At 60.2% G+C, this 90,908-nt stretch carries 85 protein-coding genes and 1 riboswitch; of the genes, 23 read left to right on the top strand and 62 right to left on the bottom strand.

Annotated features, from left to right (window positions below; translation table 11 throughout):
* Nucleotides 1-486 precede the first annotated feature (486 nt).
* The 10 genes from H4684_RS07930 to H4684_RS07975 all read right to left on the bottom strand — a co-directional run bounded on the left by H4684_RS07930 (nt 487) and on the right by H4684_RS07975 (nt 16,614).
* A complete protein-coding gene (locus tag H4684_RS07930; protein WP_192623391.1) occupies nt 487-813 on the bottom strand; it encodes a hypothetical protein in 327 nt (108 codons plus the stop codon).
* Nucleotides 814-861: 48 nt separating this feature from the next.
* Complete coding sequence (locus tag H4684_RS07935; protein WP_192623392.1) at nt 862-1,578, bottom strand: M48 family metallopeptidase; 717 nt, start codon at nt 1,576-1,578, stop codon at nt 862-864.
* 34 nt (nt 1,579-1,612) lie between these two features.
* Nucleotides 1,613-5,206 carry a PEP/pyruvate-binding domain-containing protein gene (locus H4684_RS07940; protein ID WP_192623393.1) on the bottom strand — a complete coding sequence of 1,198 codons (3,594 nt, stop codon included), beginning with the start codon at nt 5,204-5,206 and terminating at the stop codon, nt 1,613-1,615.
* A gap of 170 nt (nt 5,207-5,376) precedes the next feature.
* Complete coding sequence (locus H4684_RS07945; RefSeq protein ID WP_192623394.1) at nt 5,377-9,069, bottom strand: pyruvate carboxylase; 3,693 nt, start codon at nt 9,067-9,069, stop codon at nt 5,377-5,379.
* Nucleotides 9,070-9,086: 17 nt separating this feature from the next.
* Nucleotides 9,087-9,935, bottom strand: a complete 849-nt coding sequence (locus H4684_RS07950) for a biotin--[acetyl-CoA-carboxylase] ligase (RefSeq protein WP_192623395.1) — start codon at nt 9,933-9,935, stop codon at nt 9,087-9,089.
* A 24-nt stretch (nt 9,936-9,959) separates the two neighbouring features.
* Nucleotides 9,960-11,231, bottom strand: a complete 1,272-nt coding sequence (locus tag H4684_RS07955) for a CheR family methyltransferase (RefSeq protein ID WP_192623396.1) — start codon at nt 11,229-11,231, stop codon at nt 9,960-9,962.
* Between the two features lie 28 nt (nt 11,232-11,259).
* Nucleotides 11,260-12,333 carry a protein-glutamate methylesterase/protein-glutamine glutaminase gene (locus H4684_RS07960; protein ID WP_092193683.1) on the bottom strand — a complete coding sequence of 358 codons (1,074 nt, stop codon included), beginning with the start codon at nt 12,331-12,333 and terminating at the stop codon, nt 11,260-11,262.
* A 24-nt stretch (nt 12,334-12,357) separates the two neighbouring features.
* Entirely contained in the window at nt 12,358-12,807 is a 450-nt protein-coding gene (locus H4684_RS07965) for a chemotaxis protein CheW (protein ID WP_092193682.1), read from the bottom strand.
* 105 nt (nt 12,808-12,912) lie between these two features.
* Entirely contained in the window at nt 12,913-16,110 is a 3,198-nt protein-coding gene (locus H4684_RS07970; RefSeq protein ID WP_192623397.1) for a hybrid sensor histidine kinase/response regulator, read from the bottom strand.
* Between the two features lie 201 nt (nt 16,111-16,311).
* A complete protein-coding gene (locus H4684_RS07975) occupies nt 16,312-16,614 on the bottom strand; it encodes an STAS domain-containing protein (protein WP_092193680.1) in 303 nt (100 codons plus the stop codon).
* Between the two features lie 312 nt (nt 16,615-16,926).
* On the opposite strand from H4684_RS07975, the gene H4684_RS07980 reads away from it, so the two are divergent.
* Nucleotides 16,927-19,026, top strand: coding sequence for a putative bifunctional diguanylate cyclase/phosphodiesterase (locus H4684_RS07980; RefSeq protein WP_192623398.1), 2,100 nt, complete (start codon nt 16,927-16,929; stop codon nt 19,024-19,026).
* A gap of 72 nt (nt 19,027-19,098) precedes the next feature.
* Here H4684_RS07980 and H4684_RS07985 read toward each other — a convergent pair whose 3' ends face one another.
* The 3 genes from H4684_RS07985 to H4684_RS07995 form a co-directional block, all read right to left on the bottom strand.
* A complete protein-coding gene (locus H4684_RS07985) occupies nt 19,099-20,484 on the bottom strand; it encodes an NAD(P)/FAD-dependent oxidoreductase (RefSeq protein ID WP_092193678.1) in 1,386 nt (461 codons plus the stop codon).
* A gap of 2 nt (nt 20,485-20,486) precedes the next feature.
* Nucleotides 20,487-22,328: a translational GTPase TypA gene (gene typA, locus H4684_RS07990; protein WP_192623399.1), complete on the bottom strand. Its 1,842-nt coding sequence runs from the start codon at nt 22,326-22,328 to the stop codon at nt 20,487-20,489.
* Nucleotides 22,329-22,564: 236 nt separating this feature from the next.
* The gene (locus H4684_RS07995) at nt 22,565-23,002 is read right to left on the bottom strand and encodes a hypothetical protein (protein ID WP_092193677.1); all 438 of its coding nucleotides are present in this window, start codon (nt 23,000-23,002) and stop codon (nt 22,565-22,567) included.
* A gap of 187 nt (nt 23,003-23,189) precedes the next feature.
* A riboswitch (FMN riboswitch) is annotated at nt 23,190-23,338 on the top strand.
* A gap of 73 nt (nt 23,339-23,411) precedes the next feature.
* On the opposite strand from H4684_RS07995, the gene ribB reads away from it, so the two are divergent.
* From ribB to H4684_RS08010, 3 genes are all read left to right on the top strand, one after another.
* Complete coding sequence (gene ribB, locus H4684_RS08000; RefSeq protein WP_192623400.1) at nt 23,412-24,068, top strand: 3,4-dihydroxy-2-butanone-4-phosphate synthase; 657 nt, start codon at nt 23,412-23,414, stop codon at nt 24,066-24,068.
* A gap of 103 nt (nt 24,069-24,171) precedes the next feature.
* Nucleotides 24,172-24,636, top strand: coding sequence for a Cys-tRNA(Pro) deacylase (gene ybaK / locus H4684_RS08005; RefSeq protein WP_192623401.1), 465 nt, complete (start codon nt 24,172-24,174; stop codon nt 24,634-24,636).
* A gap of 188 nt (nt 24,637-24,824) precedes the next feature.
* A complete protein-coding gene (locus tag H4684_RS08010; RefSeq protein WP_192623402.1) occupies nt 24,825-26,579 on the top strand; it encodes a nuclease-related domain-containing protein in 1,755 nt (584 codons plus the stop codon).
* 140 nt (nt 26,580-26,719) lie between these two features.
* Here the strand turns inward: H4684_RS08010 and phnE (H4684_RS08015) are convergent, their stop codons facing one another.
* The 19 genes from phnE (H4684_RS08015) to H4684_RS08105 all read right to left on the bottom strand — a co-directional run bounded on the left by phnE (H4684_RS08015) (nt 26,720) and on the right by H4684_RS08105 (nt 44,814).
* Nucleotides 26,720-27,511, bottom strand: coding sequence for a phosphonate ABC transporter, permease protein PhnE (phnE, locus tag H4684_RS08015; protein WP_192623403.1), 792 nt, complete (start codon nt 27,509-27,511; stop codon nt 26,720-26,722).
* The gene (gene phnE / locus H4684_RS08020; RefSeq protein WP_192623404.1) at nt 27,504-28,289 is read right to left on the bottom strand and encodes a phosphonate ABC transporter, permease protein PhnE; all 786 of its coding nucleotides are present in this window, start codon (nt 28,287-28,289) and stop codon (nt 27,504-27,506) included. Before phnE (H4684_RS08020) ends, phnE (H4684_RS08015) begins: the two co-directional genes overlap by 8 nt.
* Nucleotides 28,286-29,080, bottom strand: a complete 795-nt coding sequence (gene phnC / locus H4684_RS08025) for a phosphonate ABC transporter ATP-binding protein (RefSeq protein WP_092193671.1) — start codon at nt 29,078-29,080, stop codon at nt 28,286-28,288. The genes phnE (H4684_RS08020) and phnC (H4684_RS08025) overlap by 4 nt, the downstream gene beginning before the upstream one ends.
* A gap of 19 nt (nt 29,081-29,099) precedes the next feature.
* Nucleotides 29,100-30,116 (bottom strand): phosphate/phosphite/phosphonate ABC transporter substrate-binding protein, encoded by a 1,017-nt coding sequence (gene phnD, locus H4684_RS08030; RefSeq protein ID WP_192623405.1) that lies wholly within the window; start codon nt 30,114-30,116, stop codon nt 29,100-29,102.
* A 55-nt stretch (nt 30,117-30,171) separates the two neighbouring features.
* Nucleotides 30,172-30,480, bottom strand: a complete 309-nt coding sequence (locus tag H4684_RS08035; RefSeq protein WP_192623406.1) for a hypothetical protein — start codon at nt 30,478-30,480, stop codon at nt 30,172-30,174.
* An 88-nt stretch (nt 30,481-30,568) separates the two neighbouring features.
* Nucleotides 30,569-31,045, bottom strand: coding sequence for a ferritin-like domain-containing protein (locus tag H4684_RS08040; RefSeq protein WP_192623407.1), 477 nt, complete (start codon nt 31,043-31,045; stop codon nt 30,569-30,571).
* A gap of 160 nt (nt 31,046-31,205) precedes the next feature.
* Nucleotides 31,206-32,036 (bottom strand): FAD/NAD(P)-binding protein, encoded by an 831-nt coding sequence (locus tag H4684_RS08045; RefSeq protein WP_092193668.1) that lies wholly within the window; start codon nt 32,034-32,036, stop codon nt 31,206-31,208.
* Nucleotides 32,033-33,061, bottom strand: a complete 1,029-nt coding sequence (locus H4684_RS08050) for a 4Fe-4S dicluster domain-containing protein (protein WP_092193667.1) — start codon at nt 33,059-33,061, stop codon at nt 32,033-32,035. Before H4684_RS08050 ends, H4684_RS08045 begins: the two co-directional genes overlap by 4 nt.
* A complete protein-coding gene (locus tag H4684_RS08055) occupies nt 33,061-34,017 on the bottom strand; it encodes a 4Fe-4S dicluster domain-containing protein (RefSeq protein ID WP_092193666.1) in 957 nt (318 codons plus the stop codon). Before H4684_RS08055 ends, H4684_RS08050 begins: the two co-directional genes overlap by 1 nt.
* A gap of 22 nt (nt 34,018-34,039) precedes the next feature.
* Entirely contained in the window at nt 34,040-34,531 is a 492-nt protein-coding gene (locus H4684_RS08060) for a hydrogenase iron-sulfur subunit (protein ID WP_015773069.1), read from the bottom strand.
* Nucleotides 34,498-36,480, bottom strand: a complete 1,983-nt coding sequence (locus H4684_RS08065) for a CoB--CoM heterodisulfide reductase iron-sulfur subunit A family protein (RefSeq protein ID WP_092193665.1) — start codon at nt 36,478-36,480, stop codon at nt 34,498-34,500. Before H4684_RS08065 ends, H4684_RS08060 begins: the two co-directional genes overlap by 34 nt.
* Nucleotides 36,481-36,490: 10 nt before the next feature.
* On the bottom strand, nt 36,491-37,375 hold the full coding sequence (locus H4684_RS08070; protein ID WP_092193664.1) for a CoB--CoM heterodisulfide reductase iron-sulfur subunit B family protein: 885 nt from the start codon (nt 37,373-37,375) through the stop codon (nt 36,491-36,493).
* The gene (locus H4684_RS08075) at nt 37,368-37,928 is read right to left on the bottom strand and encodes a 4Fe-4S dicluster domain-containing protein (RefSeq protein ID WP_092193713.1); all 561 of its coding nucleotides are present in this window, start codon (nt 37,926-37,928) and stop codon (nt 37,368-37,370) included. Before H4684_RS08075 ends, H4684_RS08070 begins: the two co-directional genes overlap by 8 nt.
* Before the next feature lie 336 nt (nt 37,929-38,264).
* The gene (gene lpdA, locus H4684_RS08080) at nt 38,265-39,677 is read right to left on the bottom strand and encodes a dihydrolipoyl dehydrogenase (RefSeq protein ID WP_192623408.1); all 1,413 of its coding nucleotides are present in this window, start codon (nt 39,675-39,677) and stop codon (nt 38,265-38,267) included.
* Nucleotides 39,678-39,954: 277 nt separating this feature from the next.
* Nucleotides 39,955-40,338, bottom strand: a complete 384-nt coding sequence (gcvH, locus tag H4684_RS08085; protein WP_192623409.1) for a glycine cleavage system protein GcvH — start codon at nt 40,336-40,338, stop codon at nt 39,955-39,957.
* Between the two features lie 29 nt (nt 40,339-40,367).
* Complete coding sequence (locus tag H4684_RS08090; RefSeq protein WP_192623410.1) at nt 40,368-41,186, bottom strand: hypothetical protein; 819 nt, start codon at nt 41,184-41,186, stop codon at nt 40,368-40,370.
* A 54-nt stretch (nt 41,187-41,240) separates the two neighbouring features.
* Nucleotides 41,241-42,686: an aryl-sulfate sulfotransferase gene (locus tag H4684_RS08095; protein ID WP_192623456.1), complete on the bottom strand. Its 1,446-nt coding sequence runs from the start codon at nt 42,684-42,686 to the stop codon at nt 41,241-41,243.
* Between the two features lie 202 nt (nt 42,687-42,888).
* Nucleotides 42,889-43,785 carry a transporter gene (locus tag H4684_RS08100; RefSeq protein ID WP_192623411.1) on the bottom strand — a complete coding sequence of 299 codons (897 nt, stop codon included), beginning with the start codon at nt 43,783-43,785 and terminating at the stop codon, nt 42,889-42,891.
* A gap of 324 nt (nt 43,786-44,109) precedes the next feature.
* On the bottom strand, nt 44,110-44,814 hold the full coding sequence (locus H4684_RS08105; protein WP_192623412.1) for a Crp/Fnr family transcriptional regulator: 705 nt from the start codon (nt 44,812-44,814) through the stop codon (nt 44,110-44,112).
* 235 nt (nt 44,815-45,049) lie between these two features.
* On the opposite strand from H4684_RS08105, the gene H4684_RS08110 reads away from it, so the two are divergent.
* The 4 genes from H4684_RS08110 to H4684_RS08125 all read left to right on the top strand — a co-directional run bounded on the left by H4684_RS08110 (nt 45,050) and on the right by H4684_RS08125 (nt 48,484).
* Nucleotides 45,050-46,453 (top strand): SLC13 family permease, encoded by a 1,404-nt coding sequence (locus H4684_RS08110; RefSeq protein WP_225940326.1) that lies wholly within the window; start codon nt 45,050-45,052, stop codon nt 46,451-46,453.
* 101 nt (nt 46,454-46,554) lie between these two features.
* The gene (locus H4684_RS08115; protein ID WP_092193650.1) at nt 46,555-47,532 is read left to right on the top strand and encodes a lipoate--protein ligase; all 978 of its coding nucleotides are present in this window, start codon (nt 46,555-46,557) and stop codon (nt 47,530-47,532) included.
* Between the two features lie 174 nt (nt 47,533-47,706).
* Nucleotides 47,707-48,042 carry a PilZ domain-containing protein gene (locus tag H4684_RS08120; RefSeq protein ID WP_161949185.1) on the top strand — a complete coding sequence of 112 codons (336 nt, stop codon included), beginning with the start codon at nt 47,707-47,709 and terminating at the stop codon, nt 48,040-48,042.
* A gap of 97 nt (nt 48,043-48,139) precedes the next feature.
* Nucleotides 48,140-48,484, top strand: a complete 345-nt coding sequence (locus H4684_RS08125; RefSeq protein ID WP_092193648.1) for a PilZ domain-containing protein — start codon at nt 48,140-48,142, stop codon at nt 48,482-48,484.
* Between the two features lie 124 nt (nt 48,485-48,608).
* Here the strand turns inward: H4684_RS08125 and H4684_RS08130 are convergent, their stop codons facing one another.
* The 11 genes from H4684_RS08130 to nifH all read right to left on the bottom strand — a co-directional run bounded on the left by H4684_RS08130 (nt 48,609) and on the right by nifH (nt 60,185).
* Nucleotides 48,609-49,805, bottom strand: coding sequence for a D-alanyl-D-alanine carboxypeptidase family protein (locus H4684_RS08130; RefSeq protein WP_192623413.1), 1,197 nt, complete (start codon nt 49,803-49,805; stop codon nt 48,609-48,611).
* Between the two features lie 455 nt (nt 49,806-50,260).
* Nucleotides 50,261-51,517, bottom strand: a complete 1,257-nt coding sequence (nifB, locus tag H4684_RS08135) for a nitrogenase cofactor biosynthesis protein NifB (protein WP_192623414.1) — start codon at nt 51,515-51,517, stop codon at nt 50,261-50,263.
* Between the two features lie 216 nt (nt 51,518-51,733).
* Nucleotides 51,734-53,086 (bottom strand): nitrogenase component 1, encoded by a 1,353-nt coding sequence (locus tag H4684_RS08140; protein ID WP_192623415.1) that lies wholly within the window; start codon nt 53,084-53,086, stop codon nt 51,734-51,736.
* Nucleotides 53,079-54,482: a nitrogenase iron-molybdenum cofactor biosynthesis protein NifE gene (gene nifE, locus H4684_RS08145; protein WP_192623416.1), complete on the bottom strand. Its 1,404-nt coding sequence runs from the start codon at nt 54,480-54,482 to the stop codon at nt 53,079-53,081. The genes H4684_RS08140 and nifE overlap by 8 nt, the downstream gene beginning before the upstream one ends.
* Nucleotides 54,483-54,650: 168 nt before the next feature.
* Nucleotides 54,651-54,953 carry a (2Fe-2S) ferredoxin domain-containing protein gene (locus H4684_RS08150; protein ID WP_092193643.1) on the bottom strand — a complete coding sequence of 101 codons (303 nt, stop codon included), beginning with the start codon at nt 54,951-54,953 and terminating at the stop codon, nt 54,651-54,653.
* A gap of 17 nt (nt 54,954-54,970) precedes the next feature.
* A complete protein-coding gene (locus H4684_RS08155) occupies nt 54,971-55,333 on the bottom strand; it encodes a NifB/NifX family molybdenum-iron cluster-binding protein (protein ID WP_092193642.1) in 363 nt (120 codons plus the stop codon).
* A gap of 46 nt (nt 55,334-55,379) precedes the next feature.
* Nucleotides 55,380-56,756 carry a nitrogenase molybdenum-iron protein subunit beta gene (gene nifK, locus H4684_RS08160; RefSeq protein WP_092193641.1) on the bottom strand — a complete coding sequence of 459 codons (1,377 nt, stop codon included), beginning with the start codon at nt 56,754-56,756 and terminating at the stop codon, nt 55,380-55,382.
* Nucleotides 56,757-56,768: 12 nt separating this feature from the next.
* Nucleotides 56,769-58,409, bottom strand: a complete 1,641-nt coding sequence (gene nifD / locus H4684_RS08165) for a nitrogenase molybdenum-iron protein alpha chain (RefSeq protein WP_192623417.1) — start codon at nt 58,407-58,409, stop codon at nt 56,769-56,771.
* Between the two features lie 45 nt (nt 58,410-58,454).
* Nucleotides 58,455-58,829 (bottom strand): P-II family nitrogen regulator, encoded by a 375-nt coding sequence (locus H4684_RS08170; RefSeq protein ID WP_192623418.1) that lies wholly within the window; start codon nt 58,827-58,829, stop codon nt 58,455-58,457.
* A 2-nt stretch (nt 58,830-58,831) separates the two neighbouring features.
* Nucleotides 58,832-59,173 (bottom strand): P-II family nitrogen regulator, encoded by a 342-nt coding sequence (locus H4684_RS08175; protein ID WP_192623419.1) that lies wholly within the window; start codon nt 59,171-59,173, stop codon nt 58,832-58,834.
* Between the two features lie 181 nt (nt 59,174-59,354).
* The gene (gene nifH / locus H4684_RS08180; RefSeq protein WP_192623420.1) at nt 59,355-60,185 is read right to left on the bottom strand and encodes a nitrogenase iron protein; all 831 of its coding nucleotides are present in this window, start codon (nt 60,183-60,185) and stop codon (nt 59,355-59,357) included.
* A 312-nt stretch (nt 60,186-60,497) separates the two neighbouring features.
* Here nifH and H4684_RS08185 point away from each other — a divergent pair, with 312 nt between their 5' ends.
* Nucleotides 60,498-61,619, top strand: a complete 1,122-nt coding sequence (locus H4684_RS08185) for a LeuA family protein (protein WP_192623421.1) — start codon at nt 60,498-60,500, stop codon at nt 61,617-61,619.
* Between the two features lie 153 nt (nt 61,620-61,772).
* Nucleotides 61,773-61,958 (top strand): hypothetical protein, encoded by a 186-nt coding sequence (locus H4684_RS08190; RefSeq protein WP_092193635.1) that lies wholly within the window; start codon nt 61,773-61,775, stop codon nt 61,956-61,958.
* 35 nt (nt 61,959-61,993) lie between these two features.
* Here the strand turns inward: H4684_RS08190 and H4684_RS08195 are convergent, their stop codons facing one another.
* From H4684_RS08195 to H4684_RS08210, 4 genes are all read right to left on the bottom strand, one after another.
* The gene (locus H4684_RS08195) at nt 61,994-63,217 is read right to left on the bottom strand and encodes a tetratricopeptide repeat protein (RefSeq protein WP_192623422.1); all 1,224 of its coding nucleotides are present in this window, start codon (nt 63,215-63,217) and stop codon (nt 61,994-61,996) included.
* 597 nt (nt 63,218-63,814) lie between these two features.
* Nucleotides 63,815-65,071, bottom strand: coding sequence for a TRAP transporter large permease (locus H4684_RS08200; RefSeq protein WP_092193633.1), 1,257 nt, complete (start codon nt 65,069-65,071; stop codon nt 63,815-63,817).
* Nucleotides 65,071-65,562, bottom strand: coding sequence for a TRAP transporter small permease (locus H4684_RS08205; RefSeq protein ID WP_192623423.1), 492 nt, complete (start codon nt 65,560-65,562; stop codon nt 65,071-65,073). Before H4684_RS08205 ends, H4684_RS08200 begins: the two co-directional genes overlap by 1 nt.
* Nucleotides 65,559-66,557: a TRAP transporter substrate-binding protein gene (locus tag H4684_RS08210; RefSeq protein ID WP_192623424.1), complete on the bottom strand. Its 999-nt coding sequence runs from the start codon at nt 66,555-66,557 to the stop codon at nt 65,559-65,561. Before H4684_RS08210 ends, H4684_RS08205 begins: the two co-directional genes overlap by 4 nt.
* Nucleotides 66,558-66,924: 367 nt before the next feature.
* Here H4684_RS08210 and phnC (H4684_RS08215) point away from each other — a divergent pair, with 367 nt between their 5' ends.
* The 7 genes from phnC (H4684_RS08215) (at nt 66,925) to H4684_RS08245 (ending at nt 72,337) form a co-directional block, all read left to right on the top strand.
* Complete coding sequence (gene phnC, locus H4684_RS08215) at nt 66,925-67,767, top strand: phosphonate ABC transporter ATP-binding protein (RefSeq protein ID WP_092193630.1); 843 nt, start codon at nt 66,925-66,927, stop codon at nt 67,765-67,767.
* A 182-nt stretch (nt 67,768-67,949) separates the two neighbouring features.
* Complete coding sequence (phnD, locus tag H4684_RS08220) at nt 67,950-68,915, top strand: phosphonate ABC transporter substrate-binding protein (RefSeq protein ID WP_192623425.1); 966 nt, start codon at nt 67,950-67,952, stop codon at nt 68,913-68,915.
* A gap of 61 nt (nt 68,916-68,976) precedes the next feature.
* Nucleotides 68,977-69,780 carry a phosphonate ABC transporter, permease protein PhnE gene (gene phnE / locus H4684_RS08225; protein WP_208599865.1) on the top strand — a complete coding sequence of 268 codons (804 nt, stop codon included), beginning with the start codon at nt 68,977-68,979 and terminating at the stop codon, nt 69,778-69,780.
* A 13-nt stretch (nt 69,781-69,793) separates the two neighbouring features.
* Nucleotides 69,794-70,930 (top strand): alpha-D-ribose 1-methylphosphonate 5-triphosphate diphosphatase, encoded by a 1,137-nt coding sequence (locus tag H4684_RS08230; protein WP_192623426.1) that lies wholly within the window; start codon nt 69,794-69,796, stop codon nt 70,928-70,930.
* A 110-nt stretch (nt 70,931-71,040) separates the two neighbouring features.
* Nucleotides 71,041-71,745: a DUF1045 domain-containing protein gene (locus tag H4684_RS08235; RefSeq protein WP_192623427.1), complete on the top strand. Its 705-nt coding sequence runs from the start codon at nt 71,041-71,043 to the stop codon at nt 71,743-71,745.
* A gap of 108 nt (nt 71,746-71,853) precedes the next feature.
* Nucleotides 71,854-72,087: a CopG family transcriptional regulator gene (locus H4684_RS08240; protein ID WP_092193708.1), complete on the top strand. Its 234-nt coding sequence runs from the start codon at nt 71,854-71,856 to the stop codon at nt 72,085-72,087.
* Entirely contained in the window at nt 72,074-72,337 is a 264-nt protein-coding gene (locus H4684_RS08245; protein WP_092193626.1) for a type II toxin-antitoxin system RelE family toxin, read from the top strand. Before H4684_RS08240 ends, H4684_RS08245 begins: the two co-directional genes overlap by 14 nt.
* Nucleotides 72,338-72,357: 20 nt before the next feature.
* Here the strand turns inward: H4684_RS08245 and H4684_RS08250 are convergent, their stop codons facing one another.
* The 9 genes from H4684_RS08250 to phnG form a co-directional block, all read right to left on the bottom strand.
* Nucleotides 72,358-72,966: an LbetaH domain-containing protein gene (locus H4684_RS08250; RefSeq protein WP_225940327.1), complete on the bottom strand. Its 609-nt coding sequence runs from the start codon at nt 72,964-72,966 to the stop codon at nt 72,358-72,360.
* Complete coding sequence (gene phnN, locus H4684_RS08255; protein WP_192623428.1) at nt 72,963-73,526, bottom strand: phosphonate metabolism protein/1,5-bisphosphokinase (PRPP-forming) PhnN; 564 nt, start codon at nt 73,524-73,526, stop codon at nt 72,963-72,965. The genes H4684_RS08250 and phnN overlap by 4 nt, the downstream gene beginning before the upstream one ends.
* Nucleotides 73,527-74,205: 679 nt before the next feature.
* On the bottom strand, nt 74,206-75,348 hold the full coding sequence (locus H4684_RS08260) for an alpha-D-ribose 1-methylphosphonate 5-triphosphate diphosphatase (RefSeq protein ID WP_092193624.1): 1,143 nt from the start codon (nt 75,346-75,348) through the stop codon (nt 74,206-74,208).
* Nucleotides 75,349-75,351: 3 nt separating this feature from the next.
* Complete coding sequence (gene phnL / locus H4684_RS08265; protein WP_092193623.1) at nt 75,352-76,044, bottom strand: phosphonate C-P lyase system protein PhnL; 693 nt, start codon at nt 76,042-76,044, stop codon at nt 75,352-75,354.
* 7 nt (nt 76,045-76,051) lie between these two features.
* Nucleotides 76,052-76,825, bottom strand: a complete 774-nt coding sequence (phnK, locus tag H4684_RS08270; protein WP_225940328.1) for a phosphonate C-P lyase system protein PhnK — start codon at nt 76,823-76,825, stop codon at nt 76,052-76,054.
* The gene (locus H4684_RS08275) at nt 76,825-77,679 is read right to left on the bottom strand and encodes an alpha-D-ribose 1-methylphosphonate 5-phosphate C-P-lyase PhnJ (protein WP_092193621.1); all 855 of its coding nucleotides are present in this window, start codon (nt 77,677-77,679) and stop codon (nt 76,825-76,827) included. The genes phnK and H4684_RS08275 overlap by 1 nt, the downstream gene beginning before the upstream one ends.
* Nucleotides 77,669-78,859, bottom strand: coding sequence for a carbon-phosphorus lyase complex subunit PhnI (locus H4684_RS08280; protein ID WP_092193620.1), 1,191 nt, complete (start codon nt 78,857-78,859; stop codon nt 77,669-77,671). The genes H4684_RS08275 and H4684_RS08280 overlap by 11 nt, the downstream gene beginning before the upstream one ends.
* Entirely contained in the window at nt 78,850-79,455 is a 606-nt protein-coding gene (gene phnH, locus H4684_RS08285; RefSeq protein WP_092193619.1) for a phosphonate C-P lyase system protein PhnH, read from the bottom strand. Before phnH ends, H4684_RS08280 begins: the two co-directional genes overlap by 10 nt.
* A complete protein-coding gene (gene phnG, locus H4684_RS08290; RefSeq protein ID WP_192623429.1) occupies nt 79,455-79,904 on the bottom strand; it encodes a phosphonate C-P lyase system protein PhnG in 450 nt (149 codons plus the stop codon). Before phnG ends, phnH begins: the two co-directional genes overlap by 1 nt.
* 102 nt (nt 79,905-80,006) lie before the next feature.
* On the opposite strand from phnG, the gene phnF reads away from it, so the two are divergent.
* The gene (phnF, locus tag H4684_RS08295; protein ID WP_092193617.1) at nt 80,007-80,729 is read left to right on the top strand and encodes a phosphonate metabolism transcriptional regulator PhnF; all 723 of its coding nucleotides are present in this window, start codon (nt 80,007-80,009) and stop codon (nt 80,727-80,729) included.
* A gap of 495 nt (nt 80,730-81,224) precedes the next feature.
* A complete protein-coding gene (locus H4684_RS08300) occupies nt 81,225-82,100 on the top strand; it encodes a hypothetical protein (RefSeq protein WP_192623430.1) in 876 nt (291 codons plus the stop codon).
* 95 nt (nt 82,101-82,195) lie between these two features.
* Here H4684_RS08300 and H4684_RS08305 read toward each other — a convergent pair whose 3' ends face one another.
* From H4684_RS08305 to H4684_RS08330, 6 genes are all read right to left on the bottom strand, one after another.
* The gene (locus H4684_RS08305) at nt 82,196-82,648 is read right to left on the bottom strand and encodes a methyltransferase family protein (protein WP_192623431.1); all 453 of its coding nucleotides are present in this window, start codon (nt 82,646-82,648) and stop codon (nt 82,196-82,198) included.
* A gap of 121 nt (nt 82,649-82,769) precedes the next feature.
* Nucleotides 82,770-84,452 carry an energy-dependent translational throttle protein EttA gene (gene ettA / locus H4684_RS08310; RefSeq protein WP_092193706.1) on the bottom strand — a complete coding sequence of 561 codons (1,683 nt, stop codon included), beginning with the start codon at nt 84,450-84,452 and terminating at the stop codon, nt 82,770-82,772.
* 127 nt (nt 84,453-84,579) lie between these two features.
* On the bottom strand, nt 84,580-85,248 hold the full coding sequence (locus tag H4684_RS08315; protein ID WP_092193614.1) for an amino acid ABC transporter permease: 669 nt from the start codon (nt 85,246-85,248) through the stop codon (nt 84,580-84,582).
* A complete protein-coding gene (locus tag H4684_RS08320) occupies nt 85,245-86,018 on the bottom strand; it encodes an amino acid ABC transporter ATP-binding protein (protein ID WP_092193613.1) in 774 nt (257 codons plus the stop codon). The genes H4684_RS08315 and H4684_RS08320 overlap by 4 nt, the downstream gene beginning before the upstream one ends.
* Entirely contained in the window at nt 86,018-86,686 is a 669-nt protein-coding gene (locus H4684_RS08325) for an amino acid ABC transporter permease (protein WP_192623432.1), read from the bottom strand. The genes H4684_RS08320 and H4684_RS08325 overlap by 1 nt, the downstream gene beginning before the upstream one ends.
* A gap of 91 nt (nt 86,687-86,777) precedes the next feature.
* Complete coding sequence (locus H4684_RS08330) at nt 86,778-87,521, bottom strand: ABC transporter substrate-binding protein (protein WP_092193705.1); 744 nt, start codon at nt 87,519-87,521, stop codon at nt 86,778-86,780.
* A gap of 215 nt (nt 87,522-87,736) precedes the next feature.
* Here H4684_RS08330 and H4684_RS08335 point away from each other — a divergent pair, with 215 nt between their 5' ends.
* The 4 genes from H4684_RS08335 (at nt 87,737) to H4684_RS08350 (ending at nt 90,362) form a co-directional block, all read left to right on the top strand.
* Nucleotides 87,737-88,630, top strand: a complete 894-nt coding sequence (locus tag H4684_RS08335) for a DMT family transporter (RefSeq protein WP_318779626.1) — start codon at nt 87,737-87,739, stop codon at nt 88,628-88,630.
* Nucleotides 88,631-88,855: 225 nt separating this feature from the next.
* Nucleotides 88,856-89,113, top strand: a complete 258-nt coding sequence (locus H4684_RS08340; protein ID WP_092193610.1) for an RNA recognition motif domain-containing protein — start codon at nt 88,856-88,858, stop codon at nt 89,111-89,113.
* A gap of 154 nt (nt 89,114-89,267) precedes the next feature.
* Complete coding sequence (locus tag H4684_RS08345) at nt 89,268-89,990, top strand: CHAP domain-containing protein (protein WP_192623434.1); 723 nt, start codon at nt 89,268-89,270, stop codon at nt 89,988-89,990.
* Between the two features lie 3 nt (nt 89,991-89,993).
* A complete protein-coding gene (locus tag H4684_RS08350; protein WP_192623435.1) occupies nt 89,994-90,362 on the top strand; it encodes a cupin domain-containing protein in 369 nt (122 codons plus the stop codon).
* Nucleotides 90,363-90,908: the final 546 nt, after the last annotated feature.

Raw genomic sequence — 90,908 nt, forward strand, 5'->3', positions numbered from 1 at the left:
CGACGAGCTCTGGATGGGCCCATTCTCGGTCGCCATATGCTTGAGCATACCCGTTATGCTGTGGAAGAATTTGCAGAACTTGACGCACACAACTGACACGTAGGTCTGCCCCTACGGTGGGATGGCCTGGAAACGATCATTGCGTTGTTGGCCTGGGATTCACACCGCGATTGGGCAGACACATAGGTCTGCCCCTACGATGGGACGGCCGGGGATCCGCACCGCGTAGGGGCGGTCCTGCGTGACCGCCCTTCTTCGGCCCTGCGTGGCCGCCCGGGCAGACCCGTAGGTCTGCCCCTACGGGTGTTATGGTGGGCATTGTTTGGGATTGCGGCGCGATTGTAGGGGCGAAAAATTTTTCGCCCGTACGGTGGGACGGGCCGGGATCGATCGTTGCGTTGTTGGCCTGGGATTCACACCGCGATTGGGCAGACACGTAGGTCTGCCCCTACGGGGATTCTGGGGGCATTGTTTGGGATCACGCCCCTACGGTTGTTCGTAGAAGACGTATGTTGAAAATTCCGAGACCTCGAAATAGACCTTCTTTTCGTTTGCGCCGGGCAGGCCGTCCAGGTTCGTATCCGCGATGCCGTATCCGAAACGGTATCCACGGGCCTGGCTGTCGGAGGTGCCGTAGGCCGTTGAGAGTTTGTCTATCTTGACGAAACGGCGCACCAGCTTGTCTCCGGAATAGACCTCAAGCACCCCGTTGGTGCCGGTCCAGTTCTGGATGGTCCGGCCGAGCTGGTTCTGGGCTTCCTGCGTGCATCCAAAAAATCCAAGGGCCAGCAACACAATCAGTAGTCGTCGCATGTCGTCTCCTTTTTTTGTTTTTTCGCCCGGACGATTCGTCACCAACCATCACCCGCCCTTGGCGCACAGCTTGGACCAGCCCGGAAGCTCGTCCCATGCCCTGCGAATTTCGGATTCATGACTGACCGTGAGCGGATCGAGCTTGCGCAAGGCGGACCGGAATGCGGGGCCGTGGTTGCGATGCTCCACATGACAGAGCTCGTGCAGAATCACATGTCTCGCCAGCTCCTGCCGCAAAAAAAGCAGCTTGGCGTTGAGACTGATCCCGAAACGCGCGGAACAGCTTCCCCATCGTCCCTGCTGGTTGCGCACCCGCACCCCGCTTATACCCACTCCATGCGCCGCCGCAAGATCCCGGCACAAGGGTGCCAAATTGACTTTGCCCATCTCCACGAGCCAGCGCTGCAGAACAAGCGCGCCTGCAAGTGTCTCTCCTTGCGGCAGGAAAATTCGAAGCATGTCCCCGGTGACCGCAAGCCTGGTCCGGGGCCCTGTTTCGTACTGAACGCGGTAGGCGCGACCCAGAAATGGAAGCTCGACGGCCTCGGGCAACGGATTTTGCCCCGGGGCTTCATTGCGGGCCGACAGCTGGGCCAGATGGCTCTGAATCCACTTTTGATGACGTTCGAGAATGGCCGGAACTTCGGAGGTCGAGACGCGGTAGGGCAAGACTATCTCAAGGCCCTGACACGAGCGCATCTTGAGCCAGACCTTGCGCGCGCGATGGCTGCGGGTAACTGTGACGGGAATGGATTGCCAGTGCATGAATGAAAAAGGGCGGCTTAAAGCCGCCCCCGTTTTACCAGATGTTTTCGCGTTGAGTCGCCAGGGCTTTGACTTGCTCGTCATAGTCCGAGAATCCGGCCTGATGCAGGGCATCGAGCACCGTGGTTTCCCAATCCCAGTTGGAATAGATGACCGGCTTGTGGAAGATGCTGCGGAAGGAGGCCAGCTCCTGGCGGTAGAAGTCCTCTTTCACGCTGCCCAGGTTGGACTGCAACTGCTCGTGCAGACGGGCCAACTCCCCTTCATACCAGTCCATGAGGTCGGGACCGGAGGTGTTCTTCTTGAGGATGTGCTCGTAACGGTTTTCGGCCAAGAGCATGTGCAGGCGTTCCAGGTGCTGTTCCTGAAGCCAGGCGCCCAGACCCGCGAGCGGGATGTTCTCGGCTTCCACCTCGGCCACGTCGAACTTGGTCTGCTGGTAGGTGTCGGGCACGACGGAAGCCGATACGATGCCGGCGATGCACACGAGACCACGGATGATCTTGGAATTGGATACGCCCTGCCCGCAGAATCCGACCTTCTTGCCGAACTTCTGCCCGGTGAAGATGGTGGTCAGGATGGCCCAGACCACGGCCGGGTCTTCCTCGTCGTAGATGTGGCGCAGCCGCGCGTTGTCGCGGTCCGTGCCGAGGACCAGCTGGGTCATGTCGTTGGAACCGATGGAGAAGCCGTCGAACTCCTTGATGAATTCCTTGGCCAGCACGGCATTGCTCGGGATCTCGGACATGAGGATGATCTTCAGGCCGTTGTCGCCGGAGTGAATGTTGTGCACCTGACCCAGATAACGCTTCATGGAGCGTGCTTCTTCAAGGGTGCGCACGAAGGGCAGCATCAGATGCAAATTGGCGCCGCCGAATGCGCCACGCGCCAGCTTGAAGGCCTCCAGCTCCCAGTCATGGATGTTGCGGGACACGCCGCGATATCCGAGCATGGGATTGTCTTCATGGCCCTCGAAGAGCAACCCGCCGAGCAGATTGCGATATTCGTTGGTTTTGTAGTCAGTGGTGCGGTAGACGATGGTCTTGCCGTGGAAGGCCATGGAGAAGAGGGCCAGACCCTGGGCCAGGCTCTGGATGTAGAGCTCCTTGCCGCTGCGATAGCCGCGAGACTTGAGGATCTCCTGGATTTTCTCGGGCAGGGTGCGGACATTGTCCATCTCCTGCTGCAGGCCGACTTTCTTGGCCACGTCTTCGCGCATGGCCGAGATCTTTTCCAGGGTGCTGACGATGACCGGATCGCGTTCGATGCGAGCCACGTCCTTGGCGATGGAGTCCTGAATCTCCAGACGCCGGCGCTGGGACTGGGGATCGGCCCCAAGCAGCTCCAGCTCATCGGCATAGCCCATGATGACCGCGACATGATCCCTTAGATTGTGCGACGTCTTGAGCACTTCGAAACGCTGGGTCGCGAACTCCAGGTGCTCGTCAAGCTTCTTGTCCAACTCGCGCAGCTGGCGATGGATGGCCAGCACCTCATCGGTGCCCTTGGCCCCTTCCCTCTCGGTCAATTCTTCCATCTTGCGGGCCAGCCCCGTGACGATGCCCACGTAACTGCGCAACTTGATGTCCAGCGAGATGATGCCCGCGGCCATCTGCTCGAAGACGATCTTGGTCAGGTCGTTCTCGAGAAATTCGACCTTGGTACCGACCACGGACTCCAGGGTGCCCAGGTCGTAGGCTTCAAGGGCCAGGGGATGCACGCCGATGTTGCCGAGCATGAACTCGGCACGCAGCAGGCCCACTTCGAAGTCGGGCACATCGCGCAGCCGGGACAGGAACAGGGACTGCCCCACGTCGGCCAGAATGAGACCGACCTTGGTCTTGGTGGCCGGCAGCTTGCTCACGTCTATCTCGCCGCCCACGTCGACAAGCGGCAGCAGACCACGGTAAACCTTGCCCCGGGAGCCGTCCACGGTCACTTCGTGGTTGTCCAGGGTGCGCAGTTTCTCAAGACGCTTGATGCCAATGACCGCCGGGATGCCAAGCTCGCGCGAGGTGATGGCGGCATGGCTGGTGTCACCGCCCGCGTCGGCCATGATGGCCGCCGCGATGCGCATGCCGGGCACCATGTCCGGATCGGTGCGTTCGGCGGCCAGGATGTTGCCCTTGTTGATCTTGTTCAGCTCCAGGGCGGAGCGCAGGTAGCGTACCAAACCCTGGCCGGCGCCACGGGACGCTCCGTTGCCTTCGAGGAGCACTTCGGCGTCCTTGGCGGCGTCGGGATCGACTTCCTTGCGGCGCATGAAAATGGTGTGCGGATGGTGCTCAAGGTCTTCGTTCCAGCGGGTCTCGGGACGGGCCTGCACGAACCAGAGACGATCCCACTGATCGATGCAGAACTCCGAATCCATGATCATGCCGCCGTAACCCTTGCTGATGCAGCGCACGCCCTTGGCCACGGACTCGGCCTGAGCCAGGGACAGGGACCAACGGTAGGCCATGTCCTCGGCCACGGCCTCGACCTTGGTGCCGCGTCCGGATTCCTTGTAGATGATGCGCTTGTCCTTGCAGCCCATGTAGCGGATGACGATTTCCTGACCGTCCTCACGCTGGAAAACGTAAAACTTGTCGGGCGTGACCAGGCCGCTGACCACCGCTTCGCCAAGACCGTAGCTGGCGTCGATGGAAACGAGATCCTGACGCGTTGTGCCCCGGCATCCGGTGGAGGTGTCGGCGGAAAAGGCCGTTCCGGAAATGACGGGGTTGATCATGCGCATGATGCACACGGACAGGGAAGTGTTCTCGATGGCCCACTCCTGTTTGGCCTTGACGCCGATGGAGTCGTCGCCGGTCTGCTCGGCCTTGGCCACGGCATCGAGGATGGCCTCGCGCCGGTAGGTCATGGAGCGCAGGTTGTAGGCGGAAGCGCAGTCCCAGTGGTAGGCCTGCACGACATAGTTCTCGCCGACAATGTTCAGGTAGGTGTCCTGCAATCCGGCAAAGGCCTTCTTGCGGCTGTCCTCGCCGGCTGCCGAAGAGCGCACGGCGACAGGCTCGTTCTCAAGGCCCGCCTCCTTGCAGATCTCAAGGTAGGCTCCGCGCACGGCGTCAGCCACGTCCTTGGGCAGGTCCACGGACAGGATTGCGGCCTGCACGAGCACGGATCTCTTGCGCAGCTGATCGATACCCTCGGGTGAAACGGCGAAGCCTTCCACCACGTTGTTGATGAAGGTGCGCAGCCGGATCAGGGTGCCCTCCTGCTTCTTGGCGGCCTCCTTCACATCCAGGGCGATCTTGCGAACGAACTTCTGCAGAAATTCCGAATCCTTGTTGATCTCGGCATCGGTCCAGTCCATGGAATCGTAAGCCTTGTCCACCGAGGTGCGGACCAGGGCGGCGTTGACCTTTGTCTCATCGAGAAGTTTATGGAAGGCGATGGAGGAGACGGCCCGAAATTGCGGAGCCCGGATGCCTTCTATAGTGCTGATGATGGCGGTGTTGTAATTCTTGCCGCCGACCAGAAGCTCGGCATCTTCGCCAATCGTCGCGATATCCTTGCCGGTCAGGATGAGCTGCTTTTGAATCTGCTCTATCACTGCGGGAGGCGTGGCGGCCTCCGCGTACGTATCGGCTTTCTTCTTGGAACTCTTCTTGTCGCTCTCAGCCATCTTCTCCTCCTCTTTCGTGCGCAAATCGAAAACAAGTGTGATCGCCCGGAAAAAACTGGGCTTGGGGGTACATGTCGACGCGTCAGTCCGTCAACAAACCTGAACCTTCATGACACGAAAAAAATATATGCAAAAGTTCTTGACAGAAAAGAACAGGCCCCGTGACCTGTCTATACCTTCTGGCCGCAAGACGGACAGAACTTGAAGTCATCCCGGGTCACCGGAGCCGAACAGGTCGGACATTTCCGGGGAGCAGGCACAAGCTCTACCAGAAGCTCCCCTTCCTTGACCGGTACCATTTTCTTGTCTTCCTGGTAATCGGCAAATTTGAGCACGCGCCCGACCATGCCGTCCACCGGAGCAAGAATGGATTTTTCCTGCTTCATGATTGATATATTGAAGAGTTCCTCTCCTTTCTTGACCATGTCGCCGGGCTTGACGTGCACGACCCACAAGTCACCGCTGGACGGCGAACCCACATGATACGGATTGCGGGAATCGGCCATTTCCAGACCGGAGTCATCCTTGCCCGAGGCCTCGGCCACCTTGACCTGCATGGAGAAGGATTCGGAGTCCAGGGAATAGGAAACAAGGCTCATGCCATGGTCGTCCGGACGCGAGATATGCTGCAGGGTCAGGACATGATGCTTGCCCTGGCTGTCCTTGAACATGACTTCGTCCCCGGCTTTGAGGCCTTCGAACCAGACATGCAGGGGCAGACGGTTGCAGTCTCCGTATTTGCCCACGAATTTGATGGTGTTCAGGGCGTCGCCCGGATGGTTCAGATACATGACCAGTTCCTCGTCTGTGGGAATCCGGCCGATGTGCTCGGCCAGGCCCTGCTGCTCCTTGGGCACGTCGATGTCCAGCAGCGTCGTCAGCGGAGAGGACTCGGTGCGCCGGGAAATGGCGTCACGGTATTCGGGACCGAAGGCGGACTCATAGACCCAGTCCGGCGGAAAGCCCAAGGGCAGGCGTCCGAACTTGCCCAGAAGCAGATCGCGGAACGCGTCGTTGGCATCCTGGTAGATCTTCAGGCGCTCGGCACGGGTTTCATCCGTCAGCATTTCCTCGGGCACGGTCACGACCTGGTCGAGCACCGCCAGAAGCCTGCGCACTCCACGGCGTCCGCCGCGCTTGTAGGCGCCGGTCACGGCCAGAAACGCTGTGTTCCAGGTGATCTGGGAACCGGGCGTGACGTCATGGTAGCGCACGATCTTGCGGATTCCGGCCAGGAACTTGAGCATGAACGGCAGCAGATGGATGTAGCCCTGCTTCATGGCCCCTTCCTGGGACGAGGACGTCGCGCCGCCGGGCATGCCGTGCTCGATGACGTCGTAGTCGATGCCCTGGAAGTGCGGAGCCGTGTAGCGGTCGTAGTAAGGCATGATCTGCTTGAGCACGAAACCCGTGGTGCGGATCATGTCTTTGTTGAGATTTGTCTTCAGCCCCAGCTCTTCGATGTAGGCCGCCGTGGAGAGAACCTCGCCCTGACCGTACCAGCGCACGGCCGCGCCGATGGCCGCGTCCACGATATGCGCGCCGGCCTTGGCCGCCGCCGCCATCGCGGGCACGAAGAGGCCGTCGGTGTAGTGGCGATGCGAATGGATGACCAGTTCGGGATAGCTCTTGCGGATGGCCGAAACCAGCTCGGTCATGAATATTGGGGGACAGACACCGGCCATGTCCTTGAGGCCCAGGATGATCAGTCGTTCGGCCTTCTTCTTGGAACAGCCCGCCACCTGGGCGGTCATGTCGATGATCTCCTGCACCACGCCCAGATAATGGGGCACGTCAAAGCCCTTGGCGAAGGACAGGGAGATGGCCGGTTCCCAGATGTTTTTCCTGGAATTCAGGGCCACCTCGGCGAAGGGGCGCATATTTTCGATGTGATTGAGAAAATCGAAACAGCGAATGACGTCGTAGTGCTCGCAGATCATCTCGCCGGTGCGACGCATGATGTTGCGCGGCTGCGGCTTGTATCCGAGCACGTTGGTGGAGCGGATGAGGATCTGCTTCAGGGTCTTGGGCGCGAACTCGTTCCATTCACGGGCTTCGCTGAAGGGGTAGGTCATGTTGGCGAGCATGGCGACATGAAAATGCGCCCCGCCGCCGTTCTCCAGCGAAAAGAAACCGCAGTTGTCGAGATAGGGGCCAATGATGCGATCTTCGGCCAGTCGGAAACGGTTGCCCGAGTTGGACTGGGTGATGTCGCGGGTGGTCGTGTCCGAGAAATGGACGTGATCGGAATCACGGAGGTAGGCAAGGGTCGCGTCCCTGTCGCCACGCGGATAGGGATATTCGTAATAGTCCGGCTCGATGCCCGGCAGCGAAGGCTTGAAGGCGTCCATGCGCTTGCCGTCCTTGGTCCGGTATTCCCCGAGCTTGACGTGCGGGTTGTACCCGTGCGCGGAAATCTCGGCCACCAGGCGGGACAGGCGCACGGCCTCGGACTCCTTGTCCATGTAGATCATGAGCTCCGGAGCGCTGGCCACGAACTTGGTGTCGTACTCTCCGGCGCGGAAGCGCGGATGCGCGATGATCTGGCGATGAAAATGGATGGTGGTCTTGATCCCGCCGATGATGTACTCGTCCAGGGCCCTCTCCATGATGCCAAGCACCTTGCCCCACTGCGGGCCGTAGGCGATGAGCAGGGAAGCCGCCGAATCGTACTGGGAGGGAAACTCGTACCCGCCGCAGACGCATGAATCCACGCGCACGCCGGGACCGCCCGGAGACATGTACCGGGTGATGCGTCCGGCGTTGGGCGAGAAATCGTTCTGCGGATCCTCGCAGTTGACGCGGACCTGGATGGCGTGGCTCTTGGGCGTGCAGTTCTCCTGGTTCAGGCGCAGCTCGGCGCCGAAAGCCACGGCGATCTGCTCTTCCACCAGATCGATGCCATAGCGGCACTCGGTGATGCCGTGCTCGACCTGCAGGCGGGTGTTGACCTCGATGAGATAGGCGCGGCCCTCGGAATCGACCAGAAACTCCACGGTGCACAGGGAATGGTATCCCACCGCGCGTACCAGCTGGCGCGAGTAATCCTTGAGCTTTTCACGCAGCTCCTCGGTCATGCCCGGCCAGGGAGAGGGAGTGATCTCGACCAGTTTCTGGTGGTTGCGCTGCACGGTGCAGTCGCGTTCGTCGAAGGCGAAGACATTGCCGTACTTGTCGGCGATGACCTGAATCTCGATATGTCTGATGGAGGTCAGCAGGCGCTCCACGTACAGGCGCGGATTGCCGAAGGAGGCCTGGGCCAGGGTCGAGGCCTTGATGAAGGCGTCGGCCAACTGATCCTGGCTGAAAACTTCGTAAATCCCTCGTCCGCCGCCGCCGCCCTCGGCCTTGAGCATGACCGGCAACCCTATTTCGGCGGCCACCGTCTTGGCTTCTTCAACGGAAACGGCGCCCTCGGAACCCGGCACCACGGGGATGCCCAGCTTCTGGGCCAGGGTGCGGACCTGAACCTTGTTGCCCAGCAGACGCATGGCCTCCGAGGTGGGTCCGATGAAAATGATTCCGGCATCGGCGCATTTGGAAGGAAAGGAGTCGTCCTCGGAGGCAAAGCCCCATCCGGGATGGATGGCCGCGACGCCCCGCGCCTTGGCCAGGGCGATTATCTTGTCGATGTCGAGGTACGCACGCGAGTTCTCCCCGAGATGAAGGAGTGCGTGGGCGCCGGAGGTAAAGGGGGCTGTCTTGTCCACATCCGTGGCCGTGATCATGGGCACGCCCTGAAAAACTTCCTTGATGGAACGAACGATTCTTCTGGCGGGAATGCCGCGATTGGCGACAAGAATCTTTTTGCCCCGGATCTCCCGGGCCACTTCTTCAAAACTGCGGGGAGTCTGCGAACACATATATTTCTCCGTATGCGTTATATTTGACCTTCCGACCAGCCCTCGGGACGCAGCGAACCGGAATGCAAGACCCGCCTTTCGCCGTCGGCGAGAAGGACGATGCCGCCATCCGGGCTTACCCCCGCATACGTTCCGCAAACCGATGATCGATTGTCAGAAACGCGCACCAAGGCCCCAAGATAGGCTAGAACAGGCTCGATTAACTGGGAAAACTCCAGAGGGGTCGAATCAGAAAGTTCAGTACTGTAACGGAGCCGACCAAAATTCACAAGCCGTAACCACAGGCCAAAAATGGACACTCCCCGCAAAAGCCCGCCCAGATTTGCCGCAACGCAGGCATGATCCCGGCGCAGGTCGGCGTCCTCAGGGCATGACGCGATGTTGAGCCCTATCCCGGCCAGGAGCACATCGCCCCTCTCCTCGATCAGGATTCCGCCGATCTTGCGCCCATGCAACAGAATATCGTTCGGCCACTTGAGCGTTACCGGCACCCCAAGCTCGCCCAGTCCCCGACACATGACCCAGCCGACCAGCACGGAGAGCATGTTCTGCCAGGAACTCGGGGGCATGGGCAGCCGCCAGGCCGCGAACAGGTTGCCGGGCTGGGAAATCCAGGTCCTGCGCATTTGCCCTCGGCCAGCCCACTGACGGGTGGACAGGACCGAATCCCATGGGTCAAGGCAGCCCTGCCCGGCCAGGTATCCGGCCACGTCAAGGGCCGAGGAGCATGGTCCGCAAAGATAAACGCGCTCGTCCGGCCGGTCGGCGCAAGGCTCGCCCGGACCGAGAATGGCGGACGCGTCGGCGTGGTCGGCGGAAAATGCGTCCGTGACGCCCTCGATATCAGGAGTCCAGAGGATGGGCATGAGCTTTTACCGGCAAAACGTGGATCAGGATTTGCTCTTCTGCTTCTTTTGCATCAGCAGGCGCTTGAGATCGGACTTGTCTCCCGCGCGATAAACCTGCGCGGGCTGGGACCGGACCGGAGCGGGACGAGGCGCCACAGTGCGCGGAGCCTCTTCGGGGGGAGAAACCTGCTCGACAGCGGCGGCGATGGGCGCGGGTTCCGGTTCGACCGGCCGCACGGGAGGCGCGGGAGTGGGCGGAACGGCCGCAGCCGGACGTGGCGGGACATCGGATGGCGCGGCAGTGGCGGGCACGGCGCGTGGAGCCGGACGCGGCGGAGACGCCGGAGCGGCCACGGGCGTGGGACGCGGAACCGGGAGGGGCGGCCGGACGACGGAGGCCGACGCCGTTGTCCCGGCAAATCCCGGAGCGGGCGTCTGGGCGTAGCTGAAGCCCGTGGGCGTCAGCGGCGAAGAACCGGCGACAGGCTGATAGAAAATGGAGCGCATGTAGCGCTTCGGCTCGAACATGCCCGTCACTCCGGTCAGGGACTCGGTGGACCCGATCACCAGGGAACCGTCGGGCTCAAGGACGGAGGCAATTTTCTCGAAAACCATCTTCTTGTCGGCTGGAGTGAAATATATCGCAACGTTGCGGCAAAAAACTATGTCGAACTTGCCAAGCCCCGCAAACGGCTTCATCAGATTGAACTTCTTGAAGACAGCCATGGCCCGGATCTCGTCCTTGATCTTCCACCCGTCGCCCATGAGCGTGAAGTACTTGTTCAACGTCTGCTGCGGCAGGCCGCGCTCTATCTCGAACTTGTTGTATTTTCCGTAGCTCGCCTTGGTCACGGCGTCATCGGAGATGTCGGTACCGAGGATGGAAATCTGGAAATTGCTCAGGTTGCCAAGGGCCTCGCGCAGGGCGATGGCGATGCTGTAGACTTCCTGTCCGGTGGAGCAGGCGGCGCTCCAGATGCGGATGGGAATGTTGCGTCCTGAAGCCGATTTCGAGCGGGTGTCGATGAGATCCGGCAGGATCTTGTGCTTGAAGACTTCAAAGGGGGAAGCGTCGCGGAAAAAAAGGGTCTCGTTGGTGGTGATGGCGTTGACGATCTCTTTTTCCATGTTGCCGCCGCGATCGGCCTTGGCCTTGGCGTGCAGGTCCAGATAGGAAGCGCAGCCATACTGCTGCATCATGGATTTGAGCCGCGTCTCGACCAGATAGGTCTTGGTCGAGTCCAGGGCCACCCCGCAAATGGAGTAGATGTATTTGGAGAGGACGCTGAATTCGTCCGCGGTGATGCTCGTCATAGTGCCGCCACTGTTGGAATTGGCATGGCTAACGCACCGTGCGGATGATCTCGGAGGCGATCATCGGCAAAGGTGAGACAACATCCACGACACCCGCCTCGACCGCGATCTTGGGCATGCCGTAAACCACGCAGGACTCCTCGTCCTGGCCTATGGTCACGGCCCCGAAGCTCTTGAGCACCTTCAGGCCCAGGGTCCCGTCGCCGCCCATGCCGGTCATGATCACGCCGGTGGACAAGGCTCCATATTCCCGCGCCACGGAGCGGAACATGTAGTCCGCAGCCGGTTTGCAGTTGTTTTCAGGCGGATCGTCGGTGATCTGGATGATCTTTGCTCCGCCCGTGCCCGAGGCCACGCGCATGTGCTTGCCGCCGGGGGCGATGTAGATCACGTCGGGGCGCACGACCTCGTTGTTCTCGGCTTCACGAACCTCGTACTGGCACTTGGCGTCCAGGCTCTCGGCCAGGGACTTGGTAAAGACGGGCGGCATGTGCTGGACCACGAAGATGGGTACCCCGAGCTTTGGGAGCTGCGGCAGCATTTTGGTCAGGGCATTGGGCCCGCCTGTGGAGATGCCGATGGCCACGACCTTGGACTTGCCCGTGCGCCGGGACGAAGCCAGTATTGACGGAGCCGCGGGAGCCGGCGCGGGAGCGCCGACGGGCCTGTGCCTCTGTTTGAGCAGGGACCGAAGCTCCAGCCGCTTCGCGAAGGCCTTCACCCTCGGCTGAATGGCGCTCCGAAGGAGCTGCACATTTTCCTGCATGCCCTCGGCGTCCGGCTTGGCGATAAAATCGAAAGCCCCGAGTTCCAGCGCGCGCATGGTGATGTCGCTGCCGCGCTTGGTCAGTGTGGAAAGCATGATCACGCCCACATCGGGAAAACTCTTCTGGATCTCCTGCAGGGTCTCGAGTCCGTTCATGATCGGCATTTCCACATCCAGCGTGATCAGGTCCGGTTTCAGGGACGCAATGCGCGTCAAGGCGATCTTCCCGTTATTGGCGGTGCCGACCACTTCGATCCCCGATATCTCGGCGAGAATGTCGCCCACCACCTTGCGATACATTATTGTATCGTCCACAACCAGAACACGCAGATTCATCCAGACTCCTAGATATAAATTGACTTAATCGTCGGCCAGCACTTCACCGACATCGAGCACGGCGATGAGATCCCGGGAGGACTTGAGCACGCCCTGGAAATACTTGCCCTTGAGCCCCTTGATGTTGGAGGGGGTCGGTTCCATGTCTTCCCATTTGGATGTGACCACGTCGGTGATGCGGTCGACCAGCAGGCCGATGTTCTCATCGCGGGAATTGACGATGATGATGCGGCTGGTTTCCGTGGTTTTCGAAGGCGCCAGGCCCAGCTTGCGGCCCAGGTCGATAATGGTCACGATCCTGCCGCGCAGGTTCATGATGCCAAGCACATAGGACGGCGCCTGCGGCACCTTGGTCATTTCCATCTGCCGGTTCATTTCCTGAATGAGATTGATGTCAATCCCGCACAGGGCCGAACCTACGTAAAAGCAGGACAGCTGCAGGGCACCCGTCTTTTCTTTGGCCTGCTGTTTCATGCAATTCTCCTTGAAAGAGCTCTAGGCATCACTCATGCACCGCACACGCTTTTTTAAGATTGAAGCCGTCTCGTGGATTGCGGGATTCCCCCGCATCCACGGCCGTCAGGAGGCGTAACGCTTCAACCACTCGTAAATGGACTGCAGGAGGCGCTCCTTGTCCAGCTTTACCTGATAATCGTCAATACCCACGGCCTTGCCGCGCGCCACGTCTTCATCTCCGGCCAGGGAAGTCAGGGCCACGATAGGCATCATGGAGAAACGCTTGTCCTGGCGGATGCGCCGGGAAAGTTCGAATCCATCCATATTGGGCATCTCGATGTCCGTGACCACGAGGTCGAATTTTTCCGGATCCGCGTCGAGCATGTTCCAGGCCACCACGCCATCCTCGGCCACATCGACCATGTATCCGTCATCCTCGATGAACTTCCTGACCTGGTTGCGGAAGAAATCCGAGTCCTCGACCAGGAGCAGATGCGGAACCCCGACCTCGCCCGCATCATCGGCGATCTCGATGCTGCCGCGCACCGCGAACCAATCGGGCTGTACCGTCTGGATGAGTTCGTAAATGTCCACGATGAGGGTGGTTTTGTCGCCGATGACCGCCGATCCGCTGATGCCGGGCTGCTTCAGGGTGAAGCTGTCGAGAGCGACCTGCGCCTCGATGGCGTCCACCGGCGGCTTGGCCAGAAGGCCTATCTCGTGACCGGCCATGAGGAAGACGATGACGATGAGTTCACCGGAGATGTCAAGCAAGCCCACATTGGTCGCCTGATCGAGGGAGAAGACCGGCAGGGTTCCACCACGGTACTTGATGACCCGCCGTCCGCCGACCTCTTCGATCTCGGCGGCATCGATGAGTTCCACCCGGGCCACGAGGTCAAGAGGCACGGCGCAGTATTCCTGCGGCGTGTTGCGGAAGACAAAGAGGGAGAGTTTTTCCTGGCCGGTGGCCGCCTCGGCTTCCTTGGGAGTCTGCACGGCTTCCCGGGCCACGCTCAGGCTGAGGTCGCCCAGGCGTCCCAGGCCCGCCACATCGAGGATGAGCGCGACATGCCCGTCGCCCATGATGGTCGCGCCCGCATACCCTTGGCATTCCTTAAAATGCCGGCCCAGCGGCTTGACCACGATCTCGACCGAGTCGTGGAGCTGATCGACGACCAAGCCGTACCGGAACTGTCCGGCCGAAACCACGACAAGGTTGACATCGGCCGAGGCGCACCCGGATTCGCGGATGTCGCCGAGACTCTTCTCGCCGCGCAGGATCTCGCCCACCATCTTGGAGGCTTCGCAAGAGTCGGCGTTGAGGCCCAGCACATTGGAAAGATACAGCAGCGGTATGAGCTCGCCGCGCAGCAGGAGCACTTCGGCGTCGCCAACCAGCTCCACGCGCTCCGTGATCTGATCGACGGGAATGCGCAGCAGTTCGTCGACGTTGACCTGCGGAATGGCGTAACGTTCCTGGCCCACGGATACGAGCAGGCTGGGGATGATGGCCAGAGTCAGCGGCAGCTTGATGCGGATGGTCGTGCCTTTGCCCCGCTCGGTTTCGATATCGACCTGTCCGCCGAGCTGATCCAGGTTGGACTTGACCACATCCATGCCCACGCCGCGTCCGGAAACATCCGTGACCTGCTCGGCCGTGGACAGGCCGGGCAGGAAAATCAGGTTGGCCTTTTCCTTGTCGGACATGGACTTGGCCTGATCCGGCGAGATGAGGCCGCGACTCAGGGCCTTGGCCACGATCTTTTCGGTGTCGAGTCCGCCGCCGTCATCGACGATCTCGATGATGACCTGTCCGGCCTCGTGATAGGCCTTGAGCACGATGGTACCCATGGCCTGTTTTCCGGCCTTCACGCGCACATCGGGCATCTCGATGCCGTGATCCGCTGAATTGCGGACCAGGTGGGTCAACGGATCGCCCAGGCCTTCAATGATGGTCTTGTCCAGCTCGACGTCGTTGCCTTCGAGCTGCAGGTCGATCTCCTTGCCCAGATTGCGGGCCAGATCGCGGACCACGCGCGGAAACTTGTTGAAAATGTTGCCGACCGTCTGCATGCGGGTCAGCATGATGGTTTCCTGCAGCTCGGACGTGACCAGATCGATGCGCTGCCCGGCCACCTCGATCTGGTGGATGGCGCCAGAGGAAATGGCCTGCATGAGCTGGTTGCGGCTCAAAACCAGTTCTCCCGCCAGGTTCATCAGGTCTTCGAGCAGGCTGACATGCACGCGCAGGGAATCGGGCTGAGCGATGGCGGATTTGGGAGCCTTGGGGTCGGGCCTTCGGCCCGCATCCTCGTCGGCCGTCACCTGGGGCTCGGGCCGTGGAGCAGGTGCGGCTGGCGCGGTGGGAGCAGGGGCCACGGGTGCGGCCGGAGCCGCGGGCTTGGGCGCTGGCGCGGCCAGGGCCGAGGCCAGGGTTTCCCCGCTGAAGAGCTCCGAGATCAGGGAATCAGTCCGGTCCTCGTTGGGAGTCTGCGGGGTCTGGTCCAGAAGCTCCTGGGCGAAATCGGCCACCGGGGCCGCCTGATCGGAAGGCAGGTCGATGCTCAGGGTCGTGATGAATTCGCTTCCCAGGTCCAGAAGCGCGGGCATGATGTCGTCCTCGATGATGGAACCAAAAAGAACGAAGAAAGGAATGCGATTGGAAAAATCGTCGTCCTCCAAGGTGCCCACCGCCTCGAAATCGACCTTCAGATCGAGAATCACGCCCGTGGAATCCATGCCCTTCAAAATATCGAAGATGGTCTTGTTCTTGCGCTGCACGTCATGGATCAGATCGAACTCAAGGAGGTAAAGGTTCTTCCCCCCCTTCTTGTTCTGAAGCAGATCGAACTCCGCGACCTCGAAGACGACTCGTCCCCGATTATCCCGGACCTCGACCAGACGATCCACGGAAGCCTTCTCCTCGCCCTCCAGATTGGCCGAAGCCGCCGCCGTCAGGGCCGCGACATGATCGTCGATATACGCGTCATTGCTCTCGGCCACATTGGAGATCAGGTCACGCAACTTGTCGAAGGCCAAAAGGACGATGTTGACCACTTCGGGCTCCGGGACAAGCTCGCGATTGCGGACCATGTCCAGGATGTTTTCGATCTTGTGTCCCAGGTCCTTGATCTTGGTCAGACCCAGAAATCCGGCACCCCCCTTGATGGAATGCGCCGCGCGAAAAACCTTGTTGACCAGCTCGACATCGATATCCGCACCCGCCTGTTCAATGGCCAGCAAATCGTTCTCGATATCCCCGAGGTGCTCGGCTGCTTCTTCCACGTACATTTGGAGAGTTTCGTCATCCATCATCATTGTGCGAACTCCATATGGATTTCAATTTATGAGGCCTTCTCCCGCGCCCGCGGGCACCGGTCCCAAGCGCCCGGGCTTGCGCCCGCGCTCCGGATCTAAAAAAAACGACCGGGAACGATCTGCCCTCCCCTGGCTCCCGCCATTGGCAACAAAGGGCATTTCTCACCTGCAACGATGGCGGGCATTTGCCGCCTGACCGCGTTATGAGTCCAGGTTCAGATGCTGGTCAAGACGCATCGACTTGAAAAGTTTGATTATATTTCCTGAAGCGTTGACAATGATCAACTTCCCGCCTTTTTTCTTCATGGAATTGTGCGTGGCAATGATCACTCCGATACCTATGGAGTCCATCATCCCCGCCCCGGTCAGATCGATACGCACCTCCGCCGGGGAGTCCGCCAGCAACGAAGCCAGCTCCTGCTTGAACTCCGGAACCATGGAGGACACAAGATCCTGACCCGGGGTGATGGTGGCAATATTCCCTTCGCGGACGATAGCAGACATAGGCGGCTCCTTAGGAGAAAAATCATGGCTGGGAGGACCTTCTTACACACGGGTCCATACGATATCAATCTACATCACTGGTAATAATTTGCAACAATTACTGATCATTGCTCCCAAAATTTCGCATACGCGCGCTACCCGCCCTACATAATCCCGTACACAGCCAACATAAAAGACGTTTTTCGCGTATGCCGAGAATATGCGCTTTGCCCTTGTCAACATTCTGATTTTCTGGAAAATATAAGTTTGCTTGTCGTTAACCGGCTAAAAAGCGTGGATACGCATAAACCATTACCCAAGAAAAATTTCCTGATGACATCCACCCAGCACGCGCCGAACACCGAACCACCCGTCACTACCAGTATCCTGCTGGTCGAAGACAACGCCATTGTCGCCTTCGACATGCAGCAACGGCTGCAAAAGCTCGGGTACCAGGTCCAGGGCATCATCACCTCCGGCGAGGAAGCCATCGCCGCAGTTGCACGGCAAGCGCCGTCACTGATCCTCATGGACATCTTTCTCGATGGGCGCATCGACGGCATCGAAGCGGCCAAGGCCATCCTTGAAAACACGCAGATCCCCATCATCTTCCTGACCGCCCATGACGACGAAGAAACCCTTGGGCGCGCCAAGATCACCGAGACCTTCGGCTACATCATAAAACCCGCCGAATCCCGGGACCTGCACGTAGCCATCGAAATCGCCCTCTACAAGCATTCCGCCGCGCAGGCGCTCCAGAAGAGCGAACAGCAGTACAGGCTGCTTTTCGATTCCATGCTGAACGGCTTCGCCCTGCACGAGGTCGTGACCGACGCTTCGGGAAAACCCAGGGATCTGCTCTTCCTCGACGTCAACCCGGCCTTTGCCAGCTTCTTCGGCCTGCCCGCAAAAGACATCGTCGGACGCAGCCTGCGTCAGCTTTCGGAAAAGGTCGAACCTTACTGGATCGACATCCTCGCCAAGACCGCCATGACCCGCGAGTCGATCCGCTTCGACAGCTTCGCGGGATTCGTGGGCAAACATTTCTCCGTGGTCGCCTTCAGCCCCCAGCCCAGGCAGGTGGCCGCCATATTCGAGGACACCACCAAGCGCAAGGACGCCGAAAAGCATCTGCAGCACCGAACCTTCCACGACGCCCTGACCAACCTGCCCAACCGCGCCCTCTGCCTGGACCGCATCCAGCAGGCCATGGAGCGCAGCCAGGTACGCGACGACTACCTCTTTGCCGTCGTGCAGGTCGATATCGACCGCTTCAAGGACGTCAACGACAGCCTCGGGCATCTTGTCGGCGACCAGCTGTTGCAGTCCATAGGCCACATCCTGCTTGATACCGTGTCCGCGGTGGACACGGTGGCACGCCTTGGCGACGACGAGTTCGTGGTGCTGCTGGAGGAATTGCCATCCAGGAAAGCGGGCACGGCCACCATCAAAAAAATCAAGTCCGCCCTGAACCGCACCCTGGACATCGAACATCATCCCATCCACATCAGTGCGTGTTTCGGCGCTCTCTTCGGGCCCAACGAATACACCTCGCCCGAATACTTTCTGCAGGGAGCCAACATCGCCCTGCGCCACGCCCAGGAACAGGGCCTGGACCAGCTGCGCTTTTACGCGCCGGAAATGCAGGACAAGGCCCTCAGGAAACTGGACACGGAAACACGGCTGCGCAACGCCATCAGCGAAAACGAGTTCTTCCTGGCCCTGCAACCAATTTTCTCCATCGGCCAGAACCCGACCCTGAGCGGCTTCGAAGCCCTCTTGCGCTGGAAGCCCAAGGACAAGGACTGGGTTCCCCCCAGCGAATTCATCCCCATTGCCGAACAGACCGGGCTCATCCTGCCCATCGGACAATGGGTGCTGGAGCAATCCTGCAAGGTATTGCGATCCTGGGCCGAAAAATACCCGGAAAATGCCTTCAGCGTGTCCGTCAACCTGTCCGCGCGCCAGTTCTCCGATCCCGATCTGGTGCAAAACCTGTTCAACTGCATCCGCCACAACCGCATCAACCCATTGCAGCTCAAGCTCGAGATCACGGAAAGCGACGTCATGACCAACCCCGAGGCGACGATCCAGAAGCTTCGCATCATGAAGGAGCTCGGCATGGCCATTCTGGTCGATGATTTCGGCACGGGCTACTCGTCCATGAGCTACCTGCAACGCTTTCCCATCGACACGCTCAAAATCGACCGCAGTTTCGTGACTCATCTGGACAAGCACGCCAACCGCGTCATCGTGCGCACCATCGTCAACCTGGCCCACAGCCTTGGCCTGTCCGTGGTGGCCGAGGGCATCGAGACCGAAGCCCAATACCTGACGCTCAGGGAGATGGGCTGCGAATACGCGCAGGGCTACCATTTCTCCAAACCCATCCTGCTCGACCAGATCGACGAGTTCATCCGCGAACACATCTGAAAAAAGAGAGAGCGCTCCCGTCATGAAACGGCAACGCCCCTCTTTATCGTCAACTGATCCCGGAAATGAAGCCTAGCCCTTTGTAATAATGCTCTTGGCGGGGATGAGGCCCGTCGCCGCGGCCGAAACGATGTTTCCAGCCACTCCGGGTCCGTCTCCGGCCACGTAGAGTCCCCCGATAGCGGTCTGCAGATTTTCGTCGCATTCCACCTGCGTGGCGAAGAACTTGATCTCCGGCGCATACAGGAGCGTTTCGTCGTTGGCCACGCCCGGCACGACCTGGTTGAGCTTTTCGAGGCCCTCGACCAGGTTGGCCAGAATGCGCTCGGGCAGGGCCATGGCGATGTCGCCGCAGACCACCTTCTTCAAGGTTGGCTCGATGTAGCTGTTGCGGATGCGGTTCCAGGTGGAGCGGCGGCCGCGCTTCAAATCGCCGAAACGCTGCAGGATGGGCTTTCCGCCCCCGATCAGGGTCGCCAGGCGGCCGATGGATTCGCCATAGGCTTGGTTATCCGTGACGGGCTCGTTCAGGACCACCTTGGACAGGAAGGCGAAGTTGGTGTTCTCGCTTTTCTTGTCCATGTAGGCATGGCCGTTGACGCAGACGAAATCCTGGTAGTTTTCCTGGGCGATGAACCCGCCGTAGTTGGTGCAGAAGGTACGGGTCAGGTCGTCGTACTTGGAGGTGCGGATGAAGAAGGTCGGATCGTAGATGATGGAGCACAGGTCCTGCATGATCTCGTTGTGCACTTCCACGCGCACCCCGACCTCGATGCCGCGCTGGGTCACGGCCAGACCGTGGCGCTGCACGAGCTGGCCGACCCATTCGGCCCCCACCCTGCCCGGAGCCAGAATGACGTTATCCGCCAGATACTCGCCCTTGGCCGTGGTCACGCCGCGCACCCTGCCGCCCTCGACCAGGATGTCGACCACCTCCTCCTTGGTGCGCACGGTCACGCCCTTGGACTTGATGTACTCGACCATGCCGGTGATGTGACCGGGCAGGTTGTCGCTGCCGAGGTGCTTCTGCTTGATGACCAGCAGGTCGATGCCGAACTTGCGGGCCTCCTTGCGGATGGAGCGGGCTTCGTCGATGTTGGTCGGATAGACCTTTCCGTCCATGCCGAAGCGGTTGAAGATGGCCTCGGTCTCGTCGATGAGCTCTGTGGCCTTGCCCAGACTCATGAACTGGGTCAGGTCGGTCTTGCCCAGCTTGGGTATGAAGTTGAGCTTGCCGTCGGAAAAGAGCCCCGCACCGCCCATGCCCGCCAGGATGTTGCAGGGCTTGCAATGAATGCAGTCCTGCGCCTCGGTCATGGGGCAGTTGCGGATCAGCGAGTCGCGACCCTTCTCGATCACAAGCACATCGAGGCTTGCATGCTCGGCCAGATGATAGGCCGCGAACAGACCGGCCGGACCGCCGCCGACAATGATCACGTCATGGACTTTCTTCTGCATCTCTATTTTCCTTCGACCTTCTTCTTGCGCGCGACCATGCTGTGCCGTTTCTGGGCCGAAAGCTCGATCTTGCGCAGGCGGATGTTCAGGGGAGTGATCTCGACCATCTCGTCGTCGCGGATGAAATTGAGCGCCATTTCAAGGGTCATGGGCAACACGGGGGTGAGGATGATGGCCTCATCCTTGCCCGAGGCGCGCATGTTGGTCAGCTTTTTTTCCTTGCAGGGGTTGATGTCGATGTCGTTATCGCGGTTGTGCTCGCCGACGATCATGCCCTCGTAGACCGCATCACCGGGACGCACGAACATCCGGCCGCGCGGCTCCAGATTGAAAAGCGCGTACGGCACGGCCTGACCCTGACGGTCGCAGACCAGCGAACCGGAAAAACGGGTCGGGAAATCGCCCCGGTACTCGCCGTATCCGTCGAACAGGGAATTCATGATGCCCGTGCCCTTGGTGTCGGTCAGAAATTCGTCCCGGTAGCCGATGAGAGCGCGGGACGGGACGGAAAATTCCATGCGCACGCGGCCGCTGCCGTTGTTGACCAGATTGAGCAGTTTGCCCCGGCGGATGGACAGTTTTTCCGTGACCACGCCCATGAAGGCCTCGTCGCAGTCCACGTAAACGTGTTCCATGGGCTCAAGGAGCTTGCCGCCTTCTTTCTTGTAGATGACCTCGGGACGACCGACGCCCAGCTCGAAGCCTTCGCGGCGCATGGTCTCGATGATGATGGCCAGCTGGAATTCACCGCGACCCTTGACGATCATGGAGTCCCTGTCCTCGCTCTCCTCGACCTGGATGGCCACGTTGGTCAGGGCCTCTTTTTCGAGACGGTCCTTGATCTTGCGCGACTGCACGATCTTGCCCTCGCGTCCGGCAAAAGGCGAGGTGTTGATGGTGAAGCGCATGGACACGGTGGGCTCGTCCACGTCGATGCGCTTCAGGCGCACCGGGCTTTCCTTCAGGCAGATGGTGTCGCCGATGCTGACCTTGTTCAGGCCGGCCATGACCACGATGTCGCCCATCTCGACGGCGGCCTGATCCTTGAGCTGCATTCCTTCGTAGGCTTGCACCTTGGTCGGCCGGAAGGCGAGCTGGTCGTTTTCGCCCATGCACAGAAGATCGGCCTTGTCCTGCAGCAGGCCGGCCTTGATCTTGCCGATGACCAGGCGACCCAGGTAATCCGAATACCCCAGATCCGAGACAAGCATCTGAAAGGGTGCGGCAGGATCGAAACGAGGGCCGGGGATGTGCTCCAGGATGAGGTCGAAGAGGCAGGAAAGATCCTTGCCAGGCTCATCAAGCACCGGAGAGGCCACACCGTCGCGGCCGATGGCGTAAAGCACCGGAAATTCGAGCTGGTCCTCGTCGGCGCCAAGATCGATGAACAGGTCGTAGACCTCGTCCAGCACTTCCTGCGGCCGGGCATCGGCGCGGTCGATCTTGTTGACTACGACCAGAATGGGCAGGCTCGCGTCCAGGGCTTTCTTGAGCACGAACCGGGTCTGGGGCAGCGGGCCCTCGGAGGAGTCCACCAGCAGCACCGCGCCGTCGACCATGGACAGGGCGCGCTCCACTTCCCCGCCAAAATCGGCGTGGCCGGGGGTGTCGACGATATTGATCTTCACGCCTTTCCAGCGCACGGAGCAATTCTTGGCGGCGATGGTGATACCGCGTTCGCGCTCCAGATCCATGGAATCCATGACGCGGTCGTCCATGGCCTGGTTGTCCCGGAAAACTCCGGACTGTCGGAACATGACGTCCACCAGGGTGGTCTTGCCATGGTCAACGTGTGCGATGATCGCGATATTTCTGATATTGTCATTTTTCTGCATGGTGGGCATTTTTTCCTCGTGGAGCATAAAAAACGGCTTCCTTGACTGAAGCCGATGTGGAGTTGGTCGTACGGCGCACAACACACGGCGCACAACACACGGCGCACGACACTATTTTTCCATTACGCGCACCTTTCGTGCGACGTCAAGAAGGAAAGAAACGAAAAAAGCGGATCTTTCTAAGGGCGCAAATCCGGACAGGCGGCCGTTTGAGGGCTGGCGGCAGGAAAAGAGGGCCTGAAAACCTACTTGAACATCCCGCAGCGCATGTTGCGGATGGCGTCCTTGAACTGGATCTCGGCAGTGCAGGGCTTCATCAGTTTCTGAACATAACCCAGACCAAAGGTGGGATGATCAATGACATCGCCGATCTGAAACGTACGCTCCATGCTGTAGGACAGGGGTTTGGCGCAGGGGGTGACCAGCTTTTCCCACTGTTCGAGCAGAGCCTGGGCCTGCTTGCTGGAAGCCAGGGCAGCCTTCTTGGGACGAGGGGTGGCGGGTTTCTTGACCTTGGGCTCGGCAGTTGGCGACACATAGGCGTGACGTGCGTTACAAACCTTGCACTCGACCTTGGCGATCTTCTCGCCGGACATGACGACCACGTGATGATCGGTCACGGTCTTGCATTTCTTGCATAGGGACTCGACGGAACTGCCTGCTTGTATTTGATTTTCTGTCATGTTCGATCCTTTGAAGTAACGTTGCGGGAAAAAAAAGCCACAAGGGAAAATCCTTGTGGCATGTTCTCTATTGAAGCACTCTACCCCGTTACCGTGCGCGAGGCAATGGTCGAATTTGCCATTTTGTCATACAGGACTTTTTACGGCCTTCGCACCGTTGACAGCGCCCGCCTCGCCGCGCATGGTGCCCACTTCTCAGGGCGGGGTGCAATTCCCCACCGGCGGTATCCCGCTTCACGGCGGGGAGCCCGCGAGCGCTCCCGGAGGTCCGGGAGGTCAGCAGATCCGGTGCGAGGCCGGAGCCGACGGTGACAGTCCGGATGAAAGAGAAGACGGCGTACCGTTCACGGGCGTGAACGGTTCTTTTCAGCCGCGCCCTGATTCACGTTCAATTCCAAGGAGAACCACCGTGAATCAGTTTTCAGAAAGTTTTGAAAACACCCCTCCCCGCATCCGGGTCGAACGCGCCCTTGCGGCCTTGCAACAAGGGCGGGGGGTGCTGGTCACCGACAACGAAAACCGCGAAAACGAAGGCGATCTGATCTTCGCCGCCCAGTCCCTGACCACGGCCCAGATGGCCATGCTCATCCGCGAATGCAGCGGCATCGTCTGCCTGTGCCTGCCCGAGGACAAAGTCCGCGCCCTGGACCTGGCGCCCATGGTCAGCAACAATTCCAGCCGTTACCAGACTGCCTTCACCGTCTCCATCGAAGCCGCCCAGGGGGTGACCACGGGAGTGTCCGCCGCCGATCGCGTGCGCACGGTGCAGGCCGCCATCGCCGACGATGCCCGCCCCGGGGATCTGCATCGTCCCGGCCACATCTTCCCGCTTCGCGCCTGTCCGGGCGGGGTTCTGGAACGCGAAGGCCACACCGAAGCCACCGTGGACCTCATGCGCCTGGCCGGACTCAAGCCCTGCGGCGTACTGTGCGAAGTCACCAACGAAGACGGCACCATGGCCCGCATGCCCGAAATCCAGGAGTTCGGAAGACGCCACGAGCTCCCCGTGGTGACCATCGACGACATCAAGGAATACATCCAGGCCTCGGCACAGGCCGCAAGCTAGCGACTCCTCCGGCACGGCGCTTCCGGCGACCCGGCGCGCCGTGCCTTTCCAGACTTCATTTTCCGGACTGGACTTTTTCCGCCCGCCTTTGTAGCCGCACCCCATGACCCCCGCCATAAACGCCGCCAAAAAAGCAGGAATCACATTTGTCGTACGAGAATACGACCATGACCCGTCATGCACGTCCTACGGCCTGGAAGCGGCCGAAAAACTCGGCGTCGATCCCTGCCAGGTCTTCAAGACCCTGGTCGCGGATCTGGGCGGGGAGCTGGTGGTGGCCGTCATTCCGGTGGAGAGCATGCTCGGGCTCAAACAATTGGCCAAGGCCGCCGGGGCCAAGAAGGCGGCCATGGCCGACAGGGTCCTCGTGGAGCGCGCCACCGGCTACGTGCTTGGCGGGGTCAGCCCTCTGGGACAGAAAAAGCGGCTGCGCACCTTCATCGACATCTCGGCTCAGGACCACCCCGTCATGCTGGTCAGCGGAGGTCGGCGAGGCCTTGATATCGAACTCGCTCCCGAAGACCTGGCCCGTATGACCGCTGCCCGCTTTGCGCCTCTTGCGCAATAAGGGCCGCCCCTGCTCGCTATCCCGGCCCGGCCAGGCTTGAGGTTCGGCCACGGGGGCCGCTTTCAATGCGGGAGGCACCGTGCATGACGGCAACTGTCATACACGCGCAAACCTTGACTTATTTTCCAATCCAAGGCTTATACTTCACGAGGTAAAGACTACGTAACGCAAGAACAGGTCGAGGCGTCATGGCACATATTCACGGTAAAGCGGTTCAAAGCGGCAATACCCGGGCCTCTGCCCGCCATAAGGACATTCTGCTGCGCCTCATCCTGCCCCTGCTTCTCGTTCTGATACCGGCTGGGGCAGGCCTGTATGCATTCGGGCATAACCAGCCGTGGATCACCGCCATCTTCGCCGTCTTCTTCATCGCGGCCACTCTGCGCTTCGAAGAGCTCGGCCTCGCCTTCTCGCATCATTTCTCGCATTCGCAGACAAACTCCCAGGCCTCACGGATCGTGAGCAAGGCCTTGCGGCAGCTCCCAAGCGAATACCATGTCTTTCATGATCTGCATTTCGAAGGCAACCAGCTCGATCACGCCGTGATAGGCCCAAACGGGCTCTTCCTGATCAGAACCAGAAGCCATCTCGGAAATGTCACGGCCTCGGGCGAATCCCTGCGCCTGAACGGATGGCCGTTCATGCTGGACATGCTGACCCAGTGCTGGAACCTGACCCAAAAACTGACCCGGCACATGGATCTGCAGTACGCAGGCGGCGTGCACCCCTGCCCGGTACTGTGTTTCAGCCGGGCCAGCGTCGGCATTGCGGGCCCGGTGCGCGGCGCGCTGGTTGTCGAGGCCGGGAATCTGGTCCAGGCCATCCTGGCTCACGATGACGCCCTGCCTGCGGACAGGATGTATGTTCTGATCGATAAACTCACCGGGCTGGTGAGCGCCGACACAGGAGCTGAACCCGACGACGAGGACGAGCTCCAGGCCGACCGGACACCTCGGGGCTTACTCAAATCAAATCTGCCCGTCTGCGCCGGATGCCGCCACCAGCCAAGCGCTGAAGAATTCGGGCTCTTTCCCGGAGAGTGCCCGAAATGCGGTCGCCTCTACTCCGTCACGCACGAGGAATCCGAGGCACGCCCCGGGCCCAAGCCTTTGAAGGTTCTCTGGAAGCCGAGCCTGCTGCAGCTCGGGATAACCTTTTTGCTCATCGCCGGATGCACGGGGTACGTCGCGCACAGGCAGGGCCTGCTCGGCCTGGAGCAATTGTTCATTCAATCGCGGCAAACCGCCGATACCGAGCCTGCGGCGTCCGATGCACTTTCTCCCGCCGCGGAAAACGGGTCCTCCCCCGTCGTCGTGGCGGAGCAAACCGCTGGCGCGGACAATGAGACCAGCACCCCGCCGCAAGCGGACATCATGACGCCCGATCCGCGACCAGGCACCGGCATGACGCAAAACGAGCCGGCATCGCCGGTCTATTCCCAATCCGGCGACAACATCGCGCCATCCCTGCCCGAGCAGGCACTTGGAGTGAACGCAAGCTGCGCGACCGTGGCCCAGGCGCTCCCGAACGCCACTTCGGAAGACGCGCAGGCGCTCCCAAGCGCCGCCTCGGCAGAGGCGCAGGCACTTCCGAAGGCCACTTCGAAGAATACGGATGCGCCTTCCATCGACACTGTCCAAGGCTCTCCAGCGCCCGCCGCGACGCTTCCGAAGCCAAAAGCCGAGACGGCCCAGGCCCCTCCCCGGAACCCTGACGAATCGTTCGACAAGGGCAGACTGGTCGTCACCTCGTCCCGGCCTCTTGTTTTGTGGTTCAGGAACCAGCAGACCTGCAAGGACTTCGGCCCCTTCGAGATCAAGGCCAAACGCGTGAAGGACATCGTCCTGCCCAAGGGCTTCTACAGCGTGGTCTATCTGGAAAACGGCAAACGCAGGCACACGACCATGAGCTTCCTGAGCGACCAGGGACAACTCGATTTCTAGCCCGGCGCAAATGCGCACGGCCTTCGACATCTGTCAGGGCAAACGTCCACAACATCCGGCGTGAAACTGAGAAACCCGCGTCACGGAAAACTCTGGGTTTTCCGTGGCGCGGGTTTGTCTTTGCAGTGATGCGATGAATGCTAGATGATTTTCTGCCTGATCTTCGTGACCACGATCTCGGCCACGATGACCACGGCAAAGATGCACAGCAGGATGAGCGCGACCTGATTCCAGCGAAAAAGGGCGATGGCCGTGTCCAGCGCCATGCCTATCCCGCCCGCGCCGACCAGTCCGATAACCGCCGACTCGCGCACGTTGATATCCCACCGAAACAGGGTGATCCCCCAGAAGGCCGGTGAAACCTGGGGCCAGTAAGCCTTGAGGAAGATGCTCGGCCAGGGGGCCCCCGCCGCCTTCAATGCTTCCACCGGCCCCTTGTTGCATTCCTCCAGGGCCTCGCCCAGGAGCTTGCCGCAAAAACCGATGGAGCGAAATCCGATGGCGATGGTCCCGGCCAGGGCGCCGGGGCCGAAAACGGCCACGAACAGGATCGCCCAGACAAGGGTGTTCACCGAACGCGAAGAGACAAGGATCAGCCGTGCCAGCCAGTTCAGGGCCGGGATCGGGGTGATGTTGCTGGCGGCCAGCAGCGCCACCGGCAGCGACATGACCAGCGCCAGAATGGTGCCCATGCCCGCGATGTGCATACTCTCGACCAGGGCCTGGTGCACGCCTTCGCGATAGTGAGCGACATCCGGCGGCCACATGCGTGCGAACATGTCCGCCATCTGGGTCGGGGCATCGTACAGGAATTCCGGAACGATCTGCACCGTGCGCATCGAAACGACCAGGGCGGTGACCGCGGCCAGATAGATCGCAAACCGGGCCAGTCTTTGAGCGGGAGTGAAACGCTCCCAGGTGCGACTAGTCATTGAACACCGCCTTGACTATGGATGCGAGGTATTCCCCGAGCATGACGAGGATGATGATCGAGATGAGGATCGCGGCCAGGAAGTCGTAGTCGAAGCGCTGAAACGCCGCGAACAGCGTCCCGCCGATGCCGCCCGCGCCGACGATTCCGACCATGGTCGAATTGCGGATGTTCGCGTCGAACTGATATGTGGCGAACCCGATGAAGCGATTCAGCACCTGCGGCAGCACGGCATACAGGATGACGCTCATGAACGGGGCTCCGGCGGCCCGACAGGCCTCCACCGGCTTGAGGGAAATCTCCTCGATGGCTTCGGCGAAGAGCTTGCCGATGAAGCCGATGGACGCGAAGATCAGGGTCAGGATGCCCGCCAGCGGGCCGAATCCCACCGCCTTCACGAACAGGATGGCAAAGATGACCGGATGAAAGGAGCGGCAGATGGCAATGAGAATGCGGGCCGGCCAGGTCGCCCAGGTCGGCATCAGGTTGCGCGAGGCGGCCAGGCCGATGGGCAGGGAGAAGGCCACGCCGAACGCCGAGGCGATCACCGCGATTTCAAGCGTCTCCAGAAGGTTGCCCAGCAACAGCTTCCAGCGCTCGAAATTGGGCGGAATCATGCTCCCCAGGAATTTCGCGCCATTCTCAAGGCCGATCACGAAACGGTCCCAGGTGATGTCCAGGGACCAGAACGCGAGCACGCAATAGCCGATCACGGCGAGCCACCCAAGGCGCGCAAGCCAGTTGGGCTTGAAGGCTCTTCTGGTGTTGACCGCGCTCATGACAACCAGTCCTCGCCGCCGTAGATCTGCTTGAGATGATCGTCCGTCAGCTCCGAGGGCGGGCCGTCGAACACGATGCTCCCCAGCGACATGCCGATGACCCGGTCGGCGAAGCGCTTGGCCAGGTTCACGTCATGGATGTTGATCAGCACCGGAATGTCGTGCGCCTTGGAGAAATCGTTCAGAAGCCCCATGATCTCGACGGATGTCTTGGGATCAAGGGAGGACGTGGGCTCGTCGGCCATGATCACGTCGGGGTTCTGCATCACGGCCCGGGCGATGCCCACGCGCTGACGCTGCCCGCCGGACAGGGCGTCGGCCCGCTCGGTGGCGAATTCGCTCAGGCCGACCATGTCGATCAGCTCGAAAGCCCGATCGATGTCGTGCTGCTCGAATCTGCGCAGCCAGGCCCGCCAGACCGGCACGAATCCGAGTCTGCCGCAGAGCACGTTCTCGATGACCGAGAGGCGCTCCACAAGGTTGAATTCCTGAAAGACCATGCCCACGTGGTGCCGGGCCAGGCGCAGTTCCTTGCCCGAAAGCCGCGTGATTTCGTGTCCGGCCACGGTGATGGTGCCGCTGGTCGGGTCGATGAGGCGGTTGATGCAGCGCAGCAGCGTGCTCTTGCCTGTCCCGGAGGGGCCGATGATGGCCACCGTGGAACAGCCCCGTACCTCGAAGGAGATGTTTTTGAGAACCGGCTTGCCCGGAACGTAAGCCTTGACCAGATCTTTTACGATCAGGGAACGGGAGGCATTCCCCCCGTTCCCGTTATTGCTTGATGACGTCACGATAATGCCTTGTATGTGATTACTGCTTCTTGGCTTTCTTTTCCGCGTCCGCCTTTTCCTTGGCGATCATGGCCTTGAGGCCTTCCTCGTTGTAGCTCGCGCCGGTGGCCTCTGCGATATCGCGAATGACCGCCCAATCCTTCTGGTAGCTGATGGGGAAGAAACGATCCGCGCCGTCAAAGGCCTTCTTCATCTCGTCGGTGTAGCGATAGGTGTAGAACGCTTCCTTGATCTTCTCGACCAGATCCGGGCAGAGCTGGCTGGAGTAGCCGAAGGATGACGTGGGGAAACGGGGGCTGGTGTAGATGATGCGCACGGCGCCTTCATCCACGCGACCGGCGCGCAGCATGCGCTCGTACACGTCCGAGGCCACAGGGGCGGCATCGTAGTCGCCGTGAACGACGCCCAGGACGGACTGGTCGTGCTTGCCGGAGTAGACGACGGTGTAGTCTTCGTCAGGCACGATTCCCTGGGCCGGGAAAAGCGCGCGGGGTGCCAGGTTGCCAGAGTTGGACGAGGGAGAAGTGTGCGCGACCTTCTTGCCCTTGAGATCGGCCATGGTCTGAATGGGGCTGTCCTTCTTGACGATCACGATCAGGTTGTAGCCCTGGAACGCCTCGGCATCACCCTTGACGGCGATGGGCACGTAACCGGCCAGGTTCACGGCGAAGCCGGTGGGCCCGGTGGAATAGCCAGCGATATGCAGGCGGCCGGAGCGCATGGCCTCTACCTGGGCCGAGTTGGAGTGCACGGTGTAGTAAATGACGTCCTTGCCCGTGATCTTCTTGATGTGGGCCTGAAAATCGGCAAACAGATCCTGATATACGGCGGGATCTTCAACCGGGGTATAGGTGAAAACCAGGGTGGAAGGATCTTTGCATTCGCCGGGGAGCGCGTTGTCGGCGACCAGATCCTTGTCGTTGTCGCAATACATTTTGTCCAGAATTCCGCGGTAGGTACATTCATCCGCGAATCCGGGAACGGCGACGGCCAGGATCATCACCGCGGCCAGAAAGCCCAAGAAACCCTTCTTCATGATCATCTCCTTGTTACAGTGTTGGTTCAGACAACGCGGCTGATGCACCAGCAAATCAAGGCAAAGCCGCTAAAAAACCGATGCCGGAAGGAGGCGGCGAAAGGCCAGCCTCTTTGTTTTGTACGTTCGCAACAGAAACAGGTCGCTCGTTTTCGAAAAGAAAAATTGCGAAAATGCCACGCTCCAATTCAACAACACACCCTGCCCACATTCGGGACAGTGTCGCGAAAGGCTCGATACGAAGGCGCAAGAGACGCCAGGAAAAGCGCGGTTCAAGCGATGATTCACGCGCCCTTGCCCCCTGTTCCGTCGCCGAAAACTTTAACCGAATTGTGACGTTAGCGCAATGTGAACTCGCAGCCATGTGGCAGGTTCCTGGCAAAAAACGAAAAAAAAAGAGGCTCCCGGATTCGCACCCGAAAGCCCCCAGGAGGATGTCCTTGCAGAACCGTCTATTTACGCAGCATGCCCGCCAAAAGGCGCAGGTGAGTGCGCTCCTCGTCGATGCAGGCCTGCACGTGCTTTCTGTCCCCTTCGGGCACGAATTCGCGCATTTCGAGGAAGAACATGATCGTGTCCTTCTCGAATCCCATGGCCGTTTCGATGGCCTCCTCGGGAGAACCCATGAAGGTTTTGAGATGATTCACGTCGCCCAGACGGAAAAGAGTGTGTGAATCGAGCAGATACTTGAGGTAGTCCACATACTCGTCCTCCTCGGCCCAGGCCGGGAGCTCCACTTCCCCCACCCGCTCATAGAGCTTGGCGAAGATCTCACGGTGTTTTGTCTCCTCCTTTGCAAGAAAGGAGAACAGATCCTTGAGTTTGGGCTCGGTGGTGGTCTCGACCAGACGATTGTAGAAGACTTCGCCGCGGGTTTCGACTTCCTGGGCGGCCAGGAGAATGTCCGTTGCCTTGAATATTCCAGCCATAAAACCTCCTACCTGGCAGTCCAAAAACGGCGACCTGCTTCGTCACTGCAGAAAATCTAGACCCTCACGTATGTCTCTATACGCTTCGGGCCTGGATTTTCTTTGTTCCTCGCATCTCACCATTTTTGAACAGCCTGGACATTTGTATTTCTACCAGTTGCTACAGTTCCGAGGGCAGCTCTTTGAGCTGGGCATAGGTGAAGACGGGTCCGTCCATGCACACGTACTTCGTGCCGATGTTGCAGCGCCCGCAGATGCCCACTCCGCACTTCATGCGTTTTTCCAGGGTGGTGAGGATGTTCTCATCTTCGAAGCCCAGTTTCTTGAGAGCCTGCAGGGTGAACTTGATCATGATGGGCGGGCCGCAGGTGATGGCCACCGTGTTCTTGGGCGAAGGGTTGATCTCGAGCAGCACGTTGGGGATGAGGCCGACCTTGTGCTCCCAGCCCTCGGACGGGTTGTCGATGGTCAGCACGGTGTTCACATCCTTGCGTTCCGTCCACTCCGGCAGTTCTGCCTTGTAGGTCAGGTCGGCGGGGCTGCGCGCACCGTACAACAGGGTTATGTCACCGTAGTCTTTACGGTTGTCGAGCATGTATGTGAACAGGGTCCGCAAGGGAGCCATGCCGATGCCGCCGCCCACGAAGACGATGTTCTTGCCCTTCAGGTCCTCCACCGGGAAGGAGTTGCCAAGAGGAGCGCGCACGCCGATCTGGTCGCCGGGCTGCAACTGGTGCAGACGGGTCGTGACCTCGCCCACGCGCATGACGCTGAACTGCAGGTAGTCCTTGCGGGTCGGGGAGGAGTTGATGACAAAGGTCGACTCGCCAACGCCGAAGACCGAGAGCTGCCCCACCTGGCCGGGCCGGAAGGTGAACTCCTTCATGCGCTCTTCGTTGTTGATGACGATGCGGAAGGTCTTGATGTTGTGCGTCTCCTGGATCACTTCGACAATGGTGGCCATGTCCGGGAGATAGGGATTGGCATTCATTCGGAGTACTCCTGTGCTGCTTTCACGATCTGCCGGATATCGACTCCGGCGGGGCACTGCTTGATGCACCGGCCGCATCCGCAACAGGCGATGACGCCCTTGTGCAGGTCCGGATAGTAGCTGAACTTGTGCCCGACGCGGTTCTTCAGACGATGCGCCTTGGTCGGACGCGGGTTGTGGCCGCTGCCTTCCAGGGTGAAGGTGTGGGACATGCAGTTGTCCCAGGAGCGGATGCGCCGGCTCTCAAGGCCCAGGTCGTCGTCGGTGATGTTGAAGCAGTAGCAGGTCGGACACATGTAGGTGCAGGCTCCGCAGGAGATGCACTTGGCCGACTGGGCCTGCCAGAAGTCCATGTCGTCGAAGCGGGCCAGAAGCTGGGCCGGGGCCGAAGCGTAATCGTGGGCCTCGCCCATCAGCTCCCTGGCCCTCACGTTCTTGGCGTCGGCTTCCTTGCCCTTGTCGCCCGCGTCCGCGAAGAGGGAAGACTTCATGACTTCCTCGCCGGCAGGCGTGACCGAACGCGCCACATACCCTTCCCCGACCAGGGTCAGGAGCACGTCGGAACCTTCCGCATCGGCAGGACCGCTGCCCACGCTGTGACAGAAACAGGTCGTCTCGGGACGGTCGCAGGCCAGCGAAATGAAGACCGTGTTGTCCCGACGCGTAATATAGTAGGGATCCTTGGTCTTGTCCGTTTCGTAGACCGGATTGAAGATGAGCTTGCCGCGTGCCCCGCACGGACGGCAGCCGATGACCACGTTCTTGCCCTCGGGCAGGGTCTCGGTGATTTCCGGCTTCTTCTCCGGGATCTCGCGCTTGACCGTCAGCAGGGTTTCCGTCTGCGGAAAGGTCGCGGCCTTGGGGGAGACGGCCGCCATGCGCGAGTGCATGTCAAGGACCATCCCCGGCAGAAAACGGCGGAAGGTCACGGTGCCGCAACTGGCCACGGGCGCGAGCACGCGGCAGGTGGCGGTCAGCTCCTCGGCCAAACGGATGAGGTTCTCTTTTGTTATGAATCGTTCCATTACCAGCCTCGCTCGTTGATGCGCTCTTCCTCGACCTTGAAGGTCAAGAGAGGCGGGGTCTGTTCCAGAGCCGTGCCTGCCTGCAGTTCAAACACGTCCTTGACCTGCTTGTTCATCCAGCGCCGCAGCAGCATGAGCGGAATGTCCACGGGACAGGCCCGCTCGCATTCGCCGCATTCCGTGCAGCGTCCGGCCAGATGCGAGACATGCACCATCTGGAACATCATGTTCTCGGCCGGGGAATTGTCCTGGCTGATCCAGAGGGGATCGCGGCTGGTCGCGATGCAATAGTCGCGGCAGACGCACATGGGACAGGCGTTGCGACAGGCGTAGCAGCGGATGCAGCGGCTCATGGTCTCCTGCCAGAAGGCGAGCTTTTCGGCGTCGCTCTTGGCTTCGAACTCATCCTGGCAGGCCAGGCTCGCGGCCGGGGCCGGAGTGTGCGCGGCGCCGATCAGCACATCGGAGATGATGGCGTCGGGCGTGGCGCAGACCAGGCATTTGTCGGCCAACACGTCAGAGAGTTTGAGGGTCGCGGACTGACCGGCCACGGAGATCTTGAGATCCTGCGCGCCAACCTCCACCGACTCCACGAATCCAGGATCGGCGGGCAGGGCCGCGCGGATCTTGCGCTGGCTGACCACGCCGTCGCAGCAGAGGCCGAAAACGACGACATTCTCGCGGTTGATCAGGTTTTCATTCAAGAGCTGGATCACGCTCTTGCTGTCGCAGCCCTTGACCACCACACCGATCTTCTTGCCCTTGAACCCGGGCAGGTAGGTGGCCAGGTTGTGCACGGCCAAGGGGCCTATGATGAGCCGATCCAGATCCGCCTCGGTGCGGATGAAGAGCGGCGTGGCATGGAGCGGATCATAGCCCTGCTCCCAGCCGATGACGCACTCAAGCTCGCCCAGGTGGCTCTTGATGGCATTTTTGAGATCATCCAATTGGGACATATGTCCTCCTGTTATTGCAAATCTATCCGTGACACGGGCAAGTCTGCCCCTGACCAGCCTGGACGGCCAGCGTGTTCCAGTCCGCTTCGGACGCCGGGTTGAAGGTCGGCGCGGGGCCGAGCTCATGGATGCGGCGCGTGAACTCCGTGACCACATGCTGCCAACGCTGACCTTCCGAGGCCGAAACCCAGGTGTATTCGAAACGGCGCGCATCGATGCCGGTTATGGGCAGGAAGCGCTTGAGCATTTCGAGCCTGCGCCGGGCATAGAAGTTGCCTTCGGCGTAGTGGCAATCCCGGGGATGACAGCCGGACACGAGCACTCCGTCCGCGCCGTTCATGAGAGAACGGACGATGAAGAGCGGATCGATGCGGCCGGAACAGGGCACGCGGATGACGCGCAGATCCGTGGGCTGAGTGAATCGGGATACACCCGCCGTGTCCGCGCCGCCGTAGGAGCACCAGTTACAAAGAAAGCCGACTATTCGTAATTCGCGAACATCTTGGGCGGGCATAAGGCGTTCACCTCCGCGAGGATCTGGTTATCTGTGAAATGTTCAAGCTGGATGGCGCCCTGGGGACAGGTCACCGTGCAGATGCCGCAACCCTGACAGACCGTGTCGATGACCTCGGCCTTCGGATTGCCGAAGCGATCCTCGATGGCCTTGATGGCTCCGAACGGACAGGTCTGGATGCATTTGCCGCAGCCGACGCAGCGGGCCGGGTTGACCCTGGAAACTGCCGGGTCGGATTCCAGCTCCTTCTTGGACAGAAGGCCCAGAACCTTGGCCGCGGCGGCACTGCCCTGACCGACGGAGGCCGGAATGTCCTTAGGGCCCTGACAGGCGCCGGCCAGGAACACGCCGGCGGTGTTGGTCTCGACGGGCTTCAATTTGGGATGGCTCTCGACGAAGAATCCGTACTGATCCGGAGCCACGCGCAATTTTTCGCCCAGCTGCACCGCGCCCTTGGCCGATTCGGCGCCAACGGCCAGAACGACCAGATCGGCGGGAACCTCGACCTGCGTGCCGGCCAGGGTGTCCGCGCCGCGCACGATGAGCTTGTCGCCCTTGGGATAGATCATGGCCACGCGGCCGCGCACGTACTGGGCCCCGTATTCTTCCGTGGCCCGGCGGGTGAACTCGTCATAGCCCTTTCCGGGTGAGCGGATGTCCATGTAGAAGATGTAGGACTGGGAATCAGGGATGTGATCCTTGGTCAGGATGGCCTGTTTGGCGGTGTACATGCAGCAGAAGCCCGAACAGTACGGACGGTCCACGGACTTGTCGCGCGAGCCGACGCACTGGATGAAGACCACGTTTTTGGGCTCCTTGCCGTCGGAGGGCCGCTTGACGTGCCCGCCGGTGGGACCGGAGGCCGAGAGCAGACGCTCGTACTGCATGGATGTGATCACGTCCGGGTAGCGGCCTTCGCCGTACTGCGGGTACTTGTGCCAATCGAAAAGGTCATAGCCCGTGGCCACGACGATGGCGCCCACGTCCACGTTGATCAGCTCGTCCTTCTGTTCGAAGTCGATGCACTTGACCGGACAGACCTTGGCGCACAGGCCACACTTGCCCTTGGTCAACATGATGCACGATTCCGCGTTGATGGCCGCCTTCTTGGGGATGGCCTGCGGAAAGGGGATGTTGATGGAGGGCGCGTTGCACAGATTTTCGTTGAACTTGTCGGGAAACTTGCGGCTGGGGCATTTTTCCACGCACAGGCCGCAGCCCGTGCAATCCTTCCAGTTCACGTAGGTCGCCTTCTTGCGGATGGTGATCTGGAAGTTGCCCACATACCCGCCCACGGCTTCGATCTCGGAACAGGCGTAGAGGGTAATGTTGGGATGCTGGGCGATGTCGACCATCTTGGGGCCCAGAACGCAGGACGAGCAGTCCACCGTGGGGAAGGTCTTGTCCAGCTTGGCCATCTTGCCGCCGATGGTCTGCTCGCGCTCGACCATGATGACTTCCTGGCCGCCGTCCGCGCAGTCCAGCGCCGCCTGGATGCCCGCCACGCCGCCGCCGATGACCAGCACGCGCTTGACCGTCTCGAAGCGTTTGGGGATCAGCGGCTTGTCGCGACGCAGTTTTTCCACGGCCATGCGCACCAGCTCGGCGGCCTTGCCCGTGTTCAGGTCCTTTGATTTGCCGATCCAGGAGACATGCTCGCGGATGTTGGCCATTTCAAACATGTAACGGTTCAGTCCGGCGCGTTCCACGGTCCGGCGGAAAGTGGGCTCGTGCATGCGCGGGGTGCAGGAGGCCACGACCACGCCGTCGAGATTCTTGTCCTTGATGGCCTGGATGATGGCGTCCTGCCCGGGCTCGGAACAGGCATACATCGTGTCCGTGGCGAAAACCACGTCCGGGTAGGTCAGGGCCGTGGCCGCAACGGACGGACAGTCCACGGTTCCGGCAATATTGCTGCCGCAATGGCAGATAAAAACACCAATTCGCATTGCGTCCTCCCTACCTGGCCTGCGCCGGTTGTTTGATCTTGCCCAGGGCGAGTCTCGGATCGACACAGAGCTTTTCAAAGCCAAGCACGGCGCGGTCCAGTCCCAGAGCATAGCCAAGGAGTTGGGTATAATAGAAAACCGGGATCTTGAATTTCTCGTGCAGGGCGTGATTGATCTGCCCCTGCCGCAGGTCCAGATTCATCTGGCACAGCGGACAGGCGGTCACGAAGGCGTCGGCGCCGACATCACGTCCGGCATCCAGCAGCTTGCCCGACAGCCGAGTCACGATGTCGTTGCGCGGAATGCCGTAGGACGCCCCGCAACACTCGACCTTGAGCGCGAAAGGCACGACCTCGGCGCCAAGCGCGGTCATCAGGTTGTCCATGGCCATGGGATTTTCGTGATGGTCGAAACGCATCAGCTCCGGGGGCCTGTTCATGATGCATCCATAGTAGCAGGCGATCTTGATTCCGGTCAGGGGCTTGACCACCTTGGATTTGATCAGCTCAAGATCCACGTGCTCGGTCAGCACCTGCAACACGGACTGCGCGTCCACGTTGCCGTTGCAGGGCACGTCGAGGAGCGCATTGGCCTTGGTCCGAAATCCGGGATCTTCCATCTTGTGGGCTGCGGTGCGCAGGTTGGTCAGGCAGCTGGGACAGGGCGTGGTCACCTTGTCCATGCCCATGACCTCGACCTGGGCCAGGTTGCGGGCGGACAGGGCCGCGGACAGGACATGATTGACGGTGTGCGCGGGAGTGGAACCGCAACAGCTCCAATCCGGAATGTCCACCAGCTCCACGTCCAGGGCCTTGCAGACCGCGCGGGTGGAGCTGTCGTATTCCAGGGATGTACCCTGACCGGAACAGCCCGGATAATACGCGATTTTAAACATTGTCGCCTCCTTTGCGGAACCGCTCGAAAATGCGGGCCACCTGTTCGCGTCCCTGGATCTGGTGCGGTTTGAAGGGCAGCTTGCCGCGCATGAGAGCCTGCGGAGCCAGATCGACGTCGGTGAATACGCGGCCGGAGCGCGTCATGTACGCGGCCATGAGACCCAGCTCATAGGCGCGTCCATGGCGCTCGACCGAGGCCAGAAACGAGTCGGCGAAAATCTTCACGGAGCGCTCCGTGGCGTACCCGGCTTCCCGGGCCATGTGCCGACAGACATCCATGACCAGCGCGACATCGATCTTGTTCGGACAGCGCGTGGTACAGGATTGACAGGAGCCACACAGCCACAATGAACGGCTTTTCAGGACTGCTTCCTTTTGTCCGGTCTGAATCAGACGCATGATCTGACTGACCGAATAATCGTAGGCGAACGTGTACGGACACCCGGCCGTACAGTTGCCGCACTGGTAGCATGTTCTGATTTTCTGATGGCTGCGGGCTTCGACCTCGGCGACAAACTCAAGGTCGGCAGTGGCAAGATCAAAGATTTGCATGGACATACCCAACTTGCGGTAAAGAACGGCGAACCGTCCGGTTGACATGAATCCCGCCCCGAAAAAAATCTACGCGCACAATGAACCTTTTTGACACACCGTCCGAACGGACGGGTGATCCAAATTGATACAACGTATCCACTGAAAGTGTGTGTTTCCGGGACATGGGTTTTCTAATAAGCAGATTTGATGCCATAGTATCCATTGGCTTGCGTTGTCCAGCGCCGGGGGACATCTCGCGGTTTTCGACGGAGAGAATGCCAACCATGCAAAAAAATCAGCGGCCTGAACCGAGAACCGATACAGACCGCTGAAAACTGGACAGAATCAGCCTCACTAGAGCAGGTGCGCCGTCTCGAAAATGCCCTCGGCCAGTGTCGGATGAGCATGTATGGTCCGGGCCAGGTCTTTGGCAGTGGCGCCGAGCTGCATGGCCAGGGTCGGCTCCGCGATGATGTCCGAGACGTGGGCGCCTGCCAGGTGCGCGCCAAGAAGCTTGCCCGAGTCGGCGTCCACCACCAGCTTGAAGAGCCCCGCCAGCTCGCCCATGGCCTGGGCCTTGCCCAGTTCACGGAAGTTGCTCTGCGGGCAGGTCACGTTGAAGCCCTGCTCCCGCGCCAGGGCCTCGGTCAGACCCACCGTGGCCACCTCGGGAGAGGTGAAGACCGCCGCCGGCACCTTGGAGTAATCCATGTCCTCGAACGCACCCAGACAGTTCCTCACCGCCACGAGCCCTTCCATGGCCGCCACGTGGGCCAGCATGACCCGCGCCGGGCCAAGCACGTCGCCTACGGCGTAGATGCCAGGCACAGAAGTCTCCAGGCGAGCGTCGGCCTTGATCCAACCGCGCTGATCCGTCTCCACGCCAGCCTCGGCCAGGCCCAGGCCAGACGTGTTGGGCACGCGCCCCACGGCCACCAGGACCACGTCGGCTTCCAGCACGCTCTCCTTCTGCGCCGACGCCGGAAGGTCCTTCACGAAAGGCGAGGGCCCGAGCGTCACCTGCACGCCCGTCTCCGTCACTTCCGCTTTGGTGGCCGTGCGCGCCAGCTCGCAGGCGATGCCGCGCTTCTTCATCTCACGCTGGATGAGCTTGCTCAGGTCCGCGTCGATGGACGGCACGGGGAGGATGCGGTCCAGCCCCTCCACCACCGTCACCTTTGAACCGAAGGCCTGGAAGATGAAGGCCAGTTCGCAGCCAATGACGCCGCCGCCGACCACCAGCATCCGTTTCGGGACGGTCTGCAGTTCCAGGGCGTCGTCGCTGGTGATAATGCGCTCGTGGTCAACGGGCAGGGTCGGAATGTTCAGGGTGCTCGACCCTGTGGCGATGATGACCCTGTCGCCTTCCACTTCCTGCACCGCTCCGTCGGCACCGTGCACGCGCACCAGGCACGCGCTTAATACCTCGCCCCGGCCGCGCAGCAGCGTGACCTTGAGTTTGGAGCACGTCTTCTCCAGACCGCCGCGCAGAATCCCGGACACCTTGTCCTTGCGCGCGATGATGGCGGGCATGTCCGGCACGGCCTCACCGGCCCCGCTGATGCCGAACTCGGCCAGGCGATGCGCCGTCTCCAGCGCCTCGGCCGAGGCCTTCAGGGTCTTGGTCGGGATGCAGCCCCAGTTCAGACAGGTCCCGCCCATGTGGGCGGATTCCACCAGAGTCACCTCGGCCCCGGCCTTGGCCGCGGAAAACGCCGCAGTGTACCCGCCGGGGCCGCCGCCAATGATGGTGATGCGTTGCGCCATGGCAACCTCCTTTGTCAGGACGCCCCAAAACGGCGATCTGCTGCGTCAGCGAAAAAATCCAGACCGCTTATGTATGAGCAATACACTGCCCGCCCTGGATTTTTTCGCTTCCTTGCATCTCACCATTTTTGAACGGCCTGCGATTTTTGAATTTTTCAACAGTCAGCTATGTATAAAGATGCGCCCGAGTCGTGCGGGCCGTGCTCATTCAGCTTGGTCCCGCGCCAGCCTAAACGCAGGCCGGCGCAAAGACCGGGAGGGAGATCGAGCGGAAAGGTTAGGCCGAGATGATCTTCTGGTATTCGGCCGCGGTGATGATCGCTTCGGACAGGTCGTCCGGCTTGATGCGCACCAGCCACCCGGCGCCGTAGGGGTCGGAGTTGACCAGTTCGGGAGTGTCGGAGAGCGCTTCGTTGACCTCCGCCACCATGCCCGAGAGCGGGATGATGGCCGGGGAGACGACCTTGGCCGACTCGATCTCGGCGCAGGACACGCCCTGGTCGAAATGCGAACCTACCTCGGGCAGGTCGATGAAGATGACCTCGCCAAGCTGGTCCTGGGCAAAGTCGGTGATGCCGATGACAAACGAGCCGTCGCCGGCCTCTTTGGCCCAGAGGTGCTCGGCGTGATAGCGGCGGTCGTCAGGAAAGTTCAATGCCATGATGTGTCCTCCATGGGTTCTCGTGCGTATCAGTGTGCCTCGGGCTTGCGAATCTCGGCCTTGACCAGGGACGAACGCACCTTGGAGCGGTACGGCAGCAGGGCCTGGTTCTCCAGTGCTTCGAGCCCGTCGGCTTGCTGCGCCTCGATGAAAACTGGCAGCATGCGGTCGCTGCAGGCGTCGAGGACCATCTTCGCGGCCTCCCCGGCCTCGGCGGGGGTGACGCGGGTCATGCCGTCGCCATTGGCGTAGGCCGAGGCCAGAACGCGGATGAGGCCGTCGACGTGGGCCCGGGTCAGGACGATGCTCTGCTTCAGGTCCTCGGCGGACAGCTCCCCTCCGGCGATAACCGGGTACAGGGCGGCCGGGCCGATGATGTCCAGCACCATGCGGGTGACGAAGCCTTCGTCCAAAACACGCTTCAGCAGGTCGGCGCGGCGGCCGTCGGCATGCAGCTCAACAGTCAGGCCGCCCTTGGCCAGCAGACGCACCAGAGTGACAAAGTTGTCTTCCTGGCCTTCGGGACAGGCCGACACATTGAGACCGGAAATCCAGCCGTGCAGCAGCTCGCTGCGCGTCACGCAGGCTTCCAGCACGCGGCCCGACAGCAGGTAGGCCAGAATTTCGCCCGTACCCTGCTTGATGACCTGCCCGTCATCGAAAATTGGAAATTCCACGCCCTCGGGGTTGCGGTAGATGGAGGAACGGTTGGCGCGGTAGTATTTATTGAAGATGTCCTTGTCTTCCTTGAAATCGAAGGTCGTGTACTCCTGCCCGCGTTCATCCAGGAACGCCTTGACGATCTTGCAGCGCAGGCAGTCAGGGGCGGTGTAGAGGGTGATGCTCATGATTTTCATTCTCCGGAAAATGCGGGAGCAGCCGAACTGCCCCCGCAGGGATTGTTACTCGTCGTCTTCGATGGAGGCCACGCACAGGGCGTTGCTGCCGCCGTAGGGCACGCAGCCGTCCACGCTCACTTCCTTGGCGCGGTCGCCGAACGCGGCGGCCCCGGGAACGCGGAACGTGTTCACATCAAGGGGTGCAATGGGCGTCTCCACCGGCTTCTCCACCTGCGGTACCCACTCGTAAGGCACACGGTAGGCGCGGTAGGTCATGTTCATGGGGATGAACTTGCCCTTGTAGGGAGAAATGAATTCCCACACTATCTCATAGTCGGGGGTGACCTCGAACACGCGGCCGTTGGAACCTTCGGTGATCAGCGTGTTGCCGTTGGGCAGGCGCTGCATGCCGCTGATGAACGGGCTGTAGAAGCGGTTGCTGTCCATGGGGAACAGGAACCCGGCTTCGCTCGGGGTGTACTGCCAGACGATCTTCATGGCCACGGGATCGATCTCCAGCACGCGGGAATAGTCGCGCAGGGCGGCCTTCACTCCCGTGGGAGCGCCCGGGTTGGGCACGTCGTAGCCGCCCCACCCGCCGTTGTCGAAAATGAGGATGTTGCCTGCGCCGGGCAGACCGGCCGGGATCATGTGGCAGTGGTGCTGGCCGATGATCCAGCCAATGGCCTTGAGTTCCGGGGTCGAGTCGTAGTCCGGGCCCAGCTTCCAGACGACCTTGCCGGTCTTCTTGTCGATGATGAAGGTGATGTTGGCCTCGCGGCCGTCAACGATGATGTTGTCCGGATGGAAGCGCTCGTCGCCCGCATCGTACCACTTGTTGGGGCCAAGGACCGACATGGAGTTGATATGCATCCAGTCGCCCATGCCCTCGGGCTGGGTCGGACGGTAGTTGGGATTGCGGGCCAGGGTGTTCTTGGGCCCTTCGCGGAAGCCGAACTCCGCGAAATGCTCATGGCAGTTCCACTCCCAGACGATCTCGCCTTCCCAGTTCACTTCCAGGATGAGGTCGTCCAGGAGCAGCTTGTCGGAAATGGCCGAATTGCGAGCGTTGCGGTGCGCCAGGACCAGGGTATTACCCGAATCGGTCTTGGGCTCCATGCCGGGAGCATAGTAACCCACGGGGTTGCCCTCGCGCTGGAAGTCGTGGTGATAGCGCGCCATCCAGCGCCCCTCGTAGCCCGGATCCTCGATGTACTCGTTCTGGTCGAAACTCCACACGACATTGCCGTCCCAGTCGATCTGCACCACGTCGATGCCGTCCTGCACGCTGAACTTGCCGTCGCGACGGCCGCGGCTGGACATCAGGTAGCCGCCGGGAAAAATCTTGTTGGGCATACCCAGCACGCCCTTCCAAACATTGTGTTCACGGCCGTTCATGTCCATCAGAACGGCGCCCACTTCCTGGGCCTGAAAAATGGTAAGCCCGTTCCAGCACTTTTCGGGGTTGTAAACCGTCACGCCGGTGGGATAAATGGTTGGATGACCCATCTGATGCACTCCTTTTTTCTGGTGATAAAGGACAGGCCAGCGCCGCCCGGCCATGTCCACGTCTTTTGCCTTGTCTGCGGAACGTCTTTCCATGAAAAACATGGGCAGCGCTGTTGCGTTCCTTACAAATCCGTAAAAAAACTTTTTTGCATTCCTTCGAAATATTCCAGCATCCTAGCGAAACACCTTTTTTTTCGAATATCTAGAACAGCTTGATCAGCTTGAATTCCGCCCGCCAGTCCTCGGTCAGGGTCTGCTTCTCGTATTCACGGTATGCCGCGCCGAGGACAACCCCACCCAAGGTCACGCCGTACTCGGGGAACTTCAGATTGAATTTGGGACCGGCAAAAAAGGTCTTCACGTCGTTTTCCTGATTCACGCCGTCGGCCTCGTCGGCCTGCGTCCATTCGTAGTAGCCTTCCAGCCCCAGATCGAGCCGGTTGTTCAGGGCGTAAGCGTAATGGCCATTGACACGCAGTCGGTCGCCCTTGGTCACTTCCTTCCTGCCTTCGGTGTAGATGAGGTAGCTCAGGTCGGTTTCCAAGCGGTGAGAACCGATCATCCATGTGGCGCCGGCACCGACCAGACCGCCCCAGGCGCCGGTACCGATATTGTTTTGACCGACCTCGCCCGTCGGCACGAACATACCGAGGTCCAAAGCCAGACTCAGGGGAGCGCCGTCCTTCTGCGACATGAACTGCTTACGGAGAATGGCCGTCGTATCCCCCAGGCCTCCGGACCAGGCGTCGTTCTTCCCGTCGGTTTCGATAGTGTTCATCAGGAACGGAGTGGCCGTGCGGATATCCCAACCCTTGGCGATTCCATAGCGCGTCTTGAACACGATGTTATGGCTCGACACTTCCTTGTCCGCACCGTCCTCCTCGGAAGTATGCAGATACCACTCGTCCTTGTGGGCATAACGGTAGTTCGCCACGGCGCAGAACTTGCCCACGGGAAAACCCATGCCGCCCGGACCGTGATTGACGCCGACGGCGCCGGCTGGTGCGGGGACCGAGGCATTTTGTGAGCAGTGACCCGAAGCGGCAGGCAGGACGAGGCAGCAGCCCAGCAGCAGGCTCGACAGAATTTTCAGACGCATGTGATTCTCCCTTCGATGTTCAGGTTGAGATAATCGCACCCGCATAATATGACGCGAGCGCAAACAGTTTGTGAAACCAGGAACAACCTATGGGGAATCCGCGGGGAAACTCTGTTGCATTTGTTACATTCCTAGAAAAAAAACGACGCAAAATACGACCATGGGCAGAAGGACGTCCATACGACATTCACGGCGCAACGGCTTTCATCACACGACAAAATGCGTGAAAAACGTTGAAGCGGATCGATATTTCAGCAAGCTCTCAAAATGATGGAAGAGGGAGGGGAAGGAAAACTGAGCAAGGGGGGGCGGCCGGCCTTCGCCCTACTCGTTTTGGTAGACCAGTTCTTCGAAACGGGGTCGGTCGAGGATATCGACCTCGTCGCGTGAGTACGGCCCCAGAATGCCAGCCTTTTCCAACTCACGCAGGGATTTGTTGAGGGTCACGCGGTGAACACCGAGAAGATTGGCCAGTTCCTGTTGATTGAGGCCGGGTCGGACAACGAGAGGGCCACTCTCGCTGACCTCCTCCATCTGACGCAGGTGCAGGTACTTGCAGATGCGCGACGGCAGGTCGTCCAGACTGAGGCTCACGGCCTGATTGATCAGCACGCGGACCTTGAAGGCCAGCGATCGGAACAGCGCGATCATCAGGTCTGGGTGCCGGGGCAGGATTTCCTCAAGGACACACCTGCGCGCAAACGCATAGACCGTGGAATCCGTTCCGGCGACAATGGCGCTCCTGGACGGGAGCTCGTCGAAAAAGGGCGTCTCGCCGAAAAGCGAGTCCGGGCCGATGCTCCAAATGATCTTTTCGCGGCCATCCAGGGTCGATCTGGTCAGCCATATCTCTCCCACATCAAGAAAAAAGATAAAACTATCGTCGGTCAACCGCGAAAAAATCTGCGCCCCTTTCAGAAATTTCATCCTGCGGCCCTGCGAAATAACCTTGCGCCAGCATCCAGCCTCGGAAGGAATTCGGGAAAACTCCAGTTCTTTCATTTCCGTACCCGATCTAATGGCAGTCATATGCTTCACCTCCATGTCCTGAACCCCGGGCCGTTTGCGCCTTGCCACAAATGAATTCCACGTCTAGCCCCGCCTTCGGCAACATCCGCAACGGCAAAAAACTCCAGGGCAGTTTGTTCGTGAAAAAAGTGACGATAATCTTTCCGCGTCGTAAAAAAAGTGGCAATTGTTACAGCATGGCTGCCTCGCCCACCGTATTCTCCAACAATCAAATTTCATCCCAAGGAGATATCCGATGGTCGCAACCCCACAAATGCCGGAAAAAGAGACCCTTTTCAAATGGGCCTTGAGTCTTGTCATTCCCCTGGCCGTCTATTTTCTGCTGCCCCTGGACGGCGAAACCCTGACTCGTCCCATGGCCCTCTTTCTTGCCGTCACGGCCTGGGCCGTCGTGGTCTGGGCGACGGACATCATCAATGAAGTGGCCGTCGGCATCCTGTTGCCCGTACTGTACATCGTCATCTGCGGTGTTCCTCAGAAGGTCGCCTACGGTCCATGGACCTCTCAGGTGCCCATCATCGTCATCGGCGGCTTCACCCTGGGCAAGATCCTGCAAGACACCGGCCTCGGAAAGCGCATCGGTCTAACCTGCGTACGGGCCATGGGCGGCAGCTTTGTCGGCGCCCTCTGGGGCCTGACCTTGGCGGTCTTCATCGTCGCGCCCCTGGTTCCGGCCATCACAGGCAAGGCGGCCATCTTCTGCGCCATCGCCATCAGCCTGTGCGAAGCCCTTGACTTCCGGCCCAAGAGCCGTGAGGCCACAGCCGTCATCCTGGGCACCTGCCTGGCAGTGGCCTCGTCGAAGCTCTGCTACCTGACGGGAGGGGCGGACCTCGTCCTGGGCATGGGACTGGCGGACAAGGTCATGGATACCAAAACCGCCTGGATGCAGTACGCGTATCACAATTTCATCCCGGGCACCATCTACACGGCCATGTCCGTCGGGCTGGTCATGTTCATGCTGCCCTCCAAGGTCGACCGTAAGACCCTGGGTCCCATTCTGGAAACAAAGCTCAAGGAGCTTGGTCCGGTCACCAAGACACAGAAGACCGCCGCCTTCCTCATGCTCCTGACCCTGATCCTGCTGGCCACGGACACCCTGCACGGCATCAACGCCGGACTCATTTTGATCATGGTCGCCTTTGCCTCCTTCCTGCCCGGTGTCGGACTGATGAACGGCGAACGTTTCAGCAAGATCAACTTCGCCCCACTCTTTTTCATCATGGGCTGTATGGCCATTGGCAGCGCCGGCGGAAACCTCAAGGTCACCCAGTGGATCGCCAGCATCACCTTGCCCTTTTTTCACGAGATGAGCCCGACCTCGGCCGGAACAGCGGCATACATACTTGGCGCCCTGGCCAACTTCCTTCTGACGCCCCTGGCCGCGACGACCACCTTGACCTCCCCCCTGGTCGAACTGGGCGTACAGATGGATATGAATCCCAGGGTTCTGTACTATGCATTCCAATATGGCCTGGACAACTACGTATTCCCGTATGAATACGCCGTGCTCCTCTACTTCTTCAGCTCCGGATTCATGCTCTTCAAAGACATGGTCAAAGTCCTGGCCGTACGCATGGTCTTGACGGCCTTTTTCATCGCCTTTATCGCTATCCCGTACTGGAAATTCGTTCTTTAGCTTCCGACTGTCCTCCGCTGTCCGAGCCATGAAATCATGGCTCGGACAGTTTTCATACATCAATTCTTCACGACGCTTCCCACCCTTAGCCAAGGAGCCCCATGCGCTTCATCCACAACACCAGCACCGACCCGGCCTTCAACCTCGCCGCCGAGGAATGGCTGCTGCGCCACACGGACACGGACATCTTCATGCTCTGGCGCAACGCGCCCGCCGTCATCGTCGGACGCAATCAGAACACCGCCTCGGAGATCGACGAGGATTTCGTGCGCGAGCGCGGCATCACGGTCATCCGTCGCCTTACGGGTGGCGGGGCCGTGTTTCATGATCTGGGCAACGTCAACTTCACCTTCATCCAGCTCGGCAGGCAAACCAAACATCTGGACTTCCATCGCTTCACCGCACCGATCATGGAAGCCCTGCAGGCCATGGGCGTGGACTGCCGGTTTGAGGGCCGCAACGACCTGGTCATCGACGGGCAAAAGTTTTCCGGCAACGCCCAGCTCCTGGAAAAGGACCGGGTCCTGCATCACGGCACCCTGCTCTTCTCCTCCCAGATGGCCGACCTGTCCGGAGCATTGAGGGTCAACCCGGTCAAGTACGTGGACAAGGCCGTCAAGAGCGTCGCCAAGCGGGTCACCAACATTTCAAGCCACCTGCCCGAACCCATGGATGTGGAGACCTTTGTCCGTCGCGTCATGGCCCATGTTTCCGGCAGCGAGTCAGAAACCCTGCCCGGCCTTCACGCGAGCGAGGAAGCGGCCATAAACGGACTTGTCGAATCGAAGTACGGCACGTGGGACTGGAATTTCGGCTCCTCGCCCAACTATGGCTTCACGCGGGGCACGCGCACCGAGGGCGGCGTCGTGGAAATTCACCTCGATGTCCGACACGGCCGCATCGAACAGGCCAGGATTTTCGGGGATTTCTTCGGAGCGCGGGCCGTGGCTGAGCTTGAGGCCCTGCTCGCGGGCTGCCGTCACGAACGAAGCGAACTGTCCAGACACCTGGCGGATGTCCGGGTCGACGAATTCATCCGCAACGTGGATAACGCGACATTCATGGACTGTCTTTTCTGATATGCCCTTCCTTGCACGCCCGGCGCAATGTGTTCGGGCTGGTTACACATACCAAGTAAAATTGAGAACCGTTTGCAATAAATCAGGACAGGACCAATTGCTGCCGGCAATGCTTGACGGAACACTCCCGAACCTTCATGTTGCATGAAGTCAAACCAACGCGAAGGGGAACAAATGGACCAAAACAAGCGCCGCTGGGACCGCGAACCGATAACCGTGCCGTGCAAGATCAGCTACGAAGGCGATACGCGCAACTCGGCTCCGGGCAGCATCATCAACCTGAGCCCGGGCGGGGTCATGCTCGCGACGGAACAGGGATTCATCGCCAATGAACGCGTCGCCATCACCCTTGAGGATGAATACGACGCCCTGCTCTTCGAATTCGCCGAAATCCTGGTCGGCACGGTGCGCTGGAGCCAGTCCACGTCGTCCCTGGGACAAAACGTCTACCACGTGGGAGTCGCCCTGGAGCGTGAACTGCCGCGCAGAATGGTGCTGACTGAGCAATAATCGCGTCCATTCTCCTTGTGTTGTCTTCGCGCATCCTCTATAGACCCAGAAAATTTGGCTTTTCCAAAAAAACCTGCCGCAGCGAGAGGACCTTTCCATGGCTCATGAGATGCAGAAAAACAGGAAATGGAAGCGCTTCGGCTGTCTGCTTCCGTGCAGGATCATCCCGCAAAACGAGACCGACATGGTCGTCTCGGCACGGATCATAAACATCGGCCGAGGCGGTCTGCTCATCGAAGCCGACTATGGTTTCAACATGGGAGACAGGGTCATCGTGGCGGCTGCCAATGCGGGGTTCGAACGCTTCGAGGCCATCGAGGAAGTGCACGGGACCGTGCGCTGGGGACAAATCGACGACAGTTCACTGATGGGACTCTATTACATCGGGGTCGAATTCGACGAACTGCTCCCCCTCAAACAGGCGGTGGCCGACCAGGACTGACTCGCCTCTTCACCACGATTGGGTCACACAGTCGGGCTTGTTTCAGACGCCAGGCGGCGCGCGTAAAAAAAGGGATTCCGTGAAATCCCTTTTTTTACGAGTACCGACAAGGCTCGGACGCCGGTCAGGCTTCCGGCTTCTTGGCCGCGCCTGAAGGCTTTTTGGCGAGCTTCTCGTCCTTGGCGGCTCGCCGGAATCCGTAATCAAGCAGCCGGGCCGTCTCACGCTGACGCACGGCGGAATTCTGGGCCCCGAGCACCACGGCCACAAGCCGAGTCTTGCCGCGCTTGGCCGTGGCCGTGATATTGTAACCCGCGTCACAGACAAAACCGGTCTTGAGCCCGTCCACGCCCTTGTAGGTACGCAGCAAGGTATTGGCGTTGCGATGCGTCGCCCCATGATACGTGTGACTCGTCATGGAGTGCACCTTCAGCGCTTCGGGAAACGTGCGCAGATAGGCCACGGACAGCTTGGCGATGTCCCGGGCGGTGGAAAGCTGGCCCGATGCGGGCAGGCCGTTGGGATTCTTGAAGCGGCTGTTGATCATGCCGATCTTCTTGGCTTTCGCGTTCATCTGCGCCACGAACTTGGAAGGATCGCCCTTGCCGAAATATTCGGCCACGGCCACGCAGGCATTGTTGGCCGAAACCACGCTGATCCCCTTGATAAGCTCGCTCAGCGGGACTTTTTCATTGCGTTTGAGACGCATGCGCGACCCTCCGGTCTTGACGGCCGTGGCGCTGACGGGAATGGGCGTCGTAGGCGCGAGCTTGCCCTGGGCCAGGGCTTCGCGAATGATGTACAACGTCAGGAGCTTGGTGATCGATGCCGGCGCGATGGTCTTGTCCGGATTGTGCTCGTAATAGACTTCTCCGGTGGACATGTTGATCAGCAATGCGGCCTGCGCGTTCAGGTACAGGTCCTTGGAGGTGCCCGGCTTCACGGCCTGCTTGGCCGGTCCGGCCTTGTCAGCGAGGGATTTCTTGGCCTTGGCCTCTGCGGCCTGCGGCTTGGCGGCCTGCTTCGGAGCGGGCGTTGTAACTTGCTCTGCCGCTTCGGACTTGGGAACGGCAGGCTTGGTCTTGGATGAGGCGGTCTTTTTGACTGGTGGCTTGGGAGCGGACGAAACGGCTTCCACGGGCTCGGTCCGAACCAGGGCCTGAGTGTCGGGACCGGCGGCCTCGGGCCTCGGCACCACGGAGGCCCGGAAGACGTGCGATCCGGAAGACGCAAATGCGGAAAAGCCGATTCCGGCCAATCCGCTGATCAGGACATATACGATCAATAAGATCAGAAATCGCGTAGCGCATTTTTTCGTCATGGGCCTTGCCTTTACGGTTCAAGTACGTAGCGGTCAAGCGCCGAACGGGCGAAGAGGCCAAAACAAACACAACATATTCAGTCGGTTATCAAAACAAAACACATCCTGCGCAATGAACGGCAAGTGCATGTCAATTGCCAAGATGCAAGTGCCTTACATGCAACACCCCCATTTTTCAACAAGAAACGGAAAAAATAATCAACTAAGGACGTGCGGCCTCATCGCTCCAATCAAACCTGAACGACATAGTTCCATCCTTCATACAGCACAAAGTCGCTTTCAAGACGCACCTTAAAGAATCGGAAACAGGACCCCGGTTTGCACGGGGCAGCGCCTGACGTTCTATTTCACCGGCAGAATTTCAAAAAAGAAGGCCATCAGCGGTTTCGCGTGAACGCAAAATGGCGACAGGAGTCCCTGCCGCCATTTTACGCTCACGCATCACGAAACATTGTTCATCCGCAGCCGCTCCCCATGCCTGCACATCCTGCCTTGTGGGTGCGCGTCTTGTAACGCATGATGTCCCTTCCCTGATAATGTTCCGTCACGATGTCGGAAATCAAGCCCGTGCATTCAAGCACCATGATCCCATGCTCCCCAAGAACCTGCCGGGGTTGCTTCCCGGCCGCTTCGACCAGGACCAGGGAACAGTCATGCAGGATTTCGGCAAGCCTGTGCCAGCGATCCGGTCCGCAGCCCACTTCCGGCGCCAGCCTCTCCTCGATCATGCGCGCACCCTTGCCGTGTGGGGCCCAGACCTGAAAACCGGGCGCCTCGCCCAGGTGCATGTTGACAAGCATCCCTTCCCGCGTGGCCACGGCCACATAAGGCCTGGCTTCCTTCGAGGAACCGCAGGCCAGCTTGTTCAGGGTCGGGATCAGTTCGCTGGAGCGGTCCGAGCACAAGAGGCCCACGGCATCGGCCCGGCAGCGCTTGCAATGGGTCATCTGCGGCACCAGCTCCCCGCCTTTTGCCCTCAGCTCATGGATGAGCGCCTTGGTCGGTTCTTCCATTCCGGCAAAGGGCGTGTCCGCCGTCGGATGCAACGGAATGAGATTCTGGATGTCCGCGCCAAGTTCCGCGGCCACCTTGGCCACCTCGATCAGATGATGATCGTTCACGCCGGGGATGATGATGCTGTTCACCTTCACGGTGATGCCCTTGGCCTTGAGCAGACGGATGGATTCGAGCTGGCGTTCGAGCAGAATCCTCGCGCCCTCGACGCCCCGGTAAACCACCTTTCCGACCCGGACCCAGGAATAGATCTTCGCGCCGATCTCCGGGTCCACGGCGTTCATGGTCACGGTCACATGGGTCACGCCCAGCTCGGCCAGGCGGTCCACATGCTCGGGCAGGGCCAGCCCGTTGGAGGACAGGCAATAAAGCATGTCCGGATATTTCTCGTTGATCCGCTCGATGGTCTCGATGGTGCGCTTGGCCTCGGCCATGGGATCGCCGGGCCCGGCAATGCCGACCACGGTGATGCGCGGCTCTTTCTTCAGGACTTCATCCAGGTATTCCACCGCCTTGTCCGGAGGCAGGATCGCGCTGGTGACGCCCGGCCGGGACTCGTTCACGCAGTCGTACTTGCGGTTGCAGTAGTTGCACTGGATATTGCAGCCCGGGGCCACGGGCAGATGCACACGGCCGCAGGAACCTGAAGTCTCTTTATTGAAACAGGGATGCTTTGATCTGTCTTTTGCTTCGGACATGGGGTTCTCCCTTGTATGTTGATGCGTCTGTGACGCAGATGAAAGCTGAAGATGGATTCCCGCCTTCGCGGGAATGACACAAACGCTTTGCGGCTGGCGGTGCCTGATACCTTGACGAATTCCCGATAGATGCGCGCAAGCAGCGCTTCGCCCCGATGTCATTCCCGCGAAGGCGGGAATCCATGCCGTTCAATCCTGGCAGTTCAAAAACCCCGCCTACAAATACCCATACCCCACCGGGCACTCGTCCTGGCTCTTCTCCAGCACGGCGTTGACCAGCATGTCGTAGAGGGACAGCGCGCCTTCGTAACCGACATGCAGGATGCGCTGGCCCCCGAAGCGGTCATGGATGGGAAAGCCGACCCGGATGAGCGGGATGTTTGACGCCCGGGCCAGCTTGTAGCCTTTGCTGTGGCCGACCAGCAGATCCGGAGCCAGTTCGGCGGCCTCTTCCTCGATGTCCTTGAAATCCGCGCCGCTCCTGATCACGGGCATGTTCACGCAGACATCGCCGAGGGCCTCGGTGACCGCTTCCCTGAAACGCTCGCCCTGGGTGCCGGTGGCGGCCAGGACCGGCTGGACGCCGATCTCGCCCAGAAAGGAGCACATCGCGATCACGAAATCCTCCTCGCCGTAAACCACGGCCCGCTTGCCAAAAATGTACTTGTGCCCGTCGACCATGGCGTCGAGCAGCCTGCCCCGGTCAAAGGCGTCCTTTTCGGGCATGTCGCAGCCCGCGAATTCGCTCAAAGTGTCCATGAAGGCGTCCGTGGCCCGAAGGCCGATGGGGATCATGGTCTTGCGGGCCGGAACCCCGAACTTGCGCTCAAGCACTCCGGAGGCCGATTCCGCCAGCCCCCCGGACATGCCGAACTCGATGGTCCCGGCCGCGCCGCCCATGGCCCGGATATCGGCCACGGGCGTGCCGCCGTCGGGCAGGGAGTGGTAGTCGTCCCAGATCACGCCATCCATGGTTCGGGATAGGTCGGGAAGCATGGTGAAACGCACGCCGGAGCGTTCGCCCAAACCGCGCAGGAAGCGATAATCCGCCGGGGACAGGAAGCCGGGCAGCAGATTCACGCCGCCGTGGGAGGCCCCCTTCTCCTTGACCACCTGATCGGCCAGGGAACGCACGGCCGCGTGCCAGCCTTCCATGTGCGTGCCCGAGTAGCTGGGGGTAGACACATGGACCAGCTCCGGCAGCGGCAAATCGGCAAATTCCTCGCGAAATTCGTACAGATAGCGGCCGACATCGTCGCCGATGGTCTCGGTCAGGCAGGTCGTGGCCACGCCGACCAGATCCACGTCGTACTTGCGCATGACATTGAGGATGCCCTTCTTCAGGTTCGGCCCGCCGCCGTACACCGCGCTCTTCTCGCCCAGGGCCGAGGAGGCGATGTCCACGGGTTCGCGGTAATGGCTGATGATATAGCGCCGCATGTAGGTGGCGCAGCCCTGGGAGCCGTGCAGAAAGGGGACGGCGTTCTCGATACCCTTGAAAACCAGGGCCGCGCCCATGGGCGTGCACATCTTGCATGCGTTGGTGGTGGAAACGTAGGTGTTAGCCATTGACGGCCTCCTTGGGGATGCAGGTCACGCGGGCGGATGTGGCCGGACGCGCGTTGCGCCGGGGCATGAACCTCCAGATCGGGCTCATGACCGAGGCGTGGATTTCCCTGGCGAAATTGTACATGCCGATGAAGCCTTCCAGCGCAATCTTGCGCTCGTGGTTGTGGTCGCAGAAACCGACGCCCAGCTTGTAGGCAATGGGCCGCTCCTTGACCCCGCCGACGAACACGTCCACATCCTTTTCCTTGATGAACTGGGCCAGTTCGAGGGGATTGGCGTCATCGACGATGATGGTCCCGGGATCGGAGATGGCGGCCAGCTCCTTGTAATCCTCCTCGGTTCCTGTCTGGGAACCGACCACGACCACCGACATGCCGAGGTGCCTGAAGGCCTTGACCAGCGAGAAGGCCTTGAAGGACCCGCCCACGTACATGGCCACCTTCTTGCCTTCGAGATCGCGGCGCAGCTCGGCCAGCTTCGGCATCAGCACGGAAAGCTCCCCGCGAACCAGCTCCACGGTCTTGGCCTTTATTTCCGGATCCCTGTCCGAGAAAAAATCGGCCACCTTGTAGAGTGAATCGGCCATGTCCTCCACGCCAAGGTAGGATACCCGCTGGTAGGGAATGCCGTATTTCTCCTCCATCATCTTCGCCAGCTCCATGGTCGCCCCGGAGCACTGCACCAGATTCAGCGCCGCGCCGTGACAACGCCGGATGTCGTCCACCCGCCCGTCGCCGGTGATGTTGGCCACGGTCTCGACCCCCATCTTCTTGAAATATTCGCGCACGATCCATGTCTCACCCGCCAGGTTGAAGTCGCCAAGGATGTTCACGCTCATGGGCGAGATGCCCGTGGTGTCGCCCGTGCCCACCAGGCGGAACATGGCCTTGCAGGCGGCGGCGTAGCCTTCGCGCTTGTTGCCCTTGAAGCCTTCGCTCATGACCGGCAGGACCGTTATGCCCGTGTCTTCGGAAACGCGGCGGCACACGGCCTCCAGGTCGTCGCCGATGAGGCCGACGATGCAGGTCGAATAGACGAAGGCGGCCTTGGGATTGTGCAGGCCGATGAGTTCGCGAAGGCTTGCTTCGAGCTTCTTCTCGCCGCCGAAGATGACGTCCATTTCCTGCAGGTCCGTGGAAAAGCTCAGGCGGTGCAGCTGCGGACCCGAGGAGATGGCCCCCCGGATGTCCCAGGTGTAGGTGGCGCAGCCGATGGGGCCGTGCACGAGATGCAGGGCGTCGGCTATGGGATAGAGCACCACCCGTGAACCGCAAAACACGCAGGCCCGCTGGCTGACCGCGCCGGCCAGGCTGGGGCGGTTGCACGCCATGGCAAAGGGCTCTTCGCCGATACGGTGCATCTGGCTTTTCCGTTCTTCGAGTATGGTCTTGTTCATGGTGTGCTCCTTGGGGCGGTATCGCTGTGTTTGCGCCCGAAAATTCATCTCTGTATGGCCGCTTGGCCCATCGATCCAAAAATGTGGCTCATGGCTCCCGAATCCGCCGCAGGGCCGATGGAGGAGACCCTCCGGCGGATTCGGGGCAAAAATTCAATCAGTCAAAACCTAGGACAAAAGATATTCGGCGCAGGGCTCGCCCGCCTCGATTCCGTCCAGGATGGCGTCGATGGCCTCTTCGCTGTCCACGCCGCCAAACCACCAGTTGTCGGGCTGGACGACCATGATCGGACCCTTTTCACACAGCTTCATGCAGCCCGTAGCCGTGATCAGGATATCGAGGCCCCGGGCCAGGATCTCTTCTTCCATGTACTGCAGGAATCCGTCGGTCTGCTTGAAGCACACGCCCTTGGGGTCGCCCCCGGCGCGAAAGCTCTGGCAAACGAGAATCTGTTTTTCGGGAATGGCCATATCTGTCTCCAAATTTTTTAAGAGTGATTTTCCGGCGCAAAATCCGCCGAACCATAAAGCTGGCGCACCAGGCTGAGCACGAAGCCTTCGGCCTCGATGACCGTGAGTCCCTTGGCGGCCAGGACTTCGAGGGGCTTTGGGCCTACGCTCGCGACCAGCAGGTAGGCGCAGTCGCTCAAGACCTCGGCCACCCCTTCCCAGCGGATGCTCCCGCCGCCGGGAGTCGGCGCGGGCCGGGTTCCGAGGAGACCGACCATGCCCTGGTCACGGCCGTAGATCCTGAACTCCCGGACATGGCCGAGATGCATGTCCACGGTCTTGCCGGTGCTGCTGGCCACGGCCACCAGCGGACGATTTCCCTGGGGAGGCGCGAAAGTCATGATCCTGCTCCTTCAAGAGGCGGCGGGTCGCCCCGCCGCCGGACATCTAGTAGACGAGTTCAAACTTCTCTTCCGTTTCATCACGATCCGTGCGGGTCAGGATGAGATCGAGGATTCTGGTCAGCATGTGCAGCCCGCCCTTGTAACCGACGGTCGGAAAGTACTGGTGGCCGACGCGGTCGAAGATGGGAAACCCAAAGCGCAGGAACGGGATGTCCTCGTCGCGGGCGATGTACTTGCAGTAGGTGTTGCCGATGATCAGATCCACGGGCTCGTTCTTGATCCACTGATGCAGCAGGAACATGTCCCCGCCCGCCTTGACGTTGGCCTTGTAACCGGCCTCGGACGTGATCTCGTCGATGCGCTTCTCGAACTTGTTGCCGGGGGTTCCGGTGACGATGTGCACGGGCTTCATGTCGATGGAGGCCAGGAATTCGGTCAGGGCGATGACCTGATCGGGATCGCCGACCAGGGCCACCTTCTTGCCGTGAAAGTACTGGTGCATGTCGGAGATCAGATCGACCAGCTGCCCGCGCTCGAAGGCGATGGTGTCGGGCACGTTCACGCCCGCGACCTTGCGCAGGGTGTCTATGAAGCGGTCCGTGGCCTTGAGGCCGAAGGGCATGTCGAGCACGGTGCAGGGCACCTTGCACTGGGTGTCCAGCCAGCGGGCCGCATCGGCCGAGCACCATTCGCCAAGGGCCAGGGTGCCGATGGCGTCGCCGGAGGCGACGAGATCCGCGACCGGAGTGCCGCCATCGGGGAACATCTTGTATTCGCCGTTCAGCGCCCCGTTCAGGACGCCGGAGGTGTCCGGGAAGAGGATGATGTCAAGGCCCATGAGGGTGGCCATGCGCCTCACTTCCTCCATGTCCGAGGGCTCGACCCAGCCGGGAATGATGTTCACGCGGCCGTTCTTCTTGCCGGTGTTCACGGCGAAGCCCTTGGCCATGCCCTTGACCATGTTGGAGAAGCCGGTGACATGCGAGCCCACGTAGCTTGGCGTATTGGCGTAGATCACGTGCTTGCCTTCGGGCACCTTGCCGCTCTTCTTGGCCTTGTCGGTCATCTGCGGCAGATCGTCGCCTATGGTCTCGGACAGGCAGGTGGTGTGCACGGCGATGACGTCGGGCTCATAGACGGTGAAGATGTTCTCGATGGCCGAGACCAGGTTCGCGCCGCCGCCGAAGACCGAGGCGCCTTCGGTGAAGGAGCTGGTGGCGGCCGAAACGGGCTCCTTGTAGTGTCGGGTCAGTGCGCTGCGGTGATAGGCGCAGCAGCCCTGGGAGCCGTGAGAGTGCGGCAGGCAGCCGTGAATGCCGAGCGCCGCGTACATGGCGCCGATGGGCTGGCAGGTCTTGGCCGGGTTGATGGCCAGGGCGCTGCGTTCCTTTATTTCCTTGGGGGTATGTCTAAGTAGCATGATTATTTCCTCTTATTCCCAGACGTACGTGGCGGACAGTTCCGGGTTTTCCTGCCAGGGGGCCTTCATGTAACTCCAGACCTTGCTGTTCACGAGGCGGTCGATCTCATGATAGAAATTGACCGCGCCCTGAAAACCGGCATAGGGACCGCCGGAATCGTAGCTGTGCAGCTGCTTCATGGGGATACCCAGCTTCTGGATGGAGAACTTTTCCTTGATGCCCGCGCAGAAAACATCGGGTTTGATGATTTCGACCAGCTTTTCGGCCTCGTACTGATTGAGGTCGTCGATAACGAGGGTCTGATGATCCATGTCCGGGATCAGGCCGTCGTATTCCTTGAACTTCAGTCCGGCGGCTTCGAGTTTCGCCATCTCTTCGGAGGTCTTGCGCGGGGCGTAACGCTGCTCGTCCGCCTTGACCTCGATTTCCTCGATGTTGCGACTGTCGGCGTCGACCTTCAGATTCGGGATGACGTGGCGGCCTTCGTAGTCGTCGCGGTGGGCGAACTCGTAGCCCGCGGCCAGGGTCTTCATGCCCATCTCGGCAAAGAGGTCCTGGTAATGATGGGCGCGGGAACCGCCGACAAAGAGCATGGCGGTCTTGCCTTCGGTGCGGGGACGGATCTCGGCGATGACTTCCTCCACCACCGGCATCTCCTCTGCGATGACCTCTTCCACACGGGCGGTCAGGCCCGGATCACCGAAGTATTCAGCGATCTTGCGCAGGGACTTGGCCGTGGATTTGGCGCCGATGAAGTTGACCTTGATCCACGGGATGCCGAACTTGGTTTCGAGCATGTCGGCCACGTAGTTGATGGAGCGGTGGCACATGACCGCGGACAGATCGGCCTTGTGCGCCGAGGCGAACTGATCGTAGGTCGAGTTGCCGGAGAAGGTGGAGATATTGGTGATGCCGCATTTCTTGAGGATGCGGTCGATCTCGAACCCGTCGCCGCCGATGTTGTATTCGCCCAAAAGGTTGATCTTGAACTCGCCGGGCTTCTCGGCATCGTTCTCGCCCACCACTTCGCTGAAGATCTTGTTGTTGGCGATGTGGTGACCGGCGGACTGGCTGACGCCCTTGTATCCTTCACAGCTGAAGGCGAAGACGTTGCAGTCGCCGAACTTGGCCTTCATCTTGCGGGCCACTGCGTGGATGTCGTCGCCGATGAGACCCACGGGACAGGTCGCGAAGATGGCGATGGCTTTGGGATGGAAGAGGTCGTAGGCTTCCTGGATGGCGGCCTGGAGTTTCTTTTCGCCGCCGAAGATGATGTCCTGGTCCTGCATGTCCGTGGAAAAACAGTACGGCATGAAGTTTTCCGCGCCCTCGGCCGAAGCGTCGGTCTGGTTGCGGCGAGTCAGCCAGGAATAGAATCCGCAGCCGATGGGGCCGTGGGTGATGTTGACGATGTCGCGGGTGGGCCCCAGAATGACGCCCTTGCAGCCGGCGTAGGTGCAGCCGCGCATGGTGATTATGCCTGGAATGGTGCGCACGTTGGCGGAAATTTCAGGGGTCTCGTTGCCCAGGGCCTCGTTGACGAGGATCTGGGAGGCGCGCTTTCTGGCCACCTTGGGCGGATACTTGGCGAGCATGTCCGCTTTTATGTCCGTGGGCGTCCAGTTGACGAGCTTCTTGGCAGATGATGGCATGATGTTCTCCTTCGTGTGTCCTGGTTTCAATGGATGAAACCGGCTCTATTCAATGGACTTGGCGCCCTTTTCTCCGGTTCTGACCCGTACCGCGTCGATCATGGGCAAAACGAAAATCTTGCCGTCGCCGGGCTGGCCGGTCCTGTTGACGTCCGTGACGACCTTGACCACCTCCGAGACCAGATCATCGGTGACCACGACGGTCAGCATGCGTTTGGGATAGAGCTTGCCCTTCTCCCCCAGCACCGCCACCGCTTCCTCGATCCCCTTCCTGGCCCCTTCGAGAGGCTTCGCGTCCACCAGACCCTTGCCGCGACCGAAAGCCTCATGGGCGAAGAAAGCGACCACGCCCGCGTCCTGCAAAGCCTTCTTGGTCTTGTTCATCATGTTCATGCGGATGACCGCGATCACTTCTTTCATGACTATGCTCCTGCCGGGGTGCTGTCGCAGATGCCGGAACTGATGGTGAAGACATCGCTCACGTCGCTGACGAAAATCTTGCCGTCGCCGAAAGCGCCCTTGGCGCCGCTGCGGGCGGCCTTCATGATCACGCTGATGACGAAGTCCTTGTCCTCGGCCTTGACCACGCTCATGAGCATGGTCTTGGGGATCTCGTCGTAGGTCACTTCGCCGATCTTGATGCCGCGCTGCTTGCCGCGACCGGCCACGGAATATTTGGTCACCGCCGGAAAACCTGCGTCCATGAGGGCTGCGAGAACGTCGTCGGACTTTTCGGGGCGTACGATTGCTCTGACCATGATCATATGTTTTCTCTCCTTCGTTTCTTCTATAACTCTTTTTATTATTTAACTTTCACTCCAAGGTCGTTCAAAAATTCGTTGTGGCAAGGCGCGAGTCGAATTTGAAGGGTGAAGTGTAGCCGACTACATGAGCCCTTCAAAATCGGGGAGCAACGCAGTCCAGAACGGATTTTTGGACGACCGCCTAGACGGCTTCGAGCAGGCCGAAGTCCATGAGCAGCTGCTCCAGTTCCTCGATTTCAAGGGGCTTCGGCACGACGAACATCTTGTTCTGGTCGATGGCCTTGGCCAGATTGCGGTAGTGATCGGCCTGGGGAGCGTTGGGCTGCCATTCGATGACGGTCATGCGGTTGATCTCGGCGCGCTGCACGTCGTTGTCGCGGGGGACGAAGTAGATCATCTGCGTGCCGATCTTCTTGGCCAGTTCTTCGATCATCTCGCGTTCGTTATCGACGTTGCGGGAGTTGCAGATCAGGCCGCCCAGACGCACTCCGCCGGATTCGGCGTATTTCATGATGCCCTTGCAGATGTTGTTGGCCGCATACATGGCCATCATCTCGCCGGAACAGACGATGTAGATCTCTTCGGCCTTGCCGTCGCGGATGGGCATGGCGAACCCGCCGCAGACAACGTCGCCCAGAACATCGTAGAATGCGTAATCCAAGGCTTCGGACTCGTGGTAGGCGCCAAGCGATTCCAGCATGTTGATGGAGGTGATGATGCCGCGACCGGCGCAACCGACGCCCGGCTCGGGTCCGCCGGATTCGACGCACCAGGTGCCGCTGAAGCCGGCCTTGCGGATGTCGGCCAGTTCCACGTCCTCGCCTTCGTCGCGCAGGGTATCCAGAACGGACTTCTGCGCCAGGCCGCCGAGCAGCAGGCGGGTGGAGTCGGCCTTGGGATCACAGCCGACGACCATGATCTTCTTGCCCATTTCAGCCAGGCCCGCGACCGTGTTCTGTGTGGTGGTGGATTTGCCGATGCCGCCCTTTCCGTAAATTGCGATCTTCCTCATGACGTGCGCTCCTTTATGTGAGAGTTTTTGGTGTAGTTGTGTGCCGTACCTGAACCTCCCTAGGGCAACGCGCGTGCCAAAAATTACGCAAGATCTCAAATATCTGAAAATAAAGGAGAAAAGAAAAACAGACATCGTCCTGCCATCCCGAAATATACACAAACAACAACTACGAAAATGTAGGTTCAAACATTAGTGTCCGCACACCCAAGACCTCTCGTAAAAGCAATAAAACCATAAAATTCAAGATAATGAAGAAATCATAAAACGTGGCACCGACCGTGCAATGACAAAGCAAACACGGGAGGACGCATGTTGATCGACACGACACTCAGGGAAGGGGCGCAAATGTTCGGGACCTGCATCCCAAATCAGATCGGAATCGAAATCGCCGGACGCATCGCGGACATGGGTGTGGAAGAGATAGAGATCGGCTGGATGGGGCAACAGGGACTTGAAGAGTTGGTAAGGGCTCTGCGGCACAGGGGCGCGACCTGTGACCTGAGCGTATGGTCTCCCTGCCGCACGGTGGATGTGTACCGGGCAGCGGGGCTGGGCATCGACACGATCAACATCGGTCTGCCCGTTTCGGACCTGCACATCGCCGAGCGCCTGCGCACGGACCGTGACGGCCTGACCGCCATGCTGCGCGAAACCGTGGGCCTGGCCCACTCCTGCGGCATCCGCCGCATCAGCATCGGCCTTGAGGACGTGACCCGCGCCGATCAGGAATTCGCCCTGTCCATGGCCCGCATGGCCCGGGACCTCGGCGCCGTGCGCATCCGCCTGGCCGACACGCTGGGCGTCATGACTCCGACCCGCATCGCCGAACTGGTGCGCTTCTTCGCCGCCGGAGCGGACATGGAGATCGCCATCCACTGCCACAACGATTTCGGCATGGCCACGGCCAACGCCATCACGGCCCTGGAAGCGGGCGCGCACTGGGCCGACGTCTCGGTGCTCGGAATCGGCGAGCGCTCGGGCATCTCCGCCCTGGAGGAAGTGGCAGGTCACCTGCGGCTGGTGCAGGGCTACGATATCTACGACATGAATCTGGTGCGCGGACTGTGCGACATGGTGGCCGAACTCGCGCGCATCCCGGTGGCACGCAACCGGCCGGTTTCAGGCGATGACATTTTCGCGGCCGAATCGGGCCTGCACGTGGACGGCATCCTCAAAAACCCGGCGCTCTTCGAACCCTACGACCCGGCCCAGACAGGAGCCAACCGCATCCTGGCCCTGGGCGCCAAGGCCGGACGAGGCGCGGTCAGGACCATGCTCCGCCAGGTGGGCCTTGAAGGACCGCTGCACTCCATCGGCAGTCTGGTGGACACCATCCGCCAGCGCGCCGCCGGCGCGGGCCGCCCCTTGAGTCAGGTCGAGGTGCAGGATCTGGCCAAGACACAGAATTGCCTGGAAGGCGGGATTTGCTGAGACAAGAGGAAAAGCGGACCGAAGAGCTGAAGCTCCGGGTCCTCAAGCGCACGGCAGGAACGCACAGCGGGAACAAGCCCGGCGGACTCGCGACGCATTTTGGGCGAACGTCGGACGAAAGATGAAAGAACATCAACGCGGATTGGAGGCCCCATGCTCATTAACAGAATACAGGCGCGCATCTTCGCCCAGCTCAGCGAGCGGTTGAACATGGACCGCGACGAATATGTCCACGCCCACTCGCGGCACTATCTCGGCAGGCTCGTATCCAGTCTGGAGAGCCTGACCGAGGAGGACGGCGACTTGTGGATTGCCAGGGCGTATTTGCAGTCCCTGTGACGAAAGAGCTGGAAAAATGAACGCATCGTCAGGCATCAAGCCTGCTTGGAGCCGATTTTTTCAAGAATTGTCTTGGCACGTTCGAAATTCGGGTCACATTTCAATGCAGCCTTCATGAACCGCTCCACTTCCTGAAGGCGGTTCATCTGAAAATAGACCATCCCGATATTGAAGGGGATGAGCGGTGATTCCTGAAGCAGGTCGGGAGTAGCCGAAATCGCTTTTTCAAACTCGCAGACGGCCTTGTAATGCTCCTTTCCCTGGGCATAGGCCATGCCCATGTTGTAGTGCAAACCTCCCTCGTTCGGAATCACGCCCAGCGCCTGCTGGTAGGTCTGCACCGCGCCCTTCCAATCACCTTTCTTGCGTAGCGAAACGCCCATTTCATTGACCATCCACAGGTCCTCGCGGGTCATGTCGCTGCCCTTGGTTTCAAGCGCCTGGTTCATGAACTGGATACTCTGCTCGGGATTGATTTCACGGAGTTTCACGCCGATATCCATGAGCGTTGAGGCAAGCATGTCGTTGGCCTGTGAGCGAACTATATTGACTGCGTCCTGATAAAATTTCCTGGCCTTATCTTCCTGGCCATCCTTGCTGTACTGCTCTCCAATATTGATTTTTCTCGTGTGATTCAAAGGAGATATCTTATCCATGAGCAGCAGGTATCTGATATATTCTTTGGGATCGTTGATTTCGAAATAAAGATCCGCAAGTTTTTGCAAGGGCTTCAGGTTGAGTCGTGATTCCTTGACAGCCTCTTTATAAAAAAATTCAGCATCTTTGAATTTTCCATTCTTTCTGGCAATATCGCCCTTGAGAACCATGCAAATGGAACTGCCTGGTTTCTCTTCAAGCAACATGTCTATCCTTGAATCAGCCTCTTCATACTGCCCTTTCTCTATCAGTTCCCTAATATTTTCGACTTCAGTGTGGAACATGTTTGAAGGCTTTATCGTAAAAGCAATTTTTTGAATTATATTATTTATTGAAATTGGCTTTACGATGATTGAATCGACATCGTTTTCCGCGATGAATGAGACATATTCTTCGGAAACCTCAGGCGTGATGCAAATAATTTTCAGTCTGTTCCGAAAAACATCCTTCAAGGATTTGAAATCAAAAACATTGGATCTTCCATTAATTTTAGATTCGATGAACATGACCACTTGCGAACTGGTATCCAGAAGTTCTCGGCATTTCTTTCCGATATCAGCAGACGCATGTGCAATAGCGAGCGAATCGTAATTCAGCCCCATGGTACGCAATGCTCCGCGCATTGTTCTTATGAATATATCGTCATTGGTGACAATAAAAAAAGAACCGTTCTGATTCTGCAAAAAATTTATGACTATTCTATCATAAATCGGGGCAATTTCTTTTCGTATGAGCTTGTGAGACACAAAAAAACCTCTGAGATACAAATATATGAAATGGGCATACTACGCCCGGAATCAAAAATAAAATAAACAAACCTCACAAAAGGCCCTCTCAAGCAAAGCCGGGATAATGATAAGGCATTGTACCGCCCCGGGCAACCTTTGTAATACACCGAAATATTTCAGAATATTATCCCGGCACATATTCGGGACCACACACCCGGGCCACTGCCAAGCCCGCGTCATCACTTGAAAGGCAATTCCTCAAAACTTCCGGCAGTTATCCCAAGCGAAACGAACCGGACCGGACTTGAGCAAGTCGGCCACCGCGAAGTCAAGACCCGATTTTCCTGAATGCTGAAACGTGAGAATAACGGCAAGGTTGTGATCATCGTCAGCGGAGGCGGCCGGATGACCGGCCGCCTCCGCCGCAGCAGTGTGCCGCTACGGCGCAAAGGGGACGGTCACGACCGGCGCTTACATGCCTGCGGCGATCATGGGCAGGTAGACGACCAGGGCCAGCGCACCGAGCAGGACTGCGAGGTAGGGAAGTATGGCTCTGGAAATGCGTTCGATGGGCAGGCCCGTGATGGACGAGGCCACGTAGAGATTGATGGCCACGGGCGGCGTGACCATGCCGATGGCCAGGCCGACCACGATGATCAGGCCGAAATGGATCAGGTCGATACCCATGCTGGTGACAAGGGGCAAAAAAACGGGGGTCAGGATGATCAACGCGCTGGCGGTCTCCACGAAGAAACCGGTCAGCAGGATGACTCCGGTGATGAGCAGCATGATGACGTAGGGGTCCGAGGACAACGACAGGACTGCCTTGGCAACCATGGTGGGAATGTTCTGGTTGGCCAGAATCCAGCTCAGGACCGCCGAAGTGGCAATGACGAACATGATCACCGAAGTGGTGATCACGCAGCGCACCATGATCTCGTAGAGCTGCTTCAGATTGATGTCCCGATAGATGAACAGGGACACGAACAGGGCGTAGTTCACGGCGATGACCGCAGATTCGCTGGGCGTGAAGAACCCGCTGAAGATGCCACCCAGGATGATGACCGGAGTCAAGAGGCCCCAGACGGCCTTGCGGAACGCGGCCCAGATGGTGCGCAGGGAAAAAGGCGCGCCCTTGGGGTAATCGCGCCGGTAGGCCTGCGTGATGGCCATGATCATCAGCATTACGCCCATGAGCACTCCGGGCAGAAAGCCGTTGAGGAATAGCTTGGCCACGGACTGGTCGGCGATGACCGCATAGATGATCATGGGCACGCTGGGCGGGATGACCACGCCAATGGTGCCGCTGGCGGCGATGAGACTGGCTGCACTGTCCTCGGCGTACCCCTTGCGCTTGAGTTCAGGCACCAGGGTCGCGCCGACGGCTGCCGTCGTGGCCGCGCCGGAGCCCGAGATGGCGGCGAAGAACATGGCCGCCAGGACGGAAACCACCGAAAGCCCGCCTTTCAGAAAGCCGAAGATGGAATCGGCAAAATCCACCAGGGTCTTGCTGACCTTCCCGCTGGCCATGAGATCGCCGGCCAGGATGAAGAACGGCACCGCGATCAGGGCGAAGGAGTCGGTTCCGGCGAACATGCGCTGGGTGACGAGCATCAGCGGAAGCCCCTGTTTGGCCAGGGCGGCCATGGAGGCCATGCCGATGGACAGGGCCACGGGCACGCCGAGGAGCAGCAGGACGAAAAAAGAGATGAACAAAAGCGCTGCCATCAGGATTTTTCCCCAGGAGACAGGAGTTCAAGCAGGTCCCCCACCGCGTAAAGGAACATCACCGCCGACGACAGCGGGATCACGGCATAGACCAAGCCCATGGAGATACGCAGGGACGCGGACAATTGAGCGCTCTGCAACCCCATGTATTTCATGCCCGTGTAGGCCACCACCGCGAAAAACGTCATGGAGGCCAGAATGGTGGCGGCGCGCACGAGTCGGCCAAGGGCCGGGGGCAATGCATCCACCAGAAAGGTCACGGCGATGTGGCGCCCGTGCTTGTAGGCGACGGACGCCCCTATGAACGTGATCCAGACCAGCAGAAACCGGGAAACCTCCTCGGACCAGGTCAGGGCCTGGAAGAAAACCCGGAAGACGATCTGCATGCTGATGACCACGAGCATGACAACGAGGGCCACGAAGGCCGCTCGTTGCATGATCGCGTTCACTGCGTTCTCGACATGCAGCAGAAGGGACCGCAGGCGGTTCATTTCTTGAGCTGCTCCTGGATGCGCTGCAGGTATGTCCCGAACTTGGTGCCGTATTTCTCGTAGACCGGGGCGACCTTGGCCTGGAAGGCAGGGATGTCCGGGTTCTCGACGATCTGCATGCCGTTGTCCCGCAGGTCCTGGGTCTGCTCTGCGCTCATCTTGGCGTTCATCTCGCGCTCGTATTCGGCAGCCTCCTGGGCGGCGGCGGCGACAATGCCCTGCACGTCGGCCGGCAGACCGTTCCACAGGTTGAGAGACATGACGATGATGGCCGGAGCATAGGTATGCCGGGTCATGGAGAGGTGCTTCTGGGGCTCGTAGAGCTTGAAGGAATGGATGACGTTGATGGGATTTTCCTGACCGTCGATGGTGCCCTGCTGCATGGCCGTCAGGGCCTCGGTCCAGGCCATGGGCACGGCGTTGGCGCCAAGGGCCTGAAAGGTGTCGATGTACACGGGGTTTTCCATGACGCGGATCTTCAGGCCTTCCATGTCCTTGGGGGTGGTCACGGGACGGACGTTGTTGGTCAGGTTGCGGAAGCCCCGCTCGGCGAAGGCCAGGCCCTTGAGCTGCACCCTGCCTAGGGAAGCCAGGATCTCCTTGCCGATCTCGCCGTCCAGGACCGAATAGGCCGCTTCAGGCGAAGCGAAGAGGAAAGGCAGCTCGAACACGGCGATCTCCTCGACGAAATTCGCCACGGGCCCGTTGGTGATGATGCCCATGTCCACGGATCCGATCTGCATGCCTTCCAGCAAGGTCCGCTCGTCGCCGAGCTGTGCGTTGGGGTAGAGTTCAACACTGACCTTGCCGCCGGTACGGTCCTCGACGATCTCCTTGAACCTGGTCGCGGCAATGTGAAAACCGTCCTTCTCGTTGACCACATGGGCCAGCTTGATGGTCATGGGGGACATTTCCGCCAGCGCTGAACCCGCCCCGCCGAATCCGAAAGACAGAATGCCAGCCATCAGAACCGCCAGAAAGAAACGTTTCGTCATGATACCTCCCGGTAAAAAAATATGAGATTTCATCTGCATGAAAACGCCCAAGCGTGCCCGACAGACGGAATTCGTACCGAACATGTCGGAATGTCAGGCCATTCTCGAAAAGGAAGATGTACGTACGATTTCATTACGGATGGTGTCAACAATATCGATTATTGATCCTTGCCATTTAATACGTACAACTGATTATAAAAATATGCCCGCCACTACCTGCCAAACCTGACAGCACGGCAGGCATTTTTTATTGCCGACCCGCAACAACCGCCTAATTTGTCTATACATATCACGTCGCAATTGTCATCCGCCGGACGCATTGCCGTAACAGTCGTTTCCTAGTGATTGCAAAACACGAGGGAACGACATGATCCAGATCAAGCAGCTGACCAAGACCTTCAAGAACACCAAGGGCCTTAGCGACATCAACGCCACCATCGAGTCCGGCGAAATGGTCGCGCTCATCGGTTCGTCCGGTTCGGGCAAATCAACGCTCATGCGCCACATATCGGGGCTCATGTGCTGTGACCCGAACAGCGGCGGACAGATCGAGGTCCTGAGCCGCATCATGCAGCGCGACGGAAAACTTTCCAAGAATGCCCGCAAGGTCCGCGCCGAAGTGGGCGTCATCTTCCAGCAGTTCAACCTGGTCGACCGCCTGTCGGTGATGACCAACGTGCTCATGGGCGCCCTGGGACGGGTTCCCACCTGGCGGGCCGTGTCCAATCTCTTTCCTCCGTCGGAGCGCCGCCTCGGCATGGAGTCCCTGGCGCGGGTCGGCATGGCCGACAAGGCCTGGCAGCGGGCCTCGACCCTGTCCGGCGGTCAGCAGCAGCGCGTGGCCATCGCCCGCGCCCTGACGCAAAAAGCGCGCGTCCTGCTCGCCGACGAACCCATCGCCTCCCTTGACCCCGAATCGTCGCGGGTGGTCATGGACATTCTGGCGCAGATCCACCGCGAGGACAAAATCACCGTCATCGTCTCTCTGCACCAGGTCGAGTACGCCATCCGCTACTGCCCGCGAACCATTGCCCTGCGCCATGGCCGCGTCGTCTACGACGGTCCGAGCACCTCCCTGACCCCGTCCTTCCTGCAGGAAATCTACGGATCGCAAACCGAGGAGCTTTTTTCCCCCGCCGTGGACAACGCCATGCGCCAGCAGCCGAAAAACAGCCTGAACAGACCCGCCCCGGCGCCTGCCGCGGCATGACGGACTGTTGAAAAATCACAATTTGCAGGGCGTTCAAAAATGATGAGATGCAAGGAAGCGAAAAAAGCCAGGACACGCAGTGCATTGCGCATGGACAAGCGGTCCGGCTTTTTGGCTGACCCAGCAGATCGCTGTTTTGAGGCGGCCTGTTAACGACCATCCACAATTCAAAGGAGTACAGAATGTTTCGCAAATTATGTGGCCTGTTCACTCTTCTGGCGCTTTTCAGCGTCCAGAGCGTTTCCGCGGAAATGAAGGAAATCAACTTCGGCATTATCTCCACCGAAGCGTCCATGAACCTCAAGACCATCTGGAATCCTTTCCTGGCCGACATGGAAAAAGCCACCGGACTCAAGATCAACGCGTTCTTCGCCTCGGACTACGCCGGAATCATCGAGGGCATGCGCTTCAACAAGGTCCAGGTTGCCTGGTACGGAAACAAGAGCGCCATGGAAGCCGTGGATCGCGCCGATGGCGAGATCTTCGCCCAGACCGTTCCCGCGGACGGCGAGGCCGGTTATTATTCGCACCTCATCGTACACAAGGATTCCCCGCTGAACTCCCTGGAAGACGTGCTCAAGAACGCCGCGGGCCTCTCTTTCGGCAACGGCGATCCCAACTCCACTTCCGGATTCCTCGTGCCCAGCTACTACGTGTTCGCCGTGAACAAGGTCGATCCCAAGAAAATCTTCAAGAACGTGGTCAGCGCCAATCACGAAACCAACGCCCTGAGCGTGGCCAACAAGCAGGTTGATGTGGCCACCAACAACAGCGAGAACCTGGCTCGCCTGAACGTGACCCACCCTGACAAGCGCGGCCTGATCAAGGTCGTGTGGACCTCCCCGCTCATCCCCAGCGATCCGCTGGTCTGGCGCAAGGACCTGCCCGAAGACACCAAGGCCAAGCTCAAGAATTTCCTCATGACCTACGGCACCACCGGCAAGGAAAGCGAAGTCGCCGTCCTGAAGGCCCTGGGCTGGGCCCCTTTCAAGGAGTCAAACGACGACCAGCTCCTGCCCATCCGCCAGCTCGAACTCTTCAAGAAGCGCGTCAAGGTTGAAGGCGACACGACCATGTCCGCCGAGGAAAAGACCAAGACCCTCGCTGAAATAGACGCCAAGCTTGAAGCCATCAAAACCAGGATCTAGACATCTTACTCCAACGCATGCGGCCGGCCATATCTGACCGGCCGCATTCAAGGATGCATTCATGACCGCTCAGAACACGATTCTCGTCGACTCCCGCCCGCCCCGCAGCGTGCAATCATCCCTGTCAAAGCTTACGGGCTGGGCCATTGTCGTGGCCATCCTCGCCTGGTCCTGGGAAGGCGCGGACATGCGCCCCATGGCCCTGATCAGGGACTCCGGGAACATGGCCACCCTGGCCGGAGACTTTTTCCCGCCGAATTTTTCCGACTGGCGGCTCTACCTGGAAGAAATCGTCGTGACCTTTCACCTTGCGGTCTGGGGCACGTTTCTGGCCGTGGTCTGCGCGGTGCCTTTCGGAATACTCAGTTCCGAAAACATCGCCCCCTGGTGGGTCTACCAGCCCGTGCGCCGCGTCATGGACGCATGCAGGGCCATCAACGAAGTGGTCTTCGCCATGCTCTTCGTGGTCTCCGTGGGCCTTGGACCCTTTGCCGGCGTCCTTGCGCTCTGGGTTCACACCACGGGCGTTCTGGCCAAGCTCTTTTCCGAGGCCGTCGAGTCCATCGACCCCCAGCCCGTGGAAGGCATCCGCTCGACGGGCGCGACCGTGATCGAGGAAGTCATTTTCGGAGTCATCCCGCAAGTGCTCCCGCTGTGGATCTCCTATTCGCTGTATCGCTTCGAATCCAATGTGCGCTCCGCCACGGTGCTCGGCATAGTCGGCGCGGGCGGAATCGGCGTCGTGCTCTGGGAGATGATCCGAGGTTTCTACTTCGCCCAGACCTGCGCCATCATGATCCTTATCATCATCTCCGTGACCGCCATCGACCTCGTTTCACAACGTCTGCGCAAACTCTTTGTCTGAACCGGATCAATCCATGCACCTCCTTTGCTGCACCAATGCCCGTCTGGTCATGCCGGACGGTGTCGTCCACGGATCACTCACCGCCGAAAACGGACGCATCAGGGATGTCGATGCGCCGACATCCATCCCCGGGGCGCTGGATTTCAAGGGCGACTACCTCCTGCCCGGTCTGGTCGAGATCCACACCGACAACATCGAAAAACATTTCCTGCCCCGCTCCGGTGTGCGCTGGCCGACCAGCCTCTCCGCCATCCTGGCCCATGACACGCACATGGTCGGGGCCGGGATCACAACTGTCCTCGATGCGGTCAGCGCGGGCGAATTCAGCGCCAAGCGCATGCGCCGCGAAATCTTCACCGCCACCCTTGAAGCACTGGCCCAGGCCATGGACAACGATCTGCTGCGCGCCGAGCATCTGCTGCACATCCGCTGTGAACTGGCCGACCGGGCCGTGGTGGAGATGTTCACGTCAGTCATGGACCACAAGCTCCTGCACCTGGTGTCCATCATGGATCACACCCCGGGCCAGCGGCAATGGAGCGACCTGGAGAAGTACCGGTCCTTTCACGCCGACAAAAAATGGACCGACGAGGAGCTTCTGGCAGAGATCGAGCGCCTGCGCGCCGTGCAGAAAAGCCACGCCGAGCCCAACCGGGCCATCATTTTGAACCTCTGCGCGGAGCGGAACCTGCCATTGGCCAGCCACGACGACACCACGGCCGGACACGTCGAGGAGACGGCGCGACTGGGCATGGGCATCGCCGAATTTCCCACCACCCGCGAAGCCGCGTCCAGGGCGCGCGAACTGGGCCTCGCCACTGTCCTTGGCGCTCCCAACATAGTGCGCGGCGAATCGCATTCGGGCAACGTTTCGGCCCTGGACCTTGCCGCCGAGGGCCTGGTGGACATCCTCTCCTCCGACTACATGCCCGCCAGCCTGCTGCAGGCGCCATTCGTCATGGCGCAGCGGCTGGGCATGCCCCTGCACGAGGCCCTGGCCACCGTCACCGCCAATCCGGCCCGGGCCCTGGGGCTCACCGACCGGGGCGAACTGCTCCCCGGCAGGCGCGCGGACTTCACGCGTGTGCGCATGGTGGACGACGTGCCCGTGATTGTTGCAGTGTGGCGGGAAGGCAGGCAAGTGATTTAGGATTGAAGGCATGCCTCCGGCGGCCAGGGGACTTGTCCCCTGGACCCCTCTCACCGGGAGGTTTTTCCTTGTCGTTTCGCCGAAACTTGCAATGACAGAAGGATGGATTTGTGTCTGAAGCCCGCTACGCCATATATTTTGCCCCCGAAGCGAACAGCGCGCTGGAAAGGATCGGCTCCGAAATACTCGGTCGCCACGCAGGCGCAAAAGCGGAACTCGCGCAGCCGCGCCTGCCGGGCATCGCGCCCGAAAGATTCCGGGAACTGACCGCAGCCCCAAGGCACTACGGGCTGCATGCTACGCTGAAGCCACCCTTCTTTCTGGCCGAGCACGATGATGAAACCCCATTGCTGGAAAACGTGGAGCACATCGCCGCGCGAATGCGGGCGTTCGACCTGCCGGGGCTTGAGCTTGCCGGCCTTGGCTCATTTCTCGCCCTGACCCTGACCGCGCCATGCCCGGAACTGGAAGATCTGGCCCGCATCTGCGTCACGGTCCCCGACCCCTTGCGCCGCCCTGCCGGCCCCGAGGAACTGGCCCGTCGCCGGGCCAAGGGCCTGACCCCGAACCAGGAGCGCCTGCTGGGTCTCTGGGGATACCCCTACGTACTGGAAGAAATGCGCTTCCACCTGACCCTGACCGGCAGCATCCACGACCCCGAAGAACGGGAACGTCTGCGCGCCGGACTCGCCCCCCTGCTCGCCCCCGTACTCCGCAAGCCCGTTCCGGTGCGGGACATCTGCGTGTTCCGCCAGACGTGCCGGGAAGAACCCTTTGGCATTTTCCGACGGTTTCCGCTCCAGTTGCAGGGCTGACAGTGATTTTCCGAGGGGGCAGGTCCGATCTGAGGCATGATTACATGCGCGGCCGAATGTTGACATCAAGACGTCATGACTACATGATGACAAAACGAGGTGATCATCATGCCCGAAACGACAAAGCGATCCACGATTTATTTCGACCCACAGCTGCATGCGGCCCTGCGCCTGAAAGCCGTGCACTCCAACCGCTCGCTTTCCGACCTTGTCAACGATGCTGTCCGGGTTGCACTGGCCGAAGACCAGGAGGACCTGGCGGCCTTCGAACATCGTCTGGCGGAGCCGGTCATGAGTTACGAAGAACTGTTGAACGACCTCAAGGCCCATGGGAAGATATAGGCTGAGCTTCAAGGCGTCCGTAGCCAAGGATTTGCGCCAACTCCCAAAACGAGACGTGCAGAGTGTCTTGAAGCGCATTGAAGGACTCGCAGATGATCCCAGGCCAAACGGCAGCGAAAAACTGTCCGGCCAGGAGCGATTCCGGGTCAGACAGGGAACATATCGAATCATCTATGAAATCAGGGATCAGGAACTCGTAGTCATGATCGTGAAGGTCGGACATCGGCGCGATGTCTACAGAACATTATAGACTCCGCGCCAGTCGCACCATCATCCGTACTTCTCCACAAAAGCCTCCACTGCCAATTCCCGAAAATCCTTCAGGGCCGCCGCCAGGCGCTCGTGCTCCCAGTCCCACCAGGCCAGGGCCGTCAGTTTTTCCCGGATTTCGGGGGAGAAGCGGTACTTGATGGGTTTGGCCGGGACTCCGGCGACAATGGCGTAGTCCGGCACGTCCTTGGTGACCACCGCGCCCGAGGCCACCACCGCGCCCGTGCCCACGGTCACACCGGGCATGACCAGGGCTCCGTGCCCGATCCAGACGTCATGTCCGAGCGACACGGAGTGCTCCTGGCGCCAGGCGAAAATCCCGTCATCATCAGGCCCCATGCCGAATTTGGCGCTGCGGTAGGTGAAATGGTGCTGGCTGGCCCGCGAGGTGGGATGGTTGCTCGGATTCAGGCGGGCGTGATTGGCGATGGAGCAGAATTTGCCGATGCGCGTGTACATGACGTGGCAGCGGTCGCACAGGTAGGAATATTCGCCTATCGTGGAGGAAATGATCTCGGTCTGCGCGCCGATCTCGGTCCAGGCACCGAGGGTGCTGTCGACGATGGCGGCCGTTGGGTGGATGCTCGGTTCCGGGGAAAGCATGGTCATGAGTCCGTGCCGTCGAGGGCGATTTCAAGAATCAGGCTGGCCAGGACCTGGCCTCGATCTGCCAAGGGGCCGGAGTTGTCGAAGCGTACCAGGGCGGGTGTTTCCGTCACGGCCATGCGCGCCCGTGCCAGCCTTTTCTCCATCTCGGCCGCGTTTTCCCGGCCACGTGCGTTCAACCGCTCGCGCAGAACCTCTTCGGTCACCTCCACCAGCACGGGCAACAATGCCGGATACGCGCCAAGGGCGCTTGGCAATGCCGCGCGCGAGCCGTTCACGACCACGCTGAGTCCCGCCTCCATCCAGATGTCGATCTCACGGCCGATGCCGTAGGAGAAACCGTGGCTGTCCCAGTGCAGGGCGAAAAGGCCGCGGGTCCGGCGAAGCTGGAATTCGGCCCGATTCAGGGCGACATGGTTTTCCCCGCCCGCATCGGCCGGACGGGTTATGTAGCGGTGCGCGAAGACCACGGGTGCTTCGGCGGGAAGACGCAAACGCGCCTCGGCCATGAGAGAATCCTTTCCGCAGCCCGACGGGCCCATGATGTAAATCAGTCTTGGCATAAAAATCCTTTTTGGGGCGTTGGGGGAGGGCGAAAAATTTTTCGCCCCTACGATGTTTCACCACATCATACATCGCGTCATTGTCGCGACATCGTTTTCGGGCCGGTGTGGGTGTCTGGCCGTACACCGCGTTTGTGGCGGTAGGGGCGGTCCTGCGTGACCGCCCTTCTTCGGTCCTGCGTGGTCCTCCGGCCGGACACCGCGGTTGGGCAGACACGTAGGTCTGCCCCTACGATGCATCGTGGTGAAATCATACCATACATCGCGTCTTTGTTGCGGCACCGTATACGGCCTGGTGTGGGCGTCTGGCCGTACACCGCGTTTGTGGCGGCGGTTGGGCAGACACGTAGGTCTGCCCCTACGATGCGTCGTGATAAAATCAAACATCGCGTCATTGTCGCGGCACCGTTTTTGGGCCGGTTTGGGCGTCTGGCCGGACACCGGGTTTGTGGCGGCGGTTGGGCAGACACGTAGGTCTGCCCCTACGATGCGTCATCACGAAATCAAACATCGCGTCATGGTCGCGACACGTAGGGGCGGTCCTGCGTGACCGCCCTTCTTTCGATCCTGCGTGACCGCCCTTCTTTCGATCCTGCGTGACCGCCCTTCTTTCGATCCTGCGTGACCGCCCTTCTTCGGTCCTGCATGATCGCCCTTCTTCCGGCGCGATGCCCCATCATTAATACACGCGTTCCCCATCGCGCCAGACCCTGCGTATGATGGGCAGGTCGCGGTCGATGTGGACGCGGACGAGATCGGCCCTGAGGCCCGGTTCGATGCGGCCCCGGTCGGTGAGGCCCAGGGCTCGGGCGGGGTTGGCCGTGACCAGGGCCATGGATTCATGCAGGGGCAGGCCCACTTCGGAATGCAGAATCCAGGCCGCGTGCAGAAGGCTCGCCGGGACGTAATCCGAGGACAGGCCGCCGAGCAGGCCGGCGGCGGCCACGTCGCGCACGGAGACGTTGCCCGAATGGGAGCCGTTTCGGACCACGTTGGGCGAGCCCATGAGGGTCAGAAGGCCCAGCTCGCAGGCGCGGCGCGCGGCATCCATGGTCGTCGGAAACTCGCTGATGGCGATGCCGTGTCCGTGGGCCCAGTCAACGTGCTCGGCCGTGGCGTCATCGTGGCTGGCCACGGGCACGCCCTTGCTCCGGCACCAGCCCAGGATGTCCTCGGCATGCGCTCCGGCGAAGCGGGCCTGCACGCCCTGCATGCGGGCCATCTCGACCGCGAACTCCTGGTCCGTCCACTGCCTGTCCTTGCTGTAATAGGTGCGATAGGCGTCGATGTCGACGAACTGGCGCTGGCCCGGGGTGTGATCCATGAGCGAGACCAGATGCACGTCGTCCATGTCCCGAAAAGGTTCAAAGAGGCGCGGCATCTCGGGGTCCGAAATTTCGCAGCGCACGTGCAGGAAATGGTCGGCCCTCAGGTGTCCCGTGGGCCGCAGCTCTTGCAGGGCGGTCAGAGTCAGGTCGAGCATGGTCCGGCGGTCGCTTTTTTCATAATACTGTCCGCAGGACAAAGCGTCGAGAACCGTGGTGATGCCCGCGGCCACAAGCTGCGCGTCATGGGCCAGCAGAGCGGCCCGAGCCGAGGGCCAGAGCACGCCGGGCCGGGGCAGGAGCTGCTTTTCGAGGTTGTCGGTATGCAGCTCGACCAGCCCGGGAATGAGCAGGTCGCCCGCGAAATCGACGGCGGCAGGCGTCGTGGTCGCGCCCGGCGCAATGTCGTGGATCAGCCCGTCGCGCACGGACAGGCTGCCCAGGATGACCTCGTCGGCCAGAACGATACGGGCGTTGGCAAGAATCAGCTCATGCATGGGTCACTCCGGTCTGTTCAGCAGCAGGCAGCGGTCCGCGACCCGCTCGCGCACGTCGTCATCATGAAAAATGCCCACGATAGCCGCGCCGCGCGCCTTGGCTTCGAGGATCATGTCCACGACGGTGTTGCGATTGTTCCCGTCCAGTGAGGCCGTTGGCTCGTCGAGGAGCAGGATGGGATAGTCGCGGATGAAGCCGCGCGCTATATTGACGCGCTGCTGCTCGCCTCCGGAAAAGGTGGCCGGAGCCAGGGACCACAGGCGCTCGGGAATGTTCAGCCGGGCCAGAAGCTCTCCGGCCCGCTCCCTGGCCTCCCGGAGGTCAACGCCCATGGCGGTGAGCCGCTCGGCCACCAGATCGAGGGAGGAGACACGCGGGATGACGCGCAGGAACTGGCTGACATAGCCGAGGCTGCGGCGGCGCACGTCGAGGATGGTGCGGGGCTGGGCGGAGGTCATGTCCACGCCGTCCCCGTCATGGCTGATGACGACGCTGCCCGCGCTTGGGCGGTAGTTCGCGTAGATGGAGCGCAAAAGGCTCGACTTGCCCGAGCCGGAGGGGCCGTGCAGGGCGATGCACTCCCCGGCCGCGACATCGAGATCCACGCCATCGAAAGCGCGGATGCACGTGCCGCCCTGGGTGTGCAGCACGAAGGTCTTGGCCAGGGATCGTATGGAAATCATGGGAATGTTCATGAATGCCTCAAGCTTGCAGGATGGAGGAGACCAGAAGCTGGGTATAGGGGTGACACGGATCGTCGAGGACCTGATCGGACAGGCCCGTCTCGACGACCTCGCCGCCGCGCATGACCATCATGCGGTGGGCCAGGATGCGGGCCACGGCCAGATCATGGGTGACCAGCACCACGGCCAGGCCCAGGGAGGAGACCAACTCGCGCAGGAGATCCAGAAGCCTGGCCTGGACCGAGACGTCGAGGCCGCTGGTGGGTTCGTCCATGAAGATCAGACGCGGGCCCGTGACCAGGTTGCGGGCGATCTGAAGGCGCTGCTGCATGCCGCCGGAAAAGGCCGACGGATGCTCGTCGATACGCTCCGGGTCCAGTTCGACCCGCTCCATCCAGTCAAGGCCCGCCCCGCGAATCCGGCCATAATGACGTTGCCCGAGCGCCATGAGACGCTCGCCGATGTTCCCTCCGGCGCTGACTCGCATGCGCAGACCGTCGCGGGGGTTCTGGTGCACCACTCCAAGATCGGTGCGCTGCAGGCGGCGGCGGTCGGCCTCGCCGAGTTCGGCCAGGGACAGCCAGAGCCCGTCGCGGTCCCGGTAGGACACCTCGCCGGCCGTGGGCATGAGCCGCCCGGACAGGAGACTCAGGAGCGTGGACTTGCCAGACCCCGATTCGCCGACAATGGCCAGCACTTCGCCCGGCCACAGCGTGAAGTTCACGTCACGGCATCCGACGCGGTTTCCGTAGTAGCGGGTCAGGCCCGTGACGCGAAGCAGTTCATTCTCCATCAGTTGCCCTCCCGCTCTTGCACGCGCCGCGCACAGAAGTCCGAATCGGAACAGACGAACATGCGTCCGCCCTGGTCGTCGATGATGATTTCATCGAGAAAACTGCTGCCGCAGCCGCAGATGGCGCACGCCTCGTCCCATTTCTGGATTTCGAAGGGATGATCCTCGAAGTCCAGGCTCTTGACTCTGGTGTGGGGCGGAATGGCGTAGATGCGTTTTTCGCGGCCCGCGCCGAAAAGTTGCAGGGCCGGGCAATCGTCCATCTTGGGGTTGTCGAATTTGGGAATGGGAGACGGGCACATGATGTAGCGGTCCTCGACCTTGACGGGATAGTTGTAGCTGGTCGCGATGCGGCCGTGCTCGGCGATGTCCTCGTAGAGCCTTACGTGCATGACCCCGTATTCCTCCAGGGCGTGCATGGTCCGGGTCTCGGATTCGCTCGGCTCCATGAAACGCAGGGGTTCGGGGATGGGCACCTGGTAGACGAGAATCTGCCCCTCGCGCAGCGCGGCTTCGGGGATGCGATGGCGGGTCTGGATGACCGTGGCCTCTTCGGTGGCCGTGGTCGTGGTCACCTGGGCCGTTCTGGCAAAAAACGAGCGGATGGAGACGGCGTTGGTCGTATCGTCGGCGCCCTGGTCGATGACTTTGAGGACGTCGTCCGGGCCGATGATGGCGGCGGTGATCTGGATGCCGCCCGTGCCCCAGCCATAGGGCAACGGCATCTCGCGGCTGCCGAACGGGACCTGATAGCCGGGGATGGCCACGGCCTTGAGGATGGCCCGGCGGATCATGCCCTTGGTCTGCTCGTCCAGATAAGCGTAGTTGTAACCGGGCACGGATTCAGCGTTCATGACCGTCCTCCTTGTCGTTTGCGGCGTCCTGCCTGAGCCCGCGCACCAGGGCCAGCTCGGACTGAAAATCGACGTAATGCGGAAGCTTCAGGTGCTGCACAAAGCCCGAGGCCTCGACGTTGTCGCTGTGATACAGGACAAACTCCTCGTCCTGGGCCGGACCGCGCACCTCCTCGCCAAGCTCTTCGGCGCGCAGCGATCTGTCTACCAGGGCCATGCTCATGGCCTTGCGTTCCCCCTGTCCGAAGGTCAGGCCGTAGCCACGGGTGAAACGCGCGTCGCCGGAGCCGATGAACTGGTTCACCGTCTCGCATTCGGTCATGGTCATCTCGCCGATGGTCACGGCGAAGCCCAGCTCCTCGGGTACGAACTCGACTTCCAGCTCACCCATGCGGATCTCGCCCACGAAGGGATGGGAATTGCCGAAGCCGCGCTGGGTCGAATAGCCCATGGCCAGAAGAAAGCCCTCGTCGGCACGGGCCAGATTTTGAAGGCGCATGGAGCGCCCGGCGGGCAGGGTCAGGGGCTCACGGGTCAGGTCGTCCGGTTCCGGATCGTCCCCCCTGCCTTCGGATTCGATGATGCCTTCGCGGCCCAGCACTTCGAGCACTCGCGGCATGGCTTCAGGCGTTGCACCCATCAATTCGTCTGAAATTTCTGAAGGCATCGTGCCGGCCGTTGCACCAGACTTCATTTGAGTCGTTGTCTCCGGCGTCGCATCGCGCGCCGTTTCGGATGCCGGTTCGGGCGCGAAGCGATTTTTCCGCAAACAGTTTCCGGCCAGCTCCCAATCAAGCAGGCGGTGGGTATAGTCGAAGGTCGGTCCCAGGACCTGTCCCCCCGGGACATCCTTGAATGTGGCGGAGATGCGGCGGCGGACATGCATTCGCGAGGTGTCGACGGGCTGGGAGTATCCGAATCGCGGCAGGGTCGTGCGGTAGGCGCGCAGCAGAAAAATGGCCTCCATCAGGTCGCCCCTCGCCTGTTTTACGGCCAGGGACGCAAGGATGGGATCGTAGAGGGAGCCTTCGCTCATGACCCGATCCACGGACAGCGACAGCTGCTCGCGAATCTGGTCCAGGGAAAGTTCCGGAACGGACTCCTGGCCCCGCCGCTCCCGGGCCAGCAGCCGGTGCGCCTCGGCAATGGCTTTCTCACCGCCCTTGACAGCTACATACATGGCCCGGCCTCCAGTTTCAGGGTTCTCGGCAAGCCCACGACCTGATCCTTGCCGACCAGGATAAGATCTACGCCTCGGGGAAAGAGGCGGCTGTTGTCACGCCACATTCGTGTGAAGCCCGCAGGGAGCCAGGACAGAGGAATGCGCCCTTCCCCATCCACGCCGGGCCCGCTGATCCGCGCGGCTTCCCCGACGTCGTTTGAGAAATCCGAGGTCAGCAGCACGGTGGTCGATTTTTCGGGATATTCCACGCTGCCAAGAGAAAATGTCTCCAAGGAAGGCATGCGCCCAGGCTGTGCGAGCACGGCGAAGGAGGCCTTGGCCGGGGTATCGGTCAGGGGGCATCCGCAATGAAAGCGCAGGAAACGCAGGGCCTCCTCGGTGTTGCATGCGGCGTCCAGCCAGACCGGGGTTTCCATGTCGCACAGGGTCAGGACCACCGAGGTCATGCTCCCGCTCCAGCCCACCGGACCTTCGGCCTGAACCGGCAATGGAACGAGGGTGCCCGGCCGGGACATGGCTTCGAGGATGACGCGGAACGTTCCCTGACTTTCGAATACGGGGCGGGTGAAGCCCGCGGGGATGGGTTGCAGCATCAGTCCTCCCCCCGCACCAGTGTGAAAAAATCCACCCTGCTCGGACTCACTTCATCGTGCCGCCGGGCCAGGTGCTCCCGCCGTTCGCGCCGCAACGGCTCGATCAATCCCCGGCGCAGATCTTCGCGCCGTTCCGGAAGTTGCATGAGGGCATCGAAAACAGCCGCCAGACAGGCGTGTTCGGGTTTGATACCGCCGATGAAGGCATGACCCATGATCCCGCCTGCAAGGCCGACGCTGCACCGGGTCACGGTCATTTCACCCAGATTGAAGCGCTCCCCCACGTTTCCCGACCGGGCCCTGACCATGACCAGTCCGGTTTCGGGCCCTCGCACGATCCGGTATTCCGGCCGTGCGGCCATGCTGTCCCAGGCGTCCCGCAGCCGGCCTTCATCGGCCAAGGCCAGGGCGGCCATCCATTCCTGCCGCTGTGTCTGTTCGGTTGACATCAATGAAACTCCACAATATGAAAATTTGTCTAGACATCTATGTCTTTTTGCTGAGACTCAATTCTCAGCATTCTGTGACAATTTGCATTCAAGGAGACGGCGATGGAGTTACAGCGCGGAAGTGGAGTGGCCCTGTGGCGGCAGATTCAGGATTGGCTGGAGTTCAGGATCAAGGAGAGGGAAATGCCGCCCGGCAGCAAATTACCCACGGAGCAGGAGCTCGCCGACCGCTTCAAGGTCAATCGGCACACCGTGCGCCGTGCGCTGACCCTGCTGGCGGAAAAGGATCTCATCCGCACGGAACAGGGCAGCGGCAGCTTCGTGCGCGAGCAGATCATCGACTACGCCGTTGGCGTGCGGACCCGCTTTCATGAAAACCTGCTGCGCCAAGAGCGAAAGCCGCGCGGGGAGCTCATCTCGTCGGGCATCATTCCCGCCACGACCGAAGTGGCCCGGGCGCTTGAAATGGACAAGGGCGAACCGGTCATCGTGCTTGAAACCCTTGGCGAGGCGGACTCCGTGCGTATCTGTCTGGCCAGCGCCCACTTTCCCCAGAGCCGCTTTCCGGGCCTTGACGAACATTTCCGCGCCACCGGCTCCGTGACCCAGGCGCTGCGCCATTACGGAGTCATGGATTACCGGCGCAAAAGCACGCACATATCGAGCCGTCTGCCCACCGCCCGTGAAGCACGCATCCTGCATCAGTCAAAAACCCGCCCGGTGCTCGTGACGGAGAGCATCAACGTCGACCCCAGAGACTGGCCCATCGAATTCTGCGAAACACGCTTCGCGTCCGAGCGGGTTCAATTCACCATTGAAACATGACCGTTTTTTGTCTTTTCAGACGACACTGCAAAAAAAACACAAAAGAACCCGAGTGTCATTCCCGCGAAGTCGGGCCATGTCGGGCAATAGCGCGAAATCCATTCTTTTCAGATAGTTAAAAAGGCATGGATCCCCTTCATCAAGGGGATGACGACTTTTTGCAGTGACATCTTTTCAAGCAAGGTCGCGACGCAAAATCATATTTCAGAGACACGCTGTCGCACGTTGTAATACGAAGCTCGCGATGCTCCATGTAATGAGCAGTCAGCCTCAATACATACGCTTTCAGCAAAAATTGACGCCTTGCCGATACCAGCACAATAAAATTCATGCCCTTCCCAAAAACCTTAAAAATGTATGACAGAAGATCTTTTGCTGAATTTCTTGATAAAAAAATATACAGCATGTATTATCAGAGCGCTGTTGTTCGTGCTCACATCTATAAAGCACATTGTGCTTTTCAAGACAGCGATACATCACTCAAAGGATCTCAACATGAAACATATACTGATTGCCTGCGCCTTCTTTTGCGCGTTCCTGTCCGGTTGCGCCACCAACACCTTGCAGCGCAACGCCCTGGAAAACTTCGGCCTGGCCACGGAGAGGGTCGGACGCATGAGCGAATCCGAGTTCCTTTCCATGCGCGACGAAATCATCGAAATGAACTCGCTGCTCATGATTCTCGACAACTCCAAAAATGCCGAAAGCCGCACCTACGACGAACCGGCCCTGGCCGATACGACAACCATGCGCGTTGCCGCATGCAAATCACTGCGCATGTACGGCGACCTGCTCATGCGCCTTGCAGCCGATGATCGTACCGGAATGGTGCGAAAGTCCGCACGGGTTTTTCTGGACAACATCACCGAGACACTGGGGCCGGATCTGACCCTCGCCCAGGAAGAGGCAGTGCAAAACGTGGCTCTGGGCCTTGATGCCCGCTGGACGGCGCGCAAGAAATCCAAGACAATTCAAAGCTTGGTGCTGGCCTTTGCCGATGCCTTGACCATTCTTTCGGGCAGGCTTCTGGCCGATTTCTCCCTGGACGAGTCCTCCACCAGCCATTTGAAGGCATACGCCGACACGGCCAAGGAACTGAAAACCCTGTCCGCGGCCATCATCGACGCCGGAGACAGGGAAACGCTCGACAAGCGGAACAAGGCGGTGAAGGCGTTCGTGCTGGCGCAAAAGGTGATTGCCCGCGCCGAGGCCATGGGCGCACGGATCCACGAGGCCATGGCCACCCTGCAAAAAGCCAACGCCCATGTAGTGGCCGCCATTCAGGACAACAGCTACGACCTGCGGGAAATCAGGGAGTATGGAAAACAGATTCAGAAGATAGGCACGATGCAGCAGGTTCTTTCCCGCTGAGAAGAGACGGACACGAAGCTTTCGAAGCGCCCCATGCGGGCGCTTTTTTTTGTAAAAAAAACGGCAGCCCGGAGGCTGCCGTGATCACGCGGGAATCAGTTTCTGGGGCAGGACGGGAGGGGAATCAGACGGCTGACTCGCTCACGGTACGCCTGATAGGTTTCGCCGAACTGGTCTTCAAGCTCCACCTCTTCGGCCCCGACATTCTTGAAAAAGAGGAAAGTTGCGACGGCAATGCCCAGAATCCCCAAATTGGTATTCAGGATCAGGCACAACCCAGGCATGATGCCGAGCAGGTTCGCAGCAAGGATCGGGTTGCGGCTCCAGGCGAAGGGGCCGGACTCGACCAGCATGTAACCCTCGCCCTTCCTGAGCTCACGCACGGCCAGCGCCAGACCGGCCACTCCCGCCACCAGCCACAGGAGCCCGATCACCGAGCCCAGCAGAAACCATTCCGTGCCAAGGAGCAGATTTTCGAGAATGCTGCCGGCCACGATGATCCCATAAGCAGGCACAAGTACTTTGCAGGCAAGACCTTTTGTATTCATCATGTTCTCCTCAAGGACAAAATTAAGTATGCCGTCACCTAACGACATAAGTACCACCACGGACCGCGATTGAAAAGAACCCGGGCCGGATTAATCCGGGCCGGGTTCATTCGCATTGGGCCTAGCGGGTCAACTGACGGTAACGGATGCGGCGCGGCACCGTCAGGGTGTTTCCTGTGCGGCGCTTCAAATCCTTTTCGTATTCCGAATAGTTGCCCTCGAACCAGACCACCTGGCTATCGCCTTCGAAGGCCAGGATGTGGGTCGCGATGCGGTCCAGGAACCAGCGGTCATGGGAGATGACCACGGCGCATCCGGCGAAGTTTTCAAGCGCCTCTTCCAGAGCGCGCATGGTGTTCACGTCCAAGTCGTTGGTCGGCTCGTCAAGAAGGAGTACGTTGGCCTCCTTTTTGAGCATGAGCGCCAGATGCAGGCGGTTGCGCTCGCCGCCGGAGAGCATGCCCACGGTTTTCTGCTGGTCAGGCCCCGCGAAGTTGAACTTGCTGACGTAGGCGCGGGAGTTGATCTCACGGCCGCCCAGATTGATCGTGTCGTACCCGCCGGAGACCATCTCCCAGACTGATTTCTTGGGATCAAGCACGCCGCGATCCTGGTCCACATGGGCCAGTTTCACGGTCTGACCGAGACGGATCTCCCCGCCATCGGGCTGCTCCTGCCCTGTGATCATGCGAAAAAGAGTGGTCTTGCCCGCGCCGTTGGGTCCGATGACGCCGACGATTCCACCCGGAGGCAGGGCAAAATTCATGTCCTCGATGAGCAGCTTGTCCTCAAAGGCCTTCTTCACGTGGCTGGCTTCGATGACCACATCCCCAAGGCGGGGACCTGAAGGGATGAACAGCTCCAGGGTCTTGATCTTGTCTTTGGTCTCCTGGTTGAGCAGGTTCTCGTAGGACGAGATTCTGGCCTTGGCCTTGGCATGGCGGCCCTTGGGCGACATGTTGATCCATTCCAGCTCGTGCTTCAGGGTACGCTGGCGAGCGCTCTCCTCCTTTTCCTCCTGGGCCAGGCGATTCTGCTTCTGTTCCAGCCAGGAAGAATAGTTACCCTTCCACGGAATGCCCACGCCCCGGTCCAGCTCCAGAATCCAGCCCGCGACGTTGTCCAGGAAATAGCGGTCATGGGTCACGGCGATGATGGTGCCCTGATACTGCTGCAGATGATGCTCAAGCCAGGCGATGGTCTCGGCGTCTAGATGGTTGGTGGGTTCGTCCAGGAGCAGGATGTCGGGCTTCTGCAACAGCAGGCGGCACAGGGCCACGCGACGCTTCTCGCCGCCGGACAGGACGCCGACCTTGGTCTCGGGATCGGGGCAGCGCAGGGCCTCCATGGCCATCTCAAGACGCGAATCGAGCTCCCAGGCATCCTGGGCGTCGAGCTTCTCCTGCACGTCGCCCTGGCGGGCGATGAGCGCGTCCATCTCGTCGTCGCTCATGGGCTCGGCGAACTTGGCGTTGATCTCCTCGAACTCCTGCATGAGGTCGACGGTCTCCTGCACGGCCTCCTGCACGATCTCGCGCACGGTCCGCTCGGGATCAAGCTGCGGCTCCTGCTCCAGGTAGCCTACGGAATACCCGGGAGAGATGACGATGTTGCCATTGTACTCCTTGTCCACACCGGCCATGATCTTAAGCAGCGAGCTCTTGCCGGAGCCGTTCAGGCCCAGAACGCCGATCTTGGCCCCGTAGAAAAAGGACAGGGAAATGTCCTTGATGACCGGTTTCTTGTCGTAAAACCGGGACACCTTCATCATGGAATAAATGATCTTATTTGGTTCGTCGCTCATGAAAATACCCTCGAAATGTGAATTGATTGCATAAATGCCGGCCGGTTCGGCCGTTGTGGACAAACCGGGAATGAGAGCGGCCGACAAAAGGCCGGCCGCATGAAATATTGCCTGGATTCAGGATATGCTAATGGCCGAAGCCCGGAATTTCCAGTCTCTTTTCCAGCCTGCGCAGGCCGTAGGAAGCCACGCTGACCAGTACAAGGTAATAGACGCCCACGACCATGAACACCTCGCTGAAGCGGAAACTCTCGCTGGCCACGATCTTGGCCTGCCCGGTCAGCTCGAAGCAGGTGATGACGTAGGCCAGGGACGAATACTTGATCAGGTACACGATCTCGTTCCCGCAGCCGGGCAGCGCCCGACGAAAGGCCTGGGGAATGATGATCCAGACCAGGGTCGTGAACGTTGAAAAACCGAGCGCCTGGGCCGCGAGCACCTGACCACGCTTGATGGAGAGCAGTCCGCCACGGATATATTCCGAATGATAGGCCGCGCTGCACAGGGTGAATCCGATCACGGCCGCCGTGTACGGCTGGAAATAGATGCCCACGCCCGGCAGGCCGAAATAGAGGATGAAGAGCTGGATCACCAGGGGCGTGCCCCGGAAAAGCGCGGCGTAGCCATTGGCCACGGCCTGCAGGATCCCGCCGCCAAATGCCCGGCACGCTCCGACGATCACTCCGAAAAAGATGCCCAGCAGGGCCGAGGGCACGATCAGCTGCACGCTCACGAGCACGCCCTTGTTCAGAGCGGGCACCAGCCGTTCCAGCAGAAAGACGAACTCCTCGTTCATGAGCCGGCACCCTCCACATCAAGAATCTGGGAACAGAAATCAAGGGTGCGGGTGCCCGAGCCATCGGCCAGAAGTTCCTTGGGGCTGCCCTGCTCGATGATCCGGCCTTCCTGCATGAAAAGCACCTCGTCGGCCAGGGAGCGGGTGAAACCCATCTGGTGCGTGGCCATGACCATGGTCATGCCGTTCTGGGCCAGTCCGCGGATGACGGTCAGCACTTCGCTGACCAATTCCGGATCGAGGGCGGATGTAGGCTCGTCCAGCAGCATGACCTTGGGGTCCATGGCCAGAGCGCGGGCGATGGAAACGCGCTGCTTCTGCCCACCGGACAGCTCCGCCGGATAGAGGTGCCCCTTGTCGCCGAGGCCGACGCGCTCCAGCTCCGCCATGGCGCGGTCCCTGGCCCGCGCGCGGCTCATGCCCTTGACCTTGCGCAGGGCGATGCCGACATTGTCCGACGCGGTCAGGTGATCAAAAAGATTGAAGTCCTGAAAAATCATGCCCACCTGCTGACGAAATTCGCACAGCTCGCGGGCCTTGTGCGGATCCACACGCCTGCCGTCCAGCTCGATTTCCCCCCGGTCGGGCACGATGAGATAGTTCATGCACTGCAGGAGCGTGCTTTTGCCTCCCCCCGAGGGGCCGATGAGCACCTTCATTTCACCTTCGTAGAGGTTCAGGCTCACGGATTTGAGTATCTCGCGCCCACCCAGGACCTTGGATATGCCCTGCACCCGCATGAGCAGGTTTCGTGTTTTCTTATTCTCCATTAATGCACATAACCCTTTATTCTGACACGTTTTTCAAGGGCGCGCAGTGCAATGACCCCGGCCCAGGTCAATAAAAAATAAAGCACTGCCGCGCTGACGTACATGGGCAGGTGCTGGTAGGTCCGCGAAGCCACGAAGTGCGTCCGCGCCATGATCTCGCTCGCCCCGAGCACAAAGGCCAGGGCCGAATCCTTCAATATGATGGAGTACTCGTTGGACCAGCCGGGAATGGACAGGCGCAAGGCCTGGGGCAGGATGATGGAGCGGATGGCCAGGCCGTCGGACATGCCGAGCGCGCGGGCCGCCTTGAGCTGCCCCTTGGACAGGGACAGGATGGAGCCGCGAAAAATTTGGGACTGATAGGCTCCGCTGGTCATGCCGAGCACGATGGTGGCCGCCGCGACCGCGTTCAGGTTAAGCCCCACGAGGTTGAAGAGTCCGAAATAGAAAAGAAAAAGCAGCACCAGAATCGGCACTCCGCGAAAAAACCAGACGTAAAGGCCGCAGAACGCCCGCGCAAGCCACGAGCCGTAAACCTGTCCCACGGCCAGGGGCACGCCGATGAAAAGACCCAAAAACATTGCGCCGACCACTGCGATCACAGTGACGGCCGCGCCCTGCAACACATAGGGCATGGCGTCCAGGAGGACGGTGACGGTTTCGTTCATAATCAGGGCTGAATCCTTGGCACGGCTTGGCAAAAAAACGGGAAGGCCGGAGCATTGCCAGGCCTTCCCGAGGTTTCAAAAAAAGGTCGGACTACTTGTTCAGGTGCTTGGCGATGAGCTCTTCCCAGTAAGGGTCGGCTTTGAGCATCTCGAAGCCCTTGTTCAGAGTGTCGAGCAGTTCCTTGTCTTCCTTGCGCACGGCGGCGCCAAAGGGCTCGACTTCGCCGAAGATGCCGATGATCTGCACAGGCTTCTTCTTCTCGGCGTCACGGGCCGGGGGATAGTTCATGGCGGCGGCGTCAATGCGGCCGTTGACGACGTCCTCGATGGCCATGGGAGCGGAATCATAGTGGCGGATGGTGAACTTCCAGCCCTGCTTTTCCTTCTCGTCGGCCATCCACTTGGCTTCGGAGGTGCCGGCCTGCATGCCGATGGTCAGTTCCTTGCCGTAGATTTCATCGGCCTTGAGCTCGGAACCCTTCTTGGTCACGAACACGTTCTTCACTTCCCAGTAGGGAGCGGTGAAGTTGACCTTCTCGGCTCGCTCGGCGGTGATGGTCATGCCGGAACAGATGAAGTCGATCTTCTTGGCCAGCAGGTTGGGGATAATGCCATCCCAGTCAACGGGAACGTGCTTGACCTTGAAACCCATCTTGGCCGCGATCCAGTCCACGGCGTCGACATCGAAGCCGCTGGGCTTGCCGCTCTGATCCACGTAGGCGAACGGAGGATAGTTGGCGTCGATGCCGTTCAACAGGACTTTTTCCTCGGCCAGGGCCGGACCGGCGGCCATGCACACAAGACAGGCGATCACAAAAGCAGCGCGTTTCAGCATGTTTTTCATCCTCATGAAAACGTTTGACAAAAAATCAGGTTCCCCCACAAGTAACAATGAACCGTCCGGGCCGACCCGTTTTTCCAAGCGGACCCAAACCAGTTCATTTCACGGCACAACACTTCCAAATGCCGAATGATTTGCAGCATTGTGACACGTACACACCGGTATATTCATTTTCCAAAAACCGCAACACATGCCCGGCGGCCATGAAAATGCAAAAGAACCAAAAGAAAGCGTATATTTGCGGACTTGCAGCCGTCTGCCTGTGGTCGACCGTGGCCACCGCCTTCAAGCTGTCCCTGCGCCACCTCGGCCCGGAACCGCTGCTTTTCTACGCCAGCCTGACCTCGGTGCTCGTCCTGCTCCTGATCCTGACCATCCAGGGCAGGATAGGCGAACTGTCGGGGCTGACATTGAAGGAAGCCCGCTTCTCTCTGCTTCTTGGCGGTCTGAACCCCTTTCTCTACTACCTTGTCCTGATCCGCGCCTACGATCTGCTCCGAGCCCAGGAAGCCCAGGCCATCAACTACACCTGGGCCATCACCATGAGCCTCCTGGCCATCCCCCTCCTGGGGCAACGCCTGCGGGGCCTGCAGTTCGTGGCCATCGGCCTTGGCTACCTCGGCGCGCTCATCATCTCCACCCGGGGCAATCTGCTCGGATTCGAGATGGAGAGCCCTCTGGGCTTTGCCCTGGCCATGGGCAGCACGGTCATCTGGGCCCTGTTCTGGATTTTCGGGGTCAAGGACGCCATGGACCCGACCCTACGCCTGCTGCTCAACTTCTGCTGCGGCGCGCTCTACACCGGGGCATGGGCGCTCCTGTCCGGCATTTCGCTCATCCCCAACGCTCCGGGTCTGCTGGGCGCGATCTATCTCGGGGTCTTCGAGATGGGGGTGACGTTCGTACTCTGGATGTCGGCCCTGCGCCTGTCCCGAACCACGGCGCAGGTCAGCAACCTGATCTATCTGGCCCCCTTTTTGTCCCTCTTCATCATTCACTTCCTGCTCGGCGAGACCATCCATGCAGCCACCCTGGCGGGACTGGGCTTCATCCTGGCCGGCACCGTGACCCAGAAATTCGCGGACGCGCAAGCCATGACCTGAAAACTCCGGACCCCAAAGCTCTCTGCATGCTACACCACACGCATTTCGATTTAAAAAAAACATATTGACAGGCCAGCAGCTCACCACTATTTTATCCATTGTTTTGAAGCGTCATGCCATTTCATGGGAAATGATCGTGACGCTGGTGCGGGCCAGCTGGTAGCTGTTTCCAGCCGGAATTTCCGCATTTTTTTTACCTTTTTTTTCGGAGTTATAGTTTAGTCTATGAACATCTATGTTGGAAATCTGTCCTGGTCGACCACCGATGCCGACCTGAAGTCCCTGTTTTCCCAGTACGGCGAAGTCACCTCTGCTCACGTCATCGAAGACCGCGCCACCGGCCGCTCCCGTGGTTTCGGCTTTGTCGAGATGGATGACGAAGGCGCCCGCCAGGCCATCCAGGCAGTGAACGGCACCGATTTTCAGGGCCGCAACCTGAAGGTCAACGAATCTCAGCCCCGTGAGAGCCGCCCCCGCTACTAAGCGGTCTGTTCGATCATGAGGAAGCCCGTCCAAGGACGGGCTTTTTTTTGTCCAAAATCCGCCGCCACGACTGCCCGAAAAGTGCATTGACGAGTTCCCCGCGTGCCGCATATTGGAGCCGACACCCAAGTCCCCATCCCCTCAGGAGTTATTGATGCGCCCCTGTTCCAAGACGATCCGACTTTTCCTGCTCCTGCTCCTGGCGATGCTCGCGGCCTGTTCCAAACCCGCGCCCGGGCCTTCGCAAGCCGCCCCGGCACCGACAAACGCAACGATGGAAGCCCCCGCTCCCCAAAGCCCGGCGCCAACAGCCGAAATCCAGGCCACACCACGAAGCGAAACCGCGCCCACGCGGACCTCAGAGGCACAGAAAGCCCCGTTCCTCGAGTGTGACGCCGTCGATCCGAGCCTGGACCGCGCGGACTGTTTCAAGCTTCAGCCCGGCAAGGCGAGCAAAAACAAACACGGCAAGACCGTGACCGGCCGCTGCCAGCCCCAATGCGTTCCCTACGCCCGCTGCCGCAGCGGGATCATGACCTGCCGCCTGGGCGACACGGGGCCTGTGGAGTGGTTCGAGTGCGCGCGCAAGAGCAAGGCGACGACACTGGTTCCCAAGGCCGGGTCCATCATGGTCATCGACGTCAACAACCGCCGCAAGATGCCCACCGGCCACCTGGGCTATGTGGAAGAGGCCTGCCCCAACGCGGACGGGACCTGGAGCCTGCGTTTCAGCCACACCAACTTTGACCGCAAATGCCATCTGGACCTGGACGCCAAGGTCCTGTTCAATCCGGCGACCATGACCGCCACGTTCCTGAGCGGACCATGGAAAACATGGGCCAAGGACCTGAAAATCCGCGGCTTCATCCTGAGGTGAACCATGCAGGCACGCATACTCGAACACGCTCCCGGGAATGAATACTTTTTCCGGGAAGGATGCTTCATCACCGAACTCTCCAACGAGGATCACGACCCGGCCGCATCCATGGCCCGCGCCCGGGTCGAGCCGGGACGCACAACGGCCTGGCATGCCCTGGCTCAAACCGTCGAGCGCTATGTGATCCTTGAAGGCCGGGGCCGCGTCGAAGTCGGCGACCTGCCGCCCCAAGACGTGGCTCTCGGCGACGTGGTCATCATCCCGCCGGGGGTCCGGCAGCGCATCACCTGCACAAGCGCATCCGACCTCATCTTCCTGGCCGTCTGCACCCCACGCTTCGACCCGCGAAACTACATCGCCCTGGAAGAATAAAAGATGGATCCCCGCCTGCGCGGGGATGACACAGAGTGACAACGCACCACAGTACCACGGCGGGCCTTGTTGGTCCGACTCTCCATCCAAACCAAGAAAAACAAGTCTTCTTCCCCCGAAAAACGCACCGCAGTACCGTGGCGGGCCTTGTTGGTTCGGTCAGGTTGCCTCGACTGTCTGACCGAGTCAGGCATCGTTGGCGGAATCGTTGCCGCTCGTCCTGCTCCGCTTTTACGCCCTGCACGCAACGATTACGCCGTACGAGGCCCGCGAGGGAGTTTCAAGGCGGCCTGACCGGACCAACAAGGCCCGCATCTCCAGCCAAACCAAGAAAAACACATCTTCTTCACCCCCAAAACACACCATATTAAACCGCAGTGACAACGCGCCGCAGTACCGCAGCGGACCTTGTTGGCCCGGTCAGGTTGCTTCGACTGTCTGACCGAGCCTGGCATCGTTGGCGGAATCGTTGCCGCTCGTCCTGCTCCGCTTTTACGCCCTGCACGCAACGATTACGCCGTACGAGGCCCGCGAGGGAGTTTCGAA

Origin of the sequence: Desulfomicrobium macestii, from assembly GCF_014873765.1 — a bacterium.
Taxonomy (GTDB): Bacteria; Desulfobacterota; Desulfovibrionia; order Desulfovibrionales; family Desulfomicrobiaceae; genus Desulfomicrobium; species Desulfomicrobium macestii.

Coding starts and splice junctions, on each gene's coding strand:
- phnL (WP_092193623.1), bottom strand. CDS start 76,044: ATGAACATTCCCATGATTTCCATACGATCCCTGGCCAAGACCTTCGTG.
- H4684_RS08250 (WP_225940327.1), bottom strand. CDS start 72,966: ATGACCATGCTTTCCCCGGAACCGAGCATCCACCCAACGGCCGCCATC.
- H4684_RS08120 (WP_161949185.1), top strand. CDS start 47,707: ATGGACCAAAACAAGCGCCGCTGGGACCGCGAACCGATAACCGTGCCG.
- phnE (WP_192623404.1), bottom strand. CDS start 28,289: ATGAGCGCGGTCAACACCAGAAGAGCCTTCAAGCCCAACTGGCTTGCG.
- H4684_RS07930 (WP_192623391.1), bottom strand. CDS start 813: ATGCGACGACTACTGATTGTGTTGCTGGCCCTTGGATTTTTTGGATGC.
- phnG (WP_192623429.1), bottom strand. CDS start 79,904: ATGTCAACCGAACAGACACAGCGGCAGGAATGGATGGCCGCCCTGGCC.
- H4684_RS08200 (WP_092193633.1), bottom strand. CDS start 65,071: ATGGCAGCGCTTTTGTTCATCTCTTTTTTCGTCCTGCTGCTCCTCGGC.
- H4684_RS08340 (WP_092193610.1), top strand. CDS start 88,856: ATGAACATCTATGTTGGAAATCTGTCCTGGTCGACCACCGATGCCGAC.
- H4684_RS08090 (WP_192623410.1), bottom strand. CDS start 41,186: ATGAGCATCACCCTCTACACCGCCCCTGACTGCCTGCGCTGCAAGATC.
- nifB (WP_192623414.1), bottom strand. CDS start 51,517: ATGTCCGAAGCAAAAGACAGATCAAAGCATCCCTGTTTCAATAAAGAG.
- H4684_RS07980 (WP_192623398.1), top strand. CDS start 16,927: ATGACATCCACCCAGCACGCGCCGAACACCGAACCACCCGTCACTACC.
- H4684_RS08155 (WP_092193642.1), bottom strand. CDS start 55,333: ATGACTTTCGCGCCTCCCCAGGGAAATCGTCCGCTGGTGGCCGTGGCC.
- H4684_RS07965 (WP_092193682.1), bottom strand. CDS start 12,807: ATGAAACAGCAGGCCAAAGAAAAGACGGGTGCCCTGCAGCTGTCCTGC.
- lpdA (WP_192623408.1), bottom strand. CDS start 39,677: ATGGCGCAACGCATCACCATCATTGGCGGCGGCCCCGGCGGGTACACT.
- H4684_RS07950 (WP_192623395.1), bottom strand. CDS start 9,935: ATGCCCATCCTCTGGACTCCTGATATCGAGGGCGTCACGGACGCATTT.
- H4684_RS08205 (WP_192623423.1), bottom strand. CDS start 65,562: ATGAACCGCCTGCGGTCCCTTCTGCTGCATGTCGAGAACGCAGTGAAC.
- H4684_RS07935 (WP_192623392.1), bottom strand. CDS start 1,578: ATGCACTGGCAATCCATTCCCGTCACAGTTACCCGCAGCCATCGCGCG.
- H4684_RS08210 (WP_192623424.1), bottom strand. CDS start 66,557: ATGACGAAACGTTTCTTTCTGGCGGTTCTGATGGCTGGCATTCTGTCT.
- H4684_RS08240 (WP_092193708.1), top strand. CDS start 71,854: ATGCCCGAAACGACAAAGCGATCCACGATTTATTTCGACCCACAGCTG.
- H4684_RS07945 (WP_192623394.1), bottom strand. CDS start 9,069: ATGTGTTCGCAGACTCCCCGCAGTTTTGAAGAAGTGGCCCGGGAGATC.
- H4684_RS07940 (WP_192623393.1), bottom strand. CDS start 5,206: ATGGCTGAGAGCGACAAGAAGAGTTCCAAGAAGAAAGCCGATACGTAC.
- H4684_RS08105 (WP_192623412.1), bottom strand. CDS start 44,814: ATGACTGCCATTAGATCGGGTACGGAAATGAAAGAACTGGAGTTTTCC.
- H4684_RS08110 (WP_225940326.1), top strand. CDS start 45,050: ATGGTCGCAACCCCACAAATGCCGGAAAAAGAGACCCTTTTCAAATGG.
- phnE (WP_208599865.1), top strand. CDS start 68,977: ATGACCGCTCAGAACACGATTCTCGTCGACTCCCGCCCGCCCCGCAGC.
- H4684_RS08100 (WP_192623411.1), bottom strand. CDS start 43,785: ATGCGTCTGAAAATTCTGTCGAGCCTGCTGCTGGGCTGCTGCCTCGTC.
- nifH (WP_192623420.1), bottom strand. CDS start 60,185: ATGAGGAAGATCGCAATTTACGGAAAGGGCGGCATCGGCAAATCCACC.
- H4684_RS08325 (WP_192623432.1), bottom strand. CDS start 86,686: ATGAACGAAACCGTCACCGTCCTCCTGGACGCCATGCCCTATGTGTTG.
- H4684_RS08045 (WP_092193668.1), bottom strand. CDS start 32,036: ATGAATGCCAATCCCTATCTCCCGGACATGGCCACCATTGTCGAAGTG.
- H4684_RS08055 (WP_092193666.1), bottom strand. CDS start 34,017: ATGTCCCAATTGGATGATCTCAAAAATGCCATCAAGAGCCACCTGGGC.
- H4684_RS08330 (WP_092193705.1), bottom strand. CDS start 87,521: ATGCTGAAACGCGCTGCTTTTGTGATCGCCTGTCTTGTGTGCATGGCC.
- H4684_RS08230 (WP_192623426.1), top strand. CDS start 69,794: ATGCACCTCCTTTGCTGCACCAATGCCCGTCTGGTCATGCCGGACGGT.
- H4684_RS07960 (WP_092193683.1), bottom strand. CDS start 12,333: ATGAATCTGCGTGTTCTGGTTGTGGACGATACAATAATGTATCGCAAG.
- H4684_RS07975 (WP_092193680.1), bottom strand. CDS start 16,614: ATGTCTGCTATCGTCCGCGAAGGGAATATTGCCACCATCACCCCGGGT.
- H4684_RS08115 (WP_092193650.1), top strand. CDS start 46,555: ATGCGCTTCATCCACAACACCAGCACCGACCCGGCCTTCAACCTCGCC.
- H4684_RS08315 (WP_092193614.1), bottom strand. CDS start 85,248: ATGAACGAGGAGTTCGTCTTTCTGCTGGAACGGCTGGTGCCCGCTCTG.
- phnE (WP_192623403.1), bottom strand. CDS start 27,511: ATGACTAGTCGCACCTGGGAGCGTTTCACTCCCGCTCAAAGACTGGCC.
- H4684_RS08040 (WP_192623407.1), bottom strand. CDS start 31,045: ATGGCTGGAATATTCAAGGCAACGGACATTCTCCTGGCCGCCCAGGAA.
- H4684_RS08035 (WP_192623406.1), bottom strand. CDS start 30,480: ATGGCTGCGAGTTCACATTGCGCTAACGTCACAATTCGGTTAAAGTTT.
- H4684_RS07955 (WP_192623396.1), bottom strand. CDS start 11,231: ATGACGAGCATCACCGCGGACGAATTCAGCGTCCTCTCCAAATACATC.
- H4684_RS08335 (WP_318779626.1), top strand. CDS start 87,737: ATGCAAAAGAACCAAAAGAAAGCGTATATTTGCGGACTTGCAGCCGTC.
- H4684_RS08170 (WP_192623418.1), bottom strand. CDS start 58,829: ATGAAAGAAGTGATCGCGGTCATCCGCATGAACATGATGAACAAGACC.
- H4684_RS08275 (WP_092193621.1), bottom strand. CDS start 77,679: ATGAACGCTGAATCCGTGCCCGGTTACAACTACGCTTATCTGGACGAG.
- H4684_RS08195 (WP_192623422.1), bottom strand. CDS start 63,217: ATGGGGCTGAATTACGATTCGCTCGCTATTGCACATGCGTCTGCTGAT.
- ettA (WP_092193706.1), bottom strand. CDS start 84,452: ATGAGCGACGAACCAAATAAGATCATTTATTCCATGATGAAGGTGTCC.
- H4684_RS08070 (WP_092193664.1), bottom strand. CDS start 37,375: ATGTTTAAAATCGCGTATTATCCGGGCTGTTCCGGTCAGGGTACATCC.
- H4684_RS08185 (WP_192623421.1), top strand. CDS start 60,498: ATGTTGATCGACACGACACTCAGGGAAGGGGCGCAAATGTTCGGGACC.
- H4684_RS08175 (WP_192623419.1), bottom strand. CDS start 59,173: ATGATCATGGTCAGAGCAATCGTACGCCCCGAAAAGTCCGACGACGTT.
- H4684_RS08125 (WP_092193648.1), top strand. CDS start 48,140: ATGGCTCATGAGATGCAGAAAAACAGGAAATGGAAGCGCTTCGGCTGT.
- nifK (WP_092193641.1), bottom strand. CDS start 56,756: ATGCTACTTAGACATACCCCCAAGGAAATAAAGGAACGCAGCGCCCTG.
- H4684_RS08075 (WP_092193713.1), bottom strand. CDS start 37,928: ATGCAAATCTTTGATCTTGCCACTGCCGACCTTGAGTTTGTCGCCGAG.
- H4684_RS08190 (WP_092193635.1), top strand. CDS start 61,773: ATGCTCATTAACAGAATACAGGCGCGCATCTTCGCCCAGCTCAGCGAG.
- H4684_RS07985 (WP_092193678.1), bottom strand. CDS start 20,484: ATGCAGAAGAAAGTCCATGACGTGATCATTGTCGGCGGCGGTCCGGCC.
- phnD (WP_192623425.1), top strand. CDS start 67,950: ATGTTTCGCAAATTATGTGGCCTGTTCACTCTTCTGGCGCTTTTCAGC.
- H4684_RS08260 (WP_092193624.1), bottom strand. CDS start 75,348: ATGCATGAGCTGATTCTTGCCAACGCCCGTATCGTTCTGGCCGACGAG.
- H4684_RS08050 (WP_092193667.1), bottom strand. CDS start 33,061: ATGGAACGATTCATAACAAAAGAGAACCTCATCCGTTTGGCCGAGGAG.
- phnC (WP_092193630.1), top strand. CDS start 66,925: ATGATCCAGATCAAGCAGCTGACCAAGACCTTCAAGAACACCAAGGGC.
- H4684_RS08280 (WP_092193620.1), bottom strand. CDS start 78,859: ATGTATGTAGCTGTCAAGGGCGGTGAGAAAGCCATTGCCGAGGCGCAC.
- H4684_RS08305 (WP_192623431.1), bottom strand. CDS start 82,648: ATGAATACAAAAGGTCTTGCCTGCAAAGTACTTGTGCCTGCTTATGGG.
- H4684_RS07970 (WP_192623397.1), bottom strand. CDS start 16,110: ATGATGATGGATGACGAAACTCTCCAAATGTACGTGGAAGAAGCAGCC.
- H4684_RS08345 (WP_192623434.1), top strand. CDS start 89,268: ATGCGCCCCTGTTCCAAGACGATCCGACTTTTCCTGCTCCTGCTCCTG.
- gcvH (WP_192623409.1), bottom strand. CDS start 40,338: ATGGCATTGAACTTTCCTGACGACCGCCGCTATCACGCCGAGCACCTC.
- H4684_RS08350 (WP_192623435.1), top strand. CDS start 89,994: ATGCAGGCACGCATACTCGAACACGCTCCCGGGAATGAATACTTTTTC.
- H4684_RS07995 (WP_092193677.1), bottom strand. CDS start 23,002: ATGACAGAAAATCAAATACAAGCAGGCAGTTCCGTCGAGTCCCTATGC.
- ybaK (WP_192623401.1), top strand. CDS start 24,172: ATGACCCCCGCCATAAACGCCGCCAAAAAAGCAGGAATCACATTTGTC.
- phnH (WP_092193619.1), bottom strand. CDS start 79,455: ATGCTGCAACCCATCCCCGCGGGCTTCACCCGCCCCGTATTCGAAAGT.
- H4684_RS08060 (WP_015773069.1), bottom strand. CDS start 34,531: ATGCCCGCCCAAGATGTTCGCGAATTACGAATAGTCGGCTTTCTTTGT.
- H4684_RS08245 (WP_092193626.1), top strand. CDS start 72,074: ATGGGAAGATATAGGCTGAGCTTCAAGGCGTCCGTAGCCAAGGATTTG.
- phnN (WP_192623428.1), bottom strand. CDS start 73,526: ATGCCAAGACTGATTTACATCATGGGCCCGTCGGGCTGCGGAAAGGAT.
- H4684_RS08150 (WP_092193643.1), bottom strand. CDS start 54,953: ATGGCCATTCCCGAAAAACAGATTCTCGTTTGCCAGAGCTTTCGCGCC.
- H4684_RS08130 (WP_192623413.1), bottom strand. CDS start 49,805: ATGACGAAAAAATGCGCTACGCGATTTCTGATCTTATTGATCGTATAT.
- phnF (WP_092193617.1), top strand. CDS start 80,007: ATGGAGTTACAGCGCGGAAGTGGAGTGGCCCTGTGGCGGCAGATTCAG.
- H4684_RS08065 (WP_092193665.1), bottom strand. CDS start 36,480: ATGCGAATTGGTGTTTTTATCTGCCATTGCGGCAGCAATATTGCCGGA.
- H4684_RS08300 (WP_192623430.1), top strand. CDS start 81,225: ATGAAACATATACTGATTGCCTGCGCCTTCTTTTGCGCGTTCCTGTCC.
- H4684_RS08095 (WP_192623456.1), bottom strand. CDS start 42,686: ATGGGTCATCCAACCATTTATCCCACCGGCGTGACGGTTTACAACCCC.
- H4684_RS08010 (WP_192623402.1), top strand. CDS start 24,825: ATGGCACATATTCACGGTAAAGCGGTTCAAAGCGGCAATACCCGGGCC.
- nifE (WP_192623416.1), bottom strand. CDS start 54,482: ATGAACAAGACCATACTCGAAGAACGGAAAAGCCAGATGCACCGTATC.
- typA (WP_192623399.1), bottom strand. CDS start 22,328: ATGCCCACCATGCAGAAAAATGACAATATCAGAAATATCGCGATCATC.
- H4684_RS08320 (WP_092193613.1), bottom strand. CDS start 86,018: ATGGAGAATAAGAAAACACGAAACCTGCTCATGCGGGTGCAGGGCATA.
- phnK (WP_225940328.1), bottom strand. CDS start 76,825: ATGGAGAATGAACTGCTTCGCGTCACGGGCCTGACCCGCTACTACGGA.
- phnD (WP_192623405.1), bottom strand. CDS start 30,116: ATGAAGAAGGGTTTCTTGGGCTTTCTGGCCGCGGTGATGATCCTGGCC.
- H4684_RS08140 (WP_192623415.1), bottom strand. CDS start 53,086: ATGGCTAACACCTACGTTTCCACCACCAACGCATGCAAGATGTGCACG.
- nifD (WP_192623417.1), bottom strand. CDS start 58,409: ATGCCATCATCTGCCAAGAAGCTCGTCAACTGGACGCCCACGGACATA.